This window comes from Rhizobium sp. A22-96, from assembly GCF_053521805.1.
Window position 1 is genome coordinate 283,480 of sequence record NZ_JBNWDQ010000007.1, and the last position, 113,460, is coordinate 396,939.

Sequence of the window (113,460 nt, forward strand, 5' to 3'; positions counted from 1 at the left end):
CCAGCACGAGAAGGGCAGAAATGATGCTCAGTGCCGTCCCGAAGCTGGAGACCATGATCGGCGCGACCAGGGACGGTGCCAACAACCCTCCCAGGCGCGCGACGGCACCGGCCGTGCCCATGCCGCTCGCCCTGAGCGTTGTCGGATAGATTTCAGGGGTGAAGGCATAGATGGCGCCCCATGTGCCGAGCAGCGCGAAGCTCATGAGCAACGTGGCAAAGACGACGACGCTGGTTGTTTGACCGAGGCCATAGGCGAGCGTTCCGACGGCGCTCAGCAAGAGGAAGCCGATAAGCGTCGGCTTGCGCCCCCATTTTTCCACACCATAGGCCGCAAGAGCGTAGCCGGGCAGCTGTGCAATCGCCAGGACGACAAGGAAGAGCTGTCCGCGAATGAAGGCGAAACCGTCACTTGCCAGTTTCACCGGCAGATAGACGAACACGCCGTAATAGGACACGGAGATCAGTATCCAGGCGAGCATCAGGAAGATGGTACGGCGACGGAGAGTGGGCGACAGAAGTGCGACGAAGGACTTCTTCTCCGGCCTCTGCGGAACAAGTGGGGGAATTTCTGTTTTCACCCCGTTCGTGTTGGCAACCCTTTGCAAGACCTGTCGCGCGCTATCCGAACGTCCGTTGCGATTGAGATAGAGTGGTGATTCCGGAACATAGAAGCGCAGCACCACACCAATGAGAGCAGGCAGGCCTGTCACGAAGAAAATCGTCCTCCAGGCTTCGCCACCCTGACTGCCGGCAACAAGCGCGAGAAGCGCGAGCGCCACGGTTCCGACCGCCCAGAAGCCTTCAAGCAATACGAGCCAGCGCCCGCGGCGATTGGCGGGAAGGAACTCCGCCATCATGGCGTAGTCGACTGGCAGGGTTCCGCCGACGCCAAGGCCGGTCAGGAAGCGCGCGACACAGAGCCATTGCAGATCGGGTGCGAAAGCCGAAGCCACACCGAACACGGCATCGAGGATGATGGCCGCAAACAAGACGGGCCTGCGCCCGATGCGATCCGCCAAGCGTCCGAACACGAAGGCGCCGATCAGCATGCCCAGAAAGAACAGTGTCCCCGTCTGGAGAGCCTGCGGAACGGTAACACCGAAACTTGCCGCAATCGACGGCGCGCTGAAGCCGATCGCCAGCACCTGCATGGCATCGGCTGCCCAAACCAGGCCGAAGATGACAAACAATGTGTACTGAAAACGGCCAACTCCCGCCGCCTGAATTCCTTGCTCAATGGTTATTGGTGATTGCATATGGACCCCTCACGATCTCTGAACGAATCTATTTTTTTGAATATGCAGTCTATTCGCAGTGCGTGATCTAGCGTCACGTTGCCGACCGCCCATCAGGCGGCCGGAGGCGTCGAGTTTGCCGTTTCGGCTGTATCTTGCTGAAGCCTTGTAGGCTTAGTCGAAGCTGTGCTGCATTTCCTTGACCGCGATGTCGCCATCGAGAACCATAGGCTCGTCGTCGAGGAAGAGGCTGCAATTGCGCATCGGGATGTCCAGATGGCATGCCGTGTCGTTCGGACCGCCAAGCTCGTTGTTGGGACCGGTCGAGAACATCACGTTGCCGTAGAAAGAGCGAGCTTCCATGCCCATGCCACCCGGGAATTCGCCAGGCGCCATGCGATGCCACTTGGCGTTCTGATTGAGCCCCCAGCCGACATGGCTCATGCCCATGCCGCGCGGATCGTTGAAGCCGGCCATGTAAGACTTGACGAGTTCGGCGTCGAGACCGCCGCGAATGTCGGTGATCCAGCCGTTTTCGATCGTGTAGATGATCGGATCGCGCACATACATGTTTTGCGGCAGCAGGATGTCCCCCGGAGCAACGACAATCGTGCCATCGACACCGTCATCGTCACCGCCGGTAAACACGAAGCCTGACGGCCAATGGTCCCAGCGGCCTGGCTCATCCGTGCATGCGTATTCGGTGATCGCGGGATAAGTGTTGAGCTTATAGGTGACATCAGTCCCGTGCTTGGAGGTGATACGCATCACCTTGGCCTTGGACAGAAGTTCGCCGCCAAATTCCACGCGCTCGCGCAGCTCCTTCGTCGGCAGCATACGAGCGAGAACTTCCGGCGGCTCCACCGCAGTCAGGATGCGCGTGCCGGATGCCTGGATCGCCATCTGTTCCGGGCTGAAAAGCAGGAAGATGCAATCAATGACCATGTCTGCGGCCTTGAGGGCTTCCACCGCATCCGGCATGGCTGCCAGTCCGGTCTGACCAACGGCCCATGCACCTGCCGGCGGAACCGGCGGCAAACGCATGTGATACATTTTCGCGCCGAGGCGCATGCCAGCTGCCATGAAAGCATCGGCATAATCGAGGCGTTCGTTGCCTTGGGTCAGGACGATAAGCTTTTCGCCCTCATGAACACCCGACATCTTCAACTGATGCAGGCATATTTCCGTGAAGCTGAACTGATCCATACTCGTTCCCCTATCTTGTTTGCAGGCTTAGGTGTTTCGTCCAGTTTATGGACAGTCGGACTTGACCTTGGCGATTTCAGCAATAGCCTCGCCCAGCGAGATGACATCGCCATATTTACTGTCGATGTCGAAGAGGTTGGCATTGTGCGGATCTGGATGACGATCGCCGACGCAATCGCGCACCACGATCGTGCGGAAGCCGTGTTGCACGGCATCGACAGCGCTCGCCCGGATACAGCCGCTGGTCGAGCATCCCGCCAGCACGACCGTGTCGATGCCGCGAGCATGGAGATAAGAGGCGAGGCTGGTGCCGAAGAAGGCGCTCGCATACTGCTTGACGATTACCAGCTCGCCTTCGTCCGGCTCGACACCCTCGCAGAATTCAGCAAGCACGTTGCCTTCGACCATAGCCTTCATGACAGGTGCCTTTTGCACCCAGATGCCGCCATCGGCGCAATTGTCGGCCAGATAGAGAATGCGCGTGTGTATAACGGGAATCCCGTTCGAACGTGCGGCATCCAAAAGCTCTGGCGTTCTGGCGACCGCATCGACAACGCCCGGCGCATAAAGTGGCGCACCCTCGATAGTATAAGCCTTCAGAAAATCGACAACGAGCAGTGCTGGGGCGCGGCCGAAACCGATGCGGCTCCCCCAGACACCCTGATAATTGGCTTCGGCGCTTGTCATCACATTCTCCTCAATAGGCGCCGGACAGAAGCGCGCCGGCTCCCGGCACGACCGCTTCGAGACCGAGCGATTTCAGGATGCAATAGGTCGTGGCGACGGCTGCCGTGACGACCGGCTTGCCCGTCATGGCCTCGACCTTGGCGATGACGGGTAGCGACGGCATCTGGACGCAGGCAGACAGCACGATGACGTCGACATCCTCAAGATCGAGGCTCGCGACGATCGCCGGCAGATTTTCGGGATCGTGCCGGCCGACTTCAAGATTGTCCGGAATTTCCAGCGCGCGCCAGTCGGCAACCTCGAAGCCCTCCTCGCGGATGTAATTGACGACGAGTTCGGTCAGCGGCTTCATGTAGGGCGCAACAACGGCGATGCGCTTTGCCTTCATCGTCTTGAGCCCTTCGATCAGAGCACCTGCGCTGGTAACGACAGGTATGTCGGCGCCGTTCTCGATCGTACGGCCGCGCAGCCGGGTTTCGGATTGGCGATGATAGCCAAGGCCCATGGCCATGATCGCCACCAGGCAGGCATAGCCCAGCACATCGACCCGGGCATCGGAAAGCTCGGCCGCACAGCGATCAGACTCGGCGTCCATCGCCGCAAGCTCATCCTGCCTGACCGTCTTCATCCGCATGCGGCTGGAATGGAAAGTGAAGCGCTCGGGGCGGATTCCCTGGCGCGCCATCAGCATGGCCGGAATCTCGGTTTCCATCGTGGTGTTGGAACTTGGAACGATCTGGCCGATCCGATAAAGCTTCTGCACAAGCATGTCCTTCATTCGAAAGAGAAAATAAAAAGGGGCGGCGTTTCGCCACCCCGATGCTATCAATCCAGAAAATTGCCGAGGGCTAGGAAGAAGCCGTCGAAGTCATCCCACGGGATCATGTGTCCTGCATTGGGCACGCGCACTATCTCGATAGGCGGATAGAGCGAGCGGATCTCCTCCTCGTCCTGCATTTCGATGACGCCGCCGCGACCTGCGACCATCAGCATGGCCGGCACGTCGAGTTTGGGAAAATCCGCGAAGATATCGTCGCTATGGAAATCCTCGAACGCCTTGACGATAGCGGGCTCGAAGCAGGTATGCAGCCATTCGGCACGCAGCTGCAATTGCTCTTGCGTCCATGTCGGGCAGAAGACCCGCATACCCTCGACATCAATTCCCTTTTCAGCCAATCGAATGGAATCGACATACCAGGGCAGCTTGCTTGGATAGGGCCGCCGGTCCGGCCCGGAGACGGGCGGATCGACGAGCGCCAGCTTTGTGAAAACGCCCGGAGAGCGAACCGAGGCACGAATGGCGATGCGCGCGCCCATCGAGTGTCCGAGAATAGCAGGCTGGACGAGTTGCAGCGCCATGGCGAAGGCTGCAGCATCATCCGCCATCGCATCGAGACCATAGTCGAGACCGGGTCCGGTCGATGACAGACCGCGACCACGGACATCGAGCACATAGACATCATGGCGCGCGCCCAATTGTTCTGCGACGAATCCCCAAGTCACGGCTGGACTGGTAATTCCGGGGATCAGCAGGACGACAGGCCCCTTACCGCCATAGCGCAAGTAATGCTGGCGAATGCCGTTGGCGAAAACACTGGCTCCGTAGAGATAGGTCGTGCTCATGCCGCGCTCTCACTACGTAGCGGCTCGGCATAGATGTCGTAGCCATAGACCCAGGATGGATCTTCCTGCTCCAGCAGGAAGGTATTGGCATTGGAAACGGACTGAACGCGCGTTGCTCGGTCGCGACGATTGATCTCGTAAAGCCTGAACGCAGTGGCGTAGTCACTTGTCCCGGTCTCAACAAGGCAACGCGTCAACATGGCGGCATCCTCGATCGCCATTGCAGCACCCTGCGCCATATGTGGCTTCATCGGGTGACAGGCGTCACCCAGCATCACCATGCGCCCCCTGCTCCACAGCGGAAGCGGGCTTCTGTTGAACAGTGGCCATTTGGTGACGACGTCTGTTGACTCGATCAGCGCTTGAACAATCGGATGATAGCCCGCAAACGCCTCGTACATTTCCTCGCGACTGCTATCGACGAAGGCAGTTTCGAATTCCCAGGCGGCATGAGGAACGCCGGTGACATAGTAATATTCGTCTCGGCGGCCGGTCGTGTAATAGACCATCATATGGCGGTCCGGCCCCCACCATTTTACGCAGTCCTCGAAGTCGAGGCCGTATTTCTTCAGCTTTCCGGCATCGATCAAGGCGCGATGACCAACCCAGCCGCTATAGTGAGGCTTCTCGAAACCGAGCAGGGTCTCACGCATTTTGGAATTGATACCGTCAGCGCCGATGACGATATCGGCATGCGCGGACGTTCCATCCTCGAACTGAAGATGAACGTCTGTGCCGTTGTCGTCGATGCGGGTGAGTTTCCTGTTGAAATGCAGGCTGCCGGGCAGCAACGTCTCGCACTGGAGCTGCTGCAGATCGCCGCGATGGACGGTGCAATAGGTAGCGCCGTAGCCGTCCAGAGGAATCCGCGAGAGATAGTCTCCCGTGAGCCCGTCGCGGCTGAACCAGAACTTCGGCGTGCTGCTGATCGAGACGACTTTCTCGGCAACTCCGATCCGCTCGAAGATCTTCAATACGTTCGGGCCCATGTGAATGCCCGCGCCGAGCCGTGCGAAAGTCGGCGCCTGCTCGTATACGTCAACATTGAAGCCTGCATGCTGCAGAAGCGAGCCCGCCACCGCACCACCCAAACCCGCTCCAATGATTGCTATTTTCTGTTTGTCGCCTGACATGCGAACCCCTCGCTCATTGGTCGCCAGACACCGTCCGGACATTTATCTTTTCTCGCAAAAATAAGTGTATACGCTATAATTGGCAAGCGCAATTTTGATGCATAGCTCGAAAAATGTGACGCTATTTTTTGATCAAACGCCGCATTTTGGGGCAATTGGCAAAAATACACCGCTCTTGCCACGAACCAATAACAAGTGTATACGCTATTTATATAAATGGGAACGACCCCTGCGGGCCTAGCTGAATCAAGCTGCGGTCATAAAAACTTGGGGCATAACATGTCGACGCCGGCTAAGGTGGCGACCCAAACACTGGGATGTTAAGAATGCTGGCAACACCGGTTGCGGCGTGCGGGCACCATCGCGGCAAGCGCGCATGTCCCCAGATGCGGGGACACGTGCAATGATCGCACGAACGTTCGAAATCCGCGTGAACGGCGCGACACACTCTGTCGAGTGCGCCGCGAACACCCCTTTGATCTACGTATTGCGCAACGACCTTGCTCTGAACGGCCCGAAATTCGGCTGCGGACTTGGCGAATGCGGCGCCTGCGCGGTCCTGGTGGACGGACGTGCAGTCCGTTCCTGCGTCGCGCCGCTTTCCTCAATCGGAGCTCGAGCCGTCACCACCCTGGAAGGCCTGGCTGACGAGCATGGTCTGCATCCGGTGCAACAGGCGTTCGTCGCCGAGAATGCCGCCCAATGCGGCTACTGTCTTAACGGCATGATCATCGCCATCACCGCCCTCACAGCGCGCAAGCCGAATGCGACGGAAGACGATATCCGCGAAGCGTTGCGGCATCATCTTTGCCGCTGCGGAACACACATGGAAATTCTTGCCGCCGCCCGCTGCGCCGCTTCGTATTCGAGCGAGCAAGCGGGCCATCACGTCAATGGCGAACAGCATGATGAGGTAGCGGAATGATAGTCGAAACGCAGACGGTGGACCCGACAAGCGAAGCATCCGGCTCACTTCGTGTTCATGCCGGCTCGACGGACGGTCCGCTGTTCCTTGAAGTGGGCGCCGATGGCAAGGTCCGCGCCTATAACGGTCATGTCGACCTCGGAACAGGTATCCGCACAGCGCTAGCACAGATCGTCGCAGAGGAATTGGATGTCGATTTCGGTTCCGTCGAAATGGTGTTGGGAAGCACCGTGACGGGACCAGACCAGGGAGCGACCATTGCGAGCGAGACCATTCAGGTCACTGCCATTCCCCTGAGACAGGCAGCCGCCACCGCCAGACGCCACCTGCTTTTTCGTGCCGGCGCACTTTTCGACATCGCCCCCGACTGCCTCTTCATCGAAGACGGCGTGATCCGCAGCCAAGGCGACGGCAACCTCGCGATCGCCTATGGCGAACTCGTCAAGGGCGGCGACGAGCACCTCGTCCTTGATCCCTCTGCACCGCTGAAGCCCGTTTCGAGCTATCGAATCGTCGGCTCCGCACGGCAGCGCGTGGACATCCCCGCCAAGGCAACGGGCCAATGGACCTATGTCCATGACGTCAGGCTGCCTGGTATGCTGCATGGCCGCGTCGTGCGGCCGCTCTATGCCGGATACGATCATGGCTCGAATGTCGGCAACAGCCTCATCTCGATCGATGAAAGCTCGGTCGCCCATATCGATGGCCTGATCGCGATCGTGACCGAGCGTGACTTTGTCGGAGTTGTGGCAATCCGGGAGGAAAATGCCATCGCGGCGATGAAGGCGCTCAAGGTCGAGTGGCACGAACCGCCGCTGCGTCCGGATCTCAATCGCCCGGAACAAGCCTTGCGTGCCAATCCTGCAACACCGCGGAGACTGGCAGATCGCGGCAATGTCGATCTCGCCATCGAGGCTAGCGCCAATCCGATGCACCGGACCTATGTCTGGCCCTATCAAATGCATGGCTCGATCGGCCCGTCATGCGCGGTGGCCGACTATCGACCGGACGGACTGACGGTCTGGTCGGGCACGCAGAACCCCTTCCCTATGCAGCGGGATCTGGCGCTGCTGCTCGGCATGTCGAAAGACGACATCGTCGTGGAACGGCTGGAAGCCGCCGGTTGCTATGGGCGCAACTGCGCCGACGACGTGACGGCCGATGCGGCCCTGCTTTCACGCGCAGTTGGCGCCCCCGTGCGTGTGCAGCTCACGCGCGAGCAGGAACATGCCTGGGAGCCGAAGGGGGCAGCCCAGATCATGGACGTTCGCGGCGGCCTCGACCTCGAAGGAGGACCCGCAGCCTACGACTTCGAGACCCGGTATCCTTCGAACCTTGCGCCGACGCTCGCTCTTGTTCTGACCGGCAAGGTCGATCCCCTTCCCGAAACCGTCCAGATGGGTGATCGAACCGCAATCCCACCCTATGCCTACGGAAACCTGCGGGTCACGGTGCATGACATGCCGCCGATCGCCCGTGCCTCGTGGTTCCGTGGCGTCTCGGCCATGCCGAATACCTTCGCCCACGAATGCTATATCGATGAGCTTGCAGCAGCGGCAAAGGTAGATCCGATCGAATATCGTCTGCGCTACCTCCATGATCCACGAGCCATCGATCTCGTTCACGCGGTGGCCGACCGGGCGAATTGGGTACCGCACACCACCTGGGGCACGCTAGGCGGCGAAGGCGACCTTCTCTATGGCCGCGGCTTCGCCTATGCCGTCTACGTCCATGGAAAATTTCCCGGAACGGCCGCCGCCTGGGCTGCCTGGGTGGCCGACGTCGCCGTCAACCGCAAGACCGGCGAGATCACCGTTACCAAGGTGATCTGCGCGCAGGATTCCGGCCTGATAATCAATCCAGACGGCGTGCGCCACCAGATCCATGGCAACATCATTCAATCGACGAGCCGCGTGCTGAAGGAAAAAGTCGAATTCTCCGAGACCGCCGTGATCTCGAAGGAATGGGGCGGGTATCCGCTGATCACGTTCCCGGAAATCCCGGATATCGATGTATTGCTCATGCCACGGCCGGACGAGCCGCCGCTCGGCGTCGGCGAATCCGCGTCCGTGCCGAGCGCGGCGGCGATTGCCAACGCAGTTTATGACGCAACCGGTGTGCGTTTCCGCGAGCTTCCCCTGACACCGGAAGCCATTCTTGCAGGGCTGCACGGGACGGATGCCTCGCCGCCACAGCAGGCACCTGCCCGTCGCAAGTGGTGGAGTTTCGGTCTTTCGCTGACCGGTGTTGCCGCAGCGCTCACCGGTCTCGTCACTCTCGCCTCGCCGTGGCGGCCATCCATCCCGACGATCCCGCGCCCGGATCCTGGCGTTTACAGTGCAGCGACAATCGAACGCGGCCGGCTTGCCGCTGCGGCAGGCGCCTGCAATGTCTGCCACGCGGGCAACGACGGTGCTGCCTTTGCCGGGGGGCGACGGTTCGACACGCCCTTCGGTCTCGTCTACGCCACCAATATCACGCCGGATCCCGACCACGGCATCGGGAGCTGGTCATACACCGCCTTCGAGCGCGCCATGCGCGAGGGCGTAAGTCGCGACGGCCATCACCTCTACCCCGCCCATCCCTACACATCCTTCGCAGGCGCCGAGGATGCCGATCTGCAGGCGCTCTATGCCTATCTGATGAACCAGTCGCCGGTCGCTGCCAAGGCGCCCAAAACGGCGCTCTCGTTCCCGTTCAACATCCGGCCGCTGATGGCCGGCTGGAACATGCTGTTCCATAAGACTGAAAGCTTCCGATACGATCCGTCGCAAGACACCACCTGGAATCGCGGCGCCTACCTCGTCGAAACGCTTGGACATTGTTCCGCCTGCCACACGGACCGGAATGCGCTTGGCGCGGAAAAGACTGGGGCCGCGCATCTTGCCGGCGGTTTTGCCGATGGTTGGAAGGCTCCGGCGCTCAATGCCACTGCAAGAGGACCGGTCACCTGGACGGCCGATGCCTTCTACGACTATCTGCGGACCGGCCATGCGGCCAAGCACGGCAGTGCGGCCGGCCCTATGGCCAAGGTCGTCGAAGTCATGAAGCCACTTCCCGACAGCGATATCCGTGCAATGGCCATCTATCTCGCCAGCCTCAACGCCTCTGCAGGAGACGCCGACACTGAGGAGCAGGCAAAGGCCGCGATTGCCTCCTCGGAAACGGCCAGAACCGATGCTTTGAGATCCGCCCCGCGCGGACAGCGTGTATTCGAGGGAGCCTGCACCTCCTGTCACGGTGTGGGCACGGCACTGCCATCGCTTGCACTCAACAGTAATCTGCATGCGGCGACCCCGGACAACCTGCTGCAAACCATACTGGGCGGTGTCGACGCTCCCGCAATACTTGCCGAACACTCGTACCGCGCGACGTCGGAGGTGATGTCGATGCCACCTTTCCGCGAAACCCTGAGCGATGATGCCATCACCGATCTCACGGCCTATGTCCGCGCGCGTTTCGCGCCAGACGAGCCTGCATGGGACGACATCCCGGGCGCCCTCGAACGGGCCCGCTCGTCGGCACATTAAGGAGACAGAGGCGTGCTGCAAAACTCCTCGGCCAGCGAAAGAGCGACGCAAGCGCTATTCAGGACGCCCGGTTCGGCCTTCCAGCCCGCGGCCTATTGGTTCTGGCACAGCATTCCGGACGTACCGACGATACGCAGCCAGCTTACGGATTTCCGTGCGCGCGGGATCGGCACCATCTACGTGCAGGCACGGCTATCCATGCCGCGCGAAGACTATCTCTCCACTGAGTTCGTCACTGCTTACCGTTGCGCCATTGAGATTGCCGCCAGACTCGGCATGAGTGCCGGCATCTATGACGACTATAACTGGATCAGTGGCCAGGCGGCCGGGCGCGCTGTCGAAGGGCGGGACGGGTTGCGCGAACGGCACCTGTTCTGGTCCCAGGTCTCCGGGCGTGAGGGTGCGATCACCGGCATTCGCGTGCCGTGGGCATCCGGAATGAGCAAACACATTCTGGAATGGCAGTATGAGGGCGGAACGCCTGCTTGGTGCGAGTGGGCGGTGGAAGCCGCCGTGCTTCATCCGGCTGACGGCTCCAAGGATCCCGAGCAGATCACCGATGTCACCCATCTGACGATGATCGTCGGGGCAAAGGCTCAATCATGCTGTTTCGAGCTTGCTATCGATGTGCCGGACGGCTTTTTGCTGAGCGTATTTCTGAGCGCCAGGAGCCGCACGTCACGGCTGATAAACTACCTGATGCCGGAGGCTGCAGAGAGTTTCATCGAGCGCGGGCTGGAACCGCTTGTTACCGCCTTGGATGAACTGATCCCGGATCCGGTGAGCCACATCTTCTATGACCAGCCGGCGCCCGGTTTCTATTCTTGGGACCAGCTTGCTGGAAACCTGGAAAATAGCCTGCCCTTTTCTTCCGCGCTTGCAGCATCGGCAAAGGCGCGGCTGGGGTTACCGCTCGGCATCATACTCCTTGCGCTTATCGTGGATATCGGCCCGCAGACGCCCATCGTCCGCACCCGGCTCTACGCCGCTTTGTCGGAGCTCATGAACCGTGCGTTCTTTGGGACGTTGCGGGAATGGGCGCAACGAAGGGGTCTTGCCTTAACGGGTCATGAGATCCTTCCACACGTGGGTGGCTGGAGCCTCAATGGTGGCTTCAGCGGCATCGATCCGCGTATCGCACCGGCGATCGATTTCTTCGGTATCGACTCCTTTCGTAATATGACGGCGGCCGATGCCAACAACTTCACGGCTCAACTCGCTCCGAAGCTTGCCGACTCCGTGGCACGCGCCAATGGCCGCAGCCGCTGCATGGTCGAAACCTATGCGACCGCACTGCGCAGTCCGGTTCGCGCCGCTGGCCAATGGGAACTGACGCTGGAAACGATGCGCGCCCACGCCATTCGGCTTCATTGCCTGGGCATGCGGCAGTTCATCTGGCACGGTCTCTATCAGACCGACGGCCGGGATCACGATCCGACGCCGTTCCTCAATCCGCGGTTCGATTTCCCACCGGGATTGAATTTCGAACCCTGGTGGCCTTTTCATGATCTTTTTGCCATCGAGACCTCGCGCCTTTCCGCTTTCATGGAACCCGCCCGTCCGTTGACGCGTGTTGCAATTCTCTACCCACTGCACACGGCCTGGTCCGAAGGTCCGCATCATCTCCATGCTTCCCATGTCGGTTTATGGTGCGAAGCCCTTCTGAAAAACCGCACCGATTTCCTGTTTGTCTCGGAAGAGGCCCTTGCTGTGGCGCAACTGCGAGGTAAATGCATCGAGATCTCAGGACAGATCTTCGATGCCGTCGTCTTGCCGGCCGTCTCGGTCATGCAGAAGGGGAAAGCGCTTAATGTGCTGAACCGATTCACGTCGCACGGCGGCTGCGTCTGGTCCTCGGGAGTCATGGACCAAATCCTGCTCGCCGAGGAGGACGATATCGCTTCCGATCCTGCCACGACGCGGTTTGGCAAGTCACCGACCAAGCGCGACCTCCTGGATCTCCTCCGCTCGCTAGCCGATCGCGGGCCATGTCTCAGCACCGAGTATTCCGAAAGCACGTGGCGGTGGATCGGCGAAGACGAAGACGGCAGCTGGCGCATCGTTCTTTTTAACGACGGCAAGGCGGTCGCGCACGAGCATATGACCTTCGCTACCGGTTTCCATCTGGAGATCTGGTCATGCGACACGGGAGACATCGCAACTCAGGCGGCATGTGCCGCAGTGACCGTGGAGCTCAATCCGCAAGAGCTTCGATGCCTACGCCTGACCCCGGCAGTTCCGGAGCGGCGGCCCCTGACCCTTCCATCGCAATTCGTCATTTCGGCAAATGACGATAAGGCGATCATACTTGGCGGAAGCTGGGAATTCCGGTTCTCCGATTCGGAAGACACTCACTTGATCGCCGTCGATCGCGGCTGGCATGACCAGGGTTTTGCCAAGCGTTCCGGCACCGGCATCTATCAGCGCATGTTCGAACTCACCGAGCTCGGCACATGGTCTCTGGAATTGCCTGCCGTGCACACGGCGGCGGCGGTTTCGATAGATGGTCATGTCGTCGGACGACGGGCCTGGTCGCCCTATTGCTTCCCTCTTGGCAAGCTGGAAGCTGGACCGCATCTTATCGAAATTTCCGTTTCATCGACTGCTGCCAACCGCTACTACGCGGACACTCCTTATCAAGGAGACCAAATCGATCCCTGTGGACTGTCCGCCGCCCCGCGCCTCATTCGTCTGGAACCCTGATCGCCATGTTGCAACATGCTACCATCCCACTGAAACGCGCCTGGAACTCCTGGTCGGACCGCCCCGCAGAAATGATCTTCCTGCCGCTTGGCGTTCGCCTCACCCCGATCCTGTATTCGACCCGCAGCCGCTCGACCTCCGCCATAGAACCGCGGCGCGACAAGGTTCGGCTGGGTCGGCATGAGATCGATGGCTCGCATATCGATCTCGAAGTCGATCATTCCGGCACCAGTCTTTCCCTCCACTGGTCAAAACCCGATCCGTTTATCGTGCGCGGTGGCTGGGAAACGATGAAGTCCGGCGAGTGGGGCCTACGCTTCTGGGTTACGTTGGCGATCTCGGTGGATAGCGGAGAAACCGTCACCTACGACGAAAATGCCGGTGTCGCACTCGTCAAGATCGGACAGCGCTATGTCGCGGTCGCGAGCGCCGAGGCGCCTGTTCAGGTTACCGGCCACGACAGCATCTCGGCATTGCGAGATGATTTCGAGACGAACGGCTACTTCTATCTTGGAAGCAGGCAGCTCTCGGCGCCGGTCCTCGGTCTGCGCTTCAATCTGGAAATGATGCGCCGCGGCGCTTACGCGGCCGCAGTCGCCGACCGAGCGGATCTGGCAATCGAGAAGGCCCGTGCTGCGCTGACGGGGGAGCCGAACATAAAACCCGATCTGGCGGATGAAGGACTTGCCGCGATCCGCGACATCGTTGGCTGGAATACGATTTGGGATGAAACCAATCACCGTCCCTATACCGCGGTGACACGGATCTGGAACCTTGGCAAGTTTGCCGTCTGGTACAACGACCAGACCTATGCAGCTCTTCTCGCTGGCCTGTTCGATGCCGATCTCGCCCGTGAGAACATGGCAACGGCACTTGCCGGCGCCACACCACAAGGCAATGTCGCTTGCATCGTGACATCAAACGACGCCTGGGTGGACCGGAGCCAGCCGCCGCTCGGCGCCCTGACGGTTTGGGATCTCTATCAGCGATCCGGCGAGCGTTCCATCGTGGAGGCAAATTACGAAGTGCTGGCGCGCTGCCAGCGCTGGTGGCGCGCCAACCGTGACCCGGGGCAACGCGGACTGTTGTCCTGCGGCTCTTCCGACGTCGGCGAAGCTCTCTACAAAGGTACTGCTTTCGGCGCACGCAACGAGACCGGCATGGACAATTCGGCAACCCATGACGAAGCCGTCTACGATCCGGCCACCCGCACGCTTTCGACCTTTGACCTCGGCTTGAATTGTGTCGCAGCGCTCGATGCCGAAATGCTTGGCAACCTGGCCGAAGTACTGGGCCGCGCGAGCGAGGCTCAAGAGTTCCGCCTGCTGGCTGAACGCAGCCGCCGCCTGATCGGCGAGATATTGTGGGACGACGAGCGCAAGATATTCGCGAACCGACAACGCGATGGCGGCTTTGTGCGTTCTTTGTCACCCACGAGCTTCTATCCGCTTTTGTGCGGCGCGGCCTCGAAGGAGCAGGCGCATCACCTCCTGGACCATCTGCAAGATGAGGCACTTTTCGGCGGCGAATATGTGTTGCCCAACGCAACACGGGATGAGCCGGCTTTCACCGAGAATGTTTACTGGCGCGGTCGGATCTGGCCAAACGTCAACTATCTCGTCTGGCTTGGGCTCAAGCGTTATGGCTTTGGAACGGAAGCGGGCAAACTGGCGCGCCAATCCTTCGACCTCTTTTCGAAATCCTGGCGGGGCCAGCGGATTGCTGCAGAAAACTACAATGCGTCGACGGGCGAAGCCCTGGATCAAGGGGATACGGATCCCTTCTATATCTGGGCCGGACTGCTTCCCCTGATGGCCGTCGGCCAGATCGTTGACGTAGACCCTTGGAACGGGTGGATACTGCGCAACTGCGGCGAAGATGCCGAGATCGGGCCTGTGCTCTCGCCGGCGGGGCCCCTCACCACAACCGTCCGCGACGGCCAGATGACGGTTTCGATCAACGGCACGGTGGTCATCGTCACAGACTTGCCGGTGGTTTTGAATGGATTCTGTTTCGACGAGGGACGGTTGCGTTGCCGGATCGGCCCCATCGACCGGGCTGGCACCCTTCACCTGCCGTTCCTCGATCCGGAGCGTCTTGTTGCCGTTCTCGTGGACGGAAAGAGCGCAGCCCTGAAGGCCAAGCAGCCTCTGGCCTGCCTGGCAATCACCGCCGCCTCTCAAGAGAGGCTGCTGGACATCATTTTCTGACGCTCCGGCAACGCTTCGCGACAGTGAAGAACTTGACAAAAACTATTCTGGCTGCAATTGTTTGTATACAAATAAGAATGAGTAAAAATACTCGCGTGAATGTAGAGGGTTGAACAAAGAGATACGTATCGACTTGGCAGATGGAAATATCGCTTATTCGACACGTATATCGCGCATACTTGATCATATGATGTAGTAAAGACGAGATGCGACAGCACCTCGCCAATGTTTTGGCTGGGTCGATTTGCTCGTTAATTCTCCAGGGTTTTTAGTTTGTATACGAACTAAAATTCCACATGATTGTCTACGGATTGCATCAAAGTCCGCCTGAAGGCAAACCGCCGAATATTGGTGGCGTAAGCTTTAAGGCAAACCATAAAGAGGGGTTTCAGCATGCAGAAAATAACAAGACGCCAGACATTCAAACTGATCTCATCGGCACTTGTCGCCACTGTAGTCTATCCGGCACTTCCCAAGGTGGCGTTTGCGGCCGGACAGATCACCGTTTTGAACTGGCAGGGCTACGGCACCGATGAGGCGTGGTCGGTGAAGGAATTCGAGGAAAAGACCGGCATCAAGGTCGTTCATGACTATTACAGCTCCGAATCCGAAATGCTCACCAAGCTGCGGACAAATCCGGGAACCTATGACCTGGTGGTCCTCAACGCAGCCCGTTGCGCCCAGGCTGTCAGCGAAGATCTGCTGCAGCCGGTCGATTTCTCGAAGGTCCCGAATTCGGCGAACATAGACAAGAGCCTGCTCGCCAATCCGAACTTCTCGCACGACGGGAAAGGCTACGCCGTGCCATGGCTCTGGGGCATGACCGCCCTTGCTGTTCGTGAAGGCTCGGCAAAACCGGACAGCTACGCGGCCCTGGCAAATGCGACCTACAAGGGACGTGTCGCCATGGACGACGACCCCATCATCAATGTCGGCATCGGCGCCTTGATGACCGGCCAGGACATGAACGACCCCAAGGATCTCGATGCCGTCAAGAATGCGTTGAAGTCCATCAAGCCGAATGTAAAGCTGCTCTGGTCGACAGAGGATCAGTGGAACAAGAGCTTTGCGGCCGGAGAATTCGACCTGTCCGTATTCTGGTCGGGCGGCTCGGTGCGCAGTAAGCGCAATTCGAAGCTTCCAGTCGACTTCGTCGTGCCGAAGGAAGGTCCCGTGGGTTGGGTCGATGGCCTGGGCATTCCTGCCTCCGCCCCGAATGCGGCCGGTGGCCTTGCCTTTGTAAACTGGCTGATCGATCCTGAATTCTATTATGAATGGGCCACGAAGGTCGGGGCGCCGGCATCGGCCAACTCTGCTGCACTGGCCAAGCTGCCGGATACGGATCTCAGCCGGCAGGTGCACAAGCCAGAATATCTGAAGACGCAGAACATCATGTCCGCCTTGCCGGACGATCGACGCGAAGCCTTCAATAACCTTTGGCAGGAAGTGAAAGCCTTCTATGCTGAATAAGAATATAGACCTAGCGTCTCAGCGCGGATCTTCGGATCCGCGCCCGAGACGTCAATTGCCGCCGTGGCTATCGACTGCCGCATTGCTGCTGCCCACCTACGGTTGGCTGACGCTGGCGGTATTTCTGCCGCTGCTAACGATGCTTGTCTTCTCCTTCATGACCGCGACCCCGATGGGCAACAAGCCCATCGTATTCACGCTCAAGCAGTACCGCGCCTTCATCGATCAGCCTTATCTGCTCGGCATCGGCTTCAATTCGCTGATGATCGGGTTCTGGACGACACTGTCATGCGCCGTACTCGGCTTCCTCGCCGCGCTTGCACTTGCCCGCGCGACCACGGGAAAGGCAAGAGAGACGCTGCTGATCCTTATTCTTCTACCGTTCTGGACCAATGGGCTGGTACGCGTCTTCTCCTGGACCATGGTGCTGCGCGAAAACGGCTTTCTCGACAATCTGCTGCACATGGTCGCTCCGGATGCCGGTTCAATCAGCATTCTCTATACGCGCTATGCGATCGTGGTGGGGTTGGTGCACGGATATCTGCCCTATATGATCCTGACCTGCTACATCGCCCTTATCACCATCGACGACGCGATCATCGAGGCGGCGGCAAGTCTTGGCGCGCGGTGGTGGACCATCCTCTGGAAAATCCTCCTGCCGATGGCGGGTCCGGGCCTGATTTCAGGCGCCATCCTCACATTCGTCCCGGTCATCGGCTCCTTCATGGAACCTCGCATCCTTGGAGGACGCGTCGGCGTTACTATGGGAACCGTGATCGAAGACCAATTTACCCAGGCGTTCAACTGGCCGCTCGGCGCATCGCTTTCCTTTACGTTGCTTGCTGTCGTCCTTGCCATATTCGCAACATTCTCCGGCGTCTTGCGTCGCGGAACGGCAGCATAAGGGAGGTCCATCATGAAACTGCTCGGCCGCACTTATTTGATTGCCGTTCTCGTCTTCCTCTACACGCCAATTCTCGTCATGATGGCGATGGGATTCAACGCGTCCCCGCTTTACGAGCTTCCGTTCACGTTTTCGACGCGCTGGTATTCGGCACTGATGAGCAACACCACCTTGCTGACAGCCGGCGCCAACAGCATCATCATCGCCATCATCACCGCAGTTCTGGCAACCACACTTGGGACAATGGCCTCGGTCGCGCTTTCACGCAGCGCTTTTCGCGGCAAGAGCCTGCTGCAACTCATGCTACTACCGCCCATTGCTATTCCATGGCTCATCACAGGAACAGCCATGTTGATCTTCTTTTACTGGAGCGGCATCGGACGAGGCATGCATGCGCTGATCATCGGCCATGTCGCGCTGGCCATCCCCTATGTCGTCCTCGTGGTCGGGACCGGTTTCAAGACCATCCGCGCCGACCTGGAAGAGGCCGCAATGAGCCTCGGGTCGACGCCGATCCATGCCTTTTTCAGCGTGACGTTGCCCCTGCTCTATCCCAGCATTCTGGGCGCGGCACTCTTTGCATTCGCAGTCTCGCTAGATCAGTTCGTCATTTCCTACTTCCTCGCCACACCAGGCTATTCCACCCTGCCGGTGCAAATCTATGCGGCCATTCGCAAGGGGTTCACGCCCGAAATAAACGCCATATCGACACTGCTCCTGCTCGGTTCGATGGCAGCCATTCTGATTTTCGCGCGCTTTGCCAAACCCGGAGAAAACCGTGACAAACGTTAAAGTCCAATCCGTCGCCAAGAGCTATGGCGCAATGCCCGTTCTAACCGATATCACGACCGAATTCGGCGAAGGTTCCTTTACCAGCCTGCTCGGCCCGTCAGGCTCCGGCAAGACGACATTGCTCCGTATCGTTGCAGGCTTCATCCGCCCGGATCAGGGCGTGGTGATCATCGGCAAGAACGATGTGACGCATGTGCCGGTGTGGGGCCGAAACATCGGCATGATGTTCCAATCCTATGCCCTGTTCCCCCATATGACCGTTGCCCAGAACGTTGCCTTTGGGCTCGAACGGCGTGGCATTCGCGGAGATGCGGCCCGCAAGGAAGTGGAGCGTGCGCTGGAAATGGTGCGTCTGCCGGATTTCGGCAACCGCCTGCCCAAACAGCTCTCCGGTGGTCAGCAACAGCGCGTCGCGCTGGCGCGGGCCATTGTCATCAAACCGAGTGTATTGTTGCTCGACGAGCCGCTCTCGGCTCTCGATCGGCGGCTGCGGCAGGAAATGCAGGTCGAACTTCTGCGTATCCAGCGCGAAAGTGGGCTGACGACCATTTTCGTCACCCATGACCAGGAGGAGGCACTGACGCTTTCCGACAACGTCGCCATTCTCGACAAGGGCCGGATCGTGCAGATCGGTGCGCCGACAACGGTCTACGAGCAGCCGCGTACGCGGTTCGCCGCCGAGTTCCTTGGCGACTCCAACTTCTTGGCAGGTACGGTCGAGGCCGGGGCGGTTCGCCTCGACAACGGCGCCGTCATCCAGACAACAAGCACGCTTCCGGCAAGTGGAAGCAAGGTGACACTCGCAGTTCGTCCGGAAAAGATGTCCACCATGGCCGACAAGGGTGTCAACAGCATCGCGGCGCGGATCACCACCGTCATCTATGCCGGCCCGGTGCTGTCCTATATGCTGGAAACTGCCGATGGTCTGGCCCTGAAACTCTTCGCACAGAACCGCGACGGACATCTGTTGCGGCAGGGCGAGACGGTGACCCTGTCGTGGTCTCCCGAACATACTGTAGCGCTGGCGGATTGACACCATGCAAGGGGCGATCCTCACCTCGAACTTCAGGCATATCGTGATCGATATGCAGCGCCTTTTTGCGGAAGAGACAGCATGGCACACGCCAGCGCTTGCGTCGATCTTGCCGAACGTCGTACGCCTCAGCACAGCTCTGCATTCCCATACGCTTTTCGCCCGCTTCATCGTTCCGCAAACGGCTGAGGTGGCGGAAGGCAGCTGGCGAAGATATTATCAGCGCTGGTCCATGATAACCGGCTCTTCGCATGATCCGTCCCTGCATGAGCTTGTTGAACCGCTGTTGCCGCTCGCGGATCAGACGAACGTGTTCGACAAGCGCGGCTATTCGGTATTTGCGGGCACGGATCTGGATCAGCGCCTCAGGCACCAGCAAGTCGATGCGCTCATTTTTTCAGGCATAGAGTCTGATGTCTGCGTTTATTCGAGCGTGATGGCGGCGATCGACCTTGGTTACAACGTCGTCCTTGCGGCCGATGCCTTGGCCAGCGCGGACGACCACGCCCATAAGACCGTTCTCGACATCCTTGCGCCAAGACTACCAGAGCAGATTTCGGTCCTGTCCACTCAAGCCATTCTCGACAGCTGGACATAAGAAGCTAACTCTTGAAAACGTTGCGTCAAGCAGGTGCAACAACGAGGTGGGGAATATGGATAGGCGAGTGGGTGAGAACAAAGACCGGATGGCAAACACCGCGACCACGGAGGGAGCCGGCACATCAAGCTATGCGCTTGGCGAGCAGATCGGCTTTCTTCTGCGTCAGGCGAACCAAAGACACGTCGCAATCTTCGCGAGCCAGATGGTCGAGAAGCTGACGACAACGCAGTGGGCAGCACTGGTCAAGCTGCGCGACCTTCAGCCCTCTTCGCAGGGCAATCTCGGACGCGAGACGGCGATGGACATGGCCACCATCAAGGGTGTGGTCGACCGGCTGGCGAAACGCGACCTCGTCAAGACCGCCCCGGATCCGACGGATGCCCGCAGGCTCGTACTCACCTTGACGGCGGAAGGCGAGCGCATGATCGATCGCAATCTCGCCGCCGCAGGGGATATTTCGCGGGAGACGCTCGGGCCTCTCACATATGCGGAACGCGTCATGCTGGCCGAATTGCTGCGCAAGATCAGCTGACGCGCCGATGCTTCCGATCCAGCCCGGGACCGCAGACCATGAAAGAACATTTCGAATTGGATAGCGAAACACTGGTCGAACATTTGAGCGACGAGGAGAAGGTGGATCTCGTCAGCGGGCATGGGTTGTGGCGAACCGCGGCCATCGAAAAGCACGGCATCGCGTCGATCGTCATGACCGATGGCACCTATGGCGTCCGATACTCCACCACCCAGATTGAGGCAGACGATAGCGATGAAAGCGATCTGGCAGCATTTCAGGCACTGGTGAACCAGCAGGCCGACGGCATGTTTGGTTCGACGCGGCCCGCCACTTGCTTTCCCAACGGCAATCTCCTCGGCTGCTCCTGGGACGTGGAGCTCGCGATGCGCATGGGCGAAGCTCTGGCGGCGGAATGCCTGAGTATGGGCGTGCGCCTGTTGCTCGGGCCTGGCATCAACACCCGGCGTACGCCGCTTGCCGGTCGCGCTTACGAATATTATTCCGAAGATCCAGTCATTAACGGCGAGCTGGCCGCCGCCCTGATCAATGCATTGCAGGCTCGCGGCATCGGCGCCTCGCTCAAGCATTTTGCTTGCAACAATTCGGAGCTCGACCGCACGACCATGAGTTCGGACGTGGACGAAAGGGCACTTCGTGAAATCTATCTTGCGGGCTTCGAGCGCGCGATCGCCAAGAGCAATCCATGGACGGTGATGAGCGCCTATAATCCGATAAACGGAGTGCAAGCCTCGGAGCACGCCTGGCTTCTGACAAGCGTGTTGCGTCGGGAATGGGATTACGAAGGTGTTGTTATCTCCGACTGGCATGCCATCAAGGATCGCGTGGCGTCGATCGCCGCCGGCTGTGATCTCGACATGCCGGAGAGCAAACCACGCAAACGAAGGCTATTGACGGCGCTAAAAGCCGGGCGCGTCGATCGCGCGAGGTTGGATGACGCCTGCCGGCGCATGCTCGATCTGGCTCGAAAATGTTCTGCGATACAGTTGCCTACTCCCGTCGATCTGGAGACCCACCATCAGCTCGCCCGGCAGATCGCAGCGGAATCGATCGTGCTTCTCAGAAATCGCGATGATGTCCTTCCTCTTGATCCAGCCCGACTGCAACGGATCGTCGTCATCGGCGACGGTGCGATCCGCCCCCAGATCCAGGGGTCCGGGTCTGCGACCACCAATCCCTATCGCGTCGATCTGCCCCTTGAGTGCATGAGAGCGCGATGTCGGGCATCGCTCCGTGTGGATCATGTTCGGTCTCCGCCCACCACAACGGGGCAAGACGCTGAAGCGGCGGCTGATATTCTATCCGACTGCGTTGGCGCCGACATCGTCATCGTCTTCGCGGAGAACGTCAAGAACCGCAGCGGTGAAGGGAACGATCGTGACAGCCTCCTACTGGAACCTTGGCAGGATACGACTATCGCCACGCTTAACGCCGCAGGCCACAAGGTCGTTGTGGTGCTGTCGATGCCGGATGCCGTCGCCATGCCCTGGCTCAACGATGTCGATGCCGTGCTTGCCGCCTTCTACCCCGGCCAGGGTGGCGGCGAAGCCATCGCGCAGCTCATCTTTGGGGAACGGAACCCTTGCGGCAAGCTCAGTACGACAATGCCGTTGCGCATCGAGGACATTCCGGGCTGGCACAGCTATCCTGGCGAAAACCGTCATCATGTCTACAGCGAAGGCATATTCGTCGGCTACCGCTTCTACGACCACAAGAAGATCGAACCGTTATTCCCCTTTGGCCACGGACTGACCTATACCCAATTCTCCTACGACGCGCTGTCGCTGGATCGTCAGGATATAGGCGCGGATGACGTCTGCCATGTCTCGTTCACCCTTCGCAATTCCGGAGCACGCCAGGGCAAGGAAATTGTCCAGCTCTACGTCCGGCCCATTGAGCCCGACCTGGCGCGGCCCGTGCGAGAGCTGAAAGCCTTTGCGAAAATCGATCTAGAGCCAGGAGAAATGAAGGTCGTTGCACTGGTGCTTTCGCGCAGAGACTTCTGTCATTACGACCCCGCCGAACAATGTTGGGTTCTGCGTGCCAAAGCCTTTGCTATCGAAGTCGGCGCATCCTCGCGCGACATTCGGCTGACAGGTGAGTTGACCGGCCGATCAGATGCCAAGCCGGCACGAAAGCCATCAGCCGCCTCAACACCCGCTGAAGTGCTATCAGACCCCCGCGCCGAGCGAGCACTGCGCAACCTATTGGCCGATAAGCTTGGTCTTTCGACACAAGAGACCGAAAACATTATCGAAAAGATAAGCGGCTCGTTTCTTGGCATCTACGACACGATCAGCTGGTATCTTGGCGACAAGCTTCAAGAAGAAGACATTGCGGACCTACTCGCTAATTTGCACTGAAGAATCGACAGGTGAATATCCGCTTCGTGCGAAGCTAAACTTCCCAACCTGACACTCGATTTTATCTCGAGCTTTTCGACGGGTGACAAATGCTGGCCTTGAGAGGATTCGAACCGGCGGCGCAAACATGCTTCCAAGCTAATTTGAACAATCATATTGTCGTAATCACGTGCGAGCATGAATGATCACAATTGCCGTATACACAGGATTGGACCGGACAAACTCAAGCCGGATACCCTCATCCCCCTAGCTCGATATCCCGTGAAGCCGCTCGCGAAGTTCTTCGCCGGTTTGTATGACGACGCCAAGCTCGTTGAGAGATTGGGCGACAACGCCCACGAGATCAGTGTTCGCCGGCGCCAGCGTGCCGTCGGGCAGCGACATGTTATTTTCGAAACCGACGCGAACGTTTCCACCGAGCAAAGCACCCGTGGAAACGCACGCCGCTTCATGACGGCCAAAGGCACAGACGCTCCAATGGGCAAAGCGTGGCATCTCGGCTGCCAGAAACGGCAACAGATCCTGCGGCTGAGACAGTTGATCGACAGTATAGCGGCCCAGCACGAACAGGGTAGGTATGTCATTCCACGGGACAAGCCCGCGGCGCATCATGTCCGCAAGACGGAGAGCTTCTGTCGGATCGTAAAGAATGATCTGCGGCAGGACCCGTTCCTGTTTCATCCACGATAGCAGATCCGCAAACTCTGATTCATATGTTTCATCCGGAACGAGCTCGCGAAGCGCGAGAGAAGCCGCTTCCGGTTTCACGGCCTTGACGACCGCTATCTGCTCGTGCGGTCGATATTGTCCGAGTGCTTCGCTGGTGATCTGAACAATGATCCGGTCGCTCACTTCTGCTTCGACAGTGGCAATAACGGCACGATATGCGTCGGCGTCGAGCAGGTGTGAACCATCGGGCTTGCGGACATGCACATGGATCATGGCGGCACCGGCGTCGAGGCATTCGGCCGCCGTTCTCGCCAACTCGGATGGCGTCAACGGCATGGCCGGATGATCAGCCTTCGTGCGGCGCCCCCCGTTCGGGGCAACGGCTATTGCAATCGAATTTAAAGCAGTCTTTGCATTCATCTTAGTCAACTTGCCTAATAATGATCCATATAGATCATTTTATTACATAATGAAACATATGTTGCAATTTAAATCGAAAACAGATAGGTAACGACCATGAACCAGGGACCTTTGGCAGAAGCGATCATCAAGGCCTTCGACGGCATGTCGGCCCAGCTGCAAGCGGCCGCCCGCTACTTACTCGATTATCCCAGCGATGTTGCCCTGTTGTCCATGCGCGAACAAGCCCGCCAGGCCGGTGTACAGCCGGCGACGATGACGCGGCTTGCGAAGCATCTTGGCCTGGCTGGCTACGACAGCGTCCGCGATCTTTATGCCGAGGCGATGCGCGGTGGGGACGTCGGCTTTGCGGGCAAGGCCGGAGCCCAGGCATTGAGCCAGAAGTTGAAGGGCGATCACGCGCTTGCGGCGGAAATGCTGAATTCGATCGGCGGGCAGATCGCCCGGCTTGCCGAACCGCGGTCTCTCGATCGGATCGTCAATGCCGCGTCGACATTGGCGCGGGCTCGCCGCGTCTATTGCCTAGGCCTGCGCGCCAGCCACTCCATCGTCTGGCATCTCTATTACATCCTGACGCTGATCGGCGAGAAGTCGACCATACTCGATGGAATCGCCGGGACAGGCGCGGATGCGATCGGCACGGCAACCGCGGAAGACGTCTTGCTCGTCGCAAGCGTTCTGCCTTATACCCGTGCCACAATCGAAATTGCCGAATACGCCCAAAGTCGCGGCATCAAGGTCGTAGCCATCACCGACAGCGAAGTCGCGCCGCTCGCACAATTCGCGACGGCGACCATCCTGGTTTCGACCGATGGCCCATCTTTCTTTCACACCATGTCACCAGCTTTCGCCGTTGCCGAAGTTCTGGGTGCGCTGCTCGCGGGCCATGGGGGAGAAGAGGCCGTTCTGGCACTCCGCCGTTTCGACGAGCAATTGGCCTCATTCAACGTCCATCTAAAGCCAAGAAACACGAAGAGATAGCTATGACGCACCTTCTCCACCGGAGCATTCACGCTCAGCTTCCCGTTGCCGTCGCCGGCCAGGGCATCGAACTCATCGATGCCGATGGAAAGGCCTATATCGACGCGTCCGGTGGCGCTGCCGTATCGTGCCTCGGGCACGGACATCCCGATGTGATCAAGGCGCTGCATGATCAGCTGGACAAGATGGCCTATGCACATACCGGCTTCTTCACCACCGAAGTGGCGGAGAAACTGGCTGATCGGCTTGTCGAGGATGCGCCCGCCGGGCTGGATCATGTCTATCTCGTCAGCGGTGGTTCGGAAGCCGTTGAAGCGGCGTTGAAGATGGCGAGGCAGTATTTCGTGGAGAAGGGCGAGACACAGCGGCGTCATGTCATCGCGCGCCGCCAGAGCTACCACGGCAATACGCTGGGCGCGCTTGCCACCGGTGGCAACGAATGGCGCCGATCACAATTCAAGCCGCTGCTGATCGAGACGCATCATATCGATCCCTGCTACGCCTATCGCTTTCAGACAGAGGGCGAGAGCGACGAAGCGTATGCAGCCCGCGCCGCACAGCAGCTTGAAGACAAGATTCTGGAACTTGGCGGCGACCAGGTAATCGCGTTCGTCGCCGAAACCGTCGTCGGCGCCACGATCGGCGCCGTTCCGCCGGTCGCCGACTATTTCAAGCGCATTCGGGCGATCTGCGACAAATACGGCGTTCTGCTGATCCTTGACGAGGTGATGTGCGGGATGGGCCGCACCGGCACTTTGCATGCCTGCGAGCAGGACGGCATCGCGCCGGACCTGATGACCATCGCCAAGGGGCTCGGCGGCGGATACCAGCCGGTCGGGGCAGTGCTTTTGTCCGGCGCGATCTTCGAAGCCTTCGCCAGCGGCTCCGGCTTCTTCCAGCATGGCCACACCTATATGGGCCATCCGATGGCCGCCGCCGCCGGCCTTGCCGTGCAGGAGATCCTGAAGCGCGACGGCTTGCTCGCCAACGTCGTCGAAACGGGTAGCCATCTTGAAACGAGGCTGAGCGAGCGTTTTGGCAACCACTACCATGTCGGCGACATCCGGGGACGGGGCCTGTTCCAGGGTATCGAGCTCGTCCACGACCAGGCGACAAAGACACCCTTCGACCCGGCGCTGAAACTGAATGCGCGCATCAAGAAGGAAGCCATGGCTCGCGGGCTGATGGTCTATCCGATGGGTGGAACGATCGACGGGAAGACGGGCGATCACGTCCTGATAGCGCCGCCCTTCATCGTGAACAGGCAGAGTATCGATACCATCGTCGAACGTCTCGGCGATGCCGTGGATGCATCCATCGCGTCCATCCGGTGAGGTGACGCGCAAAAAAGGCGCGCGCCCAAAGACGTAATCCAGAGAGGACTGAAGCAGCTATGATGAACATCATCGGGGGGATTGCGCGGGACTTTGTTTGAAAATCCGAAGAGCGAGCGGGCGAAATCCTTCCTCGCCAAGATCCTGCCCCACTGATGGAGCCTCTCCGGAAGACGGTATATTCCGATCTGACCACGGAGAGGAAACGGGTATCTGATCGGTATTCGGACCTCAATTGCGTCGCGTCGAAAGAATCCTACCCTTGATCGGCGCCGTAACAATTTGTGATCTAATTGTTTCCTGATTAAATTTTATGATCCATATGGATCAATTTTGACCGGCTTGGATATTTTCTGGGCACGCCTCACCAACCGCGATTTTGCGTCAAGATTTCTGCGCGACGCTAACCAGTTGGAATCGCAGGGAACCGACGAGTCTGTTGATCTCCAAGCATCCGATCGGATCTCTCACTCACCTGTTAGCAGAGCCTCGCCTTTCGACGCCCGGCACACGTTCTCGGCACTGGTGCGCAAATTTCAAGTGCGACAAACTTATAAAAGCATTCTATATTTGCACATGCAGACGAAGAGCAAACGCCACATGCATTTATCAAAAAAGGGGAACACGCATGAAACTGAAATTTGGATACCTGCTTGGAGCCGCCGTTGCGGCGACAATCGCATTCTCGCTTCCCGCACGGGCCGCCGATCTGATCGTTGCCACCGATACGGCTTTCGTGCCCTTCGAATTCAAGGAAGGTGACAAATATGTCGGTTTCGACATCGACCTTTGGGATGCCGTCGCCAAGGACATTGGCGTCACCTACACGCTGCAACCGATGGACTTCAACGGCATTATTCCCGCCCTTCAGACCAAGCAGGTCGATGTCGGTCTAGCCGGTATCACGATCAAGGACGAGCGCAAGAAGGTCATCGATTTCTCGGATGGCTATTATGACAGCGGCTTCCTGCTGATGGTCCCGACGGACAGCACTATCAAAGGACCGGAAGATCTCAAGGGCAAGACGCTTGCCGTGAAGACCGGGACGTCCGCAACCGACTACGCCAAGGAAAACTTCAAGGATACGGAGCTTCGCCTCTTCCCCAACAGCGACAATGCCTATCTGGAAGTCGCGACGGGCCGGGCCGACGCTGCGATGCACGACACGCCGAACGTGCTCTACTACATCAAGACCAACGGCCAGGGTAAGGTGAAGACAGTCGGCGCCCAGATGATGGCCCAGCAGTACGGCATGGCATTCCCCAAGGGCAGCGGGCTTGTCGCCAAGGTCAACGTCTCGCTGGCCAAGCTGAAGACCAACGGCACCTATAACGCCATCTACAAGAAGTGGTTCGGCGCCGAACCGCCGAAGAGCTGATCTCCGAACGAAATTGCCAGCGCCGGCTTCGCCGGCGCTCCTTCCTCGCATGGAGATGAGTCCCATGGAATTCGACTGGTCCGTCGTCTGGCAGGCATTGCCGGAACTGTTCAAGGGCGCGCAGCTTACCGTCATGATCGCGCTTGCCGGGCTTGCCGGTGGCCTCGCTATCGGCATCGTTGCCGGCCTGATGCGCGCATATGGCAATATCCTCCTGAACGGCCTCGCCTTGATATATGTCGAGCTAATCCGCGGCACGCCGATCGTGGTGCAGGTGATGTTCATCTACTTTGCACTGCCGCTGGTCGCCGATATCAGGATAAATCCGATGACGGCGGCAATCACATCGATCGTCGTCAACGCGGGCGCCTACATCGCGGAAATCGTCCGGGGATCGTTTCTGTCCATTCACAAAGGGTTGACGGAAGCTGGTCTCGCGCTGGGTCTGCCGCTCTGGAAGGTGCTGTTCTACGTCGTCGCGCCGCTAGCCTTCCGGCGCATGATCCCGGCGCTCGGAAATCAGTTCATCGTCAGTTTGAAGGACACATCGCTGTTCATCGTCATCGGTGTCGGTGAACTGACCCGCCAGGGCCAGGAGATCATGGCGGCGAACTTCCGCGCCGTCGAAATCTGGTCGGCCGTTGCCGTGTTCTATCTGATCATGACCGGAGCGCTGACCCTCATCCTGCGCGTAACCGAGAAAAGGATGCGGATCCTATGAGCCTCGTCGAGTTCAAGAAAGTCACCAAGAATTTCGGGCCGGTTTCGGTCTTCAAAGATGTCGACCTCAAGATTGGTAAGGGCGAAGTCGTCGTGCTGATCGGCCCGTCCGGATCGGGGAAATCCACCTTGTTGCGCTGCATAAATGCGCTTGAGGACATCAGCGGCGGTGACCTGATCGTCGATGGAATAAGCGTTCGCGAAAGCCGTTCCAGGGTCCGGCTGATTCGGCGGGAAGCCGGGATGGTGTTTCAGCAGTTCAATCTCTTCCCGCAGATGACAGCGCTTGAGAATGTTGCGTTCGGGCCGCGCAGGGTCCGCAATCTCGGCAAGGCAGAGGCAATCGAGCAGGCATCCGCGCTGCTTGCGAAGGTCGGTCTCGCCGATCGCGGCCACCATTATCCATCGGAGTTATCAGGTGGCCAGCAACAACGTGTCGCTATCGCCCGCGCCCTGGCGGTAAAACCGAAATTGATGCTGTTCGACGAGCCGACCTCGGCGCTCGACCCGGAACTGCGCCATGAGGTACTGCGCGTCATGCAGTCGTTGGCCGAGGAGGGCATGACGATGATCGTGGTGACACACGAGATCGGTTTCGCCCGCCAGGTCGGAACAAGGCTGATCTTCATGGAGAACGGCGATATTGCCGTTGACGGCGATCCCGCCGTTCTTCTCGACACCCCCAAAAATCCCCGTCTCCGCGAGTTCCTGCAGCATGTCCACTGACACCCGTTATCGCCTAACCAGCCTGACCCTGAAGGGAAGCCACTACGATATCGGTCAAGGCCTCGGACGCCAGGGTGCCGCTCTCGTTCACGATCATCTCGTCAAGACCTATGCCTGGGCGACGGTCATGGCGTTCAAGGACAGCGACCGGATACGGGTAGCCAGATCGCTGGTCGAACAGCGCTACCCACACTACTGGCAGGAGCTTTCCGGCCTGGCGGACGGACTGCGGCTGCCCTTTGACGACGTCTTTGCGTGGAACTGCAGGGGCGATGTCTGGGCGATGGCGCCGGACGGCTGCACCACCGTCCAGGTGCCAGGCCCATTCCCTGTCGTCGCCCATAACGAGGACGGCGATCCGGGATTGAGACCGGGATGCGTGCTCGCGACCATTATCTCCGAACAAGGCCAGCCCTTCACGGCTTTCGTCTATCCGGGCTCCATACCCGGACATACATTCGCGATCAATGGCAGCGGCCTCGTGCTGACCGTGAACAACATCCGTTCGAAGCTTGGCGGGGACGGATTGCCACGGATGGTGCTGACACGCGCCATCCTCGACTGCCCGACGATTGACGCGGCGCTGGCCTTGCTGTCCAACGCGCCGCGCGCCGGTGCGTTTCACCTGACACTGGTGCAGGCCGGTCAGTCTCGTCTGACCAGTGTCGAATTCACCCATACGAATTGCTCGATAACGGATATCACCAGCCCATCTGTCCATGCGAACCATCTCGTCCATGCCCGGATGATATCGGAGCCGCAAATCATAACGGGGTCGTCCAACTCGCGTCAGGACCGTGGACAGGATATGCTCAAGGCAAGCGATGGCCCCCCGGACCCATTGTCCATCCTTTGGGATCGGAACCATCACGCGCTTCCGATCTATCGCATCCAGCCCGACGATCCCGACAACGAGAACACGTTGGCGACCGCGGTGTTCAAGATCGGCAAGGACAGCGTCGATTGGGCTGTCTATGATGTAGCGGGACCAGCGGCTCGTTTCGAGAATATCGGCCTGAAGACCGCGACAATGTGATATCGAGGCGTGGGCATGGCTTTAACGGATGAGACCGCCGGATTTGCGAAACCGGCCACGATCGAGGAACTTCGAAAGCTCACGGTGAGCATCAATCGTGAGAATGCCAATATCTCGCTTGGCAACAAGGCGCTCGACGTGCTGGCGAAGCTGGTGGATACGCCAGAGCAAACCGCCGTTCGAACCATATCCGAATTGGCCGACGCTCTCGGGGTGAATGCTTCGACATTGACGCGACTTTCGCAAAAACTCGGCTTTGCCGGGTTCAGCGATTTCCAGAGTGTTTTCCGCCAGGCATTCTCATCCGATGATCGCTACTTCTACAGCCGCCAGGCGGGCCGTCTGCTGTCCACGAAAGAGGACAGCGAGGAGGAACTGCACATCTTCGACAGGCTTGGCCTGGAGACCAAGAGCAACATCGACGGCTTTCTGGCGCAGCTCGAGCCAAACTCGCTGCTGGAAACCGCCGATCTGCTTGCAAATGCCCGCCGTGTCAGGGTCCATGGCGTCCGTCAGTTTCATGCATTTGCGAGTTTCCTGACCTATGGGCTGGGGATGTTGCGGAGCGACGTCTCTCTCCTGGATGCACCTCGCCTTGGCGTCGCCGAAGCTTTGGCGCAACTGGAGAAGGGAGACGTTGTCGTCGTTGCCAGCTGCGCGCCATACACACGCAGCGTCGCCAACGTGGCCGAAATCGCAGCCAAGCTCGGCCTCATCGTCATAGCGGTGACGGACACGCGCGCCTCCCCTCTCGTCGGCCCCTCCCGGCACGCATTTTTCGTGCCCCATTCGAGCAGCTTTTTCAGCAACAGCATGGGCGCATACATCGTGTTCTGCGAGGGCCTGCTTAATCTCGTGGCCCGTGAAATGGGCGATCGCGCAATGACGAGCCTTGCCTCGAGGGAAGCCTTGATCGGATCGATGAAGGTCGAGGTCTAGCCCGATGTATTAGTCGGCATGGCATTCCGACAAGCGATGAGATTCGCAAAAGCCATTCTTGCTGCGAACCGGATGCGTGGCCGTCAGTGGCTGTTCATCAAGCATGTGAGATCCACGATATGTCGTTCTCATGGACATGGAGCGTGACCAATGAACAATGACCGATGACTTAAAGCTGTCTGACGACGTTCTGCCATTGGCGCTCGACCGCATCCAGGCGGCCATCGAGGGGCAGAAACTGATCACGGCGAAGCTGGTTGTCGATGCGATCGGCCTACACGACGCGCTTGAGCAGCATGTGCCCGGGTGACAGAAAATGACCGTTCGGGAGAACTTTTCCCACTGCGCTATTGAACCTCATGCACATAGCGATGGCTTCTCGTGGTTGCGCGATGCTTCGCCACAAGAATGGGAACGGCCGCCTGATCATATGCGACTTCGTCGATGGTTAGCACTGCGCTTGGTTGGTCCAGTTGAAGTAATCGGCCATCTTGCTCGGTCGCCATATCGGCTCCGATCTGCTCACGTACCGCCGAAATACGAATGCCGTAGCGATCGAGGAGAAAAAGATAAAGGAGCGCTGGCACGTCCTCTTTCCTTTCAGGGAATTGGGGTAGCAAATGCGCCGGGAGGGCCATGACTTCATGCATGACCGGTTTTCCTCCGACACTACGCAGACGGTGAATGGAGATCACGTCTGTAAGGCTTTGAAGCCGCAAGCCGACACTTTCCTCTTCATTCGCAGGGCGCCGCTCCAGAGCGAGAATATCCGAAGTCGAATTTTGCAGCGACCCATCCAATCCATGCAGACGGAAATACTGGAAGAAAAAGCGTAAGCTATGTTGGGGTGTTCGCCCCGTGACCACCGTGCCCGTCTTGCGGCGGCGGCTGAGAAGTCCTTCATTGGTCAGATCCATCAGAGCGCGCCTGATCGTGCCGACTGCGACCCCGAACATGCCCGAAAGCGCGACCTCGCTTGGCAGCACCGTCCCCGCCGGCCATTTGCCCATCATGATCGCCTCCGTGATTTGCCGTTTGACGACCTCATAGAGAGGTACGGACAAATCCGCAGCACGCGACGTATCTGCTAAAAAATTGGGCATTTCACGCAATTAATTGCCTCTTCTTTGGAGTTGACTCATGGAAGGCGGGACAGCATCATTACTATATAGTTTATATTAATAGGAAAGCAGAGTCCTTCTTCATTCTGCGCGTCCTTTGCGGAACTCAACATGGCCGATCAAGCCTTATCACCTCGCTCAATACCATTTACCAATGCCATGGCGGCCATCGAACGCAATGTCGAGACCACAGTCGCCGATCTGGCGAAAATGATCGCCATCGATACATCTTTCCCCCCGGGTCTGGGTTACTCAGCCTTCGCCGACCTCATGCAAGAGCTGCTGAAGCCCCTCGGCTTTCAAACCAGCCGCGTGACCGTGCCGGACGAGCTATGGCGCGTCACCAATGGTTCCGCCATGGGGCCTCGCGTCAATCTCATCGCCGAACGATCAACCAGCAAACCGATCTGCGGCCTCTATTACCATGTCGATACCGTCCCCGTGTCCCCCGGCTGGCAGCGTGACCCGCTGCGCCTGACGCAGGAAGAAGACCAACTTTTTGGGCTGGGCGCCGCCGACATGAAAGGAACGATTGCCGCAACTCTGCTCGCCCTGCGCGCCGCCCGCGACCACGAGGTCGAACTCGCCTATGATCCGATGCTGCTACTATGCACTGACGAGGAGGGCGGGCTTTATCCCGGTATCCGTTACCTCGCTGAACAGGGCATGCTGAAGGGACACATCATCAATTTCAACGGTTCGGCCGCGCCGCGCATATGGGCCGGCTGCTTCGGTGTCTTTCATCTCCAGATCACCATCAGGGGGCATGCTGTTCATGCTGGAGAAGGCAATCGCACCGGCTCCGGCATCAACGCCATCGAGGGCGCCCTTCCCCTCCTCAATGCATTGCACGCGCTGAAGCCGAAGATCGCCGCCTTCGAGTCCGAGCTGCAGCCACCACCCCATGCAAGCGGCCCATTGCGGCCACAGCTGTCGATATCCGCCGTCAACGGCGGCACATCGGGCGGTCAGGTTGCAGCCGAGATCAAGATCCTCGTCAGTCGCCGTTATGCGCCCGAGGAAAGCTTTGATGCAGCGCGCGCCACACTCGAGGATCTGGTGCGCGCATGCGTGGCGCAAACGCCTGGTCTTAGCTTCGATATCGACCTTGTCGGCCACCTGATCCCGACGAGAGATCCAGATGGCCCCCATTGGCCCCGCTGGCAGCAGGCGCTGAGCCTCGGCTTCGGCTATCAGCCCGACGATTTCAGCAAATGGGGTGCCGCCAGCTGTTCGGACTTCGGCTACGTGCAACAGGCAGGAGTCATGCAGGAAGTGCTGCTCGGCGGGCTCGGGCGCCCGGAGAGCTGCATTCACAGCCCGGAAGAGTACACGACGACGACGGATATCGTCGCGCTGGCGCAGAGCATCCTTGCCTATCTCGCGCGCGATTTCTCCCCGGATCTCATGCCTGAATATTCCGCATCAAAATAAGGGAACATAAGAATGCTGAAATTGAACCGCCGTCATTTTCTGGCCGGAACGGCCGCGCTCCTGATAGTGCCCTCCCTGGGCTTTGCCCAAAGCGCAGCGCCCACCAAGGGCGGAACGTTGCGGATCTCCGTCGATCAGGCAGCCAGCGTAATCCACCCGCTTCTGACCCGTGTCAACCCGGAATACATGGTCACCGAGCTGCTCTACAGCAATCTGACGCGGCTGAAAGTCGATATGTCCATCGAGCCGGACCTTGCCGAATCCTGGAGCGCCAATGATGCGCTGACCGAATGGACCTTCAAGCTTCGCGGCGGCGTGAAATTCCATGACGGATCGCCCTTCACCGCGACCGATGTCGTCGAGACCTTCAAGGCGATCCTTAATCCGAACAATGCATCGCCCGCACGCAACAACGTCGGACCGATCGCCGATGTCACCGCCGCAGATCCCCTGACGGCCGTCTTCAAGCTCTCCGGCCCCTATGCCGACTTCCCTGTCGCCATGGCCTATACCGTGGCCCGCATCATCCCCGCCTCGATCGCGACCGGCGATTTCAAGAAACTCTCGACCTCGGCAAACGGCACCGGCCCCTTCAAGCTCGTTTCCTATGAGCCCGACCGATTGATCGTCGTCGAACGCAATCCGGATTACTACGATCCCAAGCGCCCCTATCTCGATCGCGTGGAAATCCAGGTTTTCCCGGATACCTCGGCGCAGACCTCGGCGCTTCTTGCCGGCGATATCGATGTCGTCTCCACGGTCCAGCCGACCGAGTTCATGCGTATGAAGGACGCCCAGGGCGTCAATCCATTGCGCATCCCATCCGGCCAGTTCTGCAACATCAACTTCGGCTGCGACACCAAGCCGTTCAACGATCCCCGAGTCCGGCGCGCACTGGCGCTCACCGTCGACCGCCAGGCGATGGTGGATTTCGTCACCGAAGGCTTCGGAACGCCGGGCAACGACACGCCGCTGAACGCATCCTACCGTTTCTATTCGGACCTGCCGCTGCGCCAGGCCAATATCGAGGAAGCGAAGAAGCTCCTCACCGAAGCGGGATATCCCGATGGCTTTGAAGCCACGCTGATCGCCTCCGACAAGCCGAGCCAGCGCACGCAGCTCGCCGTTGCGCTGCGCGAAATGGCCAAGGAAGCGGGCATCAAGATCAATGTCCAGACCATGCCGCAAGCTACCTATCTGGACCAGGTCTGGAAGAAGGGCAATTTCTACGTCGGTTTCTACAACATGCAGCCGACGGCCGATGCGATCTTCAAGCTGCTCTACACCTCGGACGCCGCCTGGAACGAGACGCGCTGGAACAATGCGGCCTTCGACAAGGTCGTCAACGAGGCGCGCGGCACAGCCGACGAAACCAAGCGCAAGGCGTTTTATTCGGAAGCACAAAAGCTGATGAACGAGGAAGTTCCCTCGATCATTCCGGTCTTCTTCGACGTGCTCGCGGCCAAGCGCGATTGGGTCTCGGGCTATGAGGTCCATCCGCGCGCATCCGTCTTCCGTCTCGACTACGCCTCCCTGACCGACAAGGCGCCAAAGCGTAGCTGACCTCCTTAAGATCGAAATCCAAACAGGCCTTGCGCGTCGCTTCGGATGCGCAAGGCAGCTCGAAGGCCGATCGCGCATTCACTGAAACGCAACCGGCCATCTGAACGCCAGGGAACAGGCACTTGTCACCGAACTATCTCCTCAAGCGATTGTTGATGATCGTCTACACGCTCGTCATCGTGTCGCTCATCGTTTTCGCCATTACTCAGATCCTGCCGGCCGACGCCGCAGTGATGATGCTGGGCGAGAACGCCACCGCGCAGGCGCTGGACGCCCTGCGTCAGCAGATGGGGCTTAACGATCCCGTATGGATGCAATATCTGCACTGGTTGAGCGGCATTCTGCACGGCGATTTCGGGCATTCGCTGCGCACCGGCCAACCCATCGGCCCGGTCATGTTCGAAGCCCTGGGACGCTCGTTGCTTCTTGCCAGCCTGTCGATCGCCCTGATGCTGGTGCTGGCAATTCCGCTCGGCGTTATCGCCGCGATGCGGCGCGGACGTCTGGCCGATATGGTGGTGAGCCTCGTTTCCTATGCCGGCGTTTCACTGCCCGAGTTCGTGACCGCAACGGTCGCGGTGCTCATCGTCTCCGATTGGCTGCAACTGCTGCCGCCGACCGGCTATGTGCCGCTTACAGAGAACTTCCTCGACGGCCTCGCCCATCTGGCATTGCCGGTCTGCGTGATCTCGATCATCCTCATTGCTCACGTCTCGCGCATGGTGCGCTCGGAACTCGTCGATGTGCTGCACACGGACTATATCCGCGCGGCGCGGCTGAAGGGTCTTTCCAATTCGCGCGTCCTGTTCGGTCATGCCCTGCGCAATGCGCTGCTGCCGACCATCACCGTCGTCGCTCTCGATGTCGGCTACCTGCTTGGCGGCATCATCGTGGTCGAGGAAATCTTCGCCATTCCCGGCATCGGGCGGCAGCTGATCGTCGCCATCCAGACACGCGACCTGCCCTCCATTCAAGCGGGCGTCCTGCTTATGGCCGCCACCTATTCCATCGTCAATTTCGCGGCCGACATTCTCTATGCCTGGCTCGACAAGAGGATCCAGTATGATTGATCTTCTCAAGCGGCTGTTGCGCACGCCGCAAGGCGCCATCGGTCTGATCCTGATCATTCTGGTGTTCACCATCGTCGCCTTCGGCCCCTGGCTTGCGCCACGCGATCCCGAAGCCATGTCGATCCTTGCCCGTTACAAGGGATCGAGCATGACCTATCTGCTCGGAACGGATCAATATGGCCGCGACATTCTCAGCCGGTTGCTGATCGGCGCGCGCGCAACGGTGGTCACGGCGGTCGTCGCAACGCTCGCCGGAACCTTTGCCGGCGCCTTCATCGGCACAGTGTCCGCCTATCTCGGCGGGCGCGCCGATGAACTGATCATGCGCACCATCGATGCCGTCATGTCCATTCCGAACCTCCTGTTCGCGCTTTTGATCGTCAACCTGCTCGGCTCCGGCAGCGTCAACGCCCTGGTGGCGGTCGCCGTTGCCTTTGCGCCCGGCATGGCGCGCATCACCCGCAGCGTCGCACTATCGATCCGCAAGCAGGACTATGTGAGCGCCGCGATCGCCCGCGGCGAAAGCTCCTCCTACATCATCCTGCGCGAAATGCTGCCCAACGTCATCGCACCGATCATCGTCGAAACCACGATACGCATTTCCTTCGCGGTTATGCTGTTCGCGACGCTGAGCTTCCTCGGGCTCGGCGCCCAGCCACCAGCGACCGAATGGGGGCTGATGGTCGCCGATGCGCGGCAATATATGCATATCAGCGCCGGCATCCTGATCTGGCCGAGCCTTTCCATCGCCATCGTCGCCGTTGGCTTCAATCTGCTCGGCGATGGTCTACGCGATGCACTCAACCCGCGCACGGGAGGATGAGATGAGCGAACCCGCACACAATACGGTTCTCCAGATCCGCGACTATTCGCTCGATTATCTCACAGCGAGCGGCATCTTTCACGCGTTGAAGAACATCGACCTGGAGATCCGCGCCGGAGAAATTATAGGCCTCGTTGGCGAATCCGGTTCCGGCAAGACGTCGCTTGCCTGGTCGATCATGCGCTATCTGCCCGACAACGCCCGCGAAGCCGGCGGCGCCATCCGGCTGCTGGGCGAGGATCTCGCGGCAAAGTCACGGGCAGAGATCGGCCGCATGCGCGGCAAGCACATCAGCATGGTCTTCCAGGACCCGGGCACCTCTCTCAACCCCACTCTCTCGCTCGGCACGCAGCTGACCGAGGCGCTGAGGCGCCATCGCGGGCTTAGCAAGAAGCAGGCATGGAGCGAAGGCGAAGCCATGCTTGCCCGCGTCGGCCTGAAGACGCCGGCGCAGATGATGAGGCGCATGCCGCATGAAGCATCGGGAGGCGAGAAGCAGCGCGTCGTGATCGCAACCGCTTTTGCCTGCAACCCCCAATGCATTATCTTCGACGAGCCGACGACCGCGCTTGATGTCATCACCTCACGGCAAATCCTCGACCTGTTTCTCGATCTGCAGGCGGAAACGGGTGTCGCCTCGCTCTATATCTCGCACGATCTGGCACTGCTGTCGCGCGCAGCCAAGCGCGTGGCGGTGATGCGGCGAGGAGAGATCGTCGAACAGGGCGCGATCAACGATATCTTCGGAACTCCGCGTCAGGATTACACTAGGGAGTTGCTAGCAGCCGTGCCGCGACCGGACAAAAGGCTGCTCGAAACGCGCCCATCCTATCAGGCCGAACCGCTGATGGAAGTCGAGAATGTCAGTGTGCACTACGGCCGCAAGCCGTTTCTCGCGGCGCTGACGGGCCGCACTTTCGAACGCTTCGCCGGCAACCGCGCTGTTACGCTCAGCGTACAGCCTGGAGAAATCCTTGGGATCGTCGGCGAATCCGGCTCCGGCAAATCGACGCTGGCCAAGGCGATGACCGGTCTCAACGCGTTCGAGGGAAAGATAAAGTTTGCCGGGCGTACCATCACTGGCCTTGCGGACATGAACAGAAGCTATCGCAAGGATGTCCAGCTGATCTTCCAGCATCCCGACGCCTCGCTCAATCCGCGACAGAAGATCCATGAAATTCTGGCGCGGCCGCTGAAATTATATGGCAATGATCAAGGCGGCTCACAGTCGCAGCAGATCGGCGATCTGCTGGAACAGGTCCGTCTGCCGCGCACCCATGCCAATCGTTATCCGCACCAGCTGTCGGGTGGTGAAAAGCAGCGTGTCGCCATCGCGCGTGCCTTTGCCTCCAAGCCGAAACTCGTCATCTGCGATGAGATCACCTCGGCGCTCGATGTTTCCGTGCAGGCCTCGATCGTGCAGCTGCTGCTGGAACTGCATCGCAAACACGGCACGGCCTTTCTCTTCATCACCCACGACCTCAATCTCGTCCGTCAGATCGCACACCGCATCGCGGTGATGTATCGCGGCGACCTTGTCGAAGTGGTGCCGGCCGCCGAAATCGCCAGCCCCGATCGCGCCGACTACACCCGTCAGCTGATCGAGGCGGTTCCGGCGCCGGCGGGCGCATCGTTCTAGAATTGCAAATCAAGGAGCACACAATGGACCCGAAATCGCTCGTCGGCAAAATCGACGAGAAGAGCTGCCTCGACTTCCTGTCGAACATGGTGCGTCACAAGAGCCACTCCCAGACCGATGGTGAGCGCGAGCTTGCCCGCGTCATGGCGCGCGAGATGGAGTCCCTCGGACTCCGCTCCGAGTTGCAGCCTTTCGACAACGGCCAGCGCTTCAATGCCATCGGGCGCTTGAAAGGCACGGGCGGCGGCAAGAGCCTGCTGTTCAACGGTCATCTCGATACCAATCCGGTCACCGAAGGCTGGACCGTCGATCCCTGGGGCGGCCTTGTCGACGACAAGTTCATCTACGGTATCGGCGTTTCCAACATGAAGGCGGGCGACGCGGCCTATTTCTGCGCCGTCAAGACGCTGCTCAACGCCGGCGTCAAGCTCAAGGGCGATGTCATCCTGACCTACGTGGTCGGTGAGCTGCAGGGCGGCATCGGCACGCTCGCGGCCATCCGCAGCGGCGTCAAGGCGGATTATTTCATCAACAGTGAACCGAGCGACCTCGCGGCCGTGACCATGCATGCGGCAGCATTGAGCTTCGTCATCGAGCTGACCGGCGACACCCGCCATCTCTCCAAGCGCGAACAATCGGTCGACTCCATCGCCGCCGCTTGCGACCTCATCCCGCGTATCAACGCCATGACGTTCAGCGACGCGAAAAGCGAGGTCCATCGCTCCATCAATCGCGGCCATGTCGGCGTCGTCCACGGTGCTCTCGGGCGTGATCTCGAAGAATGGCGGCCGCCGCAGGTTTCCGACTTCGTCCGCATCCGGGGCTCCGCCCGCTACGCACCCGGCCAGACGCAGGAAGGCGTTCTCGCCGATCTCGCCGGCGAACTCGTCGAACTCGAAATGCGTTTTCCGGGGCTGAAGGCCAAGCTGGTTCCCGAGATGATCGAAGGCCGGCCGCTGATGCCGCCTTTCGAGGTATCGCCGACCTCGCGCATCGTCACGTCGATCAACGCCGCCTACGAGGCCGTGCGCGGCGAGAAGCAACCGACGGGTGCGATCACGCCGACCCGCTTCTATGGAACGGATGCCGGGCATCTTTATCACGAGCTCGGCATGGAAGGCATCGTCTGCGGTCCGGGCGGGCGCTACAACACCATGCCGGACGAGCGGGTCGACATCGTCGATTATCTCGACATGATCCGTGTCTACATGCTGACCATTCTCGACATCTGTGAGATCGCCTGAGGTCCCATGTTTCCTCGTGACGAATATGACTGGCGGATTGCCAAGGCGCATGCCGCAATGGACGCCGCCGCTGTCGATCTCCTTTTGATCGACAGCGGCGAGCTGCTGGCATGGCTGACGGGCTATACCGTTTCCGAAACCATGTATCGTGCCGCCCTGCTGCCGCGTCATGGACAGCCGTGGTTCGTTCTGCGTGAACTCGACGAGGCGCCCTGCCGGGAAAAGACCTGGATCGCCGATGTCATTGGCTTTGCAGATATCGACGATCCTCATCAGGCGGTCGCAGACAGCATCTGCGCCCGAGGCTTCGCTGACGCCCGGATCGGCGCGGATGTCGGTGCTTACAGCTTCAGCGCCTACACGGCCGCCAAGCTCAAGGCATGCCTGCCACTGGCGGAATTCATCGCCCTTCCCGGCATCAGCGACAGCTTGCGCTGGATCAAATCGTCGCGCGAGATCGCTGTTCTGACGGATGCGGCCGCCATCGCCGATAAAGCCATGCGGGCCATCGCCGAGACCATCCGCTCGGCGATGTCGACCCGCGATGCAGCGGCGATTGCGGCGGCGACCTTCCTGCGGGAGGGCGCCGATACCGGCGAGACCGGACCGATCGTCAAGGCGAGCGGCAGTCATGAATTTCTCCACGGCGCGCTCAAGAATGACGCCTTGGGTGCGGGAGATATCTTGCACGTCGAGCTGATTCCGCGCATCGGTGGTTATGGCGCGCGGCTGATGCGGCCGATCATCATCGGCGATCCGGCCGCCGAGCTTCGCGACGCAGCTTCACGTATCGTCGCGCTTCAGGACGAGCAAATTGCAACCATGAAGCCAGGCATTCTTGCGCGAGATGTGGACGCCGTCGTCCGCAATGGCCTTGTTGCGGAGGGGTGGAGAGCCGCCTACGACAACGTCACGGCCTATACGCTTGGTCTCTATACGCGCACGCCGCGCACGAGCGACTTTTCCCGCGTCTTTCTGCCAACGGCGGGTTGGGTGCTTGAAGAAGGAATGGTCTTCCATGTGTATGCCAGCGCCTGTGGCCTGGGCTTCAGCGAAACAGTCGTGGTGACGCCTGAAGGCGGCAAGCGACTGACATCGACCGCTCGGCAAGTCCTCACCGCCGACTAGCGGCACCTAAACTTCCTTCGACGACGACAGAGGCGCTCGGTTGAGTGATACAACATCATCAAGAGAGCCTGAGATCACTGGCCAAGCGCCACGGTATCGACCAGACGGCCATTGCCAGATGGAGGCACGCAATTGTCGCCGTGGGATATTCTACGTCGACGTTTTTCGCGATTGTATCCAATGGAGATGCAACGAACAGGCCGGGTTGCGCCGTCGGCAACCCGGCCCGTTCTTCGGCATGCGTCAGGCGCCGGCACTAAGACGCTAACGCGTAAAGACGTTGTCCTGAAGTCGCCGCGCTGCGTGTCCTGAACCGTTGCACCAGATCGGCGAGGTTCTCGGTCTCCTGGGTAAGGCTCTGGGCCGCCGCGGTGGTCTCTTCCACCATCGCTGCATTCTGTTGAGTGACCTTGTCCATCTGATCGCCGGCCGCCGAGACTTCTCTCAGACTGGCAGCCTGTTCACGCGCGGCAACCGCAATCTCAGCGACCGTGGCGCTCATAGCGCTCACCTGTTCGACGATCTGTGCGAGAGACGTACCGGATTCGCCGACGAGCTCCACGCCCGCTTTAACCTGTGCCGAAGACGTAGAGATCAGAGCCTTGATCTCTCTGGCTGCGCTGGCCGACCGCTGGGCGAGCTCGCGTACTTCCTGAGCGACGACTGCAAAGCCTTTCCCCGCCTCGCCCGCACGCGCTGCCTCCACGCCCGCGTTAAGGGCAAGGAGGTTGGTCTGGAAGGCGATTTCGTCGATGACGCCGATGATATTGCCGATCTTGGACGATGAACCTTGAATCTCCGTCATCGCCGCAATCGCGCGAGCGACGATCGCCCCGCCGTTCTCGGCATTGGCGCGTGCGGTGGCGACCGCACCCTGAGCATGGCTTGCGCCTTCCGCAGTGCCATTGACGCCCCGCGTTACATCACCAAGCGCTGCCACGGTCTCCTCAAGTGAAGCAGCCTGCTGTTCCGTGCGGCGTGCGAGATCATTGGAGGCTGTCGAGATTTCCGCAAGGCCAGACCTGATCGTACCAACTGCGCGGATAACGGAATCGAGAGCCTCTTCCAGACTGGAGACCGAGTTGTTGAAATGATCCCGGATGCGGACATAACGACCGTCAACCTCGCCGACACGGACGGTAAGGTCGCCCTTCGAAAGCGCATCGAGACCCAGGGAAATCTGCTGGAAGGCATGCTCCATCACCTGGGCATCCGCAAGACGTTCGGCCTCCTGGCGCAGGCGCTCTTCTTCGGCGGCAAGGCGGGCACGCTCGGCGTTGGCTTCCGCCATGACCTTGCCGCGTCCCGTCTCCTGGAAGATCTTCAGCGAGCGCGCCATGGCGCCAAGCTCGTGACCATGCTCGGTACCGTCCACGACCATCGTGTCGTCGCCATGCGCCAGCCGCTCCATCGTCCGCGCCATCTTACGCACCGCCGCTGAAATCAGCTGTCCAACGAAATAGGCAAGCACCAGACCGATCACGATCAGAAGACCACTGATCACGAGCGTCGAGCGGGCGGCAGAGGCGACCGTCGTATCGACCGAGCCATCGAGCGCCTTCTGCGCATCCATGACGGTAGCCTGCAGATCCTTGAAGCCCGTGGCGATTTTCGGTGCCAGGACATTCAGTTCACTCTCGCGGATCTTGTCGGTCGCCAGCAATACGTCCCTTACATCGCCGAGACGGCTTGTGTAATTCTGCATCAGCTGCCCGGCACCCAGAATGCGCTTGCGCTGCAGGTCATTCTTTGCTGCCTTGGCGGCAGCATCGTTCAGAGCCATGGCATCGTTGAGCGCCGACTGAGCCGTGTCGTAGGATGCCAGATCTCCCGCATGGATAAAGCGCTCCGAGAAATAGAGGCTGCGGTTCAATGCTTCGAGCGTCGCGCCTGTCATGTGCAGCAGCGTCACATCGTTCTGTCGCCATGCGCTACGCATGACGTCGTTGAGCGCAATGCTGGTCCAGGGCCCGAACTCGGTGACCTTGGAGATCAAGGCATCGCGCCTTGCGTGTAGGGATACGATCTGCTCGAAAGCCTTGCCGTAGGTGGCAATGTCCTGACGGATGGTTGCCATCCCGGTCTGCAGAGCACTGTTGCCCGCAAAGCGCTGGTCGTCGGCGTCAAACGCCTTCACGCCGGCGCGAAAACGGTTCACGACATCCTGGGTCGGGCTGGAGCGGAAAGCTTCCACCGACACCTGGATTTCGTTCAGCTGGTCGCTGTAGCCGGAAATGGCGAGGCTCTGGCCGGCGGTGCTACGGTAGGAGGAGAAGATCGACGAAAGTCCCTCCATACCGGAAATCGCATTGACCGAGAGCAAGCTCATCAGCAGGATCAGCGGCAGGAAGCCCGCCGTAATCTGCGCGCGGATGCCTAATTTATTCCAAAAGCGCAACATGATGATCCCCTTGTGCTCACTGGGTCTTCGGCAGGTATTGAGCGATATTTTGTGGCGTGACGAGCTCGAAGGGCACGTTGTTTTCTCGTGGCACCTTCTGCCCGTTGATGAGCTTGATTGCGGCATCGACCGATGTCGCCCCCTGCCCGGTGGCGCTCTGGAGAATGGTGACATCCAGATCGCCGGCTTGCATCGTCGCCAGAGCATCGTCGGTCGCATCGACGCCGGCAACGACGACATCCTTCATCGACATGCCGTTCCTCTTCATGGCGCGGATCGCACCGACGGCCATCTCGTCATTGTTGGCGATGACCGCGTCGAACTTCACCCCTGCCGACAGCCATTCCTGCATCTGCTGGTCGGCATAATCGCTCGACCAATAGGCCGCCTGCCGCTCCACGATCTGGAGGCCCTTGCATTCAGGCGTGGCGATGACATTGTCGATGTCCTGCGTGCGGGCGCGGGCCGCCGCATGGAAGGGTTCACCCATCAGCACCACGACGCGCCCCTTGCCCTTCAGAAGCGAGCAGACTTCCTTGGTCTGCAAGGTTCCCGATTCGGCTTCATCTGACGCGACCACAACCTGGTTTTCCGGTAGGTCCGACAGGTTCGAGGGGACGTTGTTGATATAGACCAGCGGAATATGAGCATCGGTGGCAAGCTTGGTCATTTGCGGACCGAGGTCGCCATCGGAAACGGCAAGGATAATCGCATCGACCTTGTCGGCGATAAATTGCTCGATCTGCTTCTTCTGAAGCTCGTTGTTGCCATTGGCGTTCTGCGTTACGAGCTTCAACCCAGAAATCGTCTTTCCGTGCGACAAAACTCCGTTCAGCAATGCGGTCCGGAACTTATCCAGGCCAGACATCGATACGCCGATCGTCTGAGCGTGCACGGCCGAGGCGACTACCGATATTACCAATGTGGCAAGTATGGTTTTTCTCATGATCCCCTCTCAACGAGATATTTGGTGAGATGAGGATTTATATTACTATTTTGGTTAATATTTACTTTTTGACAATAAATCTAAATTAGATTTAAATAATAAGTGCAATCAAACGTGGAATTTCTCAAATATAAATAAAACGCCTCAACGCACACTAGATAAATACCCCTTAAAGACGTTGATTTGTGTCGCCAGAACAGACCGTGTAGGAATGCGAGCGAGTGAACTGTATTGATTGGCTTCTCGTTTCGACCCATCTAGTCACGTTCATATTCTCCGCCGTGAATGAGCAAAAGCGAAGCATTCCAGCACATTGGCAGTACCTGTGTAGGTCACAGAAAATGCCCAATCGGGAGAACTTTTTCCCAGTGCGCTATTGAACCTCATGCACATAGCGATGCGTCTCGTCGTCGCCCGATGGCGTGCGACAAGGGCCGGGGCGGCAGACTGATCGTAAGAGACCTCATCGAATGGAATTGAGAAGGAATGTGCCGCTTTGGCGGGAACGACAACGCAGGTATATTTTTGGCGATCTCCAGCCACTTATCGATTGCGGCTGTTCAGTGAGTATAGCTATGACGCCCCATATTGCGGAGCAAACGACAGGGCAGCCTGGAGATGCTTAGCCATAAGCTGGGCCGCGCGCTCGCGTTGTCCCAATGAGATTGCATCGAGGATGGCAACGTGCTCTCGGCACCAGTCCTTCACGCGCCGGCGATTGGTGTAGCCACCAAATTCCAGCAATCGCCGCAGCCTGTTCTGCTGCTGGATGGATTGCAGGAAGAAGATATTGCCGCTGAACTCAGCGATCATTTCGTGGAACTGTGCATCCGTCTCGAACAATTGGCGGGGGTTTATAGACGTGATGTCAGGACGCGCCTCCAGATCGAGGTGCTGAAGACGCGATCGTTCCAAAGCGGCAGGGTCGTGGCGAAAGGTGTTCAGCAACAATGCAGCGGGCTCGATCGTGCTACGAAAGTCGTAACTGTTGCGCAGGGCTACCTGCGTGTCGAGTGTGGGCAGGAAGCTCCAGCCCCTGCCGCTGTTTCGCGCAAGCAACCCGTCATTGACCAGATGGGTGAGCGTTCGCTGTAAAAGGATGCGGTCCACGTCGAAACGACGAGCGATTTCCGACTGGGTGAAGGTTTCCGGGAGCACGCCGGAAAGGCGATCTTCGACAATCCGCGAATAGAGATCCTGATCGGCCGTCGCGGGCACCTCCAAGTCAGCCCTTAGCAGCTCTTCGGGGGTGCCTTCAAGAAAAAGCCCTGATTCCTCCGTGCCTCCACGACACCGTGTTCCACAAGCAGCAGCGCAGCACGAACCGGTGTTCTCGATACGCCGATCAGATCGCCGAGCTGCTGTTAGTCAATGGACCGTCGGTTATAATGTTTCAGCCGAGACATTATAACGCCGCCGAAAATGCTATTTAAGCAAGCAACGCTTCGCTGAAAGACAAAAGGAGCTAAGCTAAGCACCCTCAATTAGCTTGGCCAGAATCCTTGGTCTTGAGGGATACGAGCCAACGACTTCATTGCAAGGATCAGAACGACTGAGTTGGTGCTCAAGGCGTTGCGAGAAATGGTTCTGCGTCATTCGGAGAACCATCGTCGCTACTCCGAGTAGGCGTACGCCAAGTCCGACATCATTCGATCGCCCGGACCGTCTTTGGCGATATGGCCGCCAATGATTTAGCCTGCCCCACAGCGCTTTCCATGGTTGCCAATGGATACGGCGCGCTCTTGGACCATCCATGATACAGTCGCCTCTTCCCCACCTCACCTACTTCTGTTATTACCATTTTTGTGGAAATGGTAATAACTGGCTGGAGCTGGTAATGAATGACCTTCTTGGCATCTGCAAGCAATTCCTCGAGAAGCCGTCGGAGATGGTCATGAGGCTCGGGGTGAAGGATCGAGATTCTTGAAAAGCATTGATCTCATGTATCAAACTATGCTGGCCGAACTGGCGCAACGGTCCATGGACGCAGCATGGACCGCAGACTTCCCTCCGGAGGGCCGCTTCATCACGTCCGAGGTCAAGGGCAAACGATATTGGTATTTCGACCACTCCGACGGATCAGGTGGGAAGACGCGCCGTTACGTCGGTCCTGCTGCTGATCCGGAGATCACGCAGCGCGTCAATGACTTCAAGCACGATAAGGATGATCTCCGCGCTCGGAGACGAATGGTGTCGTCGCTGACGCGCGAGGGAGGTATGATCGCCCCAGATGCCATATCCGGCGACATCGTGGCGGCCCTTGCGGCCGGCGGCCTGTTCCGACTGCGCGGCGTGCTGATTGGCACTGTGGCCTTCCAGACCTATTCAGGGATACTCGGCGTGCGGCTCCCCATGGCTGCACTTCTGACTGGGGATGCCGACCTGGCGCAGGATTACGCAATCTCACACGAGATGGAAGACAGCCTGCCCCCGATCGTCGAACTCCTGCAGGCGGTCGATCCGACTTTTCGACCGGTTCCTCATCGATCCGGATCTGCAGCTTCGAGTGCATTCCAGACGGCCTCGGGCTACCGGGTCGAATTCCTGACATCGAACCGCGGCTCCGACGATCACATCGACCAACCCTCTCGAATGCCCGCCCTCGGCGGCGCGAACGCAGATCCGCTGCGATTTCTCGATTTCCTAATCCGGGATCCGATGAGGACCGTGCTACTTCACAAGAGCGGTGTCCCTGTGACGGTCCCTACCCCTGAACGATATGCTGTCCACAAGCTCATCGTCGCATCGCGGCGCCGCATCGATGGCCAAGGAGTACTCAAACGGGACAAGGACATCAGACAGGCTGCCCTTCTCGTCGAAGCTCTCACCCAGACGCGCCGACAGTCGGACCTTGCCCTCGCCTACACCGAGGCATGGGATCGAGGCCCCGCATGGCAGGACGGCATCCGCGCCGGGGTCGCATTGTTCTCGGAGGCTGAGAAACAAGATCTCAGAGATGCCCTCCGCATCGGCGGTCAGCAAATCGGAGAAGCGATCAGCATGCCGTTCTCACAGGATTAGAGGACAGAGTGTTGATTTCTGCCTTACGTTGATCCGCTTTTTCATTTCGTACGGATCCGCCCGCACTGCAAGAAAATGTTTTCGATCAACACCATAGATGCAATTAGTTGGCACAACGCGAAATGAAAAAGTGGCGCAAATCTAGCTGAAACTCAACAGAGGATGGCGCAAAGTATTTCCTGCAGAACTATAGCACGATGTGGACGAAATGGGTGTCGCCCGATGTAGCAGAAAAGGTGAAAGCCGCCCTTTGAGGTTTGTGCCTGAAACATCCGGTCGCTTGGCTCGACCGGATACATCAAAGCTCTTGATCTGCATTGAACCTCAGGGACTGCCCTCATCCGCGATGCCGTTAGGCTGATGAACCAGGGAGCGCAGCCTTTGACTACTCGTGAATTGCTTGCCGAAGGGTATCACGGTCAGCGTCGCAAACACGGTTTCGTCCACTGGCCTTCGCCAAGTACAATGCGCGATCTGCCCCTCGACAAAGATCCGAAAGCATCGCTCCATGTTGAAACGCTCTTGCGATACCGACACTTGTCGTCACCGTGACCTCGGAACCAAGGCTCGAAAAGCGGAGGCCTGCGACGGTTTTGCGGATCCGCTCCGCATGAAGTACGGCATCTCCCGCGATTGCCGGAAGGAAAACGACGAACTCCTCGCCTCCGTGACGCGCGAGTAACGCGGATGCCGGCAATATTGACTGTACCGCCTGGGCCATCGTCGAAAGAACTTCGTCACCCAGGGCGTGCCCAAACCGATCGTTCAGCTGTTTGAAATGATCCAGGTCTAAAAAGAGAATCGCGTCACCCTGTTTTGGTTTGCTTGGTGCGTTCGCATTGAAGAAGCGGCGATTGTAGAGCCCTGTCAGCGGGTCGCGGTCAGCAAGTTTTTGAATCTTCATGCGCTGGCGTTCGCTGATGAAAATCACGATCGCAATCGCCAGCACGAACTTTGAAAGGATCATCATAGAGAAGCCCTCGACAACGTCGAGTACAGGGAATGAATGGAAGGAGAACTCCATCCCCATGATCAACGATAGCAGGCTGGCGGCCGCAAGTATTGCGGCAATGAGTTTCCGGATCGGTAGCGGCTCGTGAGAAGCGTCCCGGCAAACAACCCCGGCTGCTGTCGCCATCGTCACGAAACCAAGTAATGTAAACGTGGCTGCCCGGTAGGTGTTATCCAGATGAAAGCCTGTGATCAGGCCTGCTACCAAAGTCCCAACCGCTGGCAAGAACACAAGCCACGTATTCAATTCCCGTTCTGGATTGCTGATCAGAATGAACGCCGAGGCCAACAAACAATATCCCAACACGGCAAGTGCAATGTTGATGAGGCTGAGTATCCCGTAAAGTCCTGGATAAAGTTCTGCATATCCTGCCAATGTTGCGCCCGCTGCGAGCACTAGAAAGCTTGTCGCGAGAAGCCCTACACCTCGGCTCTCTGTAGAAGTTAGCCGCAAATATCCTAGGGTCAAAGCACCGGCTATATAGGACGTCTTCTGCAGAAAGAGCACAGTCGGAAGATCGAGTTCGGTAATCATCTAGCACCAAGGTCGTTTTTTTGAGCTTCCATACCTGGCAATTGCTGAATCTTTTGCGAAGGTCCATAAAGCTTAGAAATATTTTCTAAAGTTCTTGGACGCGGCAACCCTCCATTAAGCGAAGACCACAAGCTCCGAAGCTCAAGTATTGCACCCTAAATCCCTCACGCTGTCGCAAACCTGCGCCACACTCATTAGGCGTCCAACATCCCTCGGGCCTGGAAGGCAGAGATGACGGCGAAGCTCTTGAGTGGATTCGAGCTCATGACCCCTTCGAATATTGTGATATACCTGAGATCAACCTTTACCGCCCCGTTGGTGCCGCGAAGCGACAACTAACTCTGAGGTGCCGGGTTCAAATGCGCGTTTTGGCAAGATCATCGCGCGTCATCCCGAAATGATCGAGCACGATATCGACGTTGCGTTTGTTTGCCTTGAAATACACGTCGAATAAGTCGCCGAGGATCGGCACGCTGCCACCGAATGCGTCGATGCCAACGTTGAGCAACATGCCCAGCAGCTTCTCCTTTGGCAATCCAAGTCGTCTTGCCTCGTTGACGAGCACCAGGCTGATAGCCGCCCCGGCTGCGTCGCCCAGTCCCGGGGCCAGCCCTAACACGGAGTCCGCTCCAAATCGGATACGGGTGAAGGGGATCGTAACCGCAGTATCCATCAGGGTTGCGACCGCGGCCATTCGCCGGAGACGGCGATTGCGGTCGAAGGTATCATCGTAGCCGTAGTAGGCGGATGCCGTTGCCATTGTCCGAACTCCGATAGTTGAAACGGCTGATAAAGCGTCACCCCAGAACCTCAGTTGGTTCGAGTTAGCCGGGCGTCGACAATGCTACCGCCGGTAAATGGGGTCGCAGCCGGGCTAGTTCAATTCGACAAGGCTCCGGCTTGACTCTTCCTGAAAATGAGAACATTCATAGAACAAACAAGGCCACTCGGCCTCAGTTTACTGAAAATCTGACAAAGACGACCGCCTTCAATCGGCGGAACGGAGACGTGTACCGTGAAGACGACCGAATACACGATGACCGAGCGCGATGCGAAGATATTCAACGATCTCGTCGCATTCCTTGGAGAAGACGTGTTTGACGAGCGGCAGGGCGACGGCGCCACCCGCAAGTCCGAAGCATTCCTGAGGATGATCTGGGATGCCAGGAGCGTCCTGGAGGAACTCGGGGCCCGCGATGGCGCCAGATCGCAAGGAGAGTGACAATGGCAAATGCGATTTCTCTTGAAGAAACCTATGACGATGAGCCGAGCCCGAAGGCTGGAACTCTGACCATCAGCGGTAGTGACGCAATCGCCTTGGACAATTTTGTAAGGCACGTCAGCATTCGCTGCTATGACGAGCGCTTCGACGGTGGTGGTAAGAAATCCCGCGACCTGAGTTTGCAGCTTGAGCGCATGCGCGAAATCCTGGATACGCTGCTCGACTATCCGGAGATCGAACAGTCCTACTACTGGATCAACGCACAGGACATGCAGGCGGATGAGGCCGCCCCGGATCTGTTGGCGGCAGTAGCAGATCGATCAGGCATAAATTTTCACCAGGTCTGCCTTTACCTTGCTCCGGACAGCATTCCGTCAGGCACACTGCAGCTCGCAGTCGACGACCATGCTGGCGAGACCTGCGGGATAGTCACCATGCCGATGTGGCCAACGACATTGGTCAGCGCACTGACGTGGACGAAGAGCGGCGCAACGCTTGATGATACGATAGACACCTTGACCGCCTCGATTCCATTAAACTTGCAGGAGAACCAGCCTTGATGGCTGACAGGCCATCATGGCGTCGTGCCGGATCGACGGTTCGGAAAAGACTTCACCAATTCGCCGACCGCTTCCAACTGGCTCAAAAAATCGGGAATTTCGTCCGGCACCAACCGACCCGGCCCGCATGGGGCGAGGATCAGCGGGACAATTCGGCTTGACAAGGCCTGACCGCCGCGCAACTTTACCGCGACGAATTCTCGAGATTCAAGGAACACTGTGAGCAGCACAACCGACTTTATTGCCGAGCTGGTGCGGGCCGCAAATGAGGTCGAGAAGTTGTCACCGCATGAGGTCAGCCGCATGCTTGACAGATCGGTGAATACAATCCGGGAGCTTCGACAAGATCTCGGGATCGTTCCGGTGCCGGGCAAAGATGCACTGATTTACATCCGCACTGTTTCGGCAGGAGCCGCTCGGGTACCAAATGAAGAGTGGCGCCATGGTCTTTTGCATGCCGCCGAGATGATCCGCGACCTGCATATTCTGCGCGATACTGGTACCGAGTTTCGATTTTCCGAAATCGAGCGTTGAAAGCTTCGGGCCTTGGAATGTTCGTGAAACCAATCGAATTATCAGCATGGCGACCATCAAGGTATATCGCCAAGGCTATGGTCGGGTCGCTTAGGATGCAGAAAGCAATGCCTGTACGGGAGGACCGTTGTTGCTTCGGCAAGATAATTCAGCTTGGACTTAATCGAACAGCCGTTTATCCGGCACAGGCGGTTGTTGCAAGAAGGCAGCCGTCACAGACGATACCGTCCAGAGAACGCCCATCACACCGGACACAAAGCACAAATGCGAGATACCTGCCGCGAAATTAGCCCGGTTCGGCGCAATGAATTCGAATAGCCACGGAATACCCGCGCCGACGAAGGGAGTAACGATCCAGGCTACCCATCTGACGCCACACCGGGCGGCGAAATATTCGATTGGTGCGAATATGAATACGGACATACCGATACAGGGCACCAAGAGAAACATGACTATTATCCAGCCAAGCCCCCCACCCGTCACCGCGACGAGCACGAATCCACACAGCAGTTGAAGGGCAATCCGCCCGAAAAGGCCACCAAGCGTCATATACATTCACCCCTTTGGACTACTCTACGCTACGTAGGATTGCAGCCGCGTTTCTCGCATGGATAAAATGCGAGCCATCCTATGAATGTTCGGGAGATCAAAGGCGTATGGGACTGTTCGACTTTCTAAAGCGCCGGAAAATGCCAGCGACAATCGAAGATGCCATGGCTTCCCAGGCAGCAGACTTCGTCAACGCCTTCTCACACCCGCAAGCGCCCATCGATGCGTCGAAGCTCGACTACTCAGAAAGCTCGTTGCGGCTCGTTGATCAGGTTCTGGATGATTTTTACAGGAAACAGGCCCCGTTGCCCGAGGACCTCCACTTTCTAGCCTCCTCCTATGTTTTCGAAACTGCTCGACGTCAATTTGGCGGCCGTTATCTTCGCGGCGACCAGGATAACCCATTCGTGCTGTCATCGGCGAGCCGGAATTTCGGCTTGGCGTTCTGGTGATGGGCAAAATCAGGGGCCGAGCTACCGACGGACCGGAAGATAGTATTCCGTTCTTCTACGCTGGCATTGCGCCGTTGGTTGAAAAGCGAGCCGACGCGACGCTGGCCTAGAGGAGGTAGTGGCTGGCCACCAACTGATTGGGGATGAATTCGGAGAACGATGGGTGCGAAAAGTGCTGGGAACGTTTTGTGCAGAGAGCCGCAACGGGACGATGATCATCCTTGAGGGAATGTCCGATCTTCCCTTCGGCACCAACCTCATTGTGAAGGTGCACGCGCCCGGCAAAGAAGTGAGAGAGGCTACCGCCATCAAGGATCGGCTTCATTCGCGCGCCCTCACGCCCATGTTAATCGAGGGTTTCCTTTTAGTCGGGATGGAGAAGTCCGATCTTGAAGACGGTACGCAAATCGAATTTTGTTGAGACGCCGCATAGTCAGATCATTGGACCAATCGCCTTCTGCCTGCAAACCACCATGGCTCCATTGCACTCGTGACTTGCCAGAATTCGTGAGGTATTGAACTTCGCATGAAGTCCGCGCAGCTTTCATATCATGTCGCTTTTCCTGAAACACCGATCAGTGGTCGTGCCGGTGCACGCTGGCATGGCTGGCTTCGGCAAAGGACCGATGCTGGACAGTACAAGCGTCCGAGCAGGATTGCGCATCCATTTCAGAGCCAGCGAAAACTATGGTGTTTGCTATCGGTCGAGTTTCAAGGCGTTGAGCTTCGATTTGCGATGCCCGCCGAGTTGGATTTGTTCATAGCGACGATGTCGCGAAACCCGCTGCCCTCGGGGCGTTCACTTGCTCCGGATTGCGCTATCGGACGTCTCAATAGACATTGGCTTTCCAGACTGCCAAGCAAGGCGAAGTCCTGGAAGTTTCGGGAAGCCGTGTGCAAGTATCTTCAGGAAAGTGAAGCAGCCAAACAATTCAGGGCATTTTACGAGGATCTGCCTCTGCAGTTTCAATTCGACGGCATTCATGACTCCTTCCAGGAAGCGCAATAGCCCGAAGATAACCTTCGGTAATGGCAGCAAGCGTGGCGCTTGGGTGTCGTTTGCAGATAAAAAATTCTAACGACGCTCAGCTGCTATACGCAAACCGAGGCCGAGCAGCGCCACTCCCGTCACGCCCTCTATCAATCGGCGGACAGCCGGTCGGCGCAGGAAGTTGCCGAACCTGGACACAAACACAGCATAAAGAATAAGCCAAACGAGGGTCATGAGAGAGAATGTCACACCTAAGAATACGAGCGCCCAGAATGTAGCCTCGCCGGAAAGCACGAACTGCGGAAGCAGGCTTGCAAAGAAAACGGCCATCTTGGGATTGCCGAGATCACTGACTAAACCCTGTCGAAATGCCGCGAGCGGCGTCAGACGTCGCACGGTAGATCCTGGACCGTCGACCGTTGTTGTGGCGACGGATGGCCAAGTGGCCTCACGAAGCGCCTGGATGCCCAGGTAAACAAGGTAGGCAGCACCCGCATATTTTACTGCGACGAACAAGGGTTCAGACGCGATCAAAACGGCAACAATCCCAACGCTCGTGGCCAAGGCCCAGACCAATTGCCCAGTGGCGATGCCTAGAGCTGTCATGACCCCGCCTGTGCAACCGCCGAAGAGCGTATTGCGGATCGTAATCGCTGTGTCAGGGCCAGGTGTGACGATGACAACGAGAGCGACGCCAAGAAACGCCAAGAAATTGCCCATCAGCCTGCTCCACTTCAAAGCTGTGCATTGAGGTTAGACGTCATGATACGAGATTTGTTGGTCTAAACCATTGCCGAAAAGACGAGATCACTCAACCTCAAGGTTTCGGACCACCCTGAGAACCGTTGCGGAAAGAAAGGGCAACCACTATGCAGCGGCAGGTATCTGGATGCCCGTGCTGCGCGCTCATTGTTGAATTCCATGTGAAACTCGCCCAAAGTTCCATTTCGCAACTACCTACAGATGGTTCAAAATTAGGAACGATTTCAAGCACCTGTCGCGGCCTAATAGGGTCAACGCCGAGCGGAAAAATGGGTCAGATCATGGTGGACTTCAACACGCCAGGCATTTCCCTTTGCCGGTTACCAACGCAGACTGAGTTTGCCGACGACGCTTCCCAATAACCCACTCAGCAGAATGCCAAGGGTGTACCAGAGTGCGATAAAGGGGATTCCGTTTTCGACGCAAGCCAATGCGTATACCCACGCGCCAATCGCGCCAGCACATGCGCCGGCGACGAAGCCGGCAAGTCCCGGATTGAAGGGGGCCGCGCGGCGCAAAAACCACATGTTTGCGAAGAATGCCGGAAGACCGAACGCAACGATGAGGAACGGGCAAAAAAGCGCCGAAAATCCGAATATCAAGCCTGGATAGGATGACGTCGGCGACAGGACGAGCTGACCAATCGCCAGCAGTGCAATGACAGCAAACGCTGCCATCGATACGCGAATCATATTGCCGATTAGACCGTCAGGGCGAGCAACGTGATCAAGCGCAATTATCGTCGCGCCCATCAAACCTGCCGAATATAAAAACTTGACCCAAAAGGCCGCCATTGTGACGTGGTGCGAATGCGAGCGGAAAGCGAACGATGCGAACAGAGCAAAAGCCGCGCCGATCACACCGAAAATTATGGCGGAGGCAAGCCGCATCCGCAGCGCATGTCGGCTTACGGGAGTAAGGTCAGCCACCAGAGTGTCTATGAGATTATCAATCTTCGTCATTGGCAAAACCCAGCTTGCGTCCAATCGCGCGCATCCCTCGGTGAATGCTGACACGAACCATTACTTCCGACTGCGCCGTATCGGTCGCGGCTTCAGCGGTCGTCTTTCCCGCGATCTTGACCTGCCGCAGGAGCTCCTGCTGCTTGGCGGGCAACTGATCCAAGAGCCGATCGACATCCAGATGGGCAAACAGCGCCTCCTCGCGAAACTCCGCCGCAACCTCGTCCAGCAATGCAACTTCGACACCGTTCTTTCTATCGCTCGCTCTGAAGTGGTCGATCAGCTTGTACTTCGCGATTTTGAAGAACCACGCGGTAAACGGCCTTTCCCGATCATAGGTAATCCGTCGGCTATGAACCGCCAAAAGTACCTCCTGGACCAAATCCTCTGCGTCCTGTGGGGCGTTAGACCCAAGCCTCTTGCGAAAAAACGTTAAAAGGAGATCCCGCAGAATAGAGAGCAAACGCCTGTATGCTGCCTCATCGCCATCAAGCGATAGAAGCATCAAACCTTTCAGGGCCTGTTCCGATACCGATTTAGTCATTCACGGACCATCATTCGTTGCCTGAGGCGACTTGTTACACACCAGGCTCAGTTTTTTATCGCCTCTATCGTGATCACATCCGCGTGACCGCTGCAACACAATCGCACGAACTCCGAATGAGGGTACGGAATTGAAGACCAGATTGCTTTCGTCGGTTGGACGCGATTGCAAGCTGGCCAGCTTCTCCAAAGCGATCACTTCCACGCGCCGTGCCCGTCGGCCGAGCGGGGATCATAGACCAAAGGATGAAAGATATGGAGAGCAGAATGTCGCTATCAAAAATGAAGATCATCGGCGTAGCAATTGCCCTTGGCACACTGGCCGCAGTGTCTGCCCACGCTGCCGATAAGGCCCGTGTTCGGGGCGTTGTGGAAAGCCTCAACGGCGATACGCTGGTGGTCAAGTCGCGCGAAGGTAAAGACGTCACGATCATGCTGAAGTCTGGTTGGGCGGTCAACGGGATCGTCAATGCCTCCGTCACGGACATCAAGCCTGGCGATTTCGTCGGCATCGCTTCGGTGCCGACGGATAGCGGCGTCAATGGCGCACTTGAAGTGCTGATCTTCCCGGCCGCCATGAAAGGCACCGGCGAAGGCGACTACGGCTGGGATCTGAAGCCGAAGAGCTCGATGACCAATGCGACGGTTGCGAGCGCCGTGACTTCGGTCAACGGTCCGACCCTGTCACTGACCTACAAGGGTGGAGAGAAGAAGATTTCCATCCCGCCGGGCACGCCTGTCGTCACCTTTGGCAAAGCCACCAAGGACGATATCAAGCCGGGCGCCGGCGTCATCATCAACGGTACGACGACGGGCGACAACATGGTCGAATCGGACCGCGTCTTGGTCGGCATCAACGGCGTCGTCCCGCCGATGTGATCTGCTCTAAAGACTGCAAGACGGCCCCACCGCAAATAGCGGTCGGGCCGTCAGCGCGCGAAAAAATCGCGCCGATTGATCTTAATCGAACGAGCCGTTTCCAGGCAGCATCATCGGGGTAACGAACATGGCCAGTATAGAGCAGATCGGCACCGCGCCGCCGCCGCGCCCGGCAAAAATCTTCATCCGGCGGCATTCGGTTCTGACCCGGATCACCCACTGGATCAACGTCCTCTGTCTGACCCTGCTGCTGATGAGCGGCATGCAGATTTTCAATGCCGATCCGCAGCTGCATTGGGGTAACTACGGCGCCGTCGAAGACCCGTCCTGGTTCGAGATCGCAAGCGAGCAGGACGGCGATAATATTGTCGGTCGACTGCGCATAGGCAGCCTGTCGATCACGACAACAGGCATTCTCGGCGCCTCCGTGGTCGACGGCGAGATGACACCGCGGGCCTTTCCCGCTTGGGCGACCATCCCGAGCTTTCAGGATCTGGCAACCGGCCGTCGATGGCACTTTTTCTTTGCCTGGCTCTTCGTCATAAACGGCTTGGTTTATGTACTGTATAGCCTGATCGGCGGGCATTTCCGCCGTGATCTGCTACCCACACCGAAAGATGCTTCGCCGCGCAACATCTGGCACGAAATCAAGGACCATGCCCGCTTGCGCTTTCCAAAAGGCGAGAAGGCGAGGCGCTACAACGCCCTGCAGAAGCTGACCTATCTTATCGTCATATTCATCCTGTTGCCGCTGATGATTGGCTCGGGGCTGACAATGTCTCCCGCGATGGATGCCGGTTATCCTTTCCTGCTCGATATCTTCGGTGGTCGCCAATCAGCCCGCGCCATCCATTTCATAACCGCCTGGAGCCTGGTGCTGTTCGTCATTGTCCATGTGGCAATGGTTATCCTCTCCGGCCTCTGGAACAACATGCGTTCGATGGTGACCGGCCGCTATGCCATCACCAATGAGGAGACAAAGCGATGAATTCGATCCTGACCCGCCGCCGCTTCCTCATAGGCTCCGCCGCCGGTCTTGGCGCGATCGGCCTCACGGGCTGCGATGACGTCGTGCAGAACCAGCACGTCCAGCAGGTTCTGGCCATGGCCGAGCGTCTGACTATGGGCACCCAGCGGCTGATCGTCTCGCCGCAAGCGCTGGCGCCGGAGTATACGGAGGCCGATATCTCGCCGAGCTTCCATCCGAACGGATCGACCCAACCCGGCAGCGCCGAATACGCCCAGATGAGGCAGACGAACTTCGTCGACTGGCGGCTCAAGATCGACGGCCTGGTCAACAGGCCGATGGAGTTATCGCTGGAGGACCTGAAGAAGCTGCCGTCCCGCACGCAGATCACGCGCCACGACTGCGTCGAAGGCTGGAGCGCCATCGGCAAGTGGCAGGGGGTGCCACTCGGGCTGATCCTGCAGAGTGCCGGCTTGAAACCGGGTGCGCGTTATGCCGTCTTCTACTGTGCCGACGAACTCGAACAAACGCTCGACGGAAGCGGCCGCTATTATGAAAGTATCGACCTGATCGATGCTTTTCATCCACAATCGATCCTTGCCTACTCGCTGAATGGCAAGGATCTGGCAGTGGAACACGGCGCACCGTTGCGCCTGCGCGTCGAGCGCCATCTCGGCTACAAGCATGCCAAATATGTCATGCGCATCGAGATACGCGACAGGTTTAACGACCTGTGGGGCGGTAATGGTGGGTTCTGGGAGGATCGTGGCTATGAATGGTATGCCGGTATCTGAGGCGTACGTGCAAAGCCGCTCCGCTCGCTCATCGCTTTCTATGCGAAGTCTGAGGCACGTATCCATGATAGTTCGGCAACCGTTCGCTGGCCGGCTCAATGACAGCGATTGTTCTCCAAGAAGCCGGATATTCGGCCCACTGCCGCAATGCCAAAAACTATGACGTTTCTAATGGCGCAGCTGACATCCATTGAGCTCCAGAAATGAGGGGCAAAGCCGATTAAACTCGCCGATCGAATTCGACGTCACCATCTCATGAAACCGGTGAACCGACGCGGTCTTGAAGGGATGTGAGCCAACGACCCCGTTGTTGCAAAAGTCCTGAGCGTCAAATTTTTCAATAGCATACACTGGCTTGACCCCGATGGAATGTGAGCGCAACGAACACGCCAATTTGTTGACGGCGCAAGTTTGTGTCGATTGCTATCGGCGAGCAGCGTGGGTGAAGGCGCCGCAGCGATGATTTGGTGCGCTTGCCGAAAAGTTCGGTTTCGCACCGATCCAACTCGGCGAGCTCTGTTGCCTTGATTCGCTGTCCGAAGATGGAGCCGCTCCCAAGGCGCACTTCGCTCGCGCTGAAGAGGCCTCGGTGCGGGTCTGCACAAGCCGCTGCAATCGGTGGCAGCAAGATCTACTCCGCCGCCGCCACATGCCTGCTCTTCAGCACTGCGATCGAAAGGAGGAACACGATGGCCGAGCAGGTAGCGATGATGACCACCATCGGTCTTGCCGTACCGTCCATAAACATACCGCTGACGCCAACCACCAGCGCCGATGTCATGAACTGGACCGTGCCCATCATCGCCGAGGCCGTGCCAGCGATACGACCATGGTGCTCCAGTGCCAGTACCGCCGCATTCGGCACGATCATTCCAAGGAAAGCGTAGCCCGCAAACAGGAAGGCAGCCATGATGTCGAGGCGATCGACTCCACCGGCCAATATGACAGCCAGCGCCAGCATCGTCAGCGCATAACCACAAACCGCACCGCGAATGACCTTGCGCAAACCAATCCGGCGGGCGAGCCAGCCGTTCATCTGCGACATGCCGATGAAGCCAACCGCATTCATAGAAAAGACCAGGCTGTAAAAGGTCGGAGAGAGCCCGTAATGGCCGATTAGTACGAAGGAAGAGTTGGCGACATAGATCATGTAGCTTGACATGCCGAAGGAGGCCATCAGCACCAGACCGAGATAGTACGGGTCCTTAAGGAGTGTTCCATAGGCTTTTAATGCCCCGCCGAGGCTGCTTTCACTGCGAGCCGCAACCGGACGGGTCTCCTCAAGAAAAAAGCGGCCCGCGACGAAGCCGACAACACCGGCGAAGACCATGACCCAAAAGATCAGTCGCCAGTTCCCGAACGCTGTCACGATGCTGCCCGCAAGCGGCGCCAGAATGGGTGAGATACTGAAGACCAGCATAAGCCGCGACATCAGTTGCGCGGCGGCAGCACCCGTATGCAGGTCGCGCACGATGGCGCGGGCAATCACGACGCCGGCACAGGCGCCGGTGCCCTGAATGAAACGGAAGGCGACCAGCCAGCTAATATCGGTAGAGAGCGCGCAGCCGATCGCGCCGAGGATGTAGAGCACCAGACCGACATACAGAGGCCGCTTGCGGCCAAACATGTCCGACAGGGGACCATAGATAATCTGCGACACAGCCATGGCGGCGAAGAAAGAGATCAGGCTTGCCTGAACTGCGTGGCTGTCAGCGTGAAGATCCAGACTGATCGTCGGCAACGCGGGTAGATACATGTCGAGGGCAAAGAGACCGACGGCTGAAAGAAGGCCAAGGACGATGGCATGGTGGGAACCGCCGGCCCCGGGGGATGAAACGAAATCCTTGCTCTGCACGGCAAAAACCTTTCCCGCACACCATTCCCCTGACGAAGCAAAGCCTCATACAAAAAGCATGTGACGGGGATTGAGTGGGCGATTATAGATGGGACAGCGGAAAGACGACGATGGTTCCAATGCATTGCCCGTCATTCCTGTAAAATATTTTGGACAGTATTGTCCAATTGGTCAAGCCCTATATGGTAGTGTCATGAAAACTTCGCCCGCAGCGGTTTCTTCCGAGACAGAGAGTTGCCCACCCGCCACCAGCAAACGTCAGGCAATCCTGAACGCGGCCGCAGACGTTTTTGCCGAGGACGGGTTTGCAGCAGCGAGCATCGATGCCATCGCAGCAAGAGCCGGCGTGTCACGTCAGACGGTGTACAATCAACTCGGCGACAAGGATAATCTATTCAAGGTTGTGGTCGCAGAGATCACCGAGAAGTCGAGCGCCGGCTTCTTCCGGGTGCTGGACACATTTCCCGTGGCGCCCGTCGACCTGGAAAGAGAACTGACCGAATTTTCAGCGCTTCTCCTGCGCAAGGCTGTCTGCGATCCGAATGGTCGCTGGCTACGCAAGCTCCTCGAGACCGAAGGCGGTAGATTTCCCGAACTATTCGAAACCTGGAAGGAATATGGGCCGGGAAAGAAATACCCTGCCATTGCAGCTCGCTTGGCGCAGCTTGCGCTGGCTGGCCATCTCGACATAGAGGATCCGGCCCTTGCCGCGCGCCAGTACATGGCGCTGCTCGCAACAGATCTGCGGATCAACCAACAGATCGGACGTGCAACTCCGGATGAAGAGGTCGACCGCATGGCAGGAGAGGCAACGAAGACATTTCTGCGCGCATTCGGCAAGCGCTGATGGCATCGCGGCCGTAACAGTAATAGAAGATATGACGCTTTCGCAGCCAAACTTCTCGTCTCTGCTGCGCACTAGATATGCCCCCTGGTTACCGGCATAACTGCGTCCGATCGAAGACATTCGGCGCCATGGGCTGAAGTCTGACCGTCCTTGCCGCGGCCAATTCGGCTATATCGACCGTGTGAGCAACGCAAGCATCGGGTGTTGGCTCCGCCCCTGTGACTAGCGCCGAGTAGTTTTCGAAGCTCTTGAAGAGATTCGAACCCGCGGCACGTTGATTTTCGCTGTGAATTGACCGTTTTCCCACCATGGCTGCTACCATTAGATCGCAGAAAATCAAAGTATTACAAAAGATTAAGAGTTCCTATATGAGCCATCGCAAAGTGAGAAATTGAATCATTCTCTCGTGGAAATCAACACACTGTCTTTGGTAGTCCGTGCTCCAGCCTCTCCCGCAATCTATTGAAGGGTCGCGGTAATGAGGTTCGCCAGCCGGGCGGCGGCAAGTGCTGCCTGCTTGCGCGCTGCCGCCATCGCGTTCATTTCATAATTGCGATCGAGGATCACCGGCGAAGTCCCGGATTTCACCGGTTCGGCATAGGCGACATCAACTGCAAGCTTCTGGCTCTCTTCGAACCATTTCTGCGGATCGGCCTCGGCTGCAAGCACCGGATCGGGCTCGGGAAGCTTCGTGTCCGGGTTTGTCAATCCGTCAAAGATTGCGCCATAGGGCGTCGAATAGCCGCCGAACAACCCGTCCCAATAGGCGTGGAGCTTCATTTTCACACCCGTCGCGTTGACGACTTCCGACAGATTGCCGCCCTGGTCGCCATGTGGGTGATCGTGCGAAAAGCGCGCGGTGGCGTGCAGCGGCTGATGCGCGTCGCCGACCAGGTGAAGGAGCCAGACGAGATCGTAGGAACGAACGTCGTCCGGCAGGCCGGAGGACGCCGACAGCCCCTTGCGCAGGGTGAGGATCTGCGAGAGGGCATTGACAGGATCCGCGTCCTCAATCGACGTACCGTCGGTGGAAAAGCCGATATCCTTGAAGTGCCAATAGGCGTGCGAAAGATGATCATAGTAGCCGATGTTGCGGCCGGCATTCGCGTTCTTTGCACTATCGCCGGCGCTGGAATAGCCGATAATCTGGCCCTTGATGTCGTCCGCCCAGGTTGCTGCCTTGACGAAGGCATATTGTGCCTTGAGGCTATCGGGAACGCCTGCAACCCACCTGTCGTATTCCGGATTGAGCCTGATCAACGCATCGGCCTTTAGTCTGATCTCCGGGCTCAGGCGATCGTAGGCGACAGCAGCAATCTGCATATGGCCTTCGTCCCACCAGGCGCGGGCAGCGGTTGGAACGCTCAATAGCGCGCAGGTCACTATCAAACCAAGCATCGAGTTCGCAGCATGCCTCATGTGGATGAACCTCCGGGAGAATGGGCGATCATGTCAGAGCTTATGCGTCTTGTGTGTCGCTATTATTGATGCCGCGCAACCGCATTTCGGACCGCCGCCGGCCAATTGCGTGATGCCGCATGGCCGGCGGCGGTCCGGATGTAGACTTTCAGCATCGGCCGGCAATCGATTGTGTCCTTCAGATTCGCCTGTACGACATTCAACAGCTAAATGCCGCCTTGGACGGCGATTGCCGAACCGACATTTAGGTGTACCAATCTCACATAGTTGCCGCGCGCGTCGATCCATCTTTTCCAAGCGCATTCGGCCCAAATCCCGCTATGGGGTTGAGTTCGACCTTCTCGTCACCGCGATGCTTATGTCGCGACCACCCAAGCTTGAATGCAAATGGAACATGCGGGATGATCAGTCTCTTGAAAGTGCTGCGACTGGGTCCAGGAGCGAGGCGTTGCGCGCCGGCAGATAGCCGAAAGTCAGCCCTATGGCGCAGGAACAGGCAAACGCCAGGACAATCGAACCCATAGAATAGATCAGCTTGAAATCCGGCCCGAAATAATTGAAGGCGGCACCAAATCCGAGTGCTGTGGCAATGCCTAAAATCCCTCCGAGAAGGCAAACCAGCACCGCTTCGATGAGAAATTGCTGTAGGATGTCCTGTCGTCTTGCGCCAACCGCCATACGCACACCGATTTCAGCAATGCGCTCCGATACGGAAACCAGCATGATGTTCATGACGCCAATACCGCCGACCAGCAGCGAGATGACTGCAATGGACGAGACAAGCAGGGTCATCGTGCGAATGGTGCTGGTGATAGTTTGGCGAATATCGTCGGTATTGAGGATAAAGAAATCTTTGGCGCTGTGGCGGCGTTCTAGGAACTGCGTGACAGCCGCCTCGGCCGCAGAGTTCTCGGCATTGTCGGCGACACGTACCGTGATGCTGCGCAGCGACATGTCGCCTAGGAGACGGGCCTGGACTCCCGTGTAGGGAAGATAAACGGACAGATTGTCGCTTGCGCCGAAGCCGCCCTGTTGTGAGGAAATGACGCCGATCACTCGCACCGGAACCTTGCCGATCAGAATCGTCTGTCCTATCGGATCGAGACCCTTCTCATCGAACAATGTTGCCGCCGTATTTTGATCGATGACCGCATCCTGCGCCAGTCGCCGTACACTATCGGCGTCAAAAAGCCTGCCGGTGACAAGTTTTGATCCTTTCACCGAGAAATAGGCGTCCCCTACGCCATTGATGAGGGCATTTGCTTCTGTCGAGCCGAACCTTACTGTGCTGCTGGTCGAAACGGTCGGCGTAATCGCGGCGACATAGGTCAGTTTCGCCAAGGCTTCAGCGTCTGAGACGACCAGAGTCTTGATCCGACCCGAACGCGTATCGCCGAAGCTCTGGCCGGGAAAGATTTCGAGGGTGTTGGTGCCGAGACTGTTGATATTTTCAAGAACCTTGCGCTGCGATCCCTCGCCAAGCGCAATGACGCTGACGACGGAGGCTATGCCGATGATGATGCCGAGCATGGTCAGAAATGCACGCAGCCTGTGCGCATTGAGTGCAAGGATCGCCATCCGAAAGGCTTCCGTCAGTCGGCCGGTCATTTCCTGCCAGCCGGACTTTCCGAGGCGTGCCTCGCCGAGAGAGGCTTGCGAGTGGGGCCGTTCTCCAGCCATGCGCCGGTCGGCTACGATGCGCCCGTCGGAAATCTCAATGATGCGCTCGGCACGTGCTGCGACATTCATGTCGTGCGTGACGATGACGACAGTATGGCCTTCCGCATGCAGTTCGCCCAGGATACGCAGAACGTCCTCGCCGCTTTGTCGGTCGAGCGCCCCTGTCGGCTCGTCGGCGAGAATCACGTTGCCGTTGTTCATCAAGGCGCGAGCGATCGAAACACGCTGCTGTTGCCCGCCCGAAAGCTGACCTGGGCGATGGCTAGACCGCTCTTCCATGCCCAGTCGCTGAAGAAGCGAGGCAGCACGAGCGCGTCTTGCATCCGCTGGATGCCCGGCATAGATGGCCGGCACCTCGATATTGCCGATTGCTGTCAGCTCCGAAAGCAGATGGTAGCGTTGAAAGATAAAGCCGAAATGCTCTCGGCGTAGCCTGGACAAGGCGTCATTGTCCAACCGGTGTGTCGCCTCTCCGGCAATCGCATAGGTGCCGGCGGACGGGCGATCGAGCAAGCCAATCATGTTCATGAGCGTCGATTTGCCGGAGCCAGAGGGCCCGACAATTGCGACCATTTCGCCTTCCGCGATCGACAGATCGATATCCTGCAATACGGTGATGGTGCGGTCGGCGGACTGGTAGTGTCGGCAGACGCCCTTGAGGTCGATGATGTCAGACGGCACGACCTAGAACCCCATCGGCGGCGGACCGCCAGCGTTGCTCTTCGTCGTCGTCGCGCTCGCCTCACCGACGACGACGCTTTCGCCCTGCGAAAGTCCAGCCCGGATCTCGGCCAGGACGTTGTTGTTGAGACCAACTTCGACGTTGCGTCGACGTTTCTGGCCGTCTTTGTCAACAATCTGGACACTATAGAATCCACCGGCCGATTTCACGCTAAGCGCAGAAGAAGGAATAGTGAGCACATCCTTGGCCTGGCCAAGAACGATGTGAACCTCGGCCGACATATAGGTTCGGAAGTAATTGTCTGGATTCGGCACTGCAAACACGCCGTTGTAATAGATCGCCGAGGACGACGTCGTCGACGTTGTACTGCTGTTGGTGGATGTCGACGTCGACGTGACGTTGCTATCGCTCGTGATCGATTCCGGCGCAGGTTCGATTGACTGGAGGGTGGCGTTGTATCGCGTGCCAGCATCGCCAAGGATGGTGAAATAGACCGGCTGACCCGCCTTGACGTTAACGACATCGGCCTCCGAGATTTCAGTGCGAACGATCATGGTATCGAGTTGCCCAAGGATGACGATGGTCGGCGCCGATTGCGTTGCATTCACCGTCTGGCCTTGTTGATTGACGATGGCGAGCACCGCACCGTCTATCGGCGCGGTGATACGGGTATAGGACAGATTGGCGCGTGCGGTTTCGACCGCGATTTCGGCCGACCGGATCTGCGCATCAAGAGCGGCAATCTGGGCGGTAATCTTCTTGACGCTCGCTTCTGCCGTATCGAGGTCAGCCTTGGAGCCGGCCTGGTTGCGGAATACCATCTGCTGACGGATGAGTGTTGTTTGCGCATTTGCAAGGTCGGCCTCGCTTTCCTGGCGCTGTGCCTTGACGTTCTCCAGGGAGGCCTGCGCCGTTTTTAGATCGTTGCTCTGCGTCGTCGAGTCGATTTCGGCTACGAGCGAATCCTTCTTCACGGTATCGCCGAGCTTGACGTGAAGTGCTGTAATGCGCCCGGAGGCCTGTGCGCCCACCGCCACCAGTTTGATCGGCCTGAATGTGCCGGAGGCAAGGACTGCCTGTTCGACATCGCCGCGTGTCACGGGCGCGACGATGGTTGAGGTTGTCGTCTTCTGATCGAAATAGCCGTGTCGGAAGGCGATGATGCCGATGACGAGGACTCCAAGAAGAGCGCTCAACAGTAGATGCCGTGGTCTGATGCGTCGCTGTTGCGCAGACCGCACGGGAATGGATGACTTGTCCTTGGCGGATTTCTGACCGTCGGCCGCGGGTGGCTTACGTTCCAGAGTGTGCAGCATGCGTGATGTTGCCATGGTCACCGGCTGCCGGTATCCGCGTCGGGAAACACTGGCGTCGTGGTCGGCCAGGCCCTAGAAGCCGCATTCACACTGTCGCCGACGGACGGCATCCATAATGTTACGGCGGGATAATGTTGCCTCATGACCAGCACCTAGATTGCAATCAACAGGCGCCGAAACTACTGGGACCACATGTATGTATTACGTCCGAATATTTCTAAAGATGTCTAGTATAAGGAAATGTTGCGAACGACCTTTACCAAGGGCACTGCAATCCAGAAATTGCGGAGCACCCCTCAGCGCAAACCGACGGACCCACCCCTGCGATGCCATCGCGCGCCCGACATGACGACGAGGGTGCGAATAGAGATTTTCCTGGCTCCTTCTGACGGCGCCCACCGGTCGTTGCTTCATGGCATGTTTGTGAGATCTTGCAGATCTCAGGCCACGTGGTAGCGCGGGGCAGGCTTTGCGTTGCCGAAATTCGCCCCGAACGCGCGGCGGTCCGCCTCCCAACGGAGCCACTGATCCCCGTCGTGCAGCGGCGGGATCGTTACCAGTTCGCCCTGATCAAGACCGCTGAGCGCCGCATCGACGAGGTCTTCCACAGACATGGTGGTGGGTTTGGTCTTCTGAGGCGCATAGCCGGCAGCATCCCAGAAATCGGTTGCGGTCGCCGCCGGGAGAACGGTCTGTACCCGAACGCCCTTGTCGGCCAGATCGCGCTGCAGGACATGGCCAAAGCTCAGAACGTAGGACTTCGATGCGCTGTAGACGCCGTTCAGCGCTTCGACGGCGATGCCGACGGCGGAGCTGATGTTGATGATGGTACCGTTGCCGCGGGCCACGAAGACCGGAGCGGCCGCATAGGTGAGGCGCGTAAGAGCGGTAATGTTGAGGTTGATCATTGCCTCCATGGCGTCGACATCCGCCGAAAGGATCGACGCAACCGAGCCAACGCCGGCGTTGTTGACCAGCATGGTAATGTCCGGATCGTCGCGCAGCACCTTTTCGATCTTGGCGAGGTGAGCCTTGTCATTCAGATCGGCCGGAAGCACGGTGATACGGCGGCCAGTCTCACCGCGCACACGATCTGCGACGATTGTCAGCCGCTCCGCGTTGCGGGCCACCAGAATCAGGTCGTAACCACGCTTCGCCAGACGGTCGGCATAGACCGCACCGATGCCGGCAGATGCTCCGGTGATGAGGGCGACACCCTTTTGGGAAAAGTTGCTCATGAATGGTCTCCATCAGTTGCCGCTCGGAATTGAGCGATGTCGACAGAGATACAGTTGCGGATCGAAGTCTCAAATGTCATATACACGTAGATTTAGGACGCGGAGGTTGGCTTATGCGCGATATCGCTTTCGTCGTTTACCCCGGCTATTCCGTGATGGCGCTGGCTGTCGTCACCGCATTCGAGGTCGCCAATAGCCTGGTCGATGACCCGCCATACGAGCTGCATTTCGTGTCCGAAAAGGGCGGTCCGGTCAGAACCTCCGCCGGTATGACGCTCGACACCGAGAGGTTCACGGACATGCCATTCGACACCCTTGTCGTTGGCGGCGCCACCGTTCCCGAGCCGTCAACGCCCGGCATGATCACCTTCATACAAGATGCGCCGAAGCGACACCGCCGCATTGCCGCGGTCTGTACTGGCGCCTTCGTGTTGGCTGAAGCGGGCTTGCTCGATGGTCGCCGAGTTTCGACCCACTGGATGCATGCGCGCGATCTTCAGCGGCAGTTTCCGAAAGTGAAGATGGATGAAGACCGGATCTTCGTAAACGATGGCCCGATCTGGACCTCGGCAGGCATGACGGCCGGCATCGACCTTTGTCTCGCGCTGATCGAAAACGATCTCGGGCCTGAACTTGCAAAGTCTGTCGCGCGCAAGCTGGTCATCTATCATCGTCGCGGAGGTGGCCAGACACAGTTCTCCACACTCCTCGAACTGTCTCCGAAATCCGATCGCATCCAGGCGGCACTTACCTACGCGCGAGACAATCTGCACAAGCCCCTGAGCGTACCGGATCTCGCCGAGGCCGCGCATCTCAGTCCCCGGCAATTCAGCCGAGCATTTCATCAGGAGACGGGCCAATCACCGGCAAAGGCCATCGAAAATCTTCGGGTCGAGGCGGCCCGTAGCCTCATGGAGCAAAGCCGCCACCCCATCGACCTTGTGGCACGACAAACCGGTTTCAGCGATCGCGATCAGATGCGCCGCGCCTTTTTGCGCGCCTTTGGACAGCCGCCGCAAGTGCTGCGGAGCAATGCCCGCCTGGCGTCAGCCGACTTTCAAGGCTCATCCGAAAGCCAGGATGATATGATAGAAGCGCTGTGATCCAAATTTACCGGGCGTGGAGTTTTCCTCACAGGCTTGATGACGGAAAAGCCCGACGCGATGGCCGGGCTTCGTATTCCTGGATTTGCCGCAACTAGTCTTTGTGCTCTGGCATGTCTTTGAGCTGGTCCTTCGTCCAGCTTGTGACCGCATGGACGTCACCATCCTTGTCGCGCATAAACACCAGGTCGGAGAGCGCGACACCTACAGGCTTTGCTCCGATACCAAGGAAGCCCCCGACATCGATAACGGCGGTGTCGCCCGCGCCGGTGCCATGGACGTGATCCAACGTGCCGAGCTTGTGGTCGTCCGCGCCATAAATGGTCGCACCTTCAAGTATGGAAGGCGTCAGTTCTGTTGAAGCGAGACGAACATGATTTGCATGATCCATTGGTAAATCCTCCTTGTTTCCTATTAAGAGGCAACTGAAGCGAACCAAGTTTGTTCCGTCCGCGTGGCCGACAAGCGACGTCACATTCCCCAAATGTGATCCAAAGGCGGCCGGGATTTGGTCCCGATCGTCCCGGCACGGTCCTCGGACCATCAATCCCAACAACGTTGCTCGCGGCATTGAGGCTGTCCAGGCCAAGCCGCCACGATTTCAAGGCTAATCGCGTAACGCCAGCGCCGCGCCCGAGCCTTTCATGAAATCCACTAGGTGCTCGTACTGCCTGTTAAAGTAGGAATTTACTTACTTTAGCGATGCATAATTTGAGATGTGTCAGCAAGTCACGGCACGCTTTGTTTGGATCCGACGCCGGGGGCAAGCTTGCGAATATTGTTGGTTGAAGACGATCGGATTTTGGGAGGTGCCTTGCGCGACCATGTCACCGCTGAAGGCTGGGATGTCGACTGGGCAGTCGACCTGAAAACGGCAATACAGGCGATCGAGGAGAGATCTTATTCTCTTGCGCTTCTCAATCTCTCTCTGCCGGACGGATGCGGGCTCAAATTGCTGGATATTTTCAACGCCAGGTCCTTGGCTACACTTTCCATCGTCATATCTGCTAGCGACCATATCGCAAACAGGCAGAGGAGCCATGAACTGGGCGCGGTCAGTTACCTGGTCAAGCCACTCAGCGTCGTCGAACTCACCCTACGGATCAAAGCCGCACTTGGCGTCGCCTGTCCCAGATCTGCGACCAGTGTTCCGTCTGATCGGTCAGTATATCGGAATGTTGATCGGTTGCCGCTACTACGTCCGGCCATGATCGCTTCGGTGCCGAAGAGATCCCTGGCTACCGGATGGCAATGGATACGATCACGCACGGCAAAGCTGATCGGCGTCTTCGCCGCGATGTTGGCCCTTCCGGCGGCAATCTTCGGCATTTACGTCGCCGTGCTGCATTGGGACGGCAATTTTCATCCAGTGATTCCGGGTGAGCTCTATCGCTCCGCTCAGCTTTCACCACAGCAACTGGAAACCTACGTGCGGGATAATGGAATCCGAACAATCGTCAACCTGCGCGGCGAGAACAGAAAATCGAGCTGGTACAATGAGGAAGTCCATACGGCGCAACGGCTGGGTATCGAACATATCGACTTCAAAATGTCAGCCCGCAAGATATTGACACCCCAGAGGGCTGATCAACTGGTCGATATCCTTCGCTCAGCGACAAAACCTATCCTCATCCATTGCCAAGCAGGCGCGGACAGAAGCGGGCTTGTTGCGGTGATTTACAGTCAGGAACTCGCCGGCATCGATGCAAGGCAGGCTGCGCGGCAACTTTCCATTACCTATGGCCATATCGGTATTCCCTATCTCTCCAAAACCTACGCAATGGACCAGAGCCTGAAAAATTTGCAGTCATATTTCAGCCGAAAGGGCCAAAGAGATTTGTAGAGACCGGGCTTAGTTTTCCCGGGCAGTTCCCGGCATTTCGCTACGTGGACTTCTGCCTCCATTCGAGAAACTTATCTCCATCATGATTGCGGACCACGATAAAAAGCGGAAACTGAACCAGTCGACGATCGCGATCAATTGCCCGGCTTTGTAGGATTCAACGTTTCGCCCGTGACATTCACCTGAACTGGTGAGCTTTCCGACGAAAGCTGCGAATGATGCTCTTGGTGAGAATCGAACCGTGCGCTTCCCTATTTCTCTGGATCGCAAGTGATGTTGCGGGACGCGAAAAACAGCCCCAGGCTTTGTTGCGGAAGGGTGCCGTCTTTACTCCCTTCAGGAAGGGAGCCTGACGAGACGATCGAGTATGATGACGAATAGACCCACATTTGGTCGACGCTCGGTCAGCAGTACCATGCCCTTCCCTGGGTCTCGTTCAAATCAGACCGTAAGAAACGCGCAACTTTCATAAATTATCGGCGTCTCGCCATTAGCGGGAAAAGATAGGGTGCCGCGATCAGCGTTGCGATCAATCCGGCTCGTACCTGATTGGGAAACAAGAGAATGCCGCCCAGCCAGTCGACAAGAATCATCAGCGTCGCGCCGATAGAGGTTGCCGCCAACATCTCCATCAAAGGACGCTGGAGGCGCGCCAAACCCGGCACGGTTCTGCGTTGCGCGAACCTTCTTCATTGAATCGATTACATTATGTCGCTTGCTATAATCGCACGCCTGCTCTTCTTCCGGCTCAGAATAACAAGGCATGCACTTGATGGTTGAAGCCATTTTTTATTAGTTAACCGTGTGTATTTCAAATAGTGTAATGACATCGATGCTATGAGTTGCGCCATTACTCTGCGAGTCGAGCAATGGAAATACTAAAAGCTAAACAAAGATTGCTGCATTTCATGTCCATTCGGTCCGATAATCCGGACCTGCTGAAAGCTCAGTACCGCGCTTTCACGCGTCAGATGCCGATGATGTATTTGATCCTGATTTCGAGCACATGGGCACTTTCTATCACTCATATGCAATCAGCACCGATTTGGCTCACCGTTGGCATTCCCGCTCTTTTTACGCTCGGCTGCATGCTTAGGATCACATTCTGGTGGAGAACGCGCAATATCGATCCCATGCCAGACGTGGCTCACGCTGCACTCGTCCGCACCAATCGTCTGGCTGTCGGCCTTCCCATTGCATTCACTGTCTGGTCATTTTTGCTGGTGCCTTATGGCGATGCATATGCTCAATCTCACGTTGCCTTTTATATGGCGATCACAGTCATATCCTGCATCTTCTGTCTAATGTATGTTCGCTCGGCGGCATTCATAGTCACTGTGATCGTCAATGGAGCATTCGTTCTATTCTTCATTGCCTCGAGGCAACCGACTTTCATTGCTATAGCAATCAATGTGGCACTGGTCTGCGCGGGCATGATGTCAATTCTCCTGACAAACTATCGCAATTTCGAGCGCATGATTATTTCACAGCAGCGCACAGAAGCATTAGGCAATGAGAATCTATTGCTCGCAAATATCGACAGCCTGACGGAGTTGCCCAACCGTCGAGCGTTCTTTACACATCTGGAAGTCGAATTTGAAAAGGCCAAGGCAGACAACACGCGACTGGCCTTAGGCGTTATTGATCTCGACGGCTTTAAGCCAGTCAATGACCTTTACGGACATTCAGTGGGAGATAGGCTCCTTATCGACGTCAGTAGGCGCCTCACGACCACTTTGAAAGCCAGTCGGGCGTTTCGATTGGGTGGTGACGAGTTTGCAATTGTCGCTCCGCTCGCGCCGGAAGATGCTCCGCTTGTCGCAAATGCGAACGCAATTTCCGAACGGTTGGCGGAGCCCTATCATTTGCCAGAAGGAACGGTGCACATATCCGCATCGATGGGAATAGCGGTCTTTCCAGACCTCGCCTCTACTCTGGAGCAGCTTTTCGACAGGGCGGATTATGCCCTTTACCATGCCAAAAAGACACGCCGTGGGGGCGCGGTTCTATTTGACGCTGAACACGAAAGGCAGATCAACATCGAAGCGCGCGTCGAGCATCTGCTCAAGCAAGCCAATTTGGAAGATGAACTTTCGGTCATGTTTCAGCCGATCGTGAACATAGACGATGATCGAACGGTTGGCTTCGAGGCCCTTGCCCGCTGGTGCAGCCCGGTTCTTGGACATGTCTCGCCAGGGCAATTCTTCCCAATTGCTGAACGAGCCGGCATCGTCAGTTCGCTGACGCAGCCTCTGCTTAAAAAGGCACTTGCCTTCGCATCGCAGTGGGAGGAGCCTTTGCGCCTGTCCTTCAACCTGTCAGCCCATGATCTCAACTCCTGTGAAGGGGTGCTGTCATTAGTCGGGATCATCGAACGCAGCCGCTTTGACGCGGCGCGCCTTGATCTTGAAATTACCGAAACGGCCCTTGCGCTCGATTTCGAGCAAATCAAATCGTCGGTCGAAATGCTACGGCGCGTCGGTTGTGGCATTTCACTCGACGACTTTGGAACCGGTTATTCCAGCCTGACCCGGCTGCATGCGCTTCCTCTGACCAAGATCAAGATCGACCGCAGCTTCGTCACCGATTTGCACAAGAGACCTGCCAGCTACAAAATAGTGAAATCTCTTCTCACTCTCAGCCGGGACATGGGGCTGGAATGCGTGGTTGAAGGAGTTGAAACACCAGACGAGCTTGCGGCCCTTAGGGGGCTGGGAGCTACGCTGGTGCAAGGCTATCTCTATTCCCAGCCGCTGAGCGAAAAAGATGCTGCCGAATGGTGTTTCGCCGCCGCGCCGGCAGGCAGGCTCGTCAGCTAGCTGAACTGACAAGCATTCCCGACAAATACCACAAATGATGACCTGGATGGGATCCGAACCGTCGTTGCCTGCGTTAACTTGGAGCTTAAGGTAGAAACTTAAAGCGCCGAACGCCATCGCTGATGAGCATGCATGATGGTGAGGATCTCCACCTCATGCTCGACGCGGTAGGCAATAATATAAGCGATATCCGCCAGCACCAATTCGCGCGTTCCCTTTAAGCGACCAGCGCGACCCGTTGCAGGAAAGTCGGCAAGAATGTCGACAACCGACACGATTCGCGCGACCACTCGCGCGGCGGCGTCCGGACTATCCTTCTGGATATGTGCACCGATTTCATCAAGCCGTCGCACCGCTCTCTTCGTCCAGCGGATATGCTTTTCGCTCATGATTGACGAACAGACTTGATGTATTTTCCAATAACGTTCGCGATCTCTCCATCGCTCGCGAATTCGCCCCGGTTGGCCTCAGCCAATCCGGCCTCGATTTCAGCGATTTGCCACTCTTCGCGAGCTACGTAATCTTCAATCGCCTGAGCGGCCATATAAGAGCGGGACCGATCAAGCTTTTCCGCAATCTGGTACGCTTACAGCTCGGATCAAACCTTGCGGGGAGATAGATGACATGACCCACACGAAAAAGCCGCGGACACCTTGTCCGAAACTTACGCTGCGCTAGTACCGCGTTTCCGACTGGATAAAGACGAAACTGTCTGGGGCTCCCCTGCCGCCAGATGCCTAGAGCGGCTGAGCTTTTCGAAGAATCACTGAGCCGCTCTGTGTCTTGCTCTTACGCAATTCCGAACAAAAGATTGCTCCGCATTTTTCCCGGACTCTCTCCAAACGTCAAAACTCCGACCATTCCTGTTGTAGATGTTTAAGCGCGGCATTGCCCTGTGTGGCCGGAACAGCGCGTGCGGCGGGCCGACCGGTTGCCGGAGGCGAGGCAGGCCGGGGTGCAAGCCGCCCCTGCGATGCTGTGCGCTCCGCTTCAACCGTCCGAAATCCGCTCAGGAGTTCGCCGAGACGGTTGCTCTCCTCGGCCAGACCTGCGCCAGCCGCATTCATCTCTTCGACCATGGCAGCATTCTGCTGTGTCGCCTGGTCCATGTGATTGACAGCGCTGTTTATTTCCGACAGGCCCATGGACTGCTCCTGGGCGGCAGTGGCGATCGCATCCATATGTTGATTGATCTGTAAGACGAGGTCGGCGATGGCAGCAAGGCCCTCGCCGGTGTCACTGACCAATTTCACTCCCTCGCTAACGGCAACCTCAGAATTACCGATCAGAGTTTTGATTTCTTTGGCGGCCTTCGCCGAACGCTGAGCAAGTTCGCGCACTTCCTGCGCAACGACGGCGAAGCCTTTGCCGGCGTCGCCCGCGCGTGCCGCCTCGACGCCCGCGTTAAGCGCAAGCAAATTGGTCTGGAAGGCGATCTCGTCGATCACGCTGATGATCTGGCTGATCTGTTTGGACGAATGTTCGATCCTGCCCATGGCGCTGACGGCATTGCTGACCACCTGGCTGGAGTTTTCTGCCCGCGATCTGGCACCACGCACCAAGTCACGTGCATCACCAGCCCGCTTGGAAGTCGATTGAACGTTGGCAGTTACCTCTTCGAGCGCGGCTGCCGTCTCTTCCAGCGAAGCGGCCTGCTGTTCAGTGCGCTTGGAGAGGTTATCGGACGCCTGTGAGATCTCGTAGCTGCCACTGTTAACAAGCGACGCGGCCTTGCCGACGCTGGACATGGCGGCGCGAAGCTGGCTGACCGACGAATTGAAGTCGTGGCGCAGGGCCTCGAACTGCTCGGCGAGCGGCGTTTCGATCTCGCAGAGCAGGTTGCCTGAAGCCAAATGACGCAGACCCGTCGCAAGCGAGCCCGTTGCTCGCAGCAGCTTCTGCTCGGCTTCGGCTTCGGCACGACGCTGGACTTCGACGCGCTCGCGCTCGGATGTCACCTGTGCCTCGGCAGCCTCGGCTTCGAGCGCCTTGTTGCGGCGGGCTGCCTGCTGGAACACCTCTACGGAACGCGCCATGGCACCCACTTCGTCGCGACGCTCGACACCACCGATAGAGACTGAGAGGTCGCCTTGCGCGAGCGCGGTCATGGAATGGGTTAGTGCGCCGACGGGCCTGGTGACGCGGAAGATGATGACACAGATGCCGGTGACACTCAGAACCCCGGCGACAAGGAAGGTGAACCCATAGGCGATCATGCTTATGAATGCGTTATTCTGGCTGGCGGCGGCCGTAGCCACCATGCCATCTGCGGCGGCAGCCGCGGTGTTTGTGATGGTCAGAAGGGCGGCGTTGCCGAGCGGGCGCCAGTCGTCGAGAGGCATAGCCTTCTTCTCGCCGGCTGCGAACTTCGAAAGCAATACACTGTGTTTTGCCGCAAAGTCGCCGCCGAAATAAGTCGCATCACTGACCTTATAGGCATCCTTGACGACCTGTGGCGTCGAAGGATGGTTCACTAGGACACCGATCTGTGCCCACATGAGTTTCGCGGCGTAATCGAACTGTTGGATCTTGCTGACGTCCTCAGGCTTCATCGCCTCACCGGAGGCAAGTGTATTGACGAACAGGAGGTTTGCAGCGCCGGCTGTCGCGCGAGTGTACCAAGTCAATGCGCGGATCTGGATCATTGCCGCCATCGAAGGATCGCTTGCCCGGATCTGGCTCTCGATGGCAGTCGAACCTTTTTCCAGCGCGTTCAGCAGCTGCTGGCCGATGTCAAGCGTCGTCGCCTGCAGCGCCGGATCGCGGTCGGCGAGCTTCTTGGCGACTTCGCTATCGAGCTTAGCGCGGAATGCAACGACCCGATCATACGCGCTCATGATGTCGGCAATCGGCGCCTTCAGCGTCTTGTCGTCAATGTCTGCAGAGACCGACTTTGCCTCGGCCATATATTTGTCAACGATGGCTCGATCCGCGTTCAACAAGGCAAGCGTTGCGTCTTGCGCGCCAAGCTCGACCTTCGCCAGCGACGAGCCGTCACCTCGCTCATTGCGGAAGTTGGCGAGCACCTGAAAGAACGCGCGGTCGAGTATGGTGAATTTCGAGACTTCGGCATAGGTGCTCTCACCGCGATAGGCGTTGAGCATGGAGGATCCTGTTAGCACGCACAGAGCGATGCTCAGAAAAAGGAAAATTCCAACAAGTATATTGCGAAGAGAAAAAACCATCGTTGCCAACCTACGCTCGGGGGTCTGGGGTGCTAGCACGCTTCACCGAAAGCCAAATGTTCGGAGCGCTTGCGGTATGTTTCCTTAAAAACAGTCCGCGAGCCGGTGAAAGAATGCTCAAGCACAGGCGCTTCATGGCCTGTCCAATCAGAGACAGGGATAGTCGATCTTCATTGAAACAGAATTAATAGGCCCTACCGGAAATACATAAAAACGATTATTTCCCGATAATTCTCGCGTTGATTACGAGCAATATCACTATTCTACCGTGGATACTTAATTTATATCAACAATTACTAAAAATAAATACATTGCAATATTAAGTTGACGAAGATTAAGCTACTATTTTATGGCGAGCATTATTGCTCAAATTTGGCTTAAGCGACACGCATTCCAGTTTTCGCCCGGCGATCGAATCTGAACGGGACATCATCTTTCAGCATTCCGGTCTGTTCATCGGCATCCAATTTTGGGTCAGAGGCAGTTGCGATAACGTTTGATCATGATGGCCCGACAAAGCGGGCTTGAAGAAGATCGATTTTCGCCCGGCCGTACATTGGTCGCTGCACCATTTTCAGTTTGCTTATTTGAAGAGATCTGTAATCCGGATCGTAACGTCCTGGGCGACCTCGGAGATGCAGGTCGACGCCTTCGCCGCCAAGATTGAGAGTTTCAGGGCCTGAAGCCGTGCGCCAATGATCTAGAATGCGCAAATTTTGCTCAAGAATGTCTTGCCTAGGCGCCGCATTGGACGAACTCAGTGAAAATTCCGGCTCTTCACCTCAGCCCATCGATACGCAGGTCGGGAACCCTCCCGGGCCGGAGATTATGCCGAGCGCGTTTCCTAAAGCACGGAATTTTCGGTAAAGCCCAGACGATAAGCTCGGCATATTTCGCCGTACTCGCCGCCTTCACACCAGAGCCATGGTCCACACTCGCGTGAAATTTCGCCTTTCCCTATCCTATCCAGGGGAATGGGACGTCAGCGCATTTGCATCTTGGATCGGAACAATATTTGTGAGCATCAGGGAATGGTTCGGCTTTGGCGAGACCGGCCACGGTCACTCACACAATGATGGGCAAGGGTCGCATTCGCACGGAGAAGGCGGTCACGGTCATACGCATGGGGTCATCGATCCCAACATCGCGTCGTCGGAGCGCGGTATCTGGGCAATCAAGTGGTCTTTTTTAATCCTGGCAATCACCGCAACGCTGCAGCTCGCGGTCGTCTTCTATTCAGGTAGTGTGGCCCTTCTGGCCGACACGATCCACAATGTCGGTGACGCTGCGCCCGCGGTCTTTTTGCGGGTCGCCTTCTCTCTGGCTCGCCGCGCAGCCACGAAGACCTTCAATTATGGGCTAGGCCGAGTCGAGGACTATGCAGGGCTGATCATCGTTTTCATAATTTTGTTCGGCGCTCTCGTAGCAGCCTATGAGGCGATCGACCGCCTCATCCATCCGCGGCCAATCAGAACGGAGCCGATCCCCCCCGCGCTTGACAGGAAAACTGCTCGCGCGCATATAGACGTTATGGGGTAGCGATCGCCCCACGAGGCCCCGGCCGAAGTATCGCGTCCATCGAACCGAAGCAACGGAGGGACGCGTTATGCCGTCATATCTTGAAATCACTCCCGACAAGCTAAGCCGTATCATCGGCACACCGAACGCGCCCGTCATGATCGACGTGCGCACCAATGACGACTTCGAAAGAGACCCGAGAGTCGTCCCGGGCTCCATCCGTCGAAGCCATGCCGAGGTTGCAGCATGGGCGGACGAGATCCCGAGCGCAGCCATTATCGTGTGTCAGTCGGGCAAGAAACTCAGCCACGGCGTCGCAGCCTCTCTCCGTCACGAAGGCACGCCGGCCGAAGTCCTCGAAGGCGGCTTCGAAGCTTGGATCCGCGCAGGCGGAGCTGCGGTGCCGACCAACAAGGTGCCGCAACGCGATCCGCAGGGCCGCACACTCTGGGTGACCCGGTCGCGGCCGAAGATCGACCGCATTGCTTGTCCATGGCTGATCCGCCGCTTCGTCGATCCCTCGGCGATCTTCCTGTTCGTGCCGGCAACCGAGGTCTTGCTGGTCGGCGACCGCTTCGGCGCGACGCCGTTCGACATCGAGGACGTCTTCTGGAGCCATCGAGGCGAGTTTTGCACGTTCGATGTCATGATCGAGGAATTCGGACTTGCGTCCGAGCCATTGTTGAGGCTAGCGACGATCGTACGTGGTGCTGATACAGACCGGCCGAAACTTGCTCCGGAAGTGGCGGGCCTGCTCGCCGCTTCTCTGGGCCTGTCGCGAATGTTCAATGACGATCTTGAGCAGCTCGATGCAGGCATGCTGCTCTACGATGCCTTCTATCGCTGGTGCCGCGATGCGACCGAGGAGACCCACAACTGGCCAAATCCGAAGCGGGGACAGTGAGATGGTTGAACTTGTCAATGGGAAAGCCGGATCATCCGGAGTGGACGATCATGCGCTGCCATTCTCGGAGGGGGTGAAGGTCTGGGCCAGAGTGGCCGCGTTGAGCTTCGGCGGACCGGCGGGCCAGATCGCGGTGATGCACAGGATCGTGGTCGAAGAGAAGCGCTGGATTGGCGAAGAGCGGTTCCTGCACGCTTTGAACTACTGCACCTTGCTACCCGGCCCCGAAGCTCAGCAGCTCGCAATCTATATCGGATGGTTGCTACACAAAACAAAAGGCGCGCTCGTCGCAGGCACGCTGTTTGTGCTGCCTGGCGCGATCGCCATTATGGGGTTGAGCTGGATCTACGCCATCTTCGGCAATGTCGTAGCGATCCAGGCGCTGTTCTTCGGCCTGAAGGCGGCGGTCCTCGCGATCGTGCTCGGCGCTGTTCTCAGGATAGGTAGAAGATCGTTGAAGAACAATGTCATGATCGGGCTGGCGGCGACAGCCTTCATCGCTCTGGCATTCTTTCAGGCACCGTTCCCATTGGTTGTTGTCGTAGCAGGACTGATCGGCTTCGTCGGCGGCAAGGCTGGCTGGGCAGCGTTCTCAGGCGGAAGCAATCATGGGAAGATCGGCGGCACGCAGGTCGCTGATGTCGACAGTCTCCTTGGCGAAGGTGTGCCGGCCCATGCGCGCCCGAACGCGATCTGGCTGCTGAAGGTCGCCGCGGTCGGTGCGGTCGCATGGTTCGGGCCGATCATTCTGCTGTTCGCGGTCCTTGGGCAGCATAGCGTCTTCTCCGACATCGCGGTGTTCTTCTCCAAGATGGCAATGGTTACCTTCGGCGGCGCATATGCGGTCCTGTCCTACGTCGCTCAGGAGGCGGTAAACCACTACGGTTGGCTAAAGCCCGGTGAGATGCTGGACGGGCTGGGTCTGGCGGAAACGACGCCTGGTCCGCTGATCATGGTCACCCAGTTCGTCGGGTTCATGGGAGCCTATCGTGCACCGGGTGGACTATCGCCACTGCTCGCTGGGACGCTGGGGGGATTGTTGACGACCTGGGTCACCTTCGTCCCTTGCTTCCTTTGGATTTTGCTCGGCGCACCTTTCATGGAAACACTGCGCCGCAACAGGGCGCTTTCGGCAGCACTTGCCGCGATCACCGCCGCCGTCGTCGGCATCATCCTGAACCTTGCCGTGTGGTTCGCACTGCATGTCCTGTTCTCGCAAGTCCGGAAGGTGAGCGGCTTCGGCATCACGGTCGACGTACCCGTGCTGAGTTCCGTCAATCTCCCATCCCTGGTGCTCACACTCGCCGCAATCGTTGCCGTCTTCCGGTTTAAAATCGGCCTGTTGACCGTGCTGGGGGCAAGCGCCTTCGTCGGGCTGACCTACGGCCTCACGTTTGGAGTTCACCCATGAACCGCCCGTCACCACGAGTGGCGATCGTCTGGCGCGGTGACCAGGAGACCCGGCGCACTGCGACCCCACAGAACAACCGCTATCATCGGATCTTCGAAGAGCTGGCGGCGGTCGGACTGGTAGCGGAACCTGTAGTCTTCGACGAGGGGTTCGCAGGCGACGTTCTCGACCAGCTTCTTCAAGTCGATGCCGTCCTCGTTTGGGTGAATCCACTCGATGACGGAAAAACGCGGATAGTACTCGACGCGCTTTTGCGAAAAGTCACAGATGCCGGTCGATTCGTGAGCGCGCATCCTGACGTGATCCTCAGGATGGGCATTAAGGAAGTACTCTACGAGACCCGAAATATGGGCTGGGGCGTCGACACGCGTCTCTATCGGACCGCCGACGAATTCCGTACGATGTTTCCCTCGACCCTCGTGCAGGCCGGGCCGCGTGTCTTGAAACCAAACCGTGGTAATGGCGGCCAGGGGATATGGAAGGTCGAACTCGTCGGAGAGCCATTGGGCCGTTCGACGCCAGTCCAGGTGTTGGAAGCCCGATCGGGTAGCATCCCCGAAGAGCTCGACTTGAGCGACTTCATATCCCGCTGCGAAACCTACTTTGCGGACGATGGTTGTATCGTCGATCAGCCATATCAACCACGCCTGCCCGACGGAATGATCCGTTGCTACATGTCCGGCGACACTGTGGTCGGCTTCGGCCATCAGCACATCAAGGCGTTGGTGACGCCACCACAGGGTGCCGATCCGGAGGCATTGAAGCCAGGCCCCAGGATCATGCATCCCGCCGCCGCAGAAGCCTTCCAGGCCCTAAGGCGGAAGATGGAAACTGAGTGGGTGCCAGAGATGATATCGGCGCTTGGCGTTGAAGTGGGATCATTGCCAATCATTTGGGATGCCGATTTCCTCTATGGGCCGCCCGACGCGTCAGGCCACGACACGTATGTTCTTTGCGAGATCAACGTCAGCTGTGTCTTTGCCATTCCTGACGACGCTCCCGCGGAAATCGCACGCGCCGTAGCATCCCGACTGAGCGTGCACGAGTAATGGGATAAGGCCCCATAGGGCGGCCTTCGAAGGAAATGTGATGCCGCGGATCATTGCCGCGGCATGAACAACGTTGACTTGGTTACAATTTATCCAGAAACGCCAGAAGCTTGTCGTCGGCTCTAAACCGCCCGCTCTGCCGTTCTTCGAAACTGGCGACCTTCGCCAGTGCAGCTTCCTTGATCGCTAGATGAGCATGGAGATATGGCTGGGTCGAGCGACTGGATTCGTGACCAAGCCAAAGCGCTCTCAACGTGGTGTCGACACCTGCGTCGAGCAATTCCATTGCTGCGCTATTGCTCTTGATAAGATTCGAACCATCGGTACCCACTATGCATGACCTTGGTGGCCATCAACCCAGCCACGGGTCCATCACAACAGCGCCCGTGCCTTCGAAGTCCCGAACATTGCGCGTGACCACTATCAGGCCGTGAACTAGCGCGGTCGCGGCAATGAGTGCGTCCGCCTCATTACGTCGATCTGGGATATGCAGGTGCGCGCAACGGGTCGCGATTACATCATCGATTGATAAGATACGGCCGACGAACTCTGGCCGGACGTGATTTTCTAACCAGGAACGCAAGCGCGCGCCCTGGACTGCATCTCGGTGCTGGATGCTAAGGATTCCTCGTTCCAACTCCAGGATCGTTATCGCGGAAAGACACAGCTGTGTCGTCGCTTGAGCTCTGGCCCATACAACCACATTTGCATCGGCTTTGCCGTCTCCAACCTTCCTCAGTTCAGATAGAACATTGGTGTCCAGCAGATATTTCACGAGAGATCCACGCCACGAGGTGCGATCTCGATCCGAGGCGCGTCGAAATCAATATCTGACAAGCCCGGCATGGAAAGGGCATCGACAAGATTGGGGCGCTTGCCGGTAAGACGCTCAAATTCACCATAAGTCATCAATACATGAGATGGTTTGCCGCGATCAGTGATGATAACCGGACCATTTTGGGCTGCCTTTTTCGCGCTACTCACATCATGGTTCAATTCACGGCTGGAAAGGCTTGTGATCGTCATAGAATGCACTCCATGTAGGCACGTACCTACACATAATATTCTTGAGCCGAAATGCAAGATCAATGTTTTTGGTCTTGAAAGAGAACCGAACCGGTGACCTTCTATCACTCGAGCGCGCAAGCCATTGCTTGGCCAAACCGGTCAGTTGCCGAGTGTCGCAACGGCGATAGCGTGGCGGCATTAGGAATGCGGCTAACTCCTGGGTAACATTCGTCAAGTCGTTAGGATTGTGTGCAATGCCTCGGATGGATCGGGGAAGACAACCTTTGCCGATGAGTTAGCTCTGCTCGTGATGAAAGCAAACCGCTCCGTCGTACGAGCGAGCGTCGACGGGTTTCACAATCCCGAGGAAATCCGCTACCGACGCGGCAAAAGTGATCCAGAGGGCTTTTTTCTGGACTCCTACAACTACGACAGTCTGCGTCATTTTTTTTCTTGGCCCGTTTCGATGTGGGGCCGCCTTAGTGGACGTTGCCCGCTACGATCATGCAGCCGACGGAGAAATCTCGAAAACCGGACATGTCGAGCCGTCGGCCGTACTCCTTCTCGATGGCATCTTTTTACATCGGGATGAATTGCGGGGCCAATGGGACTGTAGCGTCTTTTTGTCGGTGCCCTTCTCAGTCTCCTATGGGAGAATGGCGGTGAGAGACGGTTCCAAGCCTGATCCTTTGGCGCCTGAAAATCGCCGCTACTACCAGGGCCAACTCCTCTATCTTCAGACTTGTAAGCCAGAAGATCGTGCAACAATCGTCATCGATAATTCTGTTATAGAAGCACCGAAGCTCGTACACAGACGGCCCGAAGACTGAAGCCGGATCGTTTCACAGGATCGACCGCTATCCGCGCATTTTTTCAAGCTTTGACCGATGATTTTTGGTGCTTGTTCCCACCCGTACCAGCCATCTTGCTCCACTATGCAGGCGTTTCGACAGAGGACCAGCTCAACGACGCGCAAGTTGAAGAGCTGCATGTAACCGGCTGCCATCGCATTCATCAAGAACTTGGATCGGGTGCATCCCGCACAAGGCCGGTTGTTGCCACGCTACTGAAGGAACTCGCTGCCGACGACGTGCTCGTCGTCGCACGCCTCGATCGCCTGGCCCGATCGGTCAACCATTTACTCATCTCATCGAGGACTTCGAGAAGCGCAACGCGCATTTCCGCTGGTTGCACGATCCGATCGATACATCGACGCTGCAGAGGCAGCTGGTTGCCGAAATCGCCATCGCCGGTCCGGCTCTGTCGCTGGGCGATCTTGCTGCCCAATTGGCCAAAACGCATGAGGGGCCTCCGCGCGGAGGTAGCAAATAGCAACCGTCTTCTGTCAGGGCGCGGCTGGTTCGAGATGTTTGGATGCAACTTGTATCGCCCGCAGGAGGCCTTCCTTTGTAACACCCGCCTTCTCCATTACGCGCGCCGAAGCAATATTTTCGACATCGCATGTGGCTTCGGCGCGAAAAATCGCGGGGTGTGAAAGCGCGTGTCCGACCTCCCAACGCACAACCTCGCTGGCCACTCCCTGCCTCCAATAATGCCTTCGAATAAGCCAACCTTATGACACGCGGCTTGAGTTCAGTCGCGGATGGATCATTCCGATCAGCTCATCTGGCGTGCCTCTGATGCTGATTATCCCGGGATAAGCTGGTACCATCTTGCCATTCTTGATCGTCCTGCTTGGTAAGATCATGCGCCTGAGAAATGTCCGTATGAGGACGCCAGACCAGATAATTGGTGACCTCTGGATCCGTCGCCCATCCGGCAAATATGGTTTCGGCATCCGAGAGACGAATCCGCCGGACCAAATAACGTTGCGTCTCGCAATTTTTCTGGAGGCCTATAGACGTCATCCATCGCAACTCTCCGGGCAAAAGACAGTTTCAGCGTAGTGTTTTGTCAGTACGGTGATTGAGCTTTTACCGTCTGCCCTTTTCATAGTTTTTCAGGCTGGGCCGGATGGTCGCCCAGCTTACGGATGAACTTACCAGCCTCGTCCGGCGTAACCCAGTTGAGGATTCGTTGTCCCTTCTCCTTGAAATCTGCGCGGATCTCTTTGACTTCAATCTCGAACATCTCGACGATGCGGGGGCAACGTCACCGTCGTCAAGATCCTTCAAATAGGTGTATCGGCCTTCCCCTCACGTTCCTCGCCTCCGATGAAAGCTCCTACATCACCGGTATCGATCCTGCCGTCGATGGTGGTTGGGCGCAGGTCTGAATCGGCATTCATACAGGTGGAGAAACATTATGAGCTATGCAATTATTTGCTTCGGCAAGATCGGCCACGCTCTTGCCAAGGTGTTTGCCCGCAAGGGCATTGACGCGACCGTTGCGACCACGCGTGATCCGGAAAGTTTTGCAGCAGATGCGGCCGCGATCGGGCCCAAGGTCTGCCCACCCGGCACATAAGCGGAAGTTGTTGCGACAGGGCGCGCGGTACCTAGGCGTCCAGCGCCAGCGATGGCGATCGGCGTTGCTTCGGCCTGGGCTAGAGATGCTGCGGAACGGCTGCTGCAAAGAAGTCGGTCGCGCGGCGCACGCGTGCCGGCACGAACCGACGCTTCGGCCAGACGAGGCTGATGTCTCTGACGTCGCAGAGAAAGTCGTCGAGTATCGTGATCACGTCAGGATGATTGAGCTCATCGGCGAGCGAGACCTTGGCGAAGAGGCCAATTCCGATGCCGGCTAGAACTCCAGCCCGGATCGTTTCGACGCTGTTGGACGACAAGTTGCCGCGAACGGGCACGCTGAAACGTCCTTCCGGACCTGCGAAGGGCCATTTCGCCAATTCCGCTAGGCCACCGTATAGAAGGCAATTGTGCTCACTCAGGTCTGCGGGGGACTTCGGCATCCCATGCTTCTCGAAATAGCGACGGGATCCGACGCAAACGAGGGGCGTGACCGCCACCCGGCGGACAACTGCGTCTGAGTCTTCGACAGGCCCAACCCTGATCGCCAGGTCGATACGATCTTCCACCATGTCTCGCACGAAATCCGAAAGAACGAGATCCACCTGAAGGGCGGGATAAAGCGACAACAACTCGGGTATCAGCGGTAGGATATGTAGGCGGCCAAATGTGGAGGCCACGCTTATCCTTATCAGGCCCGAAACAGTCTGCGTGCTGCTCGCAAGTTCGCTATCGGCATCGTCGATTTCATCAACGAGCGCCTTCGTCCGGTCATAGTATCGCTGCCCCTGATCCGTCAGGGTCACGCTGCGGGTGCTACGATTGAACAGTGCCACGCCGAGGCGTTTCTCGAGCGCGGCGATTGCCTTGCTGATAGCGGGCTGTGACTCGCCGGTCCGACGCGCAGCAGCCGAAAAGCCGCCCGATTCGACCACCGCAATAAAGGCACTCAACTCGTGAAATCGGTCCATCCTATTCTCCTCAGGCATCAATCTTATGGCGATCCGCGTTATTATCAATGCTTTCCGTATAACTTAAATGAGGCGTCTACCAACGCTTGAAAGGGAATGTGCCATGAATATCGATAGTACCGGACGCAAGGCGATTGTTACTGGGTCTACGGCGGGTATAGGCCGAGCCATTGCCGAAGGGTTGGCGCGTGCCGGCGCCTCGGTGGTCATCAACGGTCGCCGTGAGGACCGGGTCGCCGCAACGCTTCGCGAATTGCGCGCCCTTTTCCCGAAAGGCGAATTCGTCGGTGTCGTCGCCGATCTTGCCACCCCAGAAGGCGCGGCGGAGTTGTTTGCTCGGGCCCCGGATGCGGACATTCTCGTCAACAATGTCGGCACGGGGCGCGTGAAGCCCTTCTTCGAAATCGGCGACAGCGAGTGGATCGATCTCTTCGAGTTGAATGTCATGAGCGGCGTTCGCGCCTCCCGTCACTATGTGCCGAACATGATGAAGCGCGGCTGGGGTCGCGTCGTCTTCATCAGTAGCGAGTCCGCACTCGCAATTCCTGTGGATTTGATCGACTACGCCATGACCAAGACCGCTCAGCTCGCCATTGCGAGGGGCTTGGCCGAGACAGTTGCCGGTACAGGCGTCACCGTCAATTCGGTCCTCCCTGGTCCGACCAATTCGGAGATTATGGGCGGTTGGATGAAGGCGGCCGCAGCGGCGCAAGGCATCACGCAAGAGGAAGCTGAGCAGCAATTCCTCAAATCGACGCGCCCGAGCACGCTCATCAAGCGCTTCGCCACAACCGAAGAAGTCGCAAACCTCGTCGTCTATGTATGCTCGGAGCAGGCTTCGGCTACAACCGGTACTTCTTTGCGTGTCGACGGCGGTGTCGTTCGGACAATTGCATAGGGCGCCCGCGTTTTCACTCGCTCAACGCGCCCCCGGGATCGGCGCAGAACATCTGCTTCCCTCCCGGGTGGACAACAGCCCACGTCAAATGCGCCAGCATTCGTACGAATATTTCCACTCTAAACGGCAGCCAAGAGGATCTCATGAGCTATGCGATTATAGGTTTTGGCGCAATTGGCCAGGCACTTGCCTGCGCGTTCGCCCGTAAGCACATTCAAGTATCCGTCGCGGCCCGGCAGCCGCCGGAGGCCATCGCGCCGTTGGCCGCGGCGATTGGCCCGACAGTGACCGCGAGCTCACTGCAGGACGCGCTCAAGGCCCAGATCGTCATCTTAGCAATCCCTTTTTCGGGGATTGCTGAACTTGCTTCCATGACGAACTGGAGCGGAAGAAGGGTCATCGACCCGACAAACGCGATCAAGTTTCCCGATTTCACTCCGGCTGACTTGGGCGGTAAGTTTTCCTCAAGCCTCGTTCAGGAGACCCTAAGTGGGGCGCAGGTTGTCAAGGCCTTCAACACAATACCCGCTGCAGTCCTTGCACAGAGTCCTGAAGAAGATGGCGGGCGCCGTGTCGTATTCTTGTCTGGAGATAACCCTGACGCCCGCAAGGATATCTCCGCCCTCATAGACGACCTGGGCTTTGCACCAATGGACCTTGGGTCGCTTCAGGACGGCGCGCCCCAGCAGTGCTTCCACCCTCTTTGGGCGAAAAATCTGATCCTCAAGGGCTAATCCAACGCCCAAGCCGCCAGTTTTTCCTCGCCCTCAGGCGGACTGCACCGGTTCACAACTAATGGAAAGGCATCAAAATGACTGTGGACACCCCAACGCGTTCCGCTATCGAGGCAACCATCTTTGCATATTTCAGAGCACTGAACGATGCCAACATCGACGCTATACTTGACCTTTATTCCGAAGATCCGGTGATGTTGCCGTTTCTCCAACCCGCGGTCCTAGGGCTCGACGCCGGTCGCGCAAACTACGAAAGCACTTTCCAACTCATCCGCTTTGAAATGCAAACCACAATCCAGGAACTTGTGGAGATGTCGCCAGAATGGGCCTACGTGCGCACTGATACCAGCGGGATCTTCACGCCGACCAGGACTGGAGAGGGCGCGCAGACTGCCTTCCATGAACTCTTTCTTTTGCGAAAGAAGGGCGATGAACATTGGAAAATCGCACGATACAGCTTTTCCCCGGCGTGCGCCCTCCCGCCCATCTAGTCGGCGGGTCAATGTCGGTGTGACGTTCTGGCGCTCCAAGCGATGGAGCTCTATCTGAATGCATTCTCGCTGGCCAAAGGCGTGAATCCCACCACGATCTGCGGTCTACGGCACGACCTTGGCGAGCGGGTCCGTATGGCGTCTGATGCTGGCCTTGTCCTGCGCAAGCGTGCGATGGTGCACCTGGCAACGCTGTCACTGCTGAACCGAGTTATCGTGACTGTCGATGAGCTCTCGCGGACGGTGCGAAAGGTATTGCGGGTATCCCCGTGAATACTCCTCATCCAGGCAGCGTTGGCTGGGCGTACCTCAAGCCCACAATATTTGGCTTACTCTTGAAGGGAACTGAATCAACGCCCCACTTAAGATTCATTTTTAGATGCATGACATCAGACCCTGCGCTTGACAGAATTTCTTGATTTTTCAATTTGGCAGTATTGGCGAGACTTCCGGCCCCGGAAGGCTGTTGTCCGTCGAAACTTAAGCCTTGATTGGCGCTACGGCTTTCAAAGCCGACCGTCTCTCCTTGAAGTGTCGGCCATATGGCATAATATGCCATATGGTGATTGAAATGCACCTGGACATCAGCTGACCGGAGAATCCAAAATGCCGACACGAAACGTTGTCCTCACCGAGCACCACGAAGAGTGATCGACAAGTTCACGCGTGTTTCGACCAGCAGGGTAATCACCGCTACCCGTTGGCCTGACGAATCTTCAAATTCAACGGATGTGTGGGAGGAGTTTTCGTGTTGAAGGAAAACATGGCGAGCACCATTACAACAGCTCTGGAGGCTGTCAGTTGATCGGTTTCCTCAATATGGCTTTGCGCTAAAATGCGTTTCGATTCAACCCGTACTTTAAAATTGTATCGCGCCATTGGCCATCACAATTACGTCATATCCCAGCAGATTTATTGTATGTTTTAATGTATTCAATGGTTGCAGTCTCGCCATTTCGCGACACAAGCCGACAACATTGCGTTATCCGCTTTGCCCGCAGATTCAGTGCGCCCTGTGCTGTCACTTCTGCTTACCTCATCTCCTTGGCGGCCATCCATTTGGGCAGGTTAACTAAACCCTCGGTAGATGCCAGAATGGCCACCGCCGGATAGGATGCCACCCCCGATCCGGGCAATGCAGTGTCCGACGGCGCTACGCCCCCAATCCAAGTGTCGTCGGACACTTCGAATTCAAGTTCATAGATCGTCGGAGGATGCTGAATCCACGACGCCTTCTAATTGCGTGACGCTCACCGCGATGCAGCCAATCAGTTGCCGCAATGCAGAGACATGAACATGCAGCCTGCCAGGCGATGTCGCATTGTCTGCGGCTTAACGGTTTGTGGATAGTGGGGTTGAGATGAGCAAGCCCACAATCAGCTATAAAAACCATCGCTTCCCCCGCAGATCATTGCCGATGCTGTCTGGCTGTATTTTCGGTTCCCTTTGAGCTGGCGGGTGGTCGAGGAAATGCTGTTGGAGCGCGGCATTGTTGTGTCTTATGAAACGATCCGGCGATGGGGCCGCAAATTCGGCCCGGCTTACGCAAAGCAGTTACGCAGAAAGAAGCCGTCGCGAAAGGACATCTGGCATCTGGACGAGGTAGCGTCGAGATCGTCTGGACCCGCCGCTATACCAAGGCCGCCAAGCGATTGCTGATCAGGCTGCTAAAGAAACAGGGTCTCGCACCGAAGCGCATCGTCACCGACAAACTTCGTTCATACGGCGCAGCAAAGCTGGACCTTGAACGGTGTCGAGTGCCGCCGATATGGTCCTTAGGACTTCATAAGCCTTCTCCGATTGAGGCCCGCAGAGTGTATCAGTTTTTCCGTCTCCCGTGGCCCAGCCCGAGGGATTCACTCCATTAGGCGCATAATTTCCATTGAAAATGAGCCATGTGAACCTTCCCCAATGCGGCGAGCGGCGGGGGCATGGGTGTTTCATCACATCGCATTTTCAAAGGAGAAAATTAGACGTTATCTTTCAGGGCTGCGGGGCGAATGCTCACCACATGAGAACTGGTGTCCGCCCCAACCAAGTGTCGACCGTCAGTTGCTCCACCGCGAACCGAGAGACATCCGCGCGTGCTATCTTGCCGCCATTGACGCCTGCGAGGTCGGTGAAGGCCCTGGCGTCGCCACGAGCTGTGTCATCGGTGAGCATGGCGGGCCGGACCAAAATCCAGTCGAGTGAGCTGGCGCGGATCGCGGCTTCCTGACCGTTCTTATCCTTGTAAGCCTGACTGAGCAACAGAGGCTGGAACAACCGGTCGAACACGAAGCCGCCGTGGCCTCGGCTGTCCCCGACTCCAAGGGCAGAAATGCAGACTAGACGGCGCGCGCCTTTGCGTGTCATCGCCGTGACCAAAGCCTGAGCGGCGACGGTCAGCAGGGTGACCCTACGGAATCCCATGCCGGTGCCCAAGGCGCTGATGACGGCATCGCAGCCGTCCAAGGCACGCATAAGGGCGGCCTCGTCGCGAGCATCGCCCTCGATCACGTCTCCTCCCGGCAGATCGGCTCGCGCCTTCGAGCGAACCAACGCGACGACAGAATGGCCTTTCGCCATGGCGTCGCGGACAATCAGGCGTCCGGTTCCGCCCGTTGCTCCTAAAACAAGAACCTTCATGTGGTCACCTTTACTAAGAACATGCGTATTCTCCTCATTTTAGGGACAGAGCACTGCCCTGTTTGTTCAATGGATGAGCGGCAGAATGCCCCGGATACGGGGATCGCGCAGATAGAGGCCACCCCATGTCATCGCGCCCAGAGCCAAGGAAATGAGTTCCGGCAGCGACCCCAACTCACCAATGCGGACATGAGCGCAGATCGCCCCTCCCAGAAAGCCAGTCACCAGGATTGCGCCGAGAACGGCGGTGGCCGGAATGGCGTAAAGGATGGCGCAGGCGAGTATGATCGGACCCACCACATGGGTCAGGTCCATCGCGAAGCCGGTTTCCTGCAACATGCTCGCAATCTGTGCCGGCGCGAAAAGCTGAATGGTGCCATCTGCTACCAGGGCGATAACGACAATCGCGCTCATGATCCGGCCGGCCCACAGGGCGCGACGGAAGGTCATGGTTTGAGGCACCTGATGTAGATTCATAGTTCCGGACATTTGTCATTCTCCGATGGGGGATCCGAGTATTCGGAACTTACTGTGTCCTCTGAATGTGATAAATGCTGGGGAAATTAACTCACTGTTACCCCCGAAGAGAACAATACCGAGGCACGAAATGCAGAATCTCGAACCCATCCTCATTTTCATAAGGGTAGCGGAAATGGGGAGCTTCACCCGCGCAGCCGATAGCTTGGGCATCCAAAAAGGGAGGGCCTCAACGGCGGTCCGGAAGCTGGAGGGAGATGTCGGTGTCAGGCTCCTGCACCGGACGACGCGCAGCGTGCAGTTGACGGAGGACGGACGCGCATTTCATGCCCGCGCCCGCGATCTGCTTGCTGAAGTCGATGACCTGCACTCGATGTTCGCAGGCGATGGCGTGGCACTTCGCGGGCGTTTGCGGGTCGATCTTCCGACCGAGGTGGCGCGCACAACCATCGTGCCGGCCTTGCCGGATTTCCTGGCGGCTCACCCAGAGTTGGAGCTGGAGGTGTCGAGTACGGATCGGCAAGTCGATCTGGTCCAAGAGGGGTTTGACTGTGTATTGCGGCTTGGACCCATCAGAGACGAGACGCTGATTGCCCGCCCAATGGGCCTGTTGCGCATGGTCAACGCTGCCAGCCCCGCCTATCTGGCGCGCTATGGCATCCCGCGATCGCTAGACGATCTCAAGCGTCAGCAACATCGGACAATTCATTTTTCGACGATGCTGGGCGCAAGGCCCTATGGATGGGAATATCCGCACGGCGACAGCTACGCGACGCTTCAGTTGCCAGGTGCGCTACACGTCAACAGTGCGCAGACCTACGACGCCGCTGCCCTCGCCGGCCTTGGACTGATTCAGGCGCCTCTCATAGGGATTGGCCAATATTTTGAGAGTGGAGCGCTTATTGAGATCATGCCCGATTTTCGTCGCCGGGCGATCCCCGTGTCTCTCGTCGTAGCACATCGGAGCAATCTCTCGCGCCGGGTCCGCACATTCATGAAATGGATCGAAGAGGTGCTGACCCCGTACCTGGAATAGATGGCTACTTTCGGGAGGACTTGCTTCGGCCGGGAACGGCGAGCACGAGGGCGCAAAGCCAGGCTTTTGGGAAAGCGCCTTCGATGACCGTAATGGGCCAACGGAGACATATCACCCTGAATGTTGGTTTCCACGCAAGACTTCGTCCGAGAGCGCCACGCTCGTTTGGCGGCGGCACGTGCGACCGCAGAATGCGGGTCTGATCAAGCCTCGCGTGAGCCGGTGCGGTGTCAGAGCTTCTGTTGCTCGATCACCGTGAAGCGCAGTGCCCTTCCGTCCGCCGCAACCAAGCTGTCCATTTCCCTTTCGAGCTCATCGCGATCATCGACGCCACGCAGAAGACGACCGGCAAGTACGTCGAAACGTCCTGCGGCGATGTCCGCAATCAGAAACGCGGCGCGTGAGGGGTCGACGTCAACGCCATCGTCGAAAAGCTGCTGGATGCCCGGCAGATAGGTTTTCCCGGCCTCTGATGATAGCTGCATTTCGGTCATCGCGCTTCGCACGAGCCCTGGATCGACTGCGAAGGCGCGCACGCTGTGAGCGATCGTCGTATCATTGAGGCACTCCGTCAGGCGCATGATGGCTGCTTTGCTAGAGGCGTAACCAGAGCCATGGGGAAAGCTGTTGCCGGTTCCGCCGCCCACAAGGTTGACGATCCGGCCCTTGCCCCGCGCCAACATTCTCGGCGATGCCGCGCGACATGTGTGGAAAGCTCCGCGCAGATTGATCTCCACGTCTCGCCACCAGACAAGAGGATCACACTCCCATAACGGGCCGAAAGCCTGGAAAGAACCGTGGTTATTGACCAACAGATCGACGGGACCCAACTCGGACGCGATCCGCGCAAAAGCCCTTTCGACCGCGCCATAGTCGATGACGTCTGTGGTCACAGCGATCGCTCGCCCACCCTCTCCCTCAATCAACGAGACGGTTTCCTCGATTTCCGTCTGTGTGCGCGCAAGAACAGCAATTTTGGCGCCCTCCCGCGCCTGCTGGATGGCGATCTCCCGGCCAATTCCCCTGCCGCTACCGGTGATGACCGCTACAGTGTCCGTAAGTCGAGCCATTTTACTCCCCTCAAATCGCAGAAGATTTTCGTCGTTCTCGCGAATACTATGTAGACGGTGGTGCAGGATGATCAATGCTGCGCCTCGGCTTCGCACGGAAGCGTTTACGTCAGCATATCCAGCACCTTCTACCAACCCTCAATGATCAGAACTCATGCGCCCATTTCCGCCGACCGATGGACATTATCCTCCATGGTCGGTCCTGCAGTTTTCGCCAGGCATCGCAGCAGTGATCGGCGATGTCGTCGTAAGATTTGAAGACGCGGTTCGAAAGCCAGTTTTCACGCATGAACTGCCAAATATTTTCTACAGGGTTGAGTTCGGGCGATTTCGGCGGCAATGGCAGGATGGTGATGTTTCCCGGAACGGCCAGGGCGTTGGACATATGCCAACCGGCCTGATCCATGATGAGGATAGCGTGCGCATCATCGGCGACGTTCCGGGATATTTCTATGAGATGCTGGTTCATAACGTGGGTGTCGCACCAAGGCATGACGAGGGCTGCGGCTTTTCCGTGTTTGGGGCAGATTGCACCGAAGATATATGCTGAGCGGGTGCGATGGTCGTGTGGCGCGGAAGGCCTTGATCCACGCTTGGCCCAGCGACGCGCGATCTTGTTCTTCTGGCCGATACGGGCCTGGTCCTGAAACCAAATTTCGATCACTTTGCCCTTGGCGGGGCCAGTGGCAACCTCTGTGCTGGGGAAGCTTTTTTAAAAGCCTCGATCGCATCAGCATCCTGCGCGTGATGCCTTGGCCGAGCAGAGAGCTTGCGATACCCCATCGAGCGCACTTCAGGTCCCAAGGTCTGCTCGCTCACCGAGATGCGGAATTCCTCCCATAGCCATTGTGCCAAATCACACAGACGCCAGCGCACCACCCCATCGAGATAGGGTGTCGGACCACGCTCAAGGGCTTGCGCCAAGGCCGCGCGCTGATCGCCGTTAAGCAATGACGGTTTGCCTAGAGCCTTGCCGTTGATCAGTCCGTCAGGACCCAGCGTATTAAAGCGCACAACCCAATCTCGCACGATGTGCAGGGTCACGCTACCGAGCCGCGCGGCATCTGCGCGGGAGCCACCATCATAAATGGACGCAAGCGCCAAGAGCCGCCGCGCCTGACTGGCATTCTTTGTCTGTCGGGCCAGAAGCCGCAGTCCATCTACATCAAATCTGATCGCAAGCGAATTGCCGAACTCATCGCAAACCTCCGGTTTGCAACATCGATTCAGATTCGGCCGCTTTTGGGAATCCCAAGAGCCAGGATTAATGAAGGTTGGTATAACATGCTGGCCGAGCGGCTCGACGTCGAACGCACGGCGATGGGGAAGATGGTCGGCACGCTGGAGAGGGACGGTTTCGTGACGATGAAGCCGTCGCCCACCGATGGCCGCTATCGGATCATTGAACTCACCCGCGAGGGCGATGCCCTGCATGACAAGGCATCGCCTCTCTGGAATGCAGCGCAACAGGAGTTCGCGAAGCTCAACGGTGCAGCGGGCGTCGCCACCCTTAGGAAAGAACTCGACTCGATCGTCGTTGAAAACGTCCTGGAGCGTCCGTGCACTTGATGGTCTGCGACGACGGTGCTCGGAGCGATTGGGAGCCAAATCTCGGTGGAAATACCGGCGGTGCGGACGAAAACTTGGACCACCAGGAGGAAGTTCATGTATTTCTATGCAGACAGACTTCGAGCCGTTGAGCTTTATATCAGGCTTGGCAAGCGACTTAACCCGACCATTCGGCAGTGGGGTTAAAGATACCTATCGCTTGCTAGACTGCTCGCCCAGTTGCAAATTGCGCGAAGCTGCTACTTTTATCATCGCACGCGCATGTGTCTGGCAGACAAGTATGCCGCCGTCCGGCGCAGCCTTGCGGAAATCTTTGAAGCGAACCGTCGTTGTTACGGCTACCGCAGACTACAGGCGTCACTTGCTAGGCAGAGCGTGATCATCTCGGAAAAGGTTGCCCAGCGCTTGATGAAGCAGCAGCACTTGGTCGTGGCCAGACCGCGCCGACGGCGTTTCGGATCATACTTGGGAGAAATAAGTCAGGCACCCGAGAACCTGATCAATCGCGACTTCCATGCAAAAGCGCCGAACGTGAAGTGGCTGACAGACATCACTGAGTTCCAGATCCCGGCTGGGAAGGTGTATCTTTCGCCCATCATCGACTGCTTCGACGGCATGGTCATCAGTTGGTCGATTGGAACGCAGCCAGACGCGGGGCTGGTCAATACTATGCTGGATGCAGCTATTGAGACCGTGACCGGCGGCGAGGAACGGCCAATCGTTCATTCCGATCGCGGAGCCCATTATCGCTGGCCAGGCTGGCTAACACGGATCAGCGAAGCGAAAATGGTTCGCTCGATGTCCCGAAAGGGCTGCTCAAAAGATAACGCCGCATGCGAAGGCTTCTTCGGCCGATTGAAAACGGAACTCTTTTATCCACGAGATTGGAAAGCCATCACAATCGAACAGTTCGTTGCCGAGGTAGACGCTTATATCCGCTGGTACGATGAGAAGCGTATCAAGATATCGCTGGGATCACTCAGCCCGGTCGAATATCGCAAGAGTCTCGGCCTTAAATTATGAAGCAGTCCAACTTTTTATCCGCATCCCCACCGGCTCAGTTCCGCGTGGAAACCAACAAATAGCCTTATTTGAGCCGTTCCAGTGGGCCAACCACGTGGCACCGCAGACCGTGCCGATCGAACACGATCTTGGGCTTGGATCCGAACAGGGCTCCGAGCGCGGAACGTACATATCTGGTGCCGTAACCCTGCCGTGTCGGCTGCGTCACCTCGGGACCACCTGCTTCAACCCAGTCTAGCGATAGTGTCGGCGGATCATCCGCCGAGATGGACCAGGCAACGTCGACACTGCCGTCTTTTTGTGACAGTGCGCCGTACTTGATGGCGTTCGTCGTCAATTCGTGAAGACACAGAGCAATTGTCGTGGCAGAGATGCGACTGACGAAAACATCGGGCCCTTGGGCTTTGATACGACTGAGGCCATCGCCGTTATAGGGCGCAACCGTAACCGCAATCACCGATGAGAGAGAAGCCTCTTCTCCACCGGCCTCGAATACCACCGTATGCACATTGGACAAGGCGTGCAGCCGACTGGTAAAATCTTCCGCAAGTTCCTCGACCGTCGAGGCGCCGCGCCGCGTCATCTGAAAGATGGAGGTCACGCTCGCAAGAATATTCTTGATGCGATGATTGAGCTCCAGTCGAAGCTCGACCTCGCGATCGATGGCGTCGCGCACCTGTTTCTGGCGCAGCCGCACCAGAAGATTGGTCTGGATGCTGTTGACCAGCTCCAGCCGGGCGATCGGGCGCGTGTGGAACAGGAGACGCGCGCCGGGCCATGACCGATGCAGATGCTCGCGAATTCGATCAACCGGTGCCGCCCGCTCGAGGAGCACCAGGATCGGAACTTCCGACCAATCCGGCTGGGCGGCGAGATGCTCACCGATCGCGGCAATGATCGACGCGCTCAAGGCTTCATGGGTAATGACAATGACGCCGGGAGACTGCGACAGGTGATTGGCCAGATCGTCGCCGATCAGGCCGTGGTTGACCGCTATATCCTGCTCACGCAAAAACGCAGCGATGTAGTCTGCATCCTTGCGAAACGGAGCAAGGACGAGCACCCAATCAAGCTCGCTTTCGCCTGCCGCCTCATTCATTTCGGATCAGGAAGGGGATTGTAGGCAACAACGCTGACGCCGCCGCTTTCGATCAGCAGTTCCTGGACATTGAGATCGTGCGGACCGTGTCGCTTTTTGACAACGGTGATATTGCGACGCAACCTTCCTTCGTGCTCGACGATCCGAAGCAGCAGCACCGTGTCGCCGAGGAAGCTGACGTCGACGTCGATGCCGACATTTTGGCCAAGCAGCCCATGCTGGGCGACGATCAACATGGTCAGCACGCCGGAGCGGGCGAGGAACTTGAGCAGCGACTGGATATCGCGGACAGCCTTTTCGCGGTGGGGCAACGAGTTGAGATAGCCGGTCAGGCTGTCGATAACGACCACGCGGACCTTGTTCTCGGTCACGGCGTCCTGGACGATCTGGCCAAATTCGCCCGGGGAGATTTCGTTCGGGTTGAAGTCGCGGAGAATGAGCTTGCCGTCCTTATGGAATTGACGCAGCTGCATGCCCAGACCTTCGGAGCGCCGGAAAAATGTTTCAAGCCGCTCTTCGAACAGGAACAGCGCGACGTTTTCGCCACGCTCGAGCGCCGCGGTTGCATAAAGCGATGACATGGTCGATTTGCCGGTACCCGACTGGCCAATGACCAGTGTCGTGGTTCCGGCTTCCTGGCCGCCGCCAAACATTTCGTCCAGCGCTGCAACGCCGGACTTGATCAGTTGCGGCTTGCTCGTTTCCGCTGCGGTATTGGGCATGATCCTTGGGAAAACGACAACGCCCTCACCTTCCCGGATCGCCATGTCGTGATAGCCGTCGGCAACCGGGACACCGCGCAACTTGGAAATCTCGACGCGACGCCGCACACCGCCGTATTCCTCCAGCGACTTGTCGAGGCGAATGACGCCGTGGGCTAATCCTTCCACCTCTTCCCCGCTACGATCATAGCCGGGCGTTTGAGTATCGAGCAGCAGTGCGACAACGTTGCGTTTCGCCAGAAAGGATTTGAAACTGATCAATTCCCGCCGAAAACGCGGGGAGTCGCCGGTGATCAGCCGGATTTCCAGAAGCGAGTCATAAACCAGGCGGCGCGGCTTGTACTCCTCGATCGCCGCTTCTATCGCCTTCCTGGTTTCATCCAGACGAAGGTCGGCCGTCATGAAGATGCTTTGGTCGTCCGCCTCGCTGACCGACCCTGAGGTGGTCAACTCTTCGACGCGAATTCCATCCAGCGTCCACCCATGTGAAACCGCGATGGCTTCGAGCTCTGCCGCCGTCTGCGAAAGCGTCACGTAGATGCAGCTTTCGCCCGCCTCCACGCCGGCGCGGAGAAACTGGAGTGCCGCCGTGGTCTTGCCAGATCCCGGCGCGCCCTGAAGCATGTAGAGGTTCGATGCCGGCAGGCCGCCGCGCAGGATCTCGTCCAGTCCTGTTATTCCGGTGCTGACAACTGCTGGCGGTTTCCGTCTCGGCATATCGCATCTTTCCCAAAAGCATTGGCAGATCCCGAAAGAACCTACGCATCATCATCATCGAGAGATGCCACGCTGTTATATTGGGGTTTCCCGAAACATCAATGACAGGCTGCGTCCTAAGCCCGCGTGCGTGATGGGTCGGGTCAATGAACCGATCGACTAATAACGCGGTGCGGGTATGCCGCCTTAAACTGCGCAAGCATCGCGCACGCTTGCTGCAGAACCCGAACGTAGCGGGCATTCGCAAGGTGGCAAAATCAGCTTTGAGGGATAAATTCGATGCAGTGGACCTGCCGTCTTTGAGCTTTTCGGAACGTAACTCCTAACATTTGTTCAGATCCCGGCGAGCGGCTGGAGCAATCTCGCGAGAAAGCCACGGAAGTGGGCTCTGGTGCATCGATCGTAGTGCGAGCGGAATTCGGTCTTTGATGCTGCGGCTATGCGGTAGCTTTTCCGCACCGGACGGATTTCGGGCGGGCACATGCCAGCATTCGATTGAGGACGGTGCAGCCGATGGCAAGTTCCGTCTGCTGTGCTGCGAATGAGCGTGCTCGCAGGCGGCGGCCAATGATCAACTGGTAACGACCGATCCGGGTCAGCGGTTCAGTTCCCTTCAAGACCGACAATCACCACTTTAGTCCGGCGTGAGTAACATGCTCATGCCATAAATCCAGAAACGCCGTCCCACAGCAATTTCGTTGCTGTTAGGACCAGTAAACCGTAGCAGGCACGATAGATCTGGCGTTGGTCCAGCACCGCGTGAAGCCGCCAACCGAGCCACACGCCGCTCGGAATGGCAAACAGACAAGTCACCATCAGTATCCAGAGATCGGTGGTCGGCCTCACCAATAGCAGCCACGGTATCGCTTTGGTCGCGTTGCCGACTGTAAAGAATAGGCTAGTTGTTCCTGCATAAATGTCCTTGCTGAGGCCAAGAGGTAGCAAATACATGGCAAGTGGCGGCCCACCCGAATGCGCCACCATCGTCGTGACGCCGGAGGCGAGGCCAGCTGCGATCGCTTTTGGCGTCGACCGAGGGCGTATTGGTGTCTCCGTGCCCCTGATAAGCCAGAGGCCGACAAAGATTAGGGTGGTCGCTCCCATTACGATTGCGATGGCACGGTGATCAAGGAGGTGGAACAGCAGATAGCCAAAACCGATGCCAAATATCAGCCCCGGCAAGAGCAACACAAGATCCGGCTTCGACCATGTAGAAGGCTTCCAATAGCGCAGGGCAAACAGATCCATCGCGACGAACAAGGGTGCAAGCAGACCGCCGGCGGTGACCGGGTCCATTACGATCGACAACAGAGGTATGCCGATAATGGAGAACCCGCCGCCGAACGCCCCCTTCATTAGGCAGATCAGGAAGACGCCGGCAAAGGCGACGAGGATTGTGGTGACGCTCAACTCCATGTGATTGCCTCCACGCTCGACGAGGTAGGTATATTTGTCGACCTCATTTGAACTTCCTCAACGCAATGTGCGGAACGTCGCGCGCAACTCTTCGGCCAGGAGTTGCGGCTGTTCCCAGGCGGCGAAATGACCACCCTTGGGCAGGCGGTTGTAGTGGATGAGATTGGTATAGGCCTTGCGCGTCCAGCTTTCCGGCGCGGTATAGATCTCGTCGGGAAATGCGCTCACTCCCATCGGCAACTCGACACCCTTGGGAGCAAAGAAGGCAAGCTTGCTTTCCCAGTAGAGGCGCGCCGACGAAACGGCTGTATTGGTCAGCCAGTAGAGGGTGATATTGTCGAGAATATCTTCACGCGTCAGCCCTTCGTTGGCACCGTCGAAAACCTGCGTGATCAGGGCGCGGCTGCGATCGTCATGGTCAAGCATCCAGGCCGCCAGGCCGATCGGGGAATCCGCGAGCGCATAAAGCGTCTGCGGCCGGTTCACCATTTCTTGGGCGTAGCCGAGTCCGTGTTTATAGAAGAAGACAAGCTGGTCCCAGGCATAGCGCTCGTCGGCCGAAAGATCGGCCGGTGCCGGACCATCAGGCAGGAGCTTTGCAATCTCGTCCGGGATGGTGGCAGGCATGTTGGTGTGGACACCGATCAACCCCGAAGGCTTGAGAAGCGCCATCTGTTCGGTGACTGCATTGCCCCAGTCGCCACCCTGGGCGACATATTTCGTATAACCGAGGCGCCGCATCAGCTCGACCCATGCGCGCGCGATACGCTGGGGGTCCCATCCGATCGCCGTCGGCTTGCCCGAACAACCGTAGCCCGGAAGCGAGGGGATGACGACATCGAACGCATCGGCCTCCATGCCGCCATGCGCGGTCGGGTTGGTAAGCGGGTCGATGATCTTCAACTGCTCGATGATTGAGCCCGGCCAGCCATGGGTGATGATCATTGGAAGGGCGTTTGGATGCTTTGATTTCACATGGATGAAGTGAATATCCAGCCCGTCAATCTCAGTGATGAAATTCGGCCGGGCGTTAAGTGCCTTTTCGGCCTTGCGCCAGTCGTGATGATGCGCCCAATAGTCGGCGAGCTTCCGCATGGTCGCGAGGTTGACGCCTTGCGAGGCGTCCGGCACCGTTTCGCGTTCCGGCCATCTCGTTGCGCGAATGCGTGCATGAAGATCGGCCAGCGCCTCGTTCGATGCGTGGAAGGTGAATGGACGGATCCCAATGGGTGCTGCCTGGGCGCTGGATTGCGCATAGGTGGCGAGCGGGGTGGTCAATGCGACTGCGCCAAGCAACGACGAGGCCAGGAAATCACGGCGACCGATCTTGCTCTCAATGTCAGACATGCTCTTTCTCCTGTTGGATGAGAGAACGGCGACGTCGATCCTGGCCATGCGAAGACGCTCGTCGAACGAGCCTTCTGCATATCAGGGTGGGAACCGTCGCCGTTTCCGGTACAATGTATTTGATGACGATAGGATGTTCCGATATATTACTCGGTGCAATAGAAACATTGCACTCGGAGCAATAGATGTCGAAATCCGAATATCTGAAGCTGGCTGACATTATCGCCGCGGAAATAGCCGACGGCAGGCTCAAGCCGGGCGACCGCCTGCCTCCGCAGCGCAACTTCGCCTATCAACGCAACATCGCCGTCTCGACGGCAAGCCGCGTCTACACCGAGCTGTTGCGCCGCGGCCTCGTCGTCGGCGAAGTCGGCAGAGGCACCTTCATTTCCGGTGACGCCAGGCGCGGCGTGGCAGCGACAAGTGAACCGCGTGGCATCCGGATCGACCTTGAGTTCAATTACCCGATGCTTCCCGATCAGACCGCGCTCATCGCCAAAAGCCTCGATGGACTTGAGAAGGCGGCCGCGCTCGACATGGCATTGAGGCAGGCCATCAGCATCGGATCGCCGGCGATCCGCAGCATTGCGGCCGCTTACATGTCTCAAGGCGGATGGTCTCCCGCACCCGATCAGCTCGTATTCACCGGGAACGGGCGACAGAGTATCGCCGCAGCACTGGCTGCAATCGTTCCGACCGGCGGCCGTTGCGGCGTGGAGGCTTTGACATATCCTTTCATTAAGGGCATTGCGGCCCGGTTGGGTATCGCGCTGGTGCCACTCGCAATGGACGAAGGCGGTGTGCGGCCCGACGCGGTGGAAAAGGCGCATCGCGAAGCGCATCTCTCGGCCATTTACATTCAGCCTGCGATCCAGAATCCGTTGGGCGTGACGATGACTTCTGCACGTCGCGCAGATCTCTTACGCACCGTCGAGAAGCTGGGTCTTCCAATCATCGAGGACCATGTCTATGGCTTCCTCGACGAAGGGCCGCCCCTTGCCGCGCTCGCGCCGGACACCTGTATTGTCATCGACAGCCTATCCAAGAAAGTCGCTCCGGGTTTAACGCTGGGCTTCATCATCGTGCCGCAGCGGTTGCGTGAAAGTGTGATCACCTCGGTGCGTTCGGGCGGATGGGCCGCATCGGGATTTGCCTTTGCCGCCGCGCAGCGCTTGATTAGCGATGGTACGGTCGAGGAGCTGACGAGGCTGAAGCGTCTTGACGCGCGGGCGCGTCAGAAACTGGCGGCTGATCGCCTTTCCGGTTTTGAAATCCAGACCAATGGGAAATGCTACCATCTGTGGCTGATGTTGCCAGCGCACTGGCGCTCCCAAAGTTTCGTTGCTGCGGCCGCCAGGCGCGACATTGCATTGACACCATCTACCACCTTCGCCGTGACGCCCGGCCATGCCCCCAACGCCGTCCGGCTCGCCCTGGCGGCGCCGGCAATCGACCAGCTCGACAGCGGCCTACGTACGTTGGCAGCGATGCTGAATGTTGGAGAGGACGACTTTGATTCAACAGAATGACGAAAGTGAAATTGCAATGGCAAAGCGCCTTCCCCGGATTCCCGCCACGTACAGCGAACGCGATTTCCAACGACGTGCGCGGCCGCCGAACAAGCGCCGATAGTATAAGCGGTGCCATCTATGACGGCAGCCAGGCAAAGAATAACTGCCAGCGACGGCCGGTTGCCAGAGCCTGAAAACTCCGGAAAATCACCCAAGTGGGAAGCGCGCGTCGGGGTCATGTCGCGATCAGCCATAGACGCACCGAAAATATCGGTTGTCGTGATCGACAGCGTGTCTATGGAGTTGCCTTCAATCGCTCGAAGCCTTGGCTTAGATCTTGCTTCAGATCCTCCAGATCCTCAAGTCCAACTTGGAGACGCAGCACCGGTCCCCTGGCTGACCAATCCGTTATCGTTCGGGAGGCCGAAGGATTTGCCAGCGTGATCAAGCTCTCGTATCCACCCCAGGAAAAGCCCATCTTAAAGATGTTTATGTTTTCCAGCATGTTCCCGAGTGCGGATCGATCGAAGCGCTCTCAAGGCAATCGAAAATAATCCCGAAGAGCCGCGGAAATCGCGCAACCAGTTTTTTCCATAGTAAGGCGATATAAACCGAATTGCTCGACTGGGTCGCTGGTTCGATTCCCATATGTGGACGGCCCCCGACTCGCAAGATATTTCGAAATAATTTGATCTGATCGCTTGCGTTCATGTGTCCGGCCTGTTGTTGCGTTCGCACATGAACGCTGGCCAAGATGGTTTCCGCGACACAGGTCCCAAACATCAAGGCGGCCTTGACGGGCCAATGGGAATCCCGGGGTATCCTATGTCCCGGATCGATCGATCACACCATCTGCTATTATCTTGCAAGTTGTAGTATTGCCAACACGTGGGGAAGATCAGGATACTCCTGGTCTTGCTTCCCAATCTTCATGTGGCGCATCCCGTCGAAGCCGGTCCTGATTGTGCGCTGTACGTCTCTTCAGAGACCATGAGCTTCCAAGCTATGCGCGCCATCTTGTTGGCGAGTGCGACAGCTGCCAGTTTAGGCGGCTTGCGCTTGAGCAGTTCCGCCAACCATCGAGAAGCCTTGCCAGATCGCCGCGCGTGATGAATGACAGCGGTTGCTCCATCCACCAGGATGGCCCGCAGAGCTTCATCGCCGGCTCGCGTGATACCACCGAGCCGCAGCTTGCCGCCGGTCGAGTGATCTTTCGGCGTCAGCCCTATCCAAGCTGCGAACTGGCGACCAGATTTGAAGAGTTCTGGAGCGGGAGTCTTCATTATCAAAAGAGCCGAACCGATTGGTCCAATGCCGGGAATGGTGTTGAGACGTATGCTGCGTTCGTCGTTACGCTGCCATGCTTTTACCTTGGCCTCCACATCCGCAATCTTCTTCTCCAGTTCGGCGTATTCCTCGGCCTGGCTTATGAACAATTCCTGTGCGAGCTCTGGCACAGTTTTCTCAACTTGTACCCTTTCGAGCAGCATCGGAATATGTGCTAGCCCCTTAGCTGCGGAAATGCCGAATTCATTGGCGTAACCCCGTCTAGCGTTGGCGAGTTGGGTTCGGTTAGCTATCAGACGGGTACGGACGCTGATCAGCATGAGTGCTGCTTGCTCATCAAGGTCTTAACCGGAACAAACCGCATCGTTGGGCGGCTCATCGCCTCGCACAGCCCTTCGGCATCGGCAGCGTCATTCTTGTTCCGCTTGATATATGGCTTGGCGAGTTGTGGCGCGATCATTTTTACTTCATGTCCAAATGAGGCTAGTAAGCGCGCCCAATGATGCGAGCCACCACAGGCCTCGATCGCGACCAAAGTGGCGGGCAGGTGGTGAAGAAGTCGATCATCTCCTTACGTCGCATTTTCTTACGCAAGACCGGCTTCTCCCCGGCATTCACGCCATGCAACTGAAAGACATGCTTTGACGTATCCATGCCAATACGAATAATCTTGTTCATGGGCGGCCCCTTCGATTGAGATCTTAACAGCTCATTCTGGCACATTTCGATGCCGTTCAGGGGCCGTCCACTCCAACATCAAGAGCGTTGATCCCGCGACCTTTATTTTCCAATCATTCCGGGGGTTCGCCATCCTAGTTCAACCCCGAGCTTTCCTATGGATTTCTTTATTTGCCCGATCGCGAAGCATCCGGCGGCTAAACGTGGTATAGCAGCTTGCGGCACGATCAGGTGCCCATGGAGATGGTCATGACCAAATTCGCGCTCTACGTTCCGCTTGAAGCAAAACCCGGCAAGGAACAGGAGGTCGCCGATTTTCTGAGATCAGCCATACCTCTCGTCAACGCGGAGCCAGGCACGATTTCCTGGTATGCGATCCAGGAAGGTCCGAGTTCGTTTGCGATCTTTGATACGTTTGACGACGAGGATGGAAGAGATGCTCACTTAAATGGCCAGGTCGCTGCGGCTTTGATGGCGAAGGCCGCCGAAGGCGACTTATTCGCCAAGCCACCACAGATCCACAAGTTATCCATTATCGCCGCTAAGCGGTCGTAAGTGTCGGGCTGTTGTCGCGGTCATTCGTGGCGGCGCTTTTCTTCGCCGGAGAAGGCAGAAAGATTGAGCGCCCTAGCCGATCGCTTCAGTTCAGTCTGAAGCGCTATTGCCCGATGCTGCTCGTGGCAGCGTCGTTGAGAAGAGTGGTCAATGCTGTGACGAGCTGGGCGTGAACGAAAGGCTTCTGAAGCGGAACGCTGTTGGGAACGCCTTGTGCTGCCCATTCCTTGGCGCTGTCCCCGGTCATATAGATCACTGGCATGAGCGGCTGCAATTCCCGAGCCCGCCGCGCCAAATCCCATCCGTCTGCTTCTCCTGCCATCCTTATGTCGGTAATCAGGGCGCAAAAGCGAGCCGAGTTCTCCTCCAAAGCAAGGATAGCCTCGTCTGCGCTCGATACTGAAAAGTGCTCGAAGCCCGCTTCCGTCACGACATCTTCGAGAGTTGCTTGAATGAGGGATTCATCTTCAGCGAGGAGAACAAGCAGCTTGCTCCCGTCGCCACTGATAATTTTCTCAGATGTCCCGGCGGAATCATCGACCATGAGCACGTCCTGCATTGGCAGGCGGGAGCTCTTAGCCCTCAGCCGCCAGCGCCTACGAATTCGTTTGCTGACGATCACTAACAGATAGAGCATTGCGGTGATTTGTCCATCCTCGCCCATAGCAGAGGGTGAGAAGTGGTCGGGGACCGGACAGCGTCTAGATTCGTTATTCATAGGGCTTCATGGTTGGTCGACTGCGAGATCGGACGGGTTAGCAGCACAATGCAAGCGACCGGTGTCAATCACGCTGCCTGGCGCTTCCGGGGCCGCAGATCTCGAATTCTTTCCGGTCGAACTCATCTGACACGTCCTTTACTCAACCACCCAGCGCACCGGTGACCGCGGTCTGTGATCGCCGGTGAGGCGAAGAAGCTCGGCCCTCCAGTGGAGAAGGCCATCCTGGTGTGCGGTGATTTTCAGAGGGTCGGGTGCAGGCCGCGCGTTGGGCTAGCCTCGCATGCAGTTTGAAGACGTAACAACGTGCAAATGTGGAACGGCCGCCGATTTAACTGAATGTAAGTCGAAGGTTCGAGCCCTTTAAAATCAGCAACCAGGTTCCGGCATCACTCATCAACATTGCTGAGGGTGATTTTGCCGAACAACCCGCCAGCTTCATTCGACGATGGGCATCCGCCCCAACACCCTGGATGATCTGGGTCAGCATGTCTGTATCCGCAATATCTATCCAAGCGGCAAACCCTATACGTGGAACTTCACCCGCGCCGGCAAGATCATCGAATTCGAACCGAGCGGGTTTCTGTCGCTCGATGACCATGAATTGATGGTCGAGGCGGCACTGGCGGTGTCGTTTCCCTGCCGGGCATCGTTGTCGCTCTCGGCCAGGACGATCCATCCCGCCTCCTGTCGCAGGGGGTCGAACGCGGTGATGCGATGATGCTGGTCGCGGTGCTGGCTTATGCGGGTATGGCATTTTTCTCCTTTGACGCTGGGCCATTCCGCTTGCCACCTGCACGTCGATCCCTGTGCAGATCGGTGCCGCAGTCGTGCCGCTCATCCCGAGCTATCTCCTTTCGGCTTCATCCGCCTTAAACCTAAAGAATACCGCCGTAGTGCTTTACGCGGCGATCCCCCGCTCGATCCTTGTACCTTCATCTGGATGTTGGCGGTGAAATATCTCGGTGCCGCCCGCACGGCGATCTTCATGAACCTGATTCCGATCTTCACCGCCATTGTTGCGGCCATCTTTCTCAGCGAAGCTTTGTATATCTACCACCTCGTCGGCGGCGGCATGACGGTGGCCGAGATCATCCTCGGTCAGCGAAAATCCGACCGCGGTCGGTCAGACCAGAAGACAGTCGCGACTAGAGCTCAATGGGTAGCGGGCCGAAGATAGTCGGACAGACCGACATCAATTTGATCATGTTTTCGGCATCCCGGGGTCCATTTGAGCCCGTTGCTTGTCTTCCATTCGATAAAGGAAGTACCTCTTCACGCCATCCGCTTCGCTGGCGGTAAAAAAGAATTGGATGAATTGTATAAGATACAACGATGCAACACGCGATGAATTGAGAGGATGCTCGTACCCAACGGAAAATCCTTTTCACAAAGCGACCTTGTTGCGATAATTTTTCAAAACGAAAAGAAATCGTTGACCGGTTTAGGAAATTAATCTATTCGTGTGTTCACCGATATTTGCCTGCTGAGCTTTGGTTATCGCGCGATTGGCACCGCGTTCTCAACGAACCCTCTTCTCAAAAATCGATATACTTCCGCAGCGCATTCGCGTCGCGGCATGTCACTAATGCTACGAAAGGGTTCCTTATGACCACTGGCACAGTAAAATGGTTTAACTCCACCAAAGGCTTCGGCTTCATTCAGCCTGACAATGGAGGCGCTGACGCCTTCGTTCATATCTCGGCTGTCGAGCGCGCTGGAATGCGCGAACTTGTCGAAGGCCAGAAGATCGGCTTCGAACTCGAGCGCGATAACAAGTCGGGCAAGATGTCCGCTTGCAATCTTCAGAACGCTTAATTCGGTATCTGCTTTCCCTTTGACCACGGATGTACTGGCACTGCCGGGAAGACGTTATCAATGAAAGGCCAGGCGTTCTGCCTGGCCTTTTTGCTTTCCGCTCGACCGCCGAGCACTAGGATCGAAAACCGCTATGACAGAGGCATACAGCAAATCCCGCCAGATGGCGGAAATCGCCTTCGGCAACGCCCAGACGCAATTTTTCGCAAAGGACAAGGCTGTTGAAGAGCTCTTGTCCGTCGCTCAATCGCGCGAAGCGAAAACGCTGCGGCTTCGTGCAGCACGTCTTTCCAGGGAACTGGCGCATCGCACCGCCGCAACGAGTGCCCTGCTGGCGAAACGTACCCGAACGAAGTGATTTGCGTGATGAAGACCCCCATTGCGAGGGTCGTTGAGGATGATGCGGCACTAAGGCAGAACGCGACCGACGACGCCAACCCCAAAGCGAGGCGAGGATTTCCGGTCTCACAACAGGACTTCGTAAGCGCGCCGCCCAGGCCCGACCGTACGGTACCGGCCCCGATGCACTTCCAACCAGAGGAGCCTTCATGGCACCCGATAAGAATGAGCTGCAGGCAATCAATACGTCCTGGCAGATTGCCATCCAGGAAATCTTGCGAATGATCATTCGCGACATGTATCACGGCGGTGGTGAGGCAGCTTTTAAAACGCATCTCAAGCGGATCGAGGAAGCAGCGGTCGATAGCATCCATACCGACCTCAGACTTCGGGGTACCGACGAATGGACGGAGGTTCTCGTCAAGGAACGAGCCAGCAACTTCGTGACGACCTTGCTGACATCATTTACTTACGATCGCGCCTGATACGGCTACGCCGCGACGACTATTCGACGCTCCCACCCGGCCGCGCAGCCGCCAGCCGAGCCAGCTCTTCCAGCTGCGTTTCTTGCGGTCTAAGCCAACCCCGGCTCTGAGGGTGAGGTCATCCCCGTCGCGGCGCACTGCATGGCTGCGTCCAAAAGCTGGTCGCGATCGCGCATACCTCGGTTAAAAAGTCTTGCAACCGACGCAGTCAGCCTGCCAATTGCGACCGGATCGTTGACGAAGCCATGCGCATGAGCGACCTCCTTGACCACATCGGCGCAGAGACGCGCGTCTTCTTTCGAGATGGATATCGTCATTTTTCACTCCTCCGATGTGGCCCGCCCCGGCGGAAGGAGCGGGCCACATCACTTGTTTAGAAGTCCATTCCGGAGCCTGCCGGCAGGGCAGGAGCGACATCCTTCTTGGGCTTCTCCGCGATCATCGCTTCGGTCGTCACCAGCAGACCTGCGACCGAGGCGGCGTCCTGGAGCGCGGTGCGCACCACCTTAGCCGGGTCAATGACGCCCTGTGCGTAGAGATCGCCATACACGCCGGTCTGAGCGTTCCAGCCGAATGAAAGCTCGCTCTTTTCCCGGAGCTTGCCGACCACGATCGAACCCTCGGCGCCAGCGTTTTCGGCAATCTGGCGGATGGGGGCCTCGATCGCACGGCGGACAATGTCGATCCCGACCCGCTGATCGTCGTTGGTTGTGGGGAGACCTTCGAGTGCCTTGACCGCGCGCAGCAGCGCTACACCACCACCCGGGAGGATGCCTTCCTCGACGGCGGCACGCGTTGCATGCAGGGCGTCGTCCACGCGATCCTTCTTCTCCTTGACTTCGACTTCGGTCGATCCGCCGACGCGGATGACCGCAACGCCGCCAGCGAGCTTGGCAAGGCGCTCCTGCAGCTTTTCGCGGTCGTAGTCGGAGGTCGTCTCTTCGATCTGGGCGCGGATCTGTGCGACGCGACCGTCGATCTCGGCCTTGGAACCAACGCCATCGATGATGGTGGTGTTCTCCTTCTCGATCGCTACCTTTTTGGCGCGGCCGAGCATGTTCAGCGTGACGTTCTCCAGCTTGATGCCGACGTCCTCGGAGACGACAGTACCGCCCGTCAGGATGGCGAGGTCTTCGAGCATTGCCTTGCGGCGGTCGCCGAAGCCCGGGGCCTTGACCGCAGCAATCTTCAGGCCACCGCGGAGCTTGTTGACGACGAGCGTTGCCAGCGCTTCACCTTCGACGTCCTCGGCAATGATCAGCAGAGGCTTGCCGGACTTCACCACGGCTTCCAACACCGGCAGCATTGCCTGGAGGTTGGAGAGCTTCTTCTCGTGAATGAGGATATAGGGCTCTTCAAGCTCGACCCGCATCTTGTCCTGGTTGGTGACGAAGTAAGGCGACAGATAACCGCGGTCGAACTGCATGCCTTCGACGACCTCCAGCTCGGTCTCGGCGGTCTTTGCTTCCTCGACGGTGATGACGCCTTCGTTGCCGACCTTTTCCATCGCCTCGGCGAGGTAACGACCGATTTCTTCATCGCCGTTCGCCGAGATCGTGCCGACCTGAGCGATCTCCGAATTGCTGGTGATCTTGCGGGCGTTCGCCTTCAGCTCCTTGACCACCGCGTCCACGGCAATATCGATGCCGCGCTTCAGGTCCATGGGGTTCATGCCGGAGGCCACCGCCTTGGCACCCTCCTTGACGATTGCCTGTGCCAGAACGGTCGCGGTCGTGGTGCCGTCGCCTGCGAGATCATTGGTTTTCGACGCCACCTCGCGCAGCATCTGGGCGCCCATGTTCTCGAACTTGTCTTCCAGTTCGATTTCCTTGGCGACCGAAACGCCGTCTTTGGTAATCCGGGGCGCACCGAACGACTTGTCGATCACGACGTTGCGGCCCTTCGGGCCTAGCGTGACCTTCACGGCGTTGGCAAGGACATCGACCCCACGCAGCATGCGTTCACGGGCATCAGTGTTGAATTTGACTTCTTTCGCAGCCATTTGTTTAACTCCTCAATAGGCAGCTATTTGACTGATAGGGTTGCCGGCTGATGCTCAGGCGGCGATCTTCTGCTCGCTCCGGGCCTCTATGATACCCATGACGTCGCTTTCCTTCATGATCAGCAGATCTTCGCCGTTGATCTTGATCTCGGTACCGGACCATTTGCCGAACAGGATGCGATCACCGGCCTTGACGTCGAGCGCCTGAATTTGACCGGCGTCATTGCGGGCGCCTGAGCCGACGGCGATGACTTCGCCCTCAGAGGGCTTCTCCTTGGCGGTATCGGGAATGATGATGCCGCCCTTGGTCTTTTCTTCGGATTCGACCCGGCGAACGAGAATTCGATCATGCAGCGGTCTAAACGACATGTTTTCCTCCATTGAGCAAAAATGATGACGTTGAAAACCCTGGCCGGACCGGAGAGCCAATCCAGCCAGGTTGCAAACCTCAATGAGCGTTAGCGCGAAAAATTTATTTTTTGGATTTCGCGATTTCAAGAGGGGGCAATAGAAAAATTAGCACTCTGCGGGGAGGGCTGCTAACACACTGGAAAGGAACAAAAAAGAGCATCAGTCGTTCAGAAATCCGTTGATGGCCGTGAAATTTTGCGGCAATTTTTGACTGTCATGAAATGGAGATGAAGTATGCAATTTTCATCGGATTTGGAGCGCCAACTCAACGGCTATGGTCTCACCACTGCGCACATCCTCTACCGCATTCCCGATTTCGAGAGCGTCCTACAGACCTATGTCTGGCAGGATTACGATCTGGCGCCCGATTTTCCCGAGATGCAGAAGTTCCTTGAGTTCTGGGAGACCAATCTCGATGGGCCGCTGCATTCCGTCCGCTACAGCCATCAGCGCCTGATCGGACCGAACGAATGGCGGCGCGTCGATGGCGAATTCAAGCTGCACTGAGGCTTGAATCCGGATTTTCCACTTCCCAGCTCACCTGACGATTCGGGGCTTGATGAGCCCGTCGCTTTCCACGTCTGTATGGAGTGAGACCGCATGGAAGAGAATATCAATATCATCAGAAGTGCCAGCATCCCTGAGAGGGAAGAGATCGTCGTGGATTTCGCCCGGTGGCTTGAGACCGCCTCGCAAGAGGCTTTGGTTTATGGCGAGGGGCGTTTCGCTCTGATGTCTGCGAATATGGCGCAGACAATTCGGCTGAATGCCGACGAACTTGCGCGCGACAATCCTGAGACGACCGCGCGGGTTTGCCCGACTATCCCCCGGCCGACTGGATAGCTCGCCGGAGCTCCTCAGCACTCCATTCCAGCTGCTACATTTCTCGCTTCATTGTCGATTTCTTCCACCGATGCAAAAAACTGCGCCGGATCAGAACTAACGATCTGGCCATGCGTTATCAAGGGCCTAAGTGAGTTCGGCGATATCCCGATGGAAGTGCGATGACTGTAATCTCGGATCAGTATCAGGACATATTTGTCGGCGACGGCGAAATGGCGCAATTGATGCGGCAGCACGATTGGGCGAGTAGCTTGCTCGGCACGCCGGATCAATGGCCAGAGGCGCTAAAGGTGGCGATCCGGCTGCTGCTGACGTCGAAATTCGAGATGTGGCTTGGATGGGGGCCGGATATCGCTTTCTTTTACAATGATGCCTATCGACCGACGCTCGGAAATAAGCATCCCAATGCGCTTGCCGTGCCAACGGAGATCCTTTGGTCGGAGATCTGGGATGATGTGAAAGGCCGCCTGGCAACCGTCTATGAGACGGGCCAGTCCACGTGGGACAGAGCGCTTCTGCTTTTGCTCGAGCGCGACGGCTATCCCGAGGAAACCTACCACACATTCTCGTACAGCCCGCTGATCGGAGATAGCGGCAACGTTGAAGGGGTGTTCTGCGCCGTCACCGAAGAGACAGAGCGGGTTATCAGTGAACGCCGCCTGGCGACCCTGCGAGCCCTCGCATCTGGACTTGCCGCGGCGGACACAGAATCCGCGGTCTTTAGTGCATCACGGGAAGCCCTCGGGGGAAACCTTCAAGATCTTCCTTTCAGCGCCCTCTACGTCTTCGACGACCTAGGTAACGCGAGGCGCCAGTGGGTTTGCGGCGCCCCCGATGACCTTCCGCTATTGCCTGTAGAGATAAACCGTAGCGCGAGCATCTGGAACCTTGAGCGCGCCTGGACAAATCAGGCGGTCGAACTGGTAGACCTGTCGAACAGTAAGGACATTCCAACTGGCCCATGGCCAAAAGCACCATCCCATGCGGCTTTCACTCCGCTCATCGGACAGGGCAACGATCAACCAAAGGGGGTCCTGATAAGCGGTCTCAACCCGCATCGGGCGGTCACCGGGGAGTATCTGGATTTCCTGAAGCTGATCACGGGCCAAATTACCTCACGTCTCGCCAGCGCCGAAGCCTTCGAGACTGAACGGCGGCGAGCGGCGGCACTGGCTGAGGCTGCCGAGATGCGCGAGAAGGCTGCCGTCGCTCTCGAGCAGCTCAACCGCCAGCTCTCGTCTGAAGTCGAGTTGCGGACTGCGGAGCGCGATCGAATGCGAGACCTGTTCCAACAGGCGCCAAGCTTCATGTGCATCCTGCGCGGACCGGATCATAAATTCGAACTTGTCAACGATGCCTACCTGCAACTGGTCGGTCACCGTGATTTGGTGGGCCTGAACGTGAGGGATGCACTTCCTGACATCGACGGGCAAGGTTTTTTCGAACTGCTTGACGGTGTGTTCCAGTCAGGCAGGCCTTACATCGGCCGGCACTTGCCGGTCTTGTTACAACGTGAAGGCAACGAGGAGCCGGATCAGCGCTTCGTCAATCTGATTTACCAGCCAATTTTCGATGCCGCCGGCGCGGTAATGGGCATTTTCGTTGATGGTTTCGATGTCACGCACCAGAAGCGCGCCGAAGATCAGCTCCAAAGCCTCAACCATACGCTCGAGCAGAAAGTGGAGCAGCGTACCTTAGAGCTAAGAACTGCCCTTCTGAATCTGGAGAAGGAAACCGCCGAACGCGAAACAGCTCAGATAGCCTTGAGGCAAGCGCAGAAAATGGAAGCGCTGGGTAATCTCACAGGTGGCGTGGCCCATGATTTCAACAATCTTCTGCAGGTCGTGAGTGGCAATCTGCAGCTTTTATCCAAGGATATTGACGGGAATAAGCGTGCTGAGCAACGCCTTCAAAATGCACTTGCGGGCGTGGCCAGAGGCGCGAAACTGGCATCGCAGCTCTTGGCGTTCGGCCGCCGGCAGCCGCTCGAACCAAAGGTCGTCAACGTG

At 57.8% G+C, this 113,460-nt stretch carries 106 protein-coding genes and 10 pseudogenes (2 of these 116 cut by a window edge); 66 read left to right on the forward strand and 50 right to left on the reverse strand.

Features of this window, described 5'->3' with window-relative positions:
- The 6 genes from ACQZ6F_RS28515 to ACQZ6F_RS28540 form a co-directional block, all read right to left on the reverse strand.
- Positions 1–1,258, reverse strand: partial view of an MFS transporter gene (locus tag ACQZ6F_RS28515; protein ID WP_077470902.1) — the 5' portion only. Its footprint begins 56 nt before the window's first position; 1,258 of the gene's 1,314 nt are visible here — the first part of the coding sequence; it begins with the start codon at positions 1,256–1,258; its stop codon lies beyond the left edge, outside the window.
- 153 nt (positions 1,259–1,411) lie between these two features.
- Entirely contained in the window at positions 1,412–2,443 is a 1,032-nt protein-coding gene (locus ACQZ6F_RS28520; RefSeq protein WP_077470903.1) for a M29 family metallopeptidase, read from the reverse strand.
- 45 nt (positions 2,444–2,488) lie between these two features.
- Positions 2,489–3,130: an N-carbamoylsarcosine amidohydrolase gene (locus tag ACQZ6F_RS28525; RefSeq protein WP_449095657.1), complete on the reverse strand. Its 642-nt coding sequence runs from the start codon at positions 3,128–3,130 to the stop codon at positions 2,489–2,491.
- A 10-nt stretch (positions 3,131–3,140) separates the two neighbouring features.
- Positions 3,141–3,893 (reverse strand): maleate cis-trans isomerase family protein, encoded by a 753-nt coding sequence (locus tag ACQZ6F_RS28530; protein ID WP_077471018.1) that lies wholly within the window; start codon positions 3,891–3,893, stop codon positions 3,141–3,143.
- A 62-nt stretch (positions 3,894–3,955) separates the two neighbouring features.
- A complete protein-coding gene (locus ACQZ6F_RS28535; protein ID WP_449095656.1) occupies positions 3,956–4,753 on the reverse strand; it encodes an alpha/beta fold hydrolase in 798 nt (265 codons plus the stop codon).
- Positions 4,750–5,886 (reverse strand): FAD-dependent monooxygenase, encoded by a 1,137-nt coding sequence (locus ACQZ6F_RS28540; protein ID WP_449095655.1) that lies wholly within the window; start codon positions 5,884–5,886, stop codon positions 4,750–4,752. The genes ACQZ6F_RS28535 and ACQZ6F_RS28540 overlap by 4 nt, the downstream gene beginning before the upstream one ends.
- Positions 5,887–6,289: 403 nt before the next feature.
- Between ACQZ6F_RS28540 and ACQZ6F_RS28545 the strand changes: the two genes are divergently transcribed.
- The 11 genes from ACQZ6F_RS28545 (at position 6,290) to ACQZ6F_RS28595 (ending at position 22,949) form a co-directional block, all read left to right on the forward strand.
- A complete protein-coding gene (locus ACQZ6F_RS28545) occupies positions 6,290–6,811 on the forward strand; it encodes a (2Fe-2S)-binding protein (RefSeq protein ID WP_449095654.1) in 522 nt (173 codons plus the stop codon).
- Positions 6,808–10,341: a molybdopterin cofactor-binding domain-containing protein gene (locus tag ACQZ6F_RS28550; RefSeq protein ID WP_449095653.1), complete on the forward strand. Its 3,534-nt coding sequence runs from the start codon at positions 6,808–6,810 to the stop codon at positions 10,339–10,341. The genes ACQZ6F_RS28545 and ACQZ6F_RS28550 overlap by 4 nt, the downstream gene beginning before the upstream one ends.
- A 12-nt stretch (positions 10,342–10,353) precedes the next feature.
- Positions 10,354–13,044: a carbohydrate-binding protein gene (locus ACQZ6F_RS28555; RefSeq protein ID WP_449095652.1), complete on the forward strand. Its 2,691-nt coding sequence runs from the start codon at positions 10,354–10,356 to the stop codon at positions 13,042–13,044.
- Positions 13,045–13,049: 5 nt separating this feature from the next.
- Positions 13,050–15,254, forward strand: coding sequence for an MGH1-like glycoside hydrolase domain-containing protein (locus ACQZ6F_RS28560; RefSeq protein WP_449095651.1), 2,205 nt, complete (start codon positions 13,050–13,052; stop codon positions 15,252–15,254).
- A 393-nt stretch (positions 15,255–15,647) separates the two neighbouring features.
- Positions 15,648–16,724, forward strand: coding sequence for an ABC transporter substrate-binding protein (locus ACQZ6F_RS28565; RefSeq protein ID WP_449095650.1), 1,077 nt, complete (start codon positions 15,648–15,650; stop codon positions 16,722–16,724).
- Positions 16,714–17,628 (forward strand): ABC transporter permease, encoded by a 915-nt coding sequence (locus ACQZ6F_RS28570; RefSeq protein WP_077470911.1) that lies wholly within the window; start codon positions 16,714–16,716, stop codon positions 17,626–17,628. Before ACQZ6F_RS28565 ends, ACQZ6F_RS28570 begins: the two co-directional genes overlap by 11 nt.
- Positions 17,629–17,640: 12 nt before the next feature.
- Entirely contained in the window at positions 17,641–18,420 is a 780-nt protein-coding gene (locus ACQZ6F_RS28575) for an ABC transporter permease (RefSeq protein ID WP_449095649.1), read from the forward strand.
- Positions 18,407–19,453: an ABC transporter ATP-binding protein gene (locus ACQZ6F_RS28580; protein ID WP_449095648.1), complete on the forward strand. Its 1,047-nt coding sequence runs from the start codon at positions 18,407–18,409 to the stop codon at positions 19,451–19,453. The genes ACQZ6F_RS28575 and ACQZ6F_RS28580 overlap by 14 nt, the downstream gene beginning before the upstream one ends.
- Before the next feature lie 4 nt (positions 19,454–19,457).
- Positions 19,458–20,051 (forward strand): cysteine hydrolase family protein, encoded by a 594-nt coding sequence (locus ACQZ6F_RS28585; RefSeq protein WP_077470914.1) that lies wholly within the window; start codon positions 19,458–19,460, stop codon positions 20,049–20,051.
- 88 nt (positions 20,052–20,139) lie between these two features.
- On the forward strand, positions 20,140–20,586 hold the full coding sequence (locus ACQZ6F_RS28590; RefSeq protein WP_246662613.1) for a MarR family winged helix-turn-helix transcriptional regulator: 447 nt from the start codon (positions 20,140–20,142) through the stop codon (positions 20,584–20,586).
- A gap of 38 nt (positions 20,587–20,624) precedes the next feature.
- Positions 20,625–22,949 (forward strand): beta-glucosidase, encoded by a 2,325-nt coding sequence (locus ACQZ6F_RS28595; protein WP_449095647.1) that lies wholly within the window; start codon positions 20,625–20,627, stop codon positions 22,947–22,949.
- Positions 22,950–23,195: 246 nt separating this feature from the next.
- Here ACQZ6F_RS28595 and ACQZ6F_RS28600 read toward each other — a convergent pair whose 3' ends face one another.
- On the reverse strand, positions 23,196–24,038 hold the full coding sequence (locus ACQZ6F_RS28600; RefSeq protein ID WP_449095646.1) for a 3-keto-5-aminohexanoate cleavage protein: 843 nt from the start codon (positions 24,036–24,038) through the stop codon (positions 23,196–23,198).
- 96 nt (positions 24,039–24,134) lie between these two features.
- Here ACQZ6F_RS28600 and ACQZ6F_RS28605 point away from each other — a divergent pair, with 96 nt between their 5' ends.
- The 8 genes from ACQZ6F_RS28605 (at position 24,135) to ACQZ6F_RS28640 (ending at position 31,462) form a co-directional block, all read left to right on the forward strand.
- Positions 24,135–25,019, forward strand: coding sequence for a MurR/RpiR family transcriptional regulator (locus tag ACQZ6F_RS28605; RefSeq protein WP_449095645.1), 885 nt, complete (start codon positions 24,135–24,137; stop codon positions 25,017–25,019).
- A gap of 2 nt (positions 25,020–25,021) precedes the next feature.
- Positions 25,022–26,353, forward strand: coding sequence for an aspartate aminotransferase family protein (locus ACQZ6F_RS28610; RefSeq protein ID WP_449095644.1), 1,332 nt, complete (start codon positions 25,022–25,024; stop codon positions 26,351–26,353).
- Between the two features lie 628 nt (positions 26,354–26,981).
- Entirely contained in the window at positions 26,982–27,731 is a 750-nt protein-coding gene (glnH, locus tag ACQZ6F_RS28615) for a glutamine ABC transporter substrate-binding protein GlnH (RefSeq protein ID WP_449095643.1), read from the forward strand.
- Between the two features lie 64 nt (positions 27,732–27,795).
- Positions 27,796–28,452 (forward strand): glutamine ABC transporter permease GlnP, encoded by a 657-nt coding sequence (gene glnP, locus ACQZ6F_RS28620; protein WP_449095642.1) that lies wholly within the window; start codon positions 27,796–27,798, stop codon positions 28,450–28,452.
- Positions 28,449–29,177 carry a glutamine ABC transporter ATP-binding protein GlnQ gene (gene glnQ, locus ACQZ6F_RS28625; RefSeq protein ID WP_449095641.1) on the forward strand — a complete coding sequence of 243 codons (729 nt, stop codon included), beginning with the start codon at positions 28,449–28,451 and terminating at the stop codon, positions 29,175–29,177. Before glnP ends, glnQ begins: the two co-directional genes overlap by 4 nt.
- Entirely contained in the window at positions 29,167–30,213 is a 1,047-nt protein-coding gene (locus ACQZ6F_RS28630; protein WP_449095640.1) for a C45 family autoproteolytic acyltransferase/hydolase, read from the forward strand. The genes glnQ and ACQZ6F_RS28630 overlap by 11 nt, the downstream gene beginning before the upstream one ends.
- 15 nt (positions 30,214–30,228) lie before the next feature.
- Complete coding sequence (locus ACQZ6F_RS28635) at positions 30,229–31,152, forward strand: MurR/RpiR family transcriptional regulator (RefSeq protein WP_449095639.1); 924 nt, start codon at positions 30,229–30,231, stop codon at positions 31,150–31,152.
- A 157-nt stretch (positions 31,153–31,309) separates the two neighbouring features.
- Positions 31,310–31,462, forward strand: a complete 153-nt coding sequence (locus ACQZ6F_RS28640; protein ID WP_449095638.1) for a hypothetical protein — start codon at positions 31,310–31,312, stop codon at positions 31,460–31,462.
- Positions 31,463–31,499: 37 nt separating this feature from the next.
- On the opposite strand, the gene ACQZ6F_RS28645 is transcribed toward ACQZ6F_RS28640, so the two are convergent.
- Positions 31,500–32,255 carry a GntR family transcriptional regulator gene (locus tag ACQZ6F_RS28645; protein ID WP_449095670.1) on the reverse strand — a complete coding sequence of 252 codons (756 nt, stop codon included), beginning with the start codon at positions 32,253–32,255 and terminating at the stop codon, positions 31,500–31,502.
- A 129-nt stretch (positions 32,256–32,384) separates the two neighbouring features.
- Between ACQZ6F_RS28645 and ACQZ6F_RS28650 the strand changes: the two genes are divergently transcribed.
- The 7 genes from ACQZ6F_RS28650 (at position 32,385) to ACQZ6F_RS28680 (ending at position 41,174) form a co-directional block, all read left to right on the forward strand.
- Positions 32,385–33,707 carry a M20 family metallopeptidase gene (locus tag ACQZ6F_RS28650; protein ID WP_449095637.1) on the forward strand — a complete coding sequence of 441 codons (1,323 nt, stop codon included), beginning with the start codon at positions 32,385–32,387 and terminating at the stop codon, positions 33,705–33,707.
- A gap of 12 nt (positions 33,708–33,719) precedes the next feature.
- Complete coding sequence (locus ACQZ6F_RS28655) at positions 33,720–35,270, forward strand: ABC transporter substrate-binding protein (protein ID WP_449095636.1); 1,551 nt, start codon at positions 33,720–33,722, stop codon at positions 35,268–35,270.
- 122 nt (positions 35,271–35,392) lie between these two features.
- On the forward strand, positions 35,393–36,340 hold the full coding sequence (locus ACQZ6F_RS28660; protein WP_449095635.1) for an ABC transporter permease: 948 nt from the start codon (positions 35,393–35,395) through the stop codon (positions 36,338–36,340).
- Positions 36,333–37,163, forward strand: a complete 831-nt coding sequence (locus tag ACQZ6F_RS28665) for an ABC transporter permease (RefSeq protein ID WP_449095634.1) — start codon at positions 36,333–36,335, stop codon at positions 37,161–37,163. The genes ACQZ6F_RS28660 and ACQZ6F_RS28665 overlap by 8 nt, the downstream gene beginning before the upstream one ends.
- Before the next feature lies 1 nt (position 37,164).
- The gene (gene nikE, locus ACQZ6F_RS28670) at positions 37,165–38,802 is read left to right on the forward strand and encodes a nickel ABC transporter ATP-binding protein NikE (RefSeq protein WP_449095633.1); all 1,638 of its coding nucleotides are present in this window, start codon (positions 37,165–37,167) and stop codon (positions 38,800–38,802) included.
- A gap of 23 nt (positions 38,803–38,825) precedes the next feature.
- Entirely contained in the window at positions 38,826–40,046 is a 1,221-nt protein-coding gene (locus tag ACQZ6F_RS28675; RefSeq protein ID WP_449095632.1) for a M20 family metallopeptidase, read from the forward strand.
- Positions 40,047–40,052: 6 nt separating this feature from the next.
- Complete coding sequence (locus ACQZ6F_RS28680; protein WP_449095631.1) at positions 40,053–41,174, forward strand: M24 family metallopeptidase; 1,122 nt, start codon at positions 40,053–40,055, stop codon at positions 41,172–41,174.
- A 256-nt stretch (positions 41,175–41,430) separates the two neighbouring features.
- Here the strand turns inward: ACQZ6F_RS28680 and ACQZ6F_RS28685 are convergent, their stop codons facing one another.
- The 4 genes from ACQZ6F_RS28685 to ACQZ6F_RS28700 form a co-directional block, all read right to left on the reverse strand.
- Entirely contained in the window at positions 41,431–43,575 is a 2,145-nt protein-coding gene (locus ACQZ6F_RS28685) for a methyl-accepting chemotaxis protein (RefSeq protein WP_449095630.1), read from the reverse strand.
- Positions 43,576–43,591: 16 nt separating this feature from the next.
- On the reverse strand, positions 43,592–44,521 hold the full coding sequence (locus ACQZ6F_RS28690; RefSeq protein WP_449095629.1) for a substrate-binding domain-containing protein: 930 nt from the start codon (positions 44,519–44,521) through the stop codon (positions 43,592–43,594).
- Between the two features lie 573 nt (positions 44,522–45,094).
- Positions 45,095–45,739 (reverse strand): GntR family transcriptional regulator, encoded by a 645-nt coding sequence (locus tag ACQZ6F_RS28695; protein WP_449095669.1) that lies wholly within the window; start codon positions 45,737–45,739, stop codon positions 45,095–45,097.
- Between the two features lie 14 nt (positions 45,740–45,753).
- The gene (locus ACQZ6F_RS28700; protein WP_449096345.1) at positions 45,754–45,870 is read right to left on the reverse strand and encodes a hypothetical protein; all 117 of its coding nucleotides are present in this window, start codon (positions 45,868–45,870) and stop codon (positions 45,754–45,756) included.
- Positions 45,871–46,444: 574 nt separating this feature from the next.
- Here ACQZ6F_RS28700 and ACQZ6F_RS28705 point away from each other — a divergent pair.
- Together ACQZ6F_RS28705 and ACQZ6F_RS28710 are read left to right on the forward strand one after the other, a co-directional pair.
- Positions 46,445–47,542 carry a nucleotidyltransferase family protein gene (locus ACQZ6F_RS28705; protein ID WP_449095628.1) on the forward strand — a complete coding sequence of 366 codons (1,098 nt, stop codon included), beginning with the start codon at positions 46,445–46,447 and terminating at the stop codon, positions 47,540–47,542.
- 152 nt (positions 47,543–47,694) lie between these two features.
- Positions 47,695–47,796, forward strand: a pseudogene (locus ACQZ6F_RS28710) (ABC transporter substrate-binding protein); the annotation flags it as partial.
- Between the two features lie 131 nt (positions 47,797–47,927).
- On the opposite strand, the gene ACQZ6F_RS28715 reads toward ACQZ6F_RS28710, so the two are convergent.
- Together ACQZ6F_RS28715 and ACQZ6F_RS28720 are read right to left on the reverse strand one after the other, a co-directional pair.
- Complete coding sequence (locus ACQZ6F_RS28715; RefSeq protein ID WP_449095627.1) at positions 47,928–49,088, reverse strand: GGDEF domain-containing protein; 1,161 nt, start codon at positions 49,086–49,088, stop codon at positions 47,928–47,930.
- A gap of 355 nt (positions 49,089–49,443) precedes the next feature.
- Positions 49,444–49,848, reverse strand: coding sequence for a DUF4112 domain-containing protein (locus ACQZ6F_RS28720; RefSeq protein ID WP_449095626.1), 405 nt, complete (start codon positions 49,846–49,848; stop codon positions 49,444–49,446).
- A 255-nt stretch (positions 49,849–50,103) separates the two neighbouring features.
- Here ACQZ6F_RS28720 and ACQZ6F_RS28725 point away from each other — a divergent pair, with 255 nt between their 5' ends.
- The 3 genes from ACQZ6F_RS28725 (at position 50,104) to ACQZ6F_RS28735 (ending at position 51,404) form a co-directional block, all read left to right on the forward strand.
- Complete coding sequence (locus ACQZ6F_RS28725) at positions 50,104–50,310, forward strand: hypothetical protein (protein WP_077470918.1); 207 nt, start codon at positions 50,104–50,106, stop codon at positions 50,308–50,310.
- 2 nt (positions 50,311–50,312) lie between these two features.
- A complete protein-coding gene (locus ACQZ6F_RS28730; protein WP_449095625.1) occupies positions 50,313–50,870 on the forward strand; it encodes a hypothetical protein in 558 nt (185 codons plus the stop codon).
- A 219-nt stretch (positions 50,871–51,089) separates the two neighbouring features.
- On the forward strand, positions 51,090–51,404 hold the full coding sequence (locus ACQZ6F_RS28735) for a hypothetical protein (RefSeq protein ID WP_449095624.1): 315 nt from the start codon (positions 51,090–51,092) through the stop codon (positions 51,402–51,404).
- A gap of 159 nt (positions 51,405–51,563) precedes the next feature.
- On the opposite strand, the gene ACQZ6F_RS28740 is transcribed toward ACQZ6F_RS28735, so the two are convergent.
- A complete protein-coding gene (locus ACQZ6F_RS28740; RefSeq protein ID WP_449095623.1) occupies positions 51,564–51,959 on the reverse strand; it encodes a hypothetical protein in 396 nt (131 codons plus the stop codon).
- Positions 51,960–52,060: 101 nt separating this feature from the next.
- On the opposite strand from ACQZ6F_RS28740, the gene ACQZ6F_RS28745 reads away from it, so the two are divergent.
- The 3 genes from ACQZ6F_RS28745 to ACQZ6F_RS28755 all read left to right on the forward strand — a co-directional run bounded on the left by ACQZ6F_RS28745 (position 52,061) and on the right by ACQZ6F_RS28755 (position 53,414).
- Positions 52,061–52,405, forward strand: coding sequence for a hypothetical protein (locus ACQZ6F_RS28745; protein WP_449095622.1), 345 nt, complete (start codon positions 52,061–52,063; stop codon positions 52,403–52,405).
- A gap of 118 nt (positions 52,406–52,523) precedes the next feature.
- Positions 52,524–52,826, forward strand: coding sequence for a hypothetical protein (locus tag ACQZ6F_RS28750; RefSeq protein WP_449095621.1), 303 nt, complete (start codon positions 52,524–52,526; stop codon positions 52,824–52,826).
- Between the two features lie 105 nt (positions 52,827–52,931).
- Entirely contained in the window at positions 52,932–53,414 is a 483-nt protein-coding gene (locus tag ACQZ6F_RS28755; RefSeq protein ID WP_449095620.1) for a hypothetical protein, read from the forward strand.
- Between the two features lie 66 nt (positions 53,415–53,480).
- Here ACQZ6F_RS28755 and ACQZ6F_RS28760 read toward each other — a convergent pair whose 3' ends face one another.
- The 3 genes from ACQZ6F_RS28760 to ACQZ6F_RS28770 all read right to left on the reverse strand — a co-directional run bounded on the left by ACQZ6F_RS28760 (position 53,481) and on the right by ACQZ6F_RS28770 (position 55,664).
- A complete protein-coding gene (locus ACQZ6F_RS28760) occupies positions 53,481–54,116 on the reverse strand; it encodes a LysE family translocator (RefSeq protein ID WP_449095619.1) in 636 nt (211 codons plus the stop codon).
- A 362-nt stretch (positions 54,117–54,478) separates the two neighbouring features.
- Positions 54,479–55,120: an NrsF family protein gene (locus tag ACQZ6F_RS28765; RefSeq protein WP_449095618.1), complete on the reverse strand. Its 642-nt coding sequence runs from the start codon at positions 55,118–55,120 to the stop codon at positions 54,479–54,481.
- A complete protein-coding gene (locus ACQZ6F_RS28770; protein ID WP_449095617.1) occupies positions 55,107–55,664 on the reverse strand; it encodes a sigma-70 family RNA polymerase sigma factor in 558 nt (185 codons plus the stop codon). The genes ACQZ6F_RS28765 and ACQZ6F_RS28770 overlap by 14 nt, the downstream gene beginning before the upstream one ends.
- Positions 55,665–55,930: 266 nt before the next feature.
- Between ACQZ6F_RS28770 and ACQZ6F_RS28775 the strand changes: the two genes are divergently transcribed.
- The 3 genes from ACQZ6F_RS28775 to ACQZ6F_RS28785 all read left to right on the forward strand — a co-directional run bounded on the left by ACQZ6F_RS28775 (position 55,931) and on the right by ACQZ6F_RS28785 (position 58,303).
- Entirely contained in the window at positions 55,931–56,542 is a 612-nt protein-coding gene (locus ACQZ6F_RS28775) for a hypothetical protein (RefSeq protein WP_449095616.1), read from the forward strand.
- A gap of 127 nt (positions 56,543–56,669) precedes the next feature.
- The gene (locus tag ACQZ6F_RS28780) at positions 56,670–57,530 is read left to right on the forward strand and encodes a cytochrome b/b6 domain-containing protein (protein WP_449095615.1); all 861 of its coding nucleotides are present in this window, start codon (positions 56,670–56,672) and stop codon (positions 57,528–57,530) included.
- Positions 57,527–58,303 carry a molybdopterin-dependent oxidoreductase gene (locus ACQZ6F_RS28785; RefSeq protein WP_449095614.1) on the forward strand — a complete coding sequence of 259 codons (777 nt, stop codon included), beginning with the start codon at positions 57,527–57,529 and terminating at the stop codon, positions 58,301–58,303. Before ACQZ6F_RS28780 ends, ACQZ6F_RS28785 begins: the two co-directional genes overlap by 4 nt.
- Before the next feature lie 631 nt (positions 58,304–58,934).
- Here the strand turns inward: ACQZ6F_RS28785 and ACQZ6F_RS28790 are convergent.
- Positions 58,935–60,158, reverse strand: a complete 1,224-nt coding sequence (locus tag ACQZ6F_RS28790) for a multidrug effflux MFS transporter (protein ID WP_449095613.1) — start codon at positions 60,156–60,158, stop codon at positions 58,935–58,937.
- Positions 60,159–60,246: 88 nt separating this feature from the next.
- On the opposite strand from ACQZ6F_RS28790, the gene ACQZ6F_RS28795 reads away from it, so the two are divergent.
- A complete protein-coding gene (locus ACQZ6F_RS28795) occupies positions 60,247–61,005 on the forward strand; it encodes a TetR/AcrR family transcriptional regulator (RefSeq protein WP_449095612.1) in 759 nt (252 codons plus the stop codon).
- Positions 61,006–61,464: 459 nt separating this feature from the next.
- On the opposite strand, the gene ACQZ6F_RS28800 is transcribed toward ACQZ6F_RS28795, so the two are convergent.
- From ACQZ6F_RS28800 to ACQZ6F_RS28815, 4 genes are all read right to left on the reverse strand, one after another.
- Positions 61,465–62,403 (reverse strand): S1/P1 nuclease, encoded by a 939-nt coding sequence (locus tag ACQZ6F_RS28800; protein ID WP_449095611.1) that lies wholly within the window; start codon positions 62,401–62,403, stop codon positions 61,465–61,467.
- A gap of 426 nt (positions 62,404–62,829) precedes the next feature.
- Positions 62,830–64,785 carry a MacB family efflux pump subunit gene (locus tag ACQZ6F_RS28805; protein ID WP_449095610.1) on the reverse strand — a complete coding sequence of 652 codons (1,956 nt, stop codon included), beginning with the start codon at positions 64,783–64,785 and terminating at the stop codon, positions 62,830–62,832.
- 3 nt (positions 64,786–64,788) lie between these two features.
- Positions 64,789–66,117 (reverse strand): efflux RND transporter periplasmic adaptor subunit, encoded by a 1,329-nt coding sequence (locus tag ACQZ6F_RS28810; protein WP_449095609.1) that lies wholly within the window; start codon positions 66,115–66,117, stop codon positions 64,789–64,791.
- 425 nt (positions 66,118–66,542) lie between these two features.
- Positions 66,543–67,340, reverse strand: coding sequence for an SDR family NAD(P)-dependent oxidoreductase (locus ACQZ6F_RS28815; RefSeq protein WP_449095608.1), 798 nt, complete (start codon positions 67,338–67,340; stop codon positions 66,543–66,545).
- 113 nt (positions 67,341–67,453) lie between these two features.
- Between ACQZ6F_RS28815 and ACQZ6F_RS28820 the strand changes: the two genes are divergently transcribed.
- Positions 67,454–68,443, forward strand: coding sequence for a GlxA family transcriptional regulator (locus tag ACQZ6F_RS28820; RefSeq protein ID WP_449095607.1), 990 nt, complete (start codon positions 67,454–67,456; stop codon positions 68,441–68,443).
- A 94-nt stretch (positions 68,444–68,537) separates the two neighbouring features.
- On the opposite strand, the gene ACQZ6F_RS28825 is transcribed toward ACQZ6F_RS28820, so the two are convergent.
- Positions 68,538–68,834 carry a PRC-barrel domain containing protein gene (locus tag ACQZ6F_RS28825; protein ID WP_449095606.1) on the reverse strand — a complete coding sequence of 99 codons (297 nt, stop codon included), beginning with the start codon at positions 68,832–68,834 and terminating at the stop codon, positions 68,538–68,540.
- Between the two features lie 327 nt (positions 68,835–69,161).
- Here ACQZ6F_RS28825 and ACQZ6F_RS28830 point away from each other — a divergent pair, with 327 nt between their 5' ends.
- Positions 69,162–70,286, forward strand: coding sequence for a response regulator (locus tag ACQZ6F_RS28830; RefSeq protein ID WP_449095605.1), 1,125 nt, complete (start codon positions 69,162–69,164; stop codon positions 70,284–70,286).
- Between the two features lie 473 nt (positions 70,287–70,759).
- Here ACQZ6F_RS28830 and ACQZ6F_RS28835 read toward each other — a convergent pair whose 3' ends face one another.
- On the reverse strand, positions 70,760–70,918 hold the full coding sequence (locus ACQZ6F_RS28835) for an iron chelate uptake ABC transporter family permease subunit (protein ID WP_449095604.1): 159 nt from the start codon (positions 70,916–70,918) through the stop codon (positions 70,760–70,762).
- 237 nt (positions 70,919–71,155) lie between these two features.
- Between ACQZ6F_RS28835 and ACQZ6F_RS28840 the strand changes: the two genes are divergently transcribed.
- Positions 71,156–73,105: a putative bifunctional diguanylate cyclase/phosphodiesterase gene (locus ACQZ6F_RS28840; RefSeq protein ID WP_449095603.1), complete on the forward strand. Its 1,950-nt coding sequence runs from the start codon at positions 71,156–71,158 to the stop codon at positions 73,103–73,105.
- A 98-nt stretch (positions 73,106–73,203) separates the two neighbouring features.
- Here ACQZ6F_RS28840 and ACQZ6F_RS28845 read toward each other — a convergent pair whose 3' ends face one another.
- The 3 genes from ACQZ6F_RS28845 to ACQZ6F_RS28855 all read right to left on the reverse strand — a co-directional run bounded on the left by ACQZ6F_RS28845 (position 73,204) and on the right by ACQZ6F_RS28855 (position 76,290).
- Positions 73,204–73,494, reverse strand: a complete 291-nt coding sequence (locus ACQZ6F_RS28845; RefSeq protein WP_449095602.1) for a type II toxin-antitoxin system RelE/ParE family toxin — start codon at positions 73,492–73,494, stop codon at positions 73,204–73,206.
- Entirely contained in the window at positions 73,491–73,682 is a 192-nt protein-coding gene (locus ACQZ6F_RS28850; RefSeq protein ID WP_449095667.1) for a CopG family ribbon-helix-helix protein, read from the reverse strand. Before ACQZ6F_RS28850 ends, ACQZ6F_RS28845 begins: the two co-directional genes overlap by 4 nt.
- 268 nt (positions 73,683–73,950) lie before the next feature.
- The gene (locus ACQZ6F_RS28855) at positions 73,951–76,290 is read right to left on the reverse strand and encodes a methyl-accepting chemotaxis protein (protein WP_449095601.1); all 2,340 of its coding nucleotides are present in this window, start codon (positions 76,288–76,290) and stop codon (positions 73,951–73,953) included.
- A 1,011-nt stretch (positions 76,291–77,301) separates the two neighbouring features.
- Between ACQZ6F_RS28855 and ACQZ6F_RS28860 the strand changes: the two are divergent.
- The 4 genes and pseudogenes from ACQZ6F_RS28860 to ACQZ6F_RS28875 form a co-directional block, all read left to right on the forward strand.
- Positions 77,302–77,760 (forward strand): annotated as a pseudogene (locus ACQZ6F_RS28860) (cation diffusion facilitator family transporter); the annotation flags it as partial.
- Between the two features lie 136 nt (positions 77,761–77,896).
- The gene (locus tag ACQZ6F_RS28865; protein ID WP_449095600.1) at positions 77,897–78,712 is read left to right on the forward strand and encodes a chromate resistance protein ChrB domain-containing protein; all 816 of its coding nucleotides are present in this window, start codon (positions 77,897–77,899) and stop codon (positions 78,710–78,712) included.
- A 1-nt stretch (position 78,713) separates the two neighbouring features.
- Entirely contained in the window at positions 78,714–80,123 is a 1,410-nt protein-coding gene (chrA, locus tag ACQZ6F_RS28870) for a chromate efflux transporter (protein WP_449095599.1), read from the forward strand.
- A complete protein-coding gene (locus ACQZ6F_RS28875) occupies positions 80,120–81,172 on the forward strand; it encodes a Cj0069 family protein (RefSeq protein ID WP_449095598.1) in 1,053 nt (350 codons plus the stop codon). The genes chrA and ACQZ6F_RS28875 overlap by 4 nt, the downstream gene beginning before the upstream one ends.
- A gap of 82 nt (positions 81,173–81,254) precedes the next feature.
- Here the strand turns inward: ACQZ6F_RS28875 and ACQZ6F_RS28880 are convergent, their stop codons facing one another.
- The 3 genes from ACQZ6F_RS28880 to ACQZ6F_RS28890 all read right to left on the reverse strand — a co-directional run bounded on the left by ACQZ6F_RS28880 (position 81,255) and on the right by ACQZ6F_RS28890 (position 82,198).
- Positions 81,255–81,458, reverse strand: a complete 204-nt coding sequence (locus ACQZ6F_RS28880; RefSeq protein WP_449095597.1) for a hypothetical protein — start codon at positions 81,456–81,458, stop codon at positions 81,255–81,257.
- A gap of 66 nt (positions 81,459–81,524) precedes the next feature.
- Positions 81,525–81,947 (reverse strand): PIN domain-containing protein, encoded by a 423-nt coding sequence (locus ACQZ6F_RS28885; RefSeq protein WP_449095596.1) that lies wholly within the window; start codon positions 81,945–81,947, stop codon positions 81,525–81,527.
- Positions 81,944–82,198: a type II toxin-antitoxin system Phd/YefM family antitoxin gene (locus tag ACQZ6F_RS28890; RefSeq protein WP_199149394.1), complete on the reverse strand. Its 255-nt coding sequence runs from the start codon at positions 82,196–82,198 to the stop codon at positions 81,944–81,946. The genes ACQZ6F_RS28885 and ACQZ6F_RS28890 overlap by 4 nt, the downstream gene beginning before the upstream one ends.
- Positions 82,199–83,060: 862 nt before the next feature.
- On the opposite strand from ACQZ6F_RS28890, the pseudogene ACQZ6F_RS28895 reads away from it, so the two are divergent.
- Positions 83,061–83,434, forward strand: a pseudogene (locus ACQZ6F_RS28895) (recombinase family protein); the annotation flags it as partial.
- Between the two features lie 91 nt (positions 83,435–83,525).
- Here ACQZ6F_RS28895 and ACQZ6F_RS28900 read toward each other — a convergent pair.
- Both ACQZ6F_RS28900 and ACQZ6F_RS28905 read right to left on the reverse strand, forming a co-directional pair.
- Positions 83,526–83,717 (reverse strand): GNAT family N-acetyltransferase, encoded by a 192-nt coding sequence (locus ACQZ6F_RS28900; RefSeq protein WP_449096343.1) that lies wholly within the window; start codon positions 83,715–83,717, stop codon positions 83,526–83,528.
- 413 nt (positions 83,718–84,130) lie between these two features.
- Positions 84,131–84,330, reverse strand: a pseudogene (locus ACQZ6F_RS28905) (NUDIX hydrolase); the annotation flags it as partial.
- Here ACQZ6F_RS28905 and ACQZ6F_RS28910 point away from each other — a divergent pair.
- A pseudogene (locus tag ACQZ6F_RS28910) lies at positions 84,330–84,416 on the forward strand (oxidoreductase); the annotation flags it as partial. The pseudogenes ACQZ6F_RS28905 and ACQZ6F_RS28910 sit on opposite strands and share 1 nt — an antisense overlap.
- 29 nt (positions 84,417–84,445) lie before the next feature.
- A pseudogene (locus ACQZ6F_RS28915) lies at positions 84,446–84,595 on the forward strand (NAD(P)-binding domain-containing protein); the annotation flags it as partial.
- A gap of 91 nt (positions 84,596–84,686) precedes the next feature.
- Here ACQZ6F_RS28915 and ACQZ6F_RS28920 read toward each other — a convergent pair.
- Positions 84,687–85,577 carry a LysR family transcriptional regulator gene (locus ACQZ6F_RS28920; protein WP_449095595.1) on the reverse strand — a complete coding sequence of 297 codons (891 nt, stop codon included), beginning with the start codon at positions 85,575–85,577 and terminating at the stop codon, positions 84,687–84,689.
- A gap of 103 nt (positions 85,578–85,680) precedes the next feature.
- Here ACQZ6F_RS28920 and ACQZ6F_RS28925 point away from each other — a divergent pair, with 103 nt between their 5' ends.
- The 4 genes from ACQZ6F_RS28925 to ACQZ6F_RS28940 all read left to right on the forward strand — a co-directional run bounded on the left by ACQZ6F_RS28925 (position 85,681) and on the right by ACQZ6F_RS28940 (position 87,973).
- Positions 85,681–86,475: an SDR family NAD(P)-dependent oxidoreductase gene (locus tag ACQZ6F_RS28925; protein ID WP_449095594.1), complete on the forward strand. Its 795-nt coding sequence runs from the start codon at positions 85,681–85,683 to the stop codon at positions 86,473–86,475.
- Positions 86,476–86,618: 143 nt separating this feature from the next.
- The gene (locus ACQZ6F_RS28930) at positions 86,619–87,209 is read left to right on the forward strand and encodes an NADPH-dependent F420 reductase (RefSeq protein ID WP_449095593.1); all 591 of its coding nucleotides are present in this window, start codon (positions 86,619–86,621) and stop codon (positions 87,207–87,209) included.
- Between the two features lie 77 nt (positions 87,210–87,286).
- A complete protein-coding gene (locus tag ACQZ6F_RS28935) occupies positions 87,287–87,700 on the forward strand; it encodes a YybH family protein (protein WP_449095592.1) in 414 nt (137 codons plus the stop codon).
- 42 nt (positions 87,701–87,742) lie between these two features.
- A complete protein-coding gene (locus ACQZ6F_RS28940; RefSeq protein WP_449095591.1) occupies positions 87,743–87,973 on the forward strand; it encodes a hypothetical protein in 231 nt (76 codons plus the stop codon).
- A 7-nt stretch (positions 87,974–87,980) separates the two neighbouring features.
- On the opposite strand, the gene ACQZ6F_RS28945 is transcribed toward ACQZ6F_RS28940, so the two are convergent.
- Entirely contained in the window at positions 87,981–88,316 is a 336-nt protein-coding gene (locus ACQZ6F_RS28945) for a hypothetical protein (protein WP_449095590.1), read from the reverse strand.
- 697 nt (positions 88,317–89,013) lie between these two features.
- Here ACQZ6F_RS28945 and ACQZ6F_RS28950 point away from each other — a divergent pair.
- Positions 89,014–89,445: pseudogene (locus tag ACQZ6F_RS28950) on the forward strand (IS6 family transposase); the annotation flags it as partial.
- A 259-nt stretch (positions 89,446–89,704) separates the two neighbouring features.
- Here ACQZ6F_RS28950 and ACQZ6F_RS28955 read toward each other — a convergent pair.
- Positions 89,705–90,328, reverse strand: coding sequence for an NAD(P)-dependent oxidoreductase (locus ACQZ6F_RS28955; RefSeq protein ID WP_449095589.1), 624 nt, complete (start codon positions 90,326–90,328; stop codon positions 89,705–89,707).
- A 66-nt stretch (positions 90,329–90,394) separates the two neighbouring features.
- Positions 90,395–90,817 (reverse strand): DoxX family protein, encoded by a 423-nt coding sequence (locus ACQZ6F_RS28960; protein ID WP_449095588.1) that lies wholly within the window; start codon positions 90,815–90,817, stop codon positions 90,395–90,397.
- A 118-nt stretch (positions 90,818–90,935) separates the two neighbouring features.
- Here ACQZ6F_RS28960 and ACQZ6F_RS28965 point away from each other — a divergent pair, with 118 nt between their 5' ends.
- Positions 90,936–91,841: a LysR family transcriptional regulator gene (locus tag ACQZ6F_RS28965; protein ID WP_449096344.1), complete on the forward strand. Its 906-nt coding sequence runs from the start codon at positions 90,936–90,938 to the stop codon at positions 91,839–91,841.
- 230 nt (positions 91,842–92,071) lie between these two features.
- Here the strand turns inward: ACQZ6F_RS28965 and ACQZ6F_RS28970 are convergent, their stop codons facing one another.
- Entirely contained in the window at positions 92,072–92,986 is a 915-nt protein-coding gene (locus ACQZ6F_RS28970; protein WP_449095586.1) for an SDR family NAD(P)-dependent oxidoreductase, read from the reverse strand.
- Between the two features lie 70 nt (positions 92,987–93,056).
- Positions 93,057–94,141 (reverse strand): IS630 family transposase gene (locus ACQZ6F_RS28975; protein WP_449095665.1). Its coding sequence is split into 2 segments (ribosomal slippage): positions 93,057–93,619 and positions 93,619–94,141, totalling 1,086 coding nucleotides; the frame shifts between segments, so codons are not numbered across the junction.
- Positions 94,142–94,195: 54 nt separating this feature from the next.
- Between ACQZ6F_RS28975 and ACQZ6F_RS28980 the strand changes: the two genes are divergently transcribed.
- Together ACQZ6F_RS28980 and ACQZ6F_RS28985 are read left to right on the forward strand one after the other, a co-directional pair.
- Complete coding sequence (locus ACQZ6F_RS28980; protein WP_449095585.1) at positions 94,196–94,480, forward strand: MarR family winged helix-turn-helix transcriptional regulator; 285 nt, start codon at positions 94,196–94,198, stop codon at positions 94,478–94,480.
- 198 nt (positions 94,481–94,678) lie between these two features.
- Positions 94,679–95,503 (forward strand): annotated as a pseudogene (locus ACQZ6F_RS28985) (IS3 family transposase); the annotation flags it as partial.
- Positions 95,504–95,567: 64 nt separating this feature from the next.
- On the opposite strand, the gene ACQZ6F_RS28990 reads toward ACQZ6F_RS28985, so the two are convergent.
- The 5 genes and pseudogenes from ACQZ6F_RS28990 to ACQZ6F_RS29010 form a co-directional block, all read right to left on the reverse strand.
- Complete coding sequence (locus ACQZ6F_RS28990) at positions 95,568–96,602, reverse strand: sensor histidine kinase (RefSeq protein ID WP_449095584.1); 1,035 nt, start codon at positions 96,600–96,602, stop codon at positions 95,568–95,570.
- Entirely contained in the window at positions 96,599–98,041 is a 1,443-nt protein-coding gene (locus ACQZ6F_RS28995; protein ID WP_449095583.1) for an ATPase domain-containing protein, read from the reverse strand. The genes ACQZ6F_RS28990 and ACQZ6F_RS28995 overlap by 4 nt, the downstream gene beginning before the upstream one ends.
- A gap of 437 nt (positions 98,042–98,478) precedes the next feature.
- Positions 98,479–98,637: pseudogene (locus ACQZ6F_RS29000) on the reverse strand (IS5/IS1182 family transposase); the annotation flags it as partial.
- 61 nt (positions 98,638–98,698) lie between these two features.
- Complete coding sequence (locus ACQZ6F_RS29005) at positions 98,699–99,457, reverse strand: sulfite exporter TauE/SafE family protein (protein ID WP_449095582.1); 759 nt, start codon at positions 99,455–99,457, stop codon at positions 98,699–98,701.
- Positions 99,458–99,514: 57 nt separating this feature from the next.
- Positions 99,515–100,804, reverse strand: coding sequence for an epoxide hydrolase family protein (locus tag ACQZ6F_RS29010; RefSeq protein ID WP_449095581.1), 1,290 nt, complete (start codon positions 100,802–100,804; stop codon positions 99,515–99,517).
- Between the two features lie 185 nt (positions 100,805–100,989).
- Between ACQZ6F_RS29010 and ACQZ6F_RS29015 the strand changes: the two genes are divergently transcribed.
- Positions 100,990–102,333, forward strand: coding sequence for an aminotransferase-like domain-containing protein (locus tag ACQZ6F_RS29015; RefSeq protein ID WP_449095580.1), 1,344 nt, complete (start codon positions 100,990–100,992; stop codon positions 102,331–102,333).
- A gap of 277 nt (positions 102,334–102,610) precedes the next feature.
- On the opposite strand, the gene ACQZ6F_RS29020 is transcribed toward ACQZ6F_RS29015, so the two are convergent.
- Both ACQZ6F_RS29020 and ACQZ6F_RS29025 read right to left on the reverse strand, forming a co-directional pair.
- Complete coding sequence (locus ACQZ6F_RS29020; RefSeq protein ID WP_449095579.1) at positions 102,611–102,820, reverse strand: PLP-dependent transferase; 210 nt, start codon at positions 102,818–102,820, stop codon at positions 102,611–102,613.
- 424 nt (positions 102,821–103,244) lie between these two features.
- Positions 103,245–104,280: pseudogene (locus ACQZ6F_RS29025) on the reverse strand (IS110 family RNA-guided transposase).
- A 249-nt stretch (positions 104,281–104,529) separates the two neighbouring features.
- Between ACQZ6F_RS29025 and ACQZ6F_RS29030 the strand changes: the two are divergent.
- Positions 104,530–104,835 (forward strand): putative quinol monooxygenase, encoded by a 306-nt coding sequence (locus ACQZ6F_RS29030; RefSeq protein WP_449095578.1) that lies wholly within the window; start codon positions 104,530–104,532, stop codon positions 104,833–104,835.
- 103 nt (positions 104,836–104,938) lie between these two features.
- Here ACQZ6F_RS29030 and ACQZ6F_RS29035 read toward each other — a convergent pair whose 3' ends face one another.
- Complete coding sequence (locus ACQZ6F_RS29035; protein ID WP_449095577.1) at positions 104,939–105,379, reverse strand: response regulator; 441 nt, start codon at positions 105,377–105,379, stop codon at positions 104,939–104,941.
- A gap of 622 nt (positions 105,380–106,001) precedes the next feature.
- On the opposite strand from ACQZ6F_RS29035, the gene ACQZ6F_RS29040 reads away from it, so the two are divergent.
- From ACQZ6F_RS29040 to ACQZ6F_RS29060, 5 genes are all read left to right on the forward strand, one after another.
- The gene (locus ACQZ6F_RS29040; protein WP_449095576.1) at positions 106,002–106,274 is read left to right on the forward strand and encodes a hypothetical protein; all 273 of its coding nucleotides are present in this window, start codon (positions 106,002–106,004) and stop codon (positions 106,272–106,274) included.
- A 21-nt stretch (positions 106,275–106,295) separates the two neighbouring features.
- Positions 106,296–106,733 carry an EamA family transporter gene (locus tag ACQZ6F_RS29045; RefSeq protein WP_449095575.1) on the forward strand — a complete coding sequence of 146 codons (438 nt, stop codon included), beginning with the start codon at positions 106,296–106,298 and terminating at the stop codon, positions 106,731–106,733.
- Positions 106,734–107,161: 428 nt separating this feature from the next.
- A complete protein-coding gene (locus ACQZ6F_RS29050) occupies positions 107,162–107,371 on the forward strand; it encodes a cold-shock protein (RefSeq protein WP_037135461.1) in 210 nt (69 codons plus the stop codon).
- Positions 107,372–107,504: 133 nt separating this feature from the next.
- Complete coding sequence (locus ACQZ6F_RS29055; protein WP_449095574.1) at positions 107,505–107,729, forward strand: hypothetical protein; 225 nt, start codon at positions 107,505–107,507, stop codon at positions 107,727–107,729.
- Positions 107,730–107,919: 190 nt separating this feature from the next.
- The gene (locus ACQZ6F_RS29060) at positions 107,920–108,195 is read left to right on the forward strand and encodes a hypothetical protein (RefSeq protein WP_449095573.1); all 276 of its coding nucleotides are present in this window, start codon (positions 107,920–107,922) and stop codon (positions 108,193–108,195) included.
- Between the two features lie 89 nt (positions 108,196–108,284).
- Here the strand turns inward: ACQZ6F_RS29060 and ACQZ6F_RS29065 are convergent, their stop codons facing one another.
- Genes ACQZ6F_RS29065 through groES form a run of 3 tightly spaced genes read right to left on the reverse strand, consistent with a single transcriptional unit; the run spans position 108,285 to position 110,566 of the window.
- Positions 108,285–108,512, reverse strand: coding sequence for a hypothetical protein (locus ACQZ6F_RS29065; protein ID WP_449095572.1), 228 nt, complete (start codon positions 108,510–108,512; stop codon positions 108,285–108,287).
- A gap of 56 nt (positions 108,513–108,568) precedes the next feature.
- Positions 108,569–110,197: a chaperonin GroEL gene (gene groL / locus ACQZ6F_RS29070; protein WP_449095571.1), complete on the reverse strand. Its 1,629-nt coding sequence runs from the start codon at positions 110,195–110,197 to the stop codon at positions 108,569–108,571.
- 54 nt (positions 110,198–110,251) lie between these two features.
- Positions 110,252–110,566: a co-chaperone GroES gene (gene groES / locus ACQZ6F_RS29075; protein WP_449095570.1), complete on the reverse strand. Its 315-nt coding sequence runs from the start codon at positions 110,564–110,566 to the stop codon at positions 110,252–110,254.
- 276 nt (positions 110,567–110,842) lie between these two features.
- On the opposite strand from groES, the gene ACQZ6F_RS29080 reads away from it, so the two are divergent.
- The 3 genes from ACQZ6F_RS29080 to ACQZ6F_RS29090 form a co-directional block, all read left to right on the forward strand.
- Entirely contained in the window at positions 110,843–111,115 is a 273-nt protein-coding gene (locus ACQZ6F_RS29080; protein ID WP_449095569.1) for an usg protein, read from the forward strand.
- Between the two features lie 93 nt (positions 111,116–111,208).
- Positions 111,209–111,451, forward strand: a complete 243-nt coding sequence (locus tag ACQZ6F_RS29085) for a hypothetical protein (RefSeq protein ID WP_449095568.1) — start codon at positions 111,209–111,211, stop codon at positions 111,449–111,451.
- Positions 111,452–111,663: 212 nt separating this feature from the next.
- Positions 111,664–113,460, forward strand: the 5' portion of a protein-coding gene (locus ACQZ6F_RS29090; RefSeq protein WP_449095664.1) for a response regulator. Its footprint extends 1,320 nt past the window's final position; only the first 1,797 of its 3,117 coding nucleotides appear in the window; its start codon is at positions 111,664–111,666; its stop codon lies beyond the right edge, outside the window.

What these genes read in the sequence shown, in the direction of transcription:
- ACQZ6F_RS28520 (WP_077470903.1), bottom strand. Translation starts at nt 2,443, where the DNA reads ATGGATCAGTTCAGCTTCACGGAAATATGCCTGCATCAGTTGAAGATG.
- ACQZ6F_RS28525 (WP_449095657.1), bottom strand. Translation starts at nt 3,130, where the DNA reads ATGACAAGCGCCGAAGCCAATTATCAGGGTGTCTGGGGGAGCCGCATC.
- ACQZ6F_RS28535 (WP_449095656.1), bottom strand. Translation starts at nt 4,753, where the DNA reads ATGAGCACGACCTATCTCTACGGAGCCAGTGTTTTCGCCAACGGCATT.
- ACQZ6F_RS28540 (WP_449095655.1), bottom strand. Translation starts at nt 5,886, where the DNA reads ATGTCAGGCGACAAACAGAAAATAGCAATCATTGGAGCGGGTTTGGGT.
- ACQZ6F_RS28545 (WP_449095654.1), top strand. Translation starts at nt 6,290, where the DNA reads ATGATCGCACGAACGTTCGAAATCCGCGTGAACGGCGCGACACACTCT.
- ACQZ6F_RS28550 (WP_449095653.1), top strand. Translation starts at nt 6,808, where the DNA reads ATGATAGTCGAAACGCAGACGGTGGACCCGACAAGCGAAGCATCCGGC.
- ACQZ6F_RS28560 (WP_449095651.1), top strand. Translation starts at nt 13,050, where the DNA reads ATGTTGCAACATGCTACCATCCCACTGAAACGCGCCTGGAACTCCTGG.
- ACQZ6F_RS28565 (WP_449095650.1), top strand. Translation starts at nt 15,648, where the DNA reads ATGCAGAAAATAACAAGACGCCAGACATTCAAACTGATCTCATCGGCA.
- ACQZ6F_RS28570 (WP_077470911.1), top strand. Translation starts at nt 16,714, where the DNA reads ATGCTGAATAAGAATATAGACCTAGCGTCTCAGCGCGGATCTTCGGAT.
- ACQZ6F_RS28575 (WP_449095649.1), top strand. Translation starts at nt 17,641, where the DNA reads ATGAAACTGCTCGGCCGCACTTATTTGATTGCCGTTCTCGTCTTCCTC.
- ACQZ6F_RS28585 (WP_077470914.1), top strand. Translation starts at nt 19,458, where the DNA reads ATGCAAGGGGCGATCCTCACCTCGAACTTCAGGCATATCGTGATCGAT.
- ACQZ6F_RS28590 (WP_246662613.1), top strand. Translation starts at nt 20,140, where the DNA reads ATGGCAAACACCGCGACCACGGAGGGAGCCGGCACATCAAGCTATGCG.
- ACQZ6F_RS28595 (WP_449095647.1), top strand. Translation starts at nt 20,625, where the DNA reads ATGAAAGAACATTTCGAATTGGATAGCGAAACACTGGTCGAACATTTG.
- ACQZ6F_RS28600 (WP_449095646.1), bottom strand. Translation starts at nt 24,038, where the DNA reads ATGAATGCAAAGACTGCTTTAAATTCGATTGCAATAGCCGTTGCCCCG.
- ACQZ6F_RS28605 (WP_449095645.1), top strand. Translation starts at nt 24,135, where the DNA reads ATGAACCAGGGACCTTTGGCAGAAGCGATCATCAAGGCCTTCGACGGC.
- ACQZ6F_RS28610 (WP_449095644.1), top strand. Translation starts at nt 25,022, where the DNA reads ATGACGCACCTTCTCCACCGGAGCATTCACGCTCAGCTTCCCGTTGCC.
- glnH (WP_449095643.1), top strand. Translation starts at nt 26,982, where the DNA reads ATGAAACTGAAATTTGGATACCTGCTTGGAGCCGCCGTTGCGGCGACA.
- glnP (WP_449095642.1), top strand. Translation starts at nt 27,796, where the DNA reads ATGGAATTCGACTGGTCCGTCGTCTGGCAGGCATTGCCGGAACTGTTC.
- glnQ (WP_449095641.1), top strand. Translation starts at nt 28,449, where the DNA reads ATGAGCCTCGTCGAGTTCAAGAAAGTCACCAAGAATTTCGGGCCGGTT.
- ACQZ6F_RS28630 (WP_449095640.1), top strand. Translation starts at nt 29,167, where the DNA reads ATGTCCACTGACACCCGTTATCGCCTAACCAGCCTGACCCTGAAGGGA.
- ACQZ6F_RS28635 (WP_449095639.1), top strand. Translation starts at nt 30,229, where the DNA reads ATGGCTTTAACGGATGAGACCGCCGGATTTGCGAAACCGGCCACGATC.
- ACQZ6F_RS28640 (WP_449095638.1), top strand. Translation starts at nt 31,310, where the DNA reads ATGACCGATGACTTAAAGCTGTCTGACGACGTTCTGCCATTGGCGCTC.
- ACQZ6F_RS28645 (WP_449095670.1), bottom strand. Translation starts at nt 32,255, where the DNA reads ATGCCCAATTTTTTAGCAGATACGTCGCGTGCTGCGGATTTGTCCGTA.
- ACQZ6F_RS28650 (WP_449095637.1), top strand. Translation starts at nt 32,385, where the DNA reads ATGGCCGATCAAGCCTTATCACCTCGCTCAATACCATTTACCAATGCC.
- ACQZ6F_RS28655 (WP_449095636.1), top strand. Translation starts at nt 33,720, where the DNA reads ATGCTGAAATTGAACCGCCGTCATTTTCTGGCCGGAACGGCCGCGCTC.
- ACQZ6F_RS28665 (WP_449095634.1), top strand. Translation starts at nt 36,333, where the DNA reads ATGATTGATCTTCTCAAGCGGCTGTTGCGCACGCCGCAAGGCGCCATC.
- nikE (WP_449095633.1), top strand. Translation starts at nt 37,165, where the DNA reads ATGAGCGAACCCGCACACAATACGGTTCTCCAGATCCGCGACTATTCG.
- ACQZ6F_RS28675 (WP_449095632.1), top strand. Translation starts at nt 38,826, where the DNA reads ATGGACCCGAAATCGCTCGTCGGCAAAATCGACGAGAAGAGCTGCCTC.
- ACQZ6F_RS28680 (WP_449095631.1), top strand. Translation starts at nt 40,053, where the DNA reads ATGTTTCCTCGTGACGAATATGACTGGCGGATTGCCAAGGCGCATGCC.
- ACQZ6F_RS28685 (WP_449095630.1), bottom strand. Translation starts at nt 43,575, where the DNA reads ATGTTGCGCTTTTGGAATAAATTAGGCATCCGCGCGCAGATTACGGCG.
- ACQZ6F_RS28690 (WP_449095629.1), bottom strand. Translation starts at nt 44,521, where the DNA reads ATGAGAAAAACCATACTTGCCACATTGGTAATATCGGTAGTCGCCTCG.
- ACQZ6F_RS28715 (WP_449095627.1), bottom strand. Translation starts at nt 49,088, where the DNA reads ATGATTACCGAACTCGATCTTCCGACTGTGCTCTTTCTGCAGAAGACG.
- ACQZ6F_RS28720 (WP_449095626.1), bottom strand. Translation starts at nt 49,848, where the DNA reads ATGGCAACGGCATCCGCCTACTACGGCTACGATGATACCTTCGACCGC.
- ACQZ6F_RS28730 (WP_449095625.1), top strand. Translation starts at nt 50,313, where the DNA reads ATGGCAAATGCGATTTCTCTTGAAGAAACCTATGACGATGAGCCGAGC.
- ACQZ6F_RS28740 (WP_449095623.1), bottom strand. Translation starts at nt 51,959, where the DNA reads ATGTATATGACGCTTGGTGGCCTTTTCGGGCGGATTGCCCTTCAACTG.
- ACQZ6F_RS28745 (WP_449095622.1), top strand. Translation starts at nt 52,061, where the DNA reads ATGGGACTGTTCGACTTTCTAAAGCGCCGGAAAATGCCAGCGACAATC.
- ACQZ6F_RS28755 (WP_449095620.1), top strand. Translation starts at nt 52,932, where the DNA reads ATGAAGTCCGCGCAGCTTTCATATCATGTCGCTTTTCCTGAAACACCG.
- ACQZ6F_RS28760 (WP_449095619.1), bottom strand. Translation starts at nt 54,116, where the DNA reads ATGGGCAATTTCTTGGCGTTTCTTGGCGTCGCTCTCGTTGTCATCGTC.
- ACQZ6F_RS28765 (WP_449095618.1), bottom strand. Translation starts at nt 55,120, where the DNA reads ATGACGAAGATTGATAATCTCATAGACACTCTGGTGGCTGACCTTACT.
- ACQZ6F_RS28770 (WP_449095617.1), bottom strand. Translation starts at nt 55,664, where the DNA reads ATGACTAAATCGGTATCGGAACAGGCCCTGAAAGGTTTGATGCTTCTA.
- ACQZ6F_RS28775 (WP_449095616.1), top strand. Translation starts at nt 55,931, where the DNA reads ATGTCGCTATCAAAAATGAAGATCATCGGCGTAGCAATTGCCCTTGGC.
- ACQZ6F_RS28780 (WP_449095615.1), top strand. Translation starts at nt 56,670, where the DNA reads ATGGCCAGTATAGAGCAGATCGGCACCGCGCCGCCGCCGCGCCCGGCA.
- ACQZ6F_RS28785 (WP_449095614.1), top strand. Translation starts at nt 57,527, where the DNA reads ATGAATTCGATCCTGACCCGCCGCCGCTTCCTCATAGGCTCCGCCGCC.
- ACQZ6F_RS28795 (WP_449095612.1), top strand. Translation starts at nt 60,247, where the DNA reads ATGGGACAGCGGAAAGACGACGATGGTTCCAATGCATTGCCCGTCATT.
- ACQZ6F_RS28800 (WP_449095611.1), bottom strand. Translation starts at nt 62,403, where the DNA reads ATGCTTGGTTTGATAGTGACCTGCGCGCTATTGAGCGTTCCAACCGCT.
- ACQZ6F_RS28810 (WP_449095609.1), bottom strand. Translation starts at nt 66,117, where the DNA reads ATGGCAACATCACGCATGCTGCACACTCTGGAACGTAAGCCACCCGCG.
- ACQZ6F_RS28815 (WP_449095608.1), bottom strand. Translation starts at nt 67,340, where the DNA reads ATGAGCAACTTTTCCCAAAAGGGTGTCGCCCTCATCACCGGAGCATCT.
- ACQZ6F_RS28820 (WP_449095607.1), top strand. Translation starts at nt 67,454, where the DNA reads ATGCGCGATATCGCTTTCGTCGTTTACCCCGGCTATTCCGTGATGGCG.
- ACQZ6F_RS28825 (WP_449095606.1), bottom strand. Translation starts at nt 68,834, where the DNA reads ATGGATCATGCAAATCATGTTCGTCTCGCTTCAACAGAACTGACGCCT.
- ACQZ6F_RS28835 (WP_449095604.1), bottom strand. Translation starts at nt 70,918, where the DNA reads ATGGAGATGTTGGCGGCAACCTCTATCGGCGCGACGCTGATGATTCTT.
- ACQZ6F_RS28840 (WP_449095603.1), top strand. Translation starts at nt 71,156, where the DNA reads ATGGAAATACTAAAAGCTAAACAAAGATTGCTGCATTTCATGTCCATT.
- ACQZ6F_RS28845 (WP_449095602.1), bottom strand. Translation starts at nt 73,494, where the DNA reads ATGAGCGAAAAGCATATCCGCTGGACGAAGAGAGCGGTGCGACGGCTT.
- ACQZ6F_RS28855 (WP_449095601.1), bottom strand. Translation starts at nt 76,290, where the DNA reads ATGGTTTTTTCTCTTCGCAATATACTTGTTGGAATTTTCCTTTTTCTG.
- ACQZ6F_RS28865 (WP_449095600.1), top strand. Translation starts at nt 77,897, where the DNA reads ATGCCGTCATATCTTGAAATCACTCCCGACAAGCTAAGCCGTATCATC.
- chrA (WP_449095599.1), top strand. Translation starts at nt 78,714, where the DNA reads ATGGTTGAACTTGTCAATGGGAAAGCCGGATCATCCGGAGTGGACGAT.
- ACQZ6F_RS28875 (WP_449095598.1), top strand. Translation starts at nt 80,120, where the DNA reads ATGAACCGCCCGTCACCACGAGTGGCGATCGTCTGGCGCGGTGACCAG.
- ACQZ6F_RS28880 (WP_449095597.1), bottom strand. Translation starts at nt 81,458, where the DNA reads ATGGAATTGCTCGACGCAGGTGTCGACACCACGTTGAGAGCGCTTTGG.
- ACQZ6F_RS28890 (WP_199149394.1), bottom strand. Translation starts at nt 82,198, where the DNA reads ATGACGATCACAAGCCTTTCCAGCCGTGAATTGAACCATGATGTGAGT.
- ACQZ6F_RS28920 (WP_449095595.1), bottom strand. Translation starts at nt 85,577, where the DNA reads ATGGACCGATTTCACGAGTTGAGTGCCTTTATTGCGGTGGTCGAATCG.
- ACQZ6F_RS28925 (WP_449095594.1), top strand. Translation starts at nt 85,681, where the DNA reads ATGAATATCGATAGTACCGGACGCAAGGCGATTGTTACTGGGTCTACG.
- ACQZ6F_RS28930 (WP_449095593.1), top strand. Translation starts at nt 86,619, where the DNA reads ATGAGCTATGCGATTATAGGTTTTGGCGCAATTGGCCAGGCACTTGCC.
- ACQZ6F_RS28935 (WP_449095592.1), top strand. Translation starts at nt 87,287, where the DNA reads ATGACTGTGGACACCCCAACGCGTTCCGCTATCGAGGCAACCATCTTT.
- ACQZ6F_RS28940 (WP_449095591.1), top strand. Translation starts at nt 87,743, where the DNA reads ATGGAGCTCTATCTGAATGCATTCTCGCTGGCCAAAGGCGTGAATCCC.
- ACQZ6F_RS28955 (WP_449095589.1), bottom strand. Translation starts at nt 90,328, where the DNA reads ATGAAGGTTCTTGTTTTAGGAGCAACGGGCGGAACCGGACGCCTGATT.
- ACQZ6F_RS28960 (WP_449095588.1), bottom strand. Translation starts at nt 90,817, where the DNA reads ATGTCCGGAACTATGAATCTACATCAGGTGCCTCAAACCATGACCTTC.
- ACQZ6F_RS28965 (WP_449096344.1), top strand. Translation starts at nt 90,936, where the DNA reads ATGCAGAATCTCGAACCCATCCTCATTTTCATAAGGGTAGCGGAAATG.
- ACQZ6F_RS28980 (WP_449095585.1), top strand. Translation starts at nt 94,196, where the DNA reads ATGCTGGCCGAGCGGCTCGACGTCGAACGCACGGCGATGGGGAAGATG.
- ACQZ6F_RS28990 (WP_449095584.1), bottom strand. Translation starts at nt 96,602, where the DNA reads ATGAATGAGGCGGCAGGCGAAAGCGAGCTTGATTGGGTGCTCGTCCTT.
- ACQZ6F_RS28995 (WP_449095583.1), bottom strand. Translation starts at nt 98,041, where the DNA reads ATGCCGAGACGGAAACCGCCAGCAGTTGTCAGCACCGGAATAACAGGA.
- ACQZ6F_RS29005 (WP_449095582.1), bottom strand. Translation starts at nt 99,457, where the DNA reads ATGGAGTTGAGCGTCACCACAATCCTCGTCGCCTTTGCCGGCGTCTTC.
- ACQZ6F_RS29010 (WP_449095581.1), bottom strand. Translation starts at nt 100,804, where the DNA reads ATGTCTGACATTGAGAGCAAGATCGGTCGCCGTGATTTCCTGGCCTCG.
- ACQZ6F_RS29015 (WP_449095580.1), top strand. Translation starts at nt 100,990, where the DNA reads ATGTCGAAATCCGAATATCTGAAGCTGGCTGACATTATCGCCGCGGAA.
- ACQZ6F_RS29020 (WP_449095579.1), bottom strand. Translation starts at nt 102,820, where the DNA reads ATGCTGGAAAACATAAACATCTTTAAGATGGGCTTTTCCTGGGGTGGA.
- ACQZ6F_RS29030 (WP_449095578.1), top strand. Translation starts at nt 104,530, where the DNA reads ATGACCAAATTCGCGCTCTACGTTCCGCTTGAAGCAAAACCCGGCAAG.
- ACQZ6F_RS29035 (WP_449095577.1), bottom strand. Translation starts at nt 105,379, where the DNA reads ATGGTCGATGATTCCGCCGGGACATCTGAGAAAATTATCAGTGGCGAC.
- ACQZ6F_RS29040 (WP_449095576.1), top strand. Translation starts at nt 106,002, where the DNA reads ATGGGCATCCGCCCCAACACCCTGGATGATCTGGGTCAGCATGTCTGT.
- ACQZ6F_RS29045 (WP_449095575.1), top strand. Translation starts at nt 106,296, where the DNA reads ATGCGGGTATGGCATTTTTCTCCTTTGACGCTGGGCCATTCCGCTTGC.
- ACQZ6F_RS29050 (WP_037135461.1), top strand. Translation starts at nt 107,162, where the DNA reads ATGACCACTGGCACAGTAAAATGGTTTAACTCCACCAAAGGCTTCGGC.
- ACQZ6F_RS29055 (WP_449095574.1), top strand. Translation starts at nt 107,505, where the DNA reads ATGACAGAGGCATACAGCAAATCCCGCCAGATGGCGGAAATCGCCTTC.
- ACQZ6F_RS29060 (WP_449095573.1), top strand. Translation starts at nt 107,920, where the DNA reads ATGGCACCCGATAAGAATGAGCTGCAGGCAATCAATACGTCCTGGCAG.
- ACQZ6F_RS29065 (WP_449095572.1), bottom strand. Translation starts at nt 108,512, where the DNA reads ATGACGATATCCATCTCGAAAGAAGACGCGCGTCTCTGCGCCGATGTG.
- groL (WP_449095571.1), bottom strand. Translation starts at nt 110,197, where the DNA reads ATGGCTGCGAAAGAAGTCAAATTCAACACTGATGCCCGTGAACGCATG.
- groES (WP_449095570.1), bottom strand. Translation starts at nt 110,566, where the DNA reads ATGTCGTTTAGACCGCTGCATGATCGAATTCTCGTTCGCCGGGTCGAA.
- ACQZ6F_RS29080 (WP_449095569.1), top strand. Translation starts at nt 110,843, where the DNA reads ATGCAATTTTCATCGGATTTGGAGCGCCAACTCAACGGCTATGGTCTC.
- ACQZ6F_RS29085 (WP_449095568.1), top strand. Translation starts at nt 111,209, where the DNA reads ATGGAAGAGAATATCAATATCATCAGAAGTGCCAGCATCCCTGAGAGG.